General features: G+C 71.9%; 109 protein-coding genes (2 of these 109 running past the window's edge). 83 read left to right on the forward strand and 26 right to left on the reverse strand.

Annotated elements, in window-relative coordinates; genetic code table 11:
* The 7 genes from ruvA to CP980_RS27140 all read left to right on the forward strand — a co-directional run.
* On the forward strand, window positions 1-181 hold the 3' end of the coding sequence (gene ruvA / locus CP980_RS27110; RefSeq protein ID WP_150529262.1) for a Holliday junction branch migration protein RuvA. Its footprint begins 443 nt before the window's first position; the window shows 181 of its 624 coding nt (coding positions 444-624); the start codon falls outside the window, past its left edge; the stop codon is at window positions 179-181.
* Window positions 182-242: 61 nt separating this feature from the next.
* Window positions 243-1,304 carry a Holliday junction branch migration DNA helicase RuvB gene (gene ruvB / locus CP980_RS27115; protein WP_189999310.1) on the forward strand — a complete coding sequence of 354 codons (1,062 nt, stop codon included), beginning with the start codon at window positions 243-245 and terminating at the stop codon, window positions 1,302-1,304.
* A gap of 164 nt (window positions 1,305-1,468) precedes the next feature.
* A complete protein-coding gene (gene yajC, locus CP980_RS27120) occupies window positions 1,469-1,972 on the forward strand; it encodes a preprotein translocase subunit YajC (protein WP_099893741.1) in 504 nt (167 codons plus the stop codon).
* A 155-nt stretch (window positions 1,973-2,127) separates the two neighbouring features.
* A complete protein-coding gene (gene secD / locus CP980_RS27125) occupies window positions 2,128-3,915 on the forward strand; it encodes a protein translocase subunit SecD (RefSeq protein WP_099893742.1) in 1,788 nt (595 codons plus the stop codon).
* Window positions 3,916-3,918: 3 nt separating this feature from the next.
* Window positions 3,919-4,977 (forward strand): protein translocase subunit SecF, encoded by a 1,059-nt coding sequence (gene secF / locus CP980_RS27130; protein WP_132761139.1) that lies wholly within the window; start codon window positions 3,919-3,921, stop codon window positions 4,975-4,977.
* Complete coding sequence (locus CP980_RS27135; protein WP_132761140.1) at window positions 4,974-5,525, forward strand: adenine phosphoribosyltransferase; 552 nt, start codon at window positions 4,974-4,976, stop codon at window positions 5,523-5,525. The genes secF and CP980_RS27135 overlap by 4 nt, the downstream gene beginning before the upstream one ends.
* A gap of 196 nt (window positions 5,526-5,721) precedes the next feature.
* Window positions 5,722-8,160, forward strand: coding sequence for a RelA/SpoT family protein (locus CP980_RS27140; RefSeq protein WP_099893745.1), 2,439 nt, complete (start codon window positions 5,722-5,724; stop codon window positions 8,158-8,160).
* Window positions 8,161-8,461: 301 nt separating this feature from the next.
* Here CP980_RS27140 and CP980_RS27145 read toward each other — a convergent pair whose 3' ends face one another.
* Together CP980_RS27145 and CP980_RS27150 are read right to left on the reverse strand one after the other, a co-directional pair.
* On the reverse strand, window positions 8,462-9,691 hold the full coding sequence (locus CP980_RS27145; protein WP_150529264.1) for a DUF349 domain-containing protein: 1,230 nt from the start codon (window positions 9,689-9,691) through the stop codon (window positions 8,462-8,464).
* 190 nt (window positions 9,692-9,881) lie between these two features.
* Entirely contained in the window at window positions 9,882-10,670 is a 789-nt protein-coding gene (locus CP980_RS27150; RefSeq protein WP_132761142.1) for a peptidylprolyl isomerase, read from the reverse strand.
* 162 nt (window positions 10,671-10,832) lie between these two features.
* On the opposite strand from CP980_RS27150, the gene CP980_RS27155 reads away from it, so the two are divergent.
* Together CP980_RS27155 and hisS are read left to right on the forward strand one after the other, a co-directional pair.
* Window positions 10,833-11,543, forward strand: a complete 711-nt coding sequence (locus CP980_RS27155; protein ID WP_150529265.1) for an MBL fold metallo-hydrolase — start codon at window positions 10,833-10,835, stop codon at window positions 11,541-11,543.
* A gap of 10 nt (window positions 11,544-11,553) precedes the next feature.
* Complete coding sequence (hisS, locus tag CP980_RS27160; RefSeq protein WP_132761144.1) at window positions 11,554-12,813, forward strand: histidine--tRNA ligase; 1,260 nt, start codon at window positions 11,554-11,556, stop codon at window positions 12,811-12,813.
* Between the two features lie 46 nt (window positions 12,814-12,859).
* Here the strand turns inward: hisS and CP980_RS27165 are convergent, their stop codons facing one another.
* The 4 genes from CP980_RS27165 to CP980_RS27180 are packed head-to-tail and all read right to left on the reverse strand — an operon-like array spanning window position 12,860 to window position 16,464.
* A complete protein-coding gene (locus tag CP980_RS27165) occupies window positions 12,860-13,486 on the reverse strand; it encodes a response regulator (RefSeq protein WP_132761145.1) in 627 nt (208 codons plus the stop codon).
* A 13-nt stretch (window positions 13,487-13,499) separates the two neighbouring features.
* A complete protein-coding gene (locus tag CP980_RS27170) occupies window positions 13,500-14,744 on the reverse strand; it encodes a sensor histidine kinase (RefSeq protein WP_132761146.1) in 1,245 nt (414 codons plus the stop codon).
* Window positions 14,702-15,586, reverse strand: a complete 885-nt coding sequence (locus tag CP980_RS27175; RefSeq protein WP_150529266.1) for an ABC transporter permease — start codon at window positions 15,584-15,586, stop codon at window positions 14,702-14,704. Before CP980_RS27175 ends, CP980_RS27170 begins: the two co-directional genes overlap by 43 nt.
* A complete protein-coding gene (locus CP980_RS27180) occupies window positions 15,583-16,464 on the reverse strand; it encodes an ABC transporter ATP-binding protein (protein WP_132761148.1) in 882 nt (293 codons plus the stop codon). Before CP980_RS27180 ends, CP980_RS27175 begins: the two co-directional genes overlap by 4 nt.
* Before the next feature lie 137 nt (window positions 16,465-16,601).
* Here CP980_RS27180 and CP980_RS27185 point away from each other — a divergent pair, with 137 nt between their 5' ends.
* Together CP980_RS27185 and CP980_RS27190 are read left to right on the forward strand one after the other, a co-directional pair.
* Window positions 16,602-17,216 carry a vitamin K epoxide reductase family protein gene (locus CP980_RS27185; protein ID WP_123515353.1) on the forward strand — a complete coding sequence of 205 codons (615 nt, stop codon included), beginning with the start codon at window positions 16,602-16,604 and terminating at the stop codon, window positions 17,214-17,216.
* Window positions 17,217-17,257: 41 nt separating this feature from the next.
* Window positions 17,258-18,610 carry a replication-associated recombination protein A gene (locus CP980_RS27190; RefSeq protein WP_132761149.1) on the forward strand — a complete coding sequence of 451 codons (1,353 nt, stop codon included), beginning with the start codon at window positions 17,258-17,260 and terminating at the stop codon, window positions 18,608-18,610.
* A 28-nt stretch (window positions 18,611-18,638) separates the two neighbouring features.
* Here the strand turns inward: CP980_RS27190 and CP980_RS27195 are convergent, their stop codons facing one another.
* Entirely contained in the window at window positions 18,639-19,289 is a 651-nt protein-coding gene (locus CP980_RS27195) for a DUF2470 domain-containing protein (protein ID WP_150529267.1), read from the reverse strand.
* Between the two features lie 295 nt (window positions 19,290-19,584).
* Here CP980_RS27195 and rpsD point away from each other — a divergent pair, with 295 nt between their 5' ends.
* From rpsD to nusB, 17 genes are all read left to right on the forward strand, one after another.
* Window positions 19,585-20,196, forward strand: a complete 612-nt coding sequence (gene rpsD, locus CP980_RS27200) for a 30S ribosomal protein S4 (protein WP_030026606.1) — start codon at window positions 19,585-19,587, stop codon at window positions 20,194-20,196.
* Between the two features lie 180 nt (window positions 20,197-20,376).
* Complete coding sequence (locus tag CP980_RS27205) at window positions 20,377-20,808, forward strand: DUF948 domain-containing protein (RefSeq protein ID WP_078860196.1); 432 nt, start codon at window positions 20,377-20,379, stop codon at window positions 20,806-20,808.
* A gap of 8 nt (window positions 20,809-20,816) precedes the next feature.
* Entirely contained in the window at window positions 20,817-21,158 is a 342-nt protein-coding gene (locus CP980_RS27210) for a DUF6167 family protein (RefSeq protein ID WP_132761151.1), read from the forward strand.
* On the forward strand, window positions 21,158-23,827 hold the full coding sequence (gene alaS, locus CP980_RS27215) for an alanine--tRNA ligase (RefSeq protein ID WP_150529268.1): 2,670 nt from the start codon (window positions 21,158-21,160) through the stop codon (window positions 23,825-23,827). The genes CP980_RS27210 and alaS overlap by 1 nt, the downstream gene beginning before the upstream one ends.
* A gap of 2 nt (window positions 23,828-23,829) precedes the next feature.
* Entirely contained in the window at window positions 23,830-24,300 is a 471-nt protein-coding gene (ruvX, locus tag CP980_RS27220) for a Holliday junction resolvase RuvX (RefSeq protein ID WP_132761153.1), read from the forward strand.
* Between the two features lie 128 nt (window positions 24,301-24,428).
* Window positions 24,429-26,216, forward strand: a complete 1,788-nt coding sequence (gene mltG, locus CP980_RS27225; RefSeq protein ID WP_150529269.1) for an endolytic transglycosylase MltG — start codon at window positions 24,429-24,431, stop codon at window positions 26,214-26,216.
* Window positions 26,213-27,034, forward strand: coding sequence for a shikimate dehydrogenase (locus CP980_RS27230; protein ID WP_150529270.1), 822 nt, complete (start codon window positions 26,213-26,215; stop codon window positions 27,032-27,034). Before mltG ends, CP980_RS27230 begins: the two co-directional genes overlap by 4 nt.
* A 225-nt stretch (window positions 27,035-27,259) precedes the next feature.
* Window positions 27,260-28,444 (forward strand): chorismate synthase, encoded by a 1,185-nt coding sequence (gene aroC, locus CP980_RS27235; protein ID WP_099893764.1) that lies wholly within the window; start codon window positions 27,260-27,262, stop codon window positions 28,442-28,444.
* Complete coding sequence (locus CP980_RS27240; protein WP_099893765.1) at window positions 28,441-28,959, forward strand: shikimate kinase; 519 nt, start codon at window positions 28,441-28,443, stop codon at window positions 28,957-28,959. The genes aroC and CP980_RS27240 overlap by 4 nt, the downstream gene beginning before the upstream one ends.
* Entirely contained in the window at window positions 28,956-30,047 is a 1,092-nt protein-coding gene (gene aroB / locus CP980_RS27245) for a 3-dehydroquinate synthase (RefSeq protein WP_099893766.1), read from the forward strand. The genes CP980_RS27240 and aroB overlap by 4 nt, the downstream gene beginning before the upstream one ends.
* Window positions 30,044-30,484 (forward strand): type II 3-dehydroquinate dehydratase, encoded by a 441-nt coding sequence (aroQ, locus tag CP980_RS27250; protein WP_099893767.1) that lies wholly within the window; start codon window positions 30,044-30,046, stop codon window positions 30,482-30,484. The genes aroB and aroQ overlap by 4 nt, the downstream gene beginning before the upstream one ends.
* Before the next feature lie 80 nt (window positions 30,485-30,564).
* Window positions 30,565-31,335: an AAA family ATPase gene (locus CP980_RS27255; RefSeq protein WP_132761155.1), complete on the forward strand. Its 771-nt coding sequence runs from the start codon at window positions 30,565-30,567 to the stop codon at window positions 31,333-31,335.
* Between the two features lie 82 nt (window positions 31,336-31,417).
* Window positions 31,418-31,774 carry a VOC family protein gene (locus CP980_RS27260; protein WP_150529271.1) on the forward strand — a complete coding sequence of 119 codons (357 nt, stop codon included), beginning with the start codon at window positions 31,418-31,420 and terminating at the stop codon, window positions 31,772-31,774.
* A 61-nt stretch (window positions 31,775-31,835) separates the two neighbouring features.
* Window positions 31,836-34,208: an ATP-binding cassette domain-containing protein gene (locus CP980_RS27265; RefSeq protein WP_229907509.1), complete on the forward strand. Its 2,373-nt coding sequence runs from the start codon at window positions 31,836-31,838 to the stop codon at window positions 34,206-34,208.
* Between the two features lie 137 nt (window positions 34,209-34,345).
* On the forward strand, window positions 34,346-35,455 hold the full coding sequence (locus tag CP980_RS27270) for an aminopeptidase P family protein (RefSeq protein ID WP_099893771.1): 1,110 nt from the start codon (window positions 34,346-34,348) through the stop codon (window positions 35,453-35,455).
* A gap of 59 nt (window positions 35,456-35,514) precedes the next feature.
* Window positions 35,515-36,081, forward strand: coding sequence for an elongation factor P (gene efp, locus CP980_RS27275; protein ID WP_048477874.1), 567 nt, complete (start codon window positions 35,515-35,517; stop codon window positions 36,079-36,081).
* Window positions 36,082-36,083: 2 nt separating this feature from the next.
* A complete protein-coding gene (gene nusB / locus CP980_RS27280) occupies window positions 36,084-36,515 on the forward strand; it encodes a transcription antitermination factor NusB (protein ID WP_030294584.1) in 432 nt (143 codons plus the stop codon).
* A gap of 191 nt (window positions 36,516-36,706) precedes the next feature.
* Here nusB and bldD read toward each other — a convergent pair whose 3' ends face one another.
* Entirely contained in the window at window positions 36,707-37,207 is a 501-nt protein-coding gene (gene bldD / locus CP980_RS27285) for a transcriptional regulator BldD (protein WP_007263032.1), read from the reverse strand.
* A 264-nt stretch (window positions 37,208-37,471) separates the two neighbouring features.
* Between bldD and pyrR the strand changes: the two genes are divergently transcribed.
* From pyrR to CP980_RS27355, 14 genes are all read left to right on the forward strand, one after another.
* A complete protein-coding gene (gene pyrR / locus CP980_RS27290) occupies window positions 37,472-38,068 on the forward strand; it encodes a bifunctional pyr operon transcriptional regulator/uracil phosphoribosyltransferase PyrR (protein ID WP_150529272.1) in 597 nt (198 codons plus the stop codon).
* 144 nt (window positions 38,069-38,212) lie between these two features.
* Window positions 38,213-39,202, forward strand: coding sequence for an aspartate carbamoyltransferase catalytic subunit (locus CP980_RS27295; protein WP_030157459.1), 990 nt, complete (start codon window positions 38,213-38,215; stop codon window positions 39,200-39,202).
* Window positions 39,203-39,204: 2 nt separating this feature from the next.
* Window positions 39,205-40,491, forward strand: coding sequence for a dihydroorotase (locus tag CP980_RS27300; RefSeq protein ID WP_132761159.1), 1,287 nt, complete (start codon window positions 39,205-39,207; stop codon window positions 40,489-40,491).
* Window positions 40,488-41,069, forward strand: a complete 582-nt coding sequence (locus CP980_RS27305) for a PH-like domain-containing protein (protein ID WP_123515372.1) — start codon at window positions 40,488-40,490, stop codon at window positions 41,067-41,069. Before CP980_RS27300 ends, CP980_RS27305 begins: the two co-directional genes overlap by 4 nt.
* A complete protein-coding gene (carA, locus tag CP980_RS27310; RefSeq protein WP_099893775.1) occupies window positions 41,066-42,208 on the forward strand; it encodes a glutamine-hydrolyzing carbamoyl-phosphate synthase small subunit in 1,143 nt (380 codons plus the stop codon). The genes CP980_RS27305 and carA overlap by 4 nt, the downstream gene beginning before the upstream one ends.
* On the forward strand, window positions 42,201-45,509 hold the full coding sequence (carB, locus tag CP980_RS27315; RefSeq protein ID WP_150529273.1) for a carbamoyl-phosphate synthase large subunit: 3,309 nt from the start codon (window positions 42,201-42,203) through the stop codon (window positions 45,507-45,509). Before carA ends, carB begins: the two co-directional genes overlap by 8 nt.
* An 83-nt stretch (window positions 45,510-45,592) precedes the next feature.
* Window positions 45,593-46,702, forward strand: a complete 1,110-nt coding sequence (locus CP980_RS27320; protein ID WP_150529274.1) for a quinone-dependent dihydroorotate dehydrogenase — start codon at window positions 45,593-45,595, stop codon at window positions 46,700-46,702.
* 11 nt (window positions 46,703-46,713) lie between these two features.
* Window positions 46,714-47,574, forward strand: a complete 861-nt coding sequence (gene pyrF / locus CP980_RS27325) for an orotidine-5'-phosphate decarboxylase (RefSeq protein ID WP_268257476.1) — start codon at window positions 46,714-46,716, stop codon at window positions 47,572-47,574.
* 267 nt (window positions 47,575-47,841) lie between these two features.
* Window positions 47,842-48,165: an integration host factor gene (locus CP980_RS27330; protein WP_008740406.1), complete on the forward strand. Its 324-nt coding sequence runs from the start codon at window positions 47,842-47,844 to the stop codon at window positions 48,163-48,165.
* A gap of 61 nt (window positions 48,166-48,226) precedes the next feature.
* Window positions 48,227-48,790 carry a guanylate kinase gene (gene gmk, locus CP980_RS27335; protein ID WP_099893778.1) on the forward strand — a complete coding sequence of 188 codons (564 nt, stop codon included), beginning with the start codon at window positions 48,227-48,229 and terminating at the stop codon, window positions 48,788-48,790.
* 63 nt (window positions 48,791-48,853) lie between these two features.
* Window positions 48,854-49,126, forward strand: a complete 273-nt coding sequence (gene rpoZ / locus CP980_RS27340) for a DNA-directed RNA polymerase subunit omega (RefSeq protein ID WP_004948662.1) — start codon at window positions 48,854-48,856, stop codon at window positions 49,124-49,126.
* A gap of 100 nt (window positions 49,127-49,226) precedes the next feature.
* Window positions 49,227-50,441, forward strand: coding sequence for a bifunctional phosphopantothenoylcysteine decarboxylase/phosphopantothenate--cysteine ligase CoaBC (gene coaBC, locus CP980_RS27345; protein WP_150529275.1), 1,215 nt, complete (start codon window positions 49,227-49,229; stop codon window positions 50,439-50,441).
* A 195-nt stretch (window positions 50,442-50,636) separates the two neighbouring features.
* Window positions 50,637-51,845, forward strand: coding sequence for a methionine adenosyltransferase (metK, locus tag CP980_RS27350; RefSeq protein WP_030873691.1), 1,209 nt, complete (start codon window positions 50,637-50,639; stop codon window positions 51,843-51,845).
* Between the two features lie 146 nt (window positions 51,846-51,991).
* Complete coding sequence (locus CP980_RS27355) at window positions 51,992-54,115, forward strand: primosomal protein N' (RefSeq protein ID WP_150529276.1); 2,124 nt, start codon at window positions 51,992-51,994, stop codon at window positions 54,113-54,115.
* Between the two features lie 129 nt (window positions 54,116-54,244).
* Here the strand turns inward: CP980_RS27355 and CP980_RS27360 are convergent, their stop codons facing one another.
* Window positions 54,245-54,772 (reverse strand): hypothetical protein, encoded by a 528-nt coding sequence (locus CP980_RS27360; RefSeq protein ID WP_132761164.1) that lies wholly within the window; start codon window positions 54,770-54,772, stop codon window positions 54,245-54,247.
* Between the two features lie 320 nt (window positions 54,773-55,092).
* Between CP980_RS27360 and fmt the strand changes: the two genes are divergently transcribed.
* From fmt to CP980_RS27395, 7 genes are all read left to right on the forward strand, one after another.
* Window positions 55,093-56,037 carry a methionyl-tRNA formyltransferase gene (gene fmt / locus CP980_RS27365; protein WP_132761165.1) on the forward strand — a complete coding sequence of 315 codons (945 nt, stop codon included), beginning with the start codon at window positions 55,093-55,095 and terminating at the stop codon, window positions 56,035-56,037.
* A gap of 88 nt (window positions 56,038-56,125) precedes the next feature.
* Window positions 56,126-57,586, forward strand: a complete 1,461-nt coding sequence (locus CP980_RS27370; protein WP_150529277.1) for an RsmB/NOP family class I SAM-dependent RNA methyltransferase — start codon at window positions 56,126-56,128, stop codon at window positions 57,584-57,586.
* A gap of 145 nt (window positions 57,587-57,731) precedes the next feature.
* Window positions 57,732-58,418, forward strand: coding sequence for a ribulose-phosphate 3-epimerase (gene rpe / locus CP980_RS27375; RefSeq protein WP_099893784.1), 687 nt, complete (start codon window positions 57,732-57,734; stop codon window positions 58,416-58,418).
* Between the two features lie 124 nt (window positions 58,419-58,542).
* A complete protein-coding gene (locus CP980_RS27380; protein WP_099893785.1) occupies window positions 58,543-59,556 on the forward strand; it encodes a sugar-binding transcriptional regulator in 1,014 nt (337 codons plus the stop codon).
* 146 nt (window positions 59,557-59,702) lie between these two features.
* Window positions 59,703-59,924: a CarD family transcriptional regulator gene (locus tag CP980_RS27385; protein ID WP_030157491.1), complete on the forward strand. Its 222-nt coding sequence runs from the start codon at window positions 59,703-59,705 to the stop codon at window positions 59,922-59,924.
* Between the two features lie 85 nt (window positions 59,925-60,009).
* Window positions 60,010-60,474 (forward strand): guanyl-specific ribonuclease, encoded by a 465-nt coding sequence (locus CP980_RS27390; protein WP_150529278.1) that lies wholly within the window; start codon window positions 60,010-60,012, stop codon window positions 60,472-60,474.
* Window positions 60,471-60,875, forward strand: coding sequence for a barstar family protein (locus CP980_RS27395; protein WP_150529279.1), 405 nt, complete (start codon window positions 60,471-60,473; stop codon window positions 60,873-60,875). The genes CP980_RS27390 and CP980_RS27395 overlap by 4 nt, the downstream gene beginning before the upstream one ends.
* A gap of 106 nt (window positions 60,876-60,981) precedes the next feature.
* Here CP980_RS27395 and CP980_RS36575 read toward each other — a convergent pair whose 3' ends face one another.
* The 5 genes from CP980_RS36575 to CP980_RS27415 form a co-directional block, all read right to left on the reverse strand.
* Window positions 60,982-61,461, reverse strand: coding sequence for a group II truncated hemoglobin (locus CP980_RS36575; protein WP_180291164.1), 480 nt, complete (start codon window positions 61,459-61,461; stop codon window positions 60,982-60,984).
* The gene (locus tag CP980_RS36580; protein WP_189999123.1) at window positions 61,458-61,793 is read right to left on the reverse strand and encodes a putative quinol monooxygenase; all 336 of its coding nucleotides are present in this window, start codon (window positions 61,791-61,793) and stop codon (window positions 61,458-61,460) included. The genes CP980_RS36575 and CP980_RS36580 overlap by 4 nt, the downstream gene beginning before the upstream one ends.
* Before the next feature lie 83 nt (window positions 61,794-61,876).
* On the reverse strand, window positions 61,877-62,377 hold the full coding sequence (locus CP980_RS27405; protein ID WP_132761169.1) for a hypothetical protein: 501 nt from the start codon (window positions 62,375-62,377) through the stop codon (window positions 61,877-61,879).
* Between the two features lie 69 nt (window positions 62,378-62,446).
* Window positions 62,447-64,186, reverse strand: coding sequence for an FAD-dependent oxidoreductase (locus tag CP980_RS27410; protein ID WP_150529280.1), 1,740 nt, complete (start codon window positions 64,184-64,186; stop codon window positions 62,447-62,449).
* Complete coding sequence (locus CP980_RS27415; RefSeq protein ID WP_099893790.1) at window positions 64,183-64,455, reverse strand: UBP-type zinc finger domain-containing protein; 273 nt, start codon at window positions 64,453-64,455, stop codon at window positions 64,183-64,185. Before CP980_RS27415 ends, CP980_RS27410 begins: the two co-directional genes overlap by 4 nt.
* 267 nt (window positions 64,456-64,722) lie before the next feature.
* On the opposite strand from CP980_RS27415, the gene CP980_RS27420 reads away from it, so the two are divergent.
* The 29 genes from CP980_RS27420 to CP980_RS27560 all read left to right on the forward strand — a co-directional run bounded on the left by CP980_RS27420 (window position 64,723) and on the right by CP980_RS27560 (window position 94,155).
* Window positions 64,723-65,547 carry a type 1 glutamine amidotransferase domain-containing protein gene (locus CP980_RS27420; RefSeq protein WP_132761171.1) on the forward strand — a complete coding sequence of 275 codons (825 nt, stop codon included), beginning with the start codon at window positions 64,723-64,725 and terminating at the stop codon, window positions 65,545-65,547.
* 8 nt (window positions 65,548-65,555) lie between these two features.
* Window positions 65,556-67,199 carry a thiamine pyrophosphate-binding protein gene (locus CP980_RS27425; protein WP_150529281.1) on the forward strand — a complete coding sequence of 548 codons (1,644 nt, stop codon included), beginning with the start codon at window positions 65,556-65,558 and terminating at the stop codon, window positions 67,197-67,199.
* 93 nt (window positions 67,200-67,292) lie between these two features.
* On the forward strand, window positions 67,293-67,724 hold the full coding sequence (locus CP980_RS27430; RefSeq protein ID WP_132761173.1) for a nuclear transport factor 2 family protein: 432 nt from the start codon (window positions 67,293-67,295) through the stop codon (window positions 67,722-67,724).
* A gap of 31 nt (window positions 67,725-67,755) precedes the next feature.
* Window positions 67,756-68,211: a nuclear transport factor 2 family protein gene (locus CP980_RS27435; protein ID WP_099893793.1), complete on the forward strand. Its 456-nt coding sequence runs from the start codon at window positions 67,756-67,758 to the stop codon at window positions 68,209-68,211.
* Window positions 68,212-68,224: 13 nt separating this feature from the next.
* On the forward strand, window positions 68,225-68,596 hold the full coding sequence (locus tag CP980_RS27440; RefSeq protein ID WP_048477847.1) for a nuclear transport factor 2 family protein: 372 nt from the start codon (window positions 68,225-68,227) through the stop codon (window positions 68,594-68,596).
* Window positions 68,597-68,609: 13 nt separating this feature from the next.
* On the forward strand, window positions 68,610-70,223 hold the full coding sequence (locus CP980_RS27445) for a GMC family oxidoreductase (protein WP_132761174.1): 1,614 nt from the start codon (window positions 68,610-68,612) through the stop codon (window positions 70,221-70,223).
* Window positions 70,216-70,827, forward strand: a complete 612-nt coding sequence (locus CP980_RS27450; RefSeq protein ID WP_030157513.1) for a DJ-1/PfpI family protein — start codon at window positions 70,216-70,218, stop codon at window positions 70,825-70,827. The genes CP980_RS27445 and CP980_RS27450 overlap by 8 nt, the downstream gene beginning before the upstream one ends.
* Window positions 70,827-71,297, forward strand: coding sequence for a VOC family protein (locus CP980_RS27455; protein ID WP_208834787.1), 471 nt, complete (start codon window positions 70,827-70,829; stop codon window positions 71,295-71,297). The genes CP980_RS27450 and CP980_RS27455 overlap by 1 nt, the downstream gene beginning before the upstream one ends.
* A gap of 1 nt (window position 71,298) precedes the next feature.
* Window positions 71,299-73,119, forward strand: coding sequence for an AGE family epimerase/isomerase (locus CP980_RS27460; RefSeq protein ID WP_150529282.1), 1,821 nt, complete (start codon window positions 71,299-71,301; stop codon window positions 73,117-73,119).
* A 37-nt stretch (window positions 73,120-73,156) separates the two neighbouring features.
* Window positions 73,157-73,519, forward strand: a complete 363-nt coding sequence (locus CP980_RS27465; protein WP_132761176.1) for an STAS domain-containing protein — start codon at window positions 73,157-73,159, stop codon at window positions 73,517-73,519.
* Window positions 73,516-75,651 carry a glycogen debranching protein GlgX gene (gene glgX, locus CP980_RS27470; RefSeq protein ID WP_229907410.1) on the forward strand — a complete coding sequence of 712 codons (2,136 nt, stop codon included), beginning with the start codon at window positions 73,516-73,518 and terminating at the stop codon, window positions 75,649-75,651. The genes CP980_RS27465 and glgX overlap by 4 nt, the downstream gene beginning before the upstream one ends.
* A gap of 56 nt (window positions 75,652-75,707) precedes the next feature.
* Complete coding sequence (locus CP980_RS27475) at window positions 75,708-76,019, forward strand: STAS domain-containing protein (RefSeq protein WP_030157520.1); 312 nt, start codon at window positions 75,708-75,710, stop codon at window positions 76,017-76,019.
* 5 nt (window positions 76,020-76,024) lie between these two features.
* Window positions 76,025-76,489: an ATP-binding protein gene (locus CP980_RS27480; protein ID WP_229907409.1), complete on the forward strand. Its 465-nt coding sequence runs from the start codon at window positions 76,025-76,027 to the stop codon at window positions 76,487-76,489.
* Entirely contained in the window at window positions 76,471-77,739 is a 1,269-nt protein-coding gene (locus CP980_RS27485; RefSeq protein WP_150529283.1) for a PP2C family protein-serine/threonine phosphatase, read from the forward strand. Before CP980_RS27480 ends, CP980_RS27485 begins: the two co-directional genes overlap by 19 nt.
* Window positions 77,739-78,482 carry a MinD/ParA family ATP-binding protein gene (locus tag CP980_RS27490; RefSeq protein WP_132761178.1) on the forward strand — a complete coding sequence of 248 codons (744 nt, stop codon included), beginning with the start codon at window positions 77,739-77,741 and terminating at the stop codon, window positions 78,480-78,482. The genes CP980_RS27485 and CP980_RS27490 overlap by 1 nt, the downstream gene beginning before the upstream one ends.
* A gap of 69 nt (window positions 78,483-78,551) precedes the next feature.
* Complete coding sequence (locus tag CP980_RS27495; protein ID WP_150529284.1) at window positions 78,552-79,292, forward strand: type 1 glutamine amidotransferase domain-containing protein; 741 nt, start codon at window positions 78,552-78,554, stop codon at window positions 79,290-79,292.
* A gap of 32 nt (window positions 79,293-79,324) precedes the next feature.
* A complete protein-coding gene (locus CP980_RS27500) occupies window positions 79,325-80,809 on the forward strand; it encodes an aldehyde dehydrogenase family protein (protein WP_132761180.1) in 1,485 nt (494 codons plus the stop codon).
* 47 nt (window positions 80,810-80,856) lie between these two features.
* Window positions 80,857-81,471, forward strand: a complete 615-nt coding sequence (locus CP980_RS27505; RefSeq protein WP_099893802.1) for an NADPH-dependent F420 reductase — start codon at window positions 80,857-80,859, stop codon at window positions 81,469-81,471.
* A complete protein-coding gene (locus CP980_RS27510; protein WP_099893803.1) occupies window positions 81,456-82,040 on the forward strand; it encodes a (2Fe-2S)-binding protein in 585 nt (194 codons plus the stop codon). Before CP980_RS27505 ends, CP980_RS27510 begins: the two co-directional genes overlap by 16 nt.
* Before the next feature lie 5 nt (window positions 82,041-82,045).
* Window positions 82,046-84,451 carry a xanthine dehydrogenase family protein molybdopterin-binding subunit gene (locus tag CP980_RS27515; RefSeq protein WP_167535881.1) on the forward strand — a complete coding sequence of 802 codons (2,406 nt, stop codon included), beginning with the start codon at window positions 82,046-82,048 and terminating at the stop codon, window positions 84,449-84,451.
* A complete protein-coding gene (locus tag CP980_RS35280) occupies window positions 84,448-85,272 on the forward strand; it encodes an FAD binding domain-containing protein (RefSeq protein WP_167535882.1) in 825 nt (274 codons plus the stop codon). Before CP980_RS27515 ends, CP980_RS35280 begins: the two co-directional genes overlap by 4 nt.
* A 35-nt stretch (window positions 85,273-85,307) precedes the next feature.
* Entirely contained in the window at window positions 85,308-86,561 is a 1,254-nt protein-coding gene (locus CP980_RS27525; protein ID WP_150529285.1) for an MFS transporter, read from the forward strand.
* Entirely contained in the window at window positions 86,558-88,072 is a 1,515-nt protein-coding gene (locus tag CP980_RS27530; protein WP_150529286.1) for an ATP-binding protein, read from the forward strand. The genes CP980_RS27525 and CP980_RS27530 overlap by 4 nt, the downstream gene beginning before the upstream one ends.
* A 15-nt stretch (window positions 88,073-88,087) precedes the next feature.
* Entirely contained in the window at window positions 88,088-88,429 is a 342-nt protein-coding gene (locus CP980_RS27535) for a nuclear transport factor 2 family protein (RefSeq protein ID WP_132761184.1), read from the forward strand.
* A gap of 128 nt (window positions 88,430-88,557) precedes the next feature.
* Window positions 88,558-89,205 (forward strand): TMEM175 family protein, encoded by a 648-nt coding sequence (locus tag CP980_RS27540; protein ID WP_099893808.1) that lies wholly within the window; start codon window positions 88,558-88,560, stop codon window positions 89,203-89,205.
* A gap of 71 nt (window positions 89,206-89,276) precedes the next feature.
* Window positions 89,277-90,602, forward strand: a complete 1,326-nt coding sequence (locus tag CP980_RS27545) for an IS701 family transposase (RefSeq protein WP_132761185.1) — start codon at window positions 89,277-89,279, stop codon at window positions 90,600-90,602.
* Complete coding sequence (locus tag CP980_RS27550; RefSeq protein ID WP_150529287.1) at window positions 90,602-91,741, forward strand: XdhC family protein; 1,140 nt, start codon at window positions 90,602-90,604, stop codon at window positions 91,739-91,741. The genes CP980_RS27545 and CP980_RS27550 overlap by 1 nt, the downstream gene beginning before the upstream one ends.
* Window positions 91,742-91,908: 167 nt before the next feature.
* Entirely contained in the window at window positions 91,909-93,351 is a 1,443-nt protein-coding gene (locus tag CP980_RS27555) for a GuaB1 family IMP dehydrogenase-related protein (protein WP_189999121.1), read from the forward strand.
* Between the two features lie 219 nt (window positions 93,352-93,570).
* Window positions 93,571-94,155, forward strand: coding sequence for a sigma-70 family RNA polymerase sigma factor (locus CP980_RS27560; RefSeq protein ID WP_132761187.1), 585 nt, complete (start codon window positions 93,571-93,573; stop codon window positions 94,153-94,155).
* On the opposite strand, the gene CP980_RS36420 is transcribed toward CP980_RS27560, so the two are convergent.
* The 7 genes from CP980_RS36420 to CP980_RS27600 form a co-directional block, all read right to left on the reverse strand.
* On the reverse strand, window positions 94,101-97,049 hold the full coding sequence (locus CP980_RS36420) for an AAA family ATPase (protein ID WP_167535883.1): 2,949 nt from the start codon (window positions 97,047-97,049) through the stop codon (window positions 94,101-94,103). The two genes, CP980_RS27560 and CP980_RS36420, sit on opposite strands and share 55 nt — an antisense overlap.
* Before the next feature lie 81 nt (window positions 97,050-97,130).
* Window positions 97,131-98,366 carry a sensor histidine kinase gene (locus CP980_RS27570; protein WP_150529289.1) on the reverse strand — a complete coding sequence of 412 codons (1,236 nt, stop codon included), beginning with the start codon at window positions 98,364-98,366 and terminating at the stop codon, window positions 97,131-97,133.
* Window positions 98,363-100,117 carry a sodium/solute symporter gene (locus CP980_RS27575; protein WP_150529290.1) on the reverse strand — a complete coding sequence of 585 codons (1,755 nt, stop codon included), beginning with the start codon at window positions 100,115-100,117 and terminating at the stop codon, window positions 98,363-98,365. The genes CP980_RS27570 and CP980_RS27575 overlap by 4 nt, the downstream gene beginning before the upstream one ends.
* 115 nt (window positions 100,118-100,232) lie before the next feature.
* Window positions 100,233-100,508 (reverse strand): hypothetical protein, encoded by a 276-nt coding sequence (locus tag CP980_RS27580; RefSeq protein ID WP_099893815.1) that lies wholly within the window; start codon window positions 100,506-100,508, stop codon window positions 100,233-100,235.
* 162 nt (window positions 100,509-100,670) lie between these two features.
* The gene (locus tag CP980_RS27585) at window positions 100,671-101,546 is read right to left on the reverse strand and encodes a LytR/AlgR family response regulator transcription factor (protein ID WP_150529291.1); all 876 of its coding nucleotides are present in this window, start codon (window positions 101,544-101,546) and stop codon (window positions 100,671-100,673) included.
* Window positions 101,547-101,706: 160 nt separating this feature from the next.
* Window positions 101,707-102,666 (reverse strand): SCO0930 family lipoprotein, encoded by a 960-nt coding sequence (locus tag CP980_RS27595; protein ID WP_150530373.1) that lies wholly within the window; start codon window positions 102,664-102,666, stop codon window positions 101,707-101,709.
* Window positions 102,667-102,791: 125 nt separating this feature from the next.
* Complete coding sequence (locus CP980_RS27600) at window positions 102,792-103,805, reverse strand: GDSL-type esterase/lipase family protein (protein ID WP_099893817.1); 1,014 nt, start codon at window positions 103,803-103,805, stop codon at window positions 102,792-102,794.
* A 330-nt stretch (window positions 103,806-104,135) separates the two neighbouring features.
* Here CP980_RS27600 and CP980_RS27605 point away from each other — a divergent pair, with 330 nt between their 5' ends.
* Window positions 104,136-105,608, forward strand: coding sequence for an amino acid transporter (locus CP980_RS27605; protein WP_229907408.1), 1,473 nt, complete (start codon window positions 104,136-104,138; stop codon window positions 105,606-105,608).
* 10 nt (window positions 105,609-105,618) lie between these two features.
* Window positions 105,619-106,074, forward strand: coding sequence for an Lrp/AsnC family transcriptional regulator (locus CP980_RS27610; RefSeq protein WP_007262967.1), 456 nt, complete (start codon window positions 105,619-105,621; stop codon window positions 106,072-106,074).
* Window positions 106,075-106,154: 80 nt separating this feature from the next.
* Here CP980_RS27610 and CP980_RS27615 read toward each other — a convergent pair whose 3' ends face one another.
* On the reverse strand, window positions 106,155-106,472 hold the full coding sequence (locus CP980_RS27615) for a WhiB family transcriptional regulator (protein ID WP_132761194.1): 318 nt from the start codon (window positions 106,470-106,472) through the stop codon (window positions 106,155-106,157).
* Between the two features lie 89 nt (window positions 106,473-106,561).
* Window positions 106,562-107,278, reverse strand: coding sequence for a GNAT family N-acetyltransferase (locus CP980_RS27620; RefSeq protein WP_150529292.1), 717 nt, complete (start codon window positions 107,276-107,278; stop codon window positions 106,562-106,564).
* Window positions 107,279-107,508: 230 nt separating this feature from the next.
* Between CP980_RS27620 and CP980_RS27625 the strand changes: the two genes are divergently transcribed.
* Both CP980_RS27625 and CP980_RS27630 read left to right on the forward strand, forming a co-directional pair.
* The gene (locus CP980_RS27625) at window positions 107,509-108,309 is read left to right on the forward strand and encodes a carbon-nitrogen hydrolase family protein (protein WP_132761196.1); all 801 of its coding nucleotides are present in this window, start codon (window positions 107,509-107,511) and stop codon (window positions 108,307-108,309) included.
* A 48-nt stretch (window positions 108,310-108,357) separates the two neighbouring features.
* Entirely contained in the window at window positions 108,358-110,070 is a 1,713-nt protein-coding gene (locus CP980_RS27630) for a flavin monoamine oxidase family protein (RefSeq protein ID WP_150529293.1), read from the forward strand.
* 117 nt (window positions 110,071-110,187) lie between these two features.
* On the opposite strand, the gene CP980_RS27635 is transcribed toward CP980_RS27630, so the two are convergent.
* From CP980_RS27635 to CP980_RS27645, 3 genes are all read right to left on the reverse strand, one after another.
* On the reverse strand, window positions 110,188-110,829 hold the full coding sequence (locus CP980_RS27635) for a DUF5995 family protein (protein WP_099893823.1): 642 nt from the start codon (window positions 110,827-110,829) through the stop codon (window positions 110,188-110,190).
* Between the two features lie 137 nt (window positions 110,830-110,966).
* Window positions 110,967-112,364 carry a uracil-xanthine permease family protein gene (locus CP980_RS27640; RefSeq protein ID WP_132761198.1) on the reverse strand — a complete coding sequence of 466 codons (1,398 nt, stop codon included), beginning with the start codon at window positions 112,362-112,364 and terminating at the stop codon, window positions 110,967-110,969.
* A gap of 64 nt (window positions 112,365-112,428) precedes the next feature.
* The gene (locus CP980_RS27645; RefSeq protein WP_150529294.1) at window positions 112,429-113,643 is read right to left on the reverse strand and encodes an MFS transporter; all 1,215 of its coding nucleotides are present in this window, start codon (window positions 113,641-113,643) and stop codon (window positions 112,429-112,431) included.
* Between the two features lie 55 nt (window positions 113,644-113,698).
* Between CP980_RS27645 and CP980_RS27650 the strand changes: the two genes are divergently transcribed.
* Window positions 113,699-114,443: the 5' portion of an ROK family transcriptional regulator gene (locus CP980_RS27650; protein WP_150529295.1), read on the forward strand. 413 nt of this gene lie beyond the right edge of the window; 745 of the gene's 1,158 nt are visible here — the first part of the coding sequence; it begins with the start codon at window positions 113,699-113,701; the stop codon falls past the right edge of the window.

A 114,443-nucleotide genomic window follows, 5' to 3' on the forward strand; every position in this document is an offset into this window, starting at 1 on the left:
GGCCCCCTGGACGGAGCAGCTCTCGGCGGCGCTGATCGGGCTCGGCTACGCGTCGAGGGACGCGGAGGAGGCCGTCGACGCGGTGACCCCGCAGGCGGAGGCGGCCATCGCCGCCGGTGGCAGCGCCCCCGTACCGCAGCTGCTGCGCGCCGCCCTCCAGTCCCTGAACCGCACCCGCTGACCCCCCGGGGCCGGGTACCGGCGACGACCACCGCACTGACGCAGAAGGCAGACTGACCACCGTGAACTGGGATGACGAGAGCGACGACCGGATCGTCGCGGCGGCGGCGGACGGCGAGGACACCGCCGTGGAGGCGGCCCTGCGCCCCAAGGACCTCGGCGAGTTCGTCGGCCAGGAGAAGGTCCGCCAGCAGCTCGACCTGGTGCTGAAGGCCGCCCGCCAGCGCGGCGCCACCGCCGATCACGTGCTGCTCTCCGGCGCGCCCGGACTCGGCAAGACCACCCTTTCCATGATCATCGCCGCCGAGATGGGCGCGCCCATCCGGATCACCTCCGGCCCCGCCATCCAGCACGCCGGCGATCTCGCCGCCATCCTGTCCTCCCTCCAGGAGGGCGAGGTCCTCTTCCTCGACGAGATCCACCGGATGTCCCGGCCCGCCGAGGAAATGCTCTACATGGCCATGGAGGACTTCCGCGTCGACGTGATCGTCGGCAAGGGGCCGGGGGCCACCGCCATCCCGCTGGAGCTGCCGCCCTTCACCCTCGTCGGGGCCACGACGAGGGCCGGCCTCCTCCCGCCGCCGCTGCGCGACCGCTTCGGCTTCACCGGGCACATGGAGTTCTACGCCCCCGAGGAGCTGGAACGCGTCATCCACCGCTCCGCCCGCCTCCTCGACGTGGAGATCGACACCGCCGGCGCCGCCGAGATCGCCGGCCGCTCGCGCGGCACCCCGCGCATCGCCAACCGCCTGCTGCGCCGCGTCCGCGACTACGCGCAGGTCAAGGCCGACGGAGTGATCACCCGGGAGGTGGCCGGCACCGCCCTCCAGGTCTACGAGGTCGACGCGCGCGGTCTCGACCGCCTCGACCGCGCCGTGCTCGAAGCCCTGCTCAAGCTGTTCGGCGGCGGCCCCGTGGGCCTGTCCACCCTCGCCGTGGCCGTCGGGGAGGAGCGGGAGACCGTCGAAGAGGTCGCCGAGCCGTTCCTCGTACGGGAAGGCCTGCTCGCCCGTACCCCGCGAGGCCGGGTCGCGACCCCCGCCGCATGGGTTCACCTGGGGCTCGTACCGCCCCACCAGCAGGGGAGTGGATCAAGCGGACAACAGGGCTTGTTCGGGGCCTGACGGCGCGGAGGTTGGCACCGTCAGGAACTGCGGTGCCATGCTGGGCGTTGTTCCATCGGTGCGGACTCGCCTAGACTCCGCCGATGCCGACCCTTCAGGTCGGCATGCCCACCCCCGTAGAAATTGGCCGTCTCCCGTGCGGTCGTGCGAAGGATCTCCGTCCCGTGAATCTCGTGACACTCCTCCCGTTCATCGTGCTCATCGGGGCGATGTTCCTGATGACCCGCTCCGCGAAGAAGAAGCAGCAGGCGGCCGCGCAGATGCGCGACCACATGGCGCCCGGCGCCGGCGTCCGCACCATCGGCGGCATGTACGCCACGGTGAAGGAGGTCGGCGAGGACACCGTCACCCTTGAGGTGGCCCCCGGCGTCCACGCGATCTACGCGAAGAACGCCATCGGCGCCGTCCTGGAGGACGCGGAGTACAACCGCATCGTCCACGGCGCCAGTGATGATCTGACGATCGACACGCCGGTCGTTCCGGACGACGCCTCCTCGCTGACCCTGGACAAGGACGCGGACAAGGGCGCGGACGAGGCCGAGGCCCCGAAGCTGGACCTGGGCAAGAAGGACGAGCCCGCGGCCGAGGAGCCGAAGGACGGCCCGACCGGGCCCAAGGGCGACGAGCCGAAGGACGGCAAGGCCGACGGCGAGGCCGGCGCGAAGTAGCGCGCGGCCGGGGGACCGGGCAGGACGCCTGACCGGCGGCCGCCACGGTCCCCGTCAGTGACACTTCTGCGGGGGGCAGGGGTCCCCACCACACATTTCGTGGCCGTCCGCGCGCTGACCCGGCGCGGGGCGGTTGGACAGGGAGATACGACAAGGTGGCAGCACCGAAGAAGGGCCGGCGGCCCACGGGGGCTCAGGGGAGGCCGGGGCGCGCCCTGGCGATCATCCTGATCGCGATGGTGGCGCTCACCGCGGGGATGTTCCTCACGAAGCAGACGACTCCCCGGCTCGGCATCGACCTCGCGGGCGGTACGAGCATCACGCTCAAGGCCAAGAGCGAGCCCGGCAAGCCGGACGCGATCAACGAGACCAACATGAACACGGCGGTCGGCATCATCGAGCGCCGCGTCAACGGTCTCGGCGTGTCGGAGGCCGAGGTCCAGACGCAGGGCCGCGACCACATCATCGTGAACATCCCCAAGGGGACGAACGAGAAGCAGGCCCGCGAGCAGGTCGGTACCACCGCCCAGCTCTACTTCCGCCCGGTCCTGGCCTTCGCCGACGGCGCGCCGGCGGCCCCCGAGGCCACGCCGAGCCCCTCCGCGAGCACCTCCGGTGCCCCGAAGGCCGAGGGCAGCGGCAAGCCCAGCGCCCCGGCCACCCCGTCGTCCAGCGCCACTTCCCAGGGCCGTGTGCTCAGCGAGGCCCTCAAGGCCCCGGCCGCCACCGCCTCTCCCTCGCCCTCGGCGAGCGAGTCGAAGAAGGCAGACGACAAGGCTCCGGCCCCCACCCCGGCCCCCTCGGGCGTCGAGGCGGCCGCAGCCGACCTCCAGGCGAAGTTCGCGGCGCTGGACTGCACCAACGAGGCGCAGCGCGCCGCGGCCGGCAAGGGCGTCAAGCCCGAGGACGCGACGGTCGCCTGTGGCAAGCGCGGCGACGCCTGGGGCAAGTGGATCCTCGGCCCGGTCGGTGTGTCCGGTACGGACGTGAAGGACGCCAAGGGACAGATCAACCCCCAGACGGGGCAGTGGATCGTCACCATGCAGTTCACCGACAAGGGCGCCGACAAGTTCGCCAAGATCACCGGTGAGCTCGCCACCAAGCAGATGCCGCAGAACCAGTTCGCGATCGTGCTCGACGGCGAGGTCGTCTCCGACCCGTCCGTGAGCCAGGCGCTGACCGGCGGCAACGCCGAGATCTCCGGCGGTTTCACGCAGCAGTCCGCGATGGACCTGGGCAACATGCTCTCGTACGGCGCCCTGCCGCTGACCTTCCAGGAGGACAGCGTCACCACCGTCACCGCCGCGCTCGGCGGCGAGCAGCTGAAGGCCGGCCTCATCGCCGGGGCCATCGGCCTGCTCCTCGTGGTGATCTACCTGCTCGTGTACTACCGGGGCCTGGCCTTCATCGCCATCGTCAGCCTCCTGGTGTCCGCGATCCTCACGTACACGATCATGGCGCTGCTCGGAAAGGGCATCGGCTTCGCGCTGAACCTGCCCGCCGTCTGCGGTGCGATCGTGGCGATCGGCATCACGGCGGACTCGTTCATCGTGTACTTCGAACGCATCCGCGACGAGATCCGCGAGGGCCGCACCCTGCGTCCCGCCGTGGAGCGGGCCTGGCCGCGCGCCCGGCGCACCATCCTGGTCTCCGACTTCGTGTCGTTCCTGGCCGCCGCGGTGCTGTTCATCGTCACCGTCGGCAAGGTGCAGGGCTTCGCCTTCACCCTGGGTCTGACGACCGTGCTCGACGTGGTCGTGGTGTTCCTGTTCACCAAGCCGATCATGACGCTGATGGCCCGTACGAAGTTCTTCTCCAGCGGTCACCCCTGGTCCGGGCTGGACCCGAAGCGGCTCGGCGCCAAGCCGCCGCTGCGCCGGTCCCGCCGCACCGGCTCCGGCACCGGTTCCGTCACCGCTCCCGTCGACGTAAAGGAGGCGTGAGAGATGTCGAAGCTGGGAGATCTCGGCGCCAAGCTGTACCGCGGTGAGGTCGGCTACGACTTCGTCGGCAAGCGCTTCGTCTGGTACGGCGTTTCCATCCTGATCACCATCACGGCGATCGTGGCCCTGGCCGTTCAGGGCCTCAACATGGGCATCGAGTTCAAGGGCGGTGCGGTCTTCACCACCCCGAAGACCGCGGTGTCGGTGACCGCGGCCACCGAGGACGCCGAGAAGGCCTCCGGCCACCAGGCGATCGTGCAGAAGCTCGGCAACGGCACCCTGCGCATCCAGATCTCCAGCCTGGACCCCGCGCAGGCCAACGCCGTCAAGACCAAGCTCGCGGCCGACCTCAAGGTCCCCGAGGCCGAGATCAACGCGGACCTGGTCGGCCCCAGCTGGGGTGACCAGATCGCCAACAAGGCCTGGACCGGCCTCGGCATCTTCATGGTCCTCGTGGTGATCTACCTCGCCATCGCCTTCGAGTGGCGGATGGCCGTCGCCGCGCTGATCGCCCTGATCCACGACCTCACCATCACCGTCGGCGTGTACGCGCTGGTCGGCTTCGAGGTCACGCCGGGCACCGTGATCGGTCTGCTGACCATCCTCGGTTACTCCCTCTACGACACCGTCGTCGTCTTCGACGGTCTGAAGGAGGGCTCGAAGGACATCACCAAGCAGACCCGGTACACGTTCAGCGAGATCGCCAACCGCAGCATCAACGGCACCCTGGTCCGCTCGATCAACACCACCGTGGTGGCGCTGCTCCCGGTCGGGGCGCTGCTCTTCATCGGCGGCGGCCTCCTGGACGCCGGCATGCTGAACGACATCTCGCTGTCGCTGTTCGTCGGCCTCGCGGCCGGTGCGTACTCCTCGATCTTCATCGCGACCCCGCTGGTCGTGGACCTCAAGGAGCGCGAGCCGGCGATGAAGGCGCTGAAGAAGCGGGTGCTCGCGAAGCGGGCGGCCGCCGCTGCCAAGGGCGAGTCCGCCGAGGACGAGGGCTTCGAGGGTGCCGGGACCCCGCAGGTCGTGGCCCAGGGCCGGGCCGGGCGGCGCCGGTGAGCACGCTCTCCCCCGAGGTCCGCGAGCTGCTGCTCAGCCGGATCAAGGACGTCGCGGACTACCCGAAGCCCGGGGTGATGTTCAAGGACATCACCCCGCTGCTGGCCGACCCGAAGGCCTTCGCGGCCCTGACGGACGCGCTGGTGGAGCTGGCCGGGCGGTACGGCGCGACCAAGATCGTCGGGCTGGAGGCGCGCGGGTTCATCCTGGCGGCGCCGGTGGCGGTCCAGGCGGGCATCGGCTTCGTGCCGGTGCGCAAGGCCGGGAAGCTGCCGGGCGCGACGCTGGCGCAGTCCTACGAGCTGGAGTACGGCACGGCGGAGATCGAGGTCCACGCCGAGGACCTGTCGGCCGGTGACCGGGTCATGGTCATCGACGACGTGCTCGCCACGGGCGGCACCGCCGAGGCCTCGCTCTCGCTGATCCGCCGGGCCGGGGCCGAGGTCGCCGGAGTGGCGGTCCTGATGGAGCTGTCGTTCCTGCCGGGCCGCGAGCGGCTGGCCGGCGCCCTGGCGCAGGCCCCGCTGGACGCGCTGATCGTCGTCTGACGACGCCGACCGGGAAGCGGGCGGGTACCGGGACATACCGGTACCCGCCCGCTTCGTCGTACGCGGCCGGGCGGCGAAGGCGCCGGGACTCGGGGAACGGGCCGGGGCAACCATCGCTACCATTGGTTATCCGGACCTGACCGGGGCCCCGGATCCTCCCCCGCACTTCGTCCGGGGGACCCCCAGAGGAGCGCTCTTGCCAGACGAGGTCCAGCCACTCTCCGCCGCGCAGCCCGACCCGCAGGCCGAGCGGGCCGCGACGCCCCCCGCGACGCCCCCGCCGGCGCCTCCGGTGAAGCCCGCGCCCGTGAAGCCCGCGCCCGCGAAGTCGGCCGGGTCCTCCAACCGCGTGCGCGCCCGGCTCGCCCGCCTCGGCGTCCAGCGTTCCAACCCGTACAACCCGGTACTGGAACCCCTGCTCCGCATAGTCCGCAGCAACGACCCGAAGATCGAGACGGCCACGCTGCGCCAGATCGAGCAGGCGTACCAGGTCGCCGAACGCTGGCACCGCGGCCAGAAGCGCAAGAGCGGCGACCCGTACATCACCCACCCGCTCGCGGTGACCACCATCCTCGCCGAGCTCGGCATGGACCCGGCCACCCTGATGGCGGGCCTGCTGCACGACACCGTCGAGGACACCGAGTACGGGCTGGAGGACCTGCGCCGCGACTTCGGCGACGCCGTGGCCCTGCTCGTCGACGGCGTCACCAAGCTGGACCGGGTCAAGTTCGGCGAGGCCGCGCAGGCCGAGACCGTGCGCAAGATGGTCGTCGCCATGGCCAAGGACCCGCGCGTCCTGGTCATCAAGCTCGCCGACCGCCTGCACAACATGCGCACCATGCGCTACCTCAAGCGGGAGAAGCAGGAGAAGAAGGCCCGCGAGACGCTGGAGATCTACGCCCCGCTGGCGCACCGGCTGGGCATGAACACGATCAAGTGGGAGCTGGAGGACCTCGCCTTCGCGATCCTCTACCCCAAGATGTACGACGAGATCGTCCGCCTCGTCGCCGAGCGCGCGCCCAAGCGCGACGAGTACCTCACCGTCGTCACCGACGAGGTCCAGACCGACCTGCGCGCCGCCCGCATCAAGGCCACCGTCACCGGCCGCCCCAAGCACTACTACAGCGTCTACCAGAAGATGATCGTCCGCGGCCGTGACTTCGCGGAGATCTACGACCTGGTGGGCATCCGCGTCCTCGTGGACACCGTCCGGGACTGCTACGCGGCCCTCGGCACGGTGCACGCGCGCTGGAACCCGGTCCCCGGCCGGTTCAAGGACTACATCGCGATGCCCAAGTTCAACATGTACCAGTCGCTCCACACGACGGTCATCGGCCCCAGCGGCAAGCCCGTCGAACTCCAGATCCGCACCTTCGACATGCACCGGCGCGCCGAGTACGGCATCGCCGCGCACTGGAAGTACAAGCAGCAGACCGTCGCCGGCACCTCCAAGGTCCGCACCGACGTCCCGCAGGCGGCCAAGGGCAGCGCCGGGCAGGACACGGTCAACGACATGGCCTGGCTGCGCCAGCTGCTCGACTGGCAGAAGGAGACCGAGGACCCGGGCGAGTTCCTCGACTCGCTGCGCTTCGACCTCTCCCGCAACGAGGTCTTCGTCTTCACGCCCAAGGGCGACGTCATCGCCCTGCCGGCCGGAGCCACCCCGGTGGACTTCGCGTACGCCGTCCACACCGAGGTCGGCCACCGGACCATAGGCGCACGCGTCAACGGCCGCCTCGTCCCGCTCGAATCGACCCTGGACAACGGCGACCTCGTCGAGGTCTTCACCTCCAAGGCCGAGGGCGCGGGCCCGTCCCGCGACTGGCTGGGCTTCGTCAAGTCCCCGCGCGCCCGCAACAAGATCCGCGCCTGGTTCTCCAAGGAGCGCCGCGAGGAGGCCATCGAGCACGGCAAGGACGCCATCGCGCGGGCCATGCGCAAGCAGAACCTGCCGATCCAGCGCATCCTCACCGGCGACTCGCTGGTCACCCTCGCGCACGAGATGCGCTACCCCGACATCTCCTCCCTGTACGCGGCGATCGGCGAGGGCCACGTGGCCGCGCAGGGCGTCGTACAGAAGCTGGTGCAGGCCCTCGGCGGCGAGGAAGCGGCCAACGAGGACATCGAGGAGAGCGTCCCGCCCTCCCGGACCCGGGGCTCGCGCCGCAAGAACGCCGACCCGGGCGTGGTCGTCAAGGGCGTCGACGACGTGTGGGTCAAGCTGGCCCGCTGCTGCACCCCGGTGCCGGGGGACCCGATCGTCGGCTTCGTCACGCGCGGCAGCGGCGTATCGGTCCACCGCGCGGACTGCGTCAACGTGGACTCCCTCTCCCAGGAGCCCGAGCGGATGCTGGAGGTCGAGTGGGCCCCCACCCAGTCCTCGGTCTTCCTCGTCGCCATCCAGGTCGAGGCCCTGGACCGCTCCCGGCTGCTGTCGGACGTCACCCGCGTCCTGTCGGACCAGCACGTGAACATCCTCTCGGCGGCCGTCCAGACCTCCCGCGACCGCGTCGCCACCTCCCGCTTCACCTTCGAGATGGGCGACCCCAAGCACCTGGGTCACGTCCTGAAGGCCGTACGGGGTGTGGAAGGCGTCTACGACGTCTACCGTGTGACGTCTGCAAGGAGGCCGTGACCAAGGCCTGACCGCCGCTCTCCCGCAGCACGCACAGGAGATGGGCATGGGCCGGCTGCGGCTGGTCCGCAACCGGGCGCGCGCCGTACGTGGGACGCCGGCCGGCCGGGCCCGTCCTGGCGGCGGACATCCGCTCCGCGATGGTCGTCGCGGGGCTCGGGCTCGCCCGTACGCTCCGCGCCGCGGGGTACACCCGTGACGCTGCTCCAGGACGGCAGCCGGGCCGTCCCGTGAGCCCAGGAACGCGCGAACGCCCCGGTACGGGGAACCGTACCGGGGCGTTCGCATCATCCGGAGGGCGTCAGCCGCCGAACTCCTCCAGCCCCTTCAGGGCCTGGTCGAGGAGGGCCTGGCGGCCCTCCAGCTCGCGCGAGAGCTTGTCGGCCTTCGCGTTGTTGCCCGCCGCGCGGGCCGCGTCGATCTGCTCACGCAGCTTGTCGACCGCCGCCTGGAGCTGACCCGTCAGACCGGCCGCACGGGCCCGCGCCTCGGGGTTCGTACGGCGCCACTCGCCCTCCTCGGCCTCCTGGATCGCCCGCTCCACCGCGTGCATCCGGCCCTCGACCTTCGGCCGGGCGTCGCGCGGCACGTGGCCGATGCCCTCCCAGCGCTCGTTGAGGGAGCGGAACGCGGCCCGGGCCGCCTTCAGGTCCGTGATCGGGACGAGCTTCTCGGCCTCCTCGGCCAGCTCCTCCTTCAGCTTCAGGTTCTCCACCTGCTCGGCGTCGCGCTCCGCGAACACCTCGCTGCGCGCCGCGAAGAACACGTCCTGCGCACCGCGGAAACGGTTCCACAGATCGTCCTCGGACTCGCGCTGCGCCCGGCCCGCCGCCTTCCAGTCCGCCATCAGCTCGCGGTAGCGGGCGGCCGTCGGACCCCAGTCGGTCGACTTCGACAGCGACTCGGCCTCCGCGACCAGCTTCTCCTTGACCTTGCGGGCGTCCTCGCGCTGCGCGTCGAGCGAGGCGAAGTGCGCCTTGCGGCGCTTGGAGAAGGCGGAGCGGGCGTGCGAGAAGCGGTGCCACAGCTCGTCGTCCGACTTGCGGTCCAGGCGCGGCAGACCCTTCCAGATGTCCACCAGGGCCCGCAGCCGCTCGCCGGCGCTGCGCCACTGGTCGCTCTGCGCCAGCTGCTCGGCCTCGGCCACCAGCGCGTCCTTGGCCGCACGGGCCTCGTCCGTCTGCTTGGCCTTCTGGACCTTGCGCTCCTCGCGCCGCGAGTCCACGGTCGCCACCAGCTTGTCCAGCCGGACGCGCAGGGCGTCGAGGTCGCCCACGGCGTGGTGCTCCTCCACCTGCGTGCGCAGGTGGTCGATGGCCGTCTGCGCGTCCTTGGCGGACAGATCGGTGGTCCGCACCCGCCGTTCGAGGAGGCCGATCTCGACCACCAGGCCCTCGTACTTGCGCTCGAAGTAGGCCAGGGCCTCCTCGGGGGTGCCCGCCTGCCAGGAGCCGACGACCTTCTCGCCCTCGGCAGTACGCACGTACACGGTGCCCGTCTCGTCGACGCGGCCCCACGGGTCGCTGCTCACAGCGCCTCCTCCACCTGATGCCTGCGAGGGGTTCACCCCCTGGGCATCGTCCACAGTTTCCTGGGGCGGGCAGCGCCCGCCCTGCACAACGCCAACATAGGCGACCGCCGGGCCGGCTGTCCGCATCCCGCACGACGGAATATCGCCGTACGGGCCGGACGCCGGCCGGGCCCGGGGCCGCCGGAACCCGTCAGTTCTGGGTAACGGCGCCCTTCTGGATGGTCACCGGGGTCTTGGGGGCCCCGTCCTGGCCGCCGTCGGCCGTACCGGCCTTGGCCACCTCCTCCAGCGCCTTCAGACCCGCCGCGTCGATCTTGCCGAACGGCGTGTACGAGGGCGCCAGCGGGCTGTCCTTGTAGACCAGGAAGAACTGGCTGCCGCCGCTGTGCGGCTGGCCGGTATTGGCCATCGCCACCGTGCCCGCCGGGTAGATCACCTGACCCTGCTCGTTCGGCTTGCCCAGCGAGTCGAGGTTCTCGTCCGCGATGGTGTAGCCGGGGCCGCCCATGCCCGTGCCCTCCGGGTCGCCGCACTGCAGGACGAAGATCCCGGAGGTGGTCAGGCGGTGGCACTTGGTGTTGTCGAAGAAGCCCTTGTCCGCGAGCGACTTGAACGAGTTGACGGTCTCCGGCGTCTTCGCCGCGTCCATCTCGAACTTGATCTCACCCGCGGTGGTCTTCAGGTCGAACGTGTACTTCGCGTTCTTGTCGATCGCCATCGCCGGCGCGGGCGAGGTCTTCGGCGAGGGCGCTGGCGAGGCCGACGGGTTCGCCGCCGGGTCCGCCGCGCTGTCCTTCTTGTCCTTGTCGAAGACGCCGCCCACGACGAGGCCGACCAGCGTCGCGACCACCACGGCCACCGCCGCGCCGATCACCGCCGCCCGCTGCCGCGTCTTGCGGCGGGCCTCGGCCCGGCGCTTCTGCTGACGCTCGTACTTCTCCCTGGCGAGCTGTCGCCGCCGCTGATCGCTCGTGACCACCGGGTCGTCTCCTTGTACGTGTAGGGCACCGCTGTCCGGGCTCGGTAAGGCCGTACCGTATATGGGTTCGCTGTGGAACGAGCGGCGCCGGTAGGCTCTGAACAGCGGCATTCCGATCAGGCCGCCGCCGAAGCTCCCGACGGACGACGATTGAGGACGAACGTGCTGATTGCCGGGTTCCCCGCCGGGGCCTGGGGGACCAATTGTTACGTGGTCGCCCCCGCCGCCGGTGAGGAGTGCGTGATCATCGACCCGGGCCACCAGGCCACCTTGGGCGTCGAGGAAACGCTGAAGAAGCATCGGCTCAAGCCCGTCGCGGTCGTCCTCACCCACGGCCACATCGACCATGTGGCCTCGGTGGTCCCGGTCTGCGGAGCACATGACGTCCCGGCGTGGATCCACCCCGAGGACCGCTTCATGATGAGCGACCCGGAGAAGGCCCTGGGCCGCTCCCTGGGAGCGCAGCTGATGGGCGAGCTCACCGTGGGGGAGCCCTCCGACGTGAAGGAGCTCACCGACGGCGCGAAGCTGGCGCTGGCGGGCATGGAGCTCACCGTGTCGCACGCGCCCGGGCATACCAAGGGGTCGGTGACCTTCGGGATGCCCGAGGCGGGGGACATCCCCCCGCTGCTGTTCTCGGGCGACCTGCTCTTCGCCGGCTCCATCGGACGTACCGACTTCCCGGGCGGCAGCCACGCGGACATGCTGCAGTCGCTGGCCCGCGTGTGCCTGCCGCTCGACGACTCGACCGTGGTGCTGCCCGGTCACAACGAGCACACGACCATTGGCCGTGAGCGCGCCACCAACCCTTACCTGCGGCAGGTGGCCGCCGGCCTGGGAGACGGTTTCACGTCTCCACGACGAGGAATGTGACGAGAGTTTCGTGAGCACCTTCAAGGCCCCCAAGGGCACGTACGACCTGATCCCGCCGTACTCGGCGAAGTACCTGGCCGTCCGGGACGCCATCTCGGCCCCCCTGCGCAAGGCCGGGTACGGCTACATCGAGACGCCCGGCTTCGAGGACGTCAACCTGTTCGCGCGCGGTGTCGGGGAGTCCACCGACATCGTGACCAAGGAGATGTTCACCCTCACCACCAAGGGCGGCACCAACCTGGCCCTGCGCCCGGAGGGCACCGCCTCGGTGCTGCGCGCGGCGCTGGAGGCGAGCCTGCACAAGAAGGGCAACCTGCCGGTCAAGCTCTGGTACTCGGGCTCCTACTACCGGTACGAGCGGCCGCAGGCGGGCCGCTACCGCCACTTCTCGCAGGTCGGTGCCGAGGCGATCGGCGCCGAGGACCCGGCGCTGGACGCCGAGCTGATCATCCTGGCCGACCAGGCCTACCGCACGCTCGGCCTGCGCGACTTCCGGATCCTGCTGAACTCGCTGGGCGACAAGGAGTGCCGCCCGGTGTACCGGGAGGCACTCCAGGCCTTCCTGCGCGGGCTGGACCTGGACGAGGAGACCGTCCGCCGGGCCGAGATCAACCCGCTGCGCGTCCTCGACGACAAGCGGGCCGAGGTGCAGAAGCAGCTCGTCGGCGCGCCGATGCTGCGGGACTACCTGTGCGACGCGTGCAAGGCGTACCACGAGGAGGTCCGGGCGCTGATCACGGCCGCAGGGGTCGCCTTCGAGGACGACGAGAAGCTGGTGCGCGGGCTGGACTACTACACGCGCACCACCTTCGAGTTCGTGCACGGCGGCCTGGGATCGCAGTCGGCGGTCGGCGGCGGCGGCCGCTACGACGGCCTGTCCGAGATGATCGGCGGGCCGGCCCTGCCGTCGGTGGGCTGGGCGCTGGGCGTGGACCGTACGGTGCTGGCGCTCGAAGCGGAGGGCGTCGAGCTGGACATCCCGGCGGCCACCTCGGTGTTCGCGGTGGCGCTGGGCGAGGCGAAGCCGGTGCTGTTCGGGCTGGTCACGGAGCTCCGCAAGGCCGGTGTCGCGGCCGACATCTCGTACGGGGGCAAGGGCCTCAAGGGCGCGATGAAGGACGCGAACCGCTCCGGGGCGCGGTTCGCGGTGATCGCGGGTGACCGCGACCTCGCCGAGGGCGTCGTCCAGCTGAAGGACATGGAGTCCGGCGAGCAGTCCGCGGTCGCCCTGGCGGAGGTCGTCGAGGTCCTCCGCGCCAAGCTGGCCTGACGGCCGCCGCTTCCGGGCGCCCGCGCCGTCGGGCGCCCGGGCGCCCTCAGAGGAGGTCGTGCCGCATGGCCGTGGTCACCGCGGCCGTGCGGTCCGTCACCTCCAGCTTGCCGAAGATCCGCAGCAGGTGCGTCTTGACCGTCGACTCCGCCACGAACAGGCGGCGGCCGATCTCGGCGTTCGTCGCCCCCTCCGCGACCAGGCGCAGGACCGCCACCTCCCGGTCGGAGAGACGGGGGCGCTCGGGGCGCGTGCGCAGGCGGTCCACGAGGCGGCCCGCCACCGAAGGGGCCAGCACCGTCTCGCCCCGTACCGCCGCGCGGACGGCGTCGGCGAGCTCGGCCCGGGCCATGTCCTTCAGCAGGTAGCCGGCCGCCCCCGCCTCCACCGCCCGCAGGATGTCCCGGTCGTTCTCGTACGTCGTCAGCACGACCACCCTGACCGGCAGTCCGGCCGCGCCGATCCGGGCGATCGACTCGACCCCGTCCCCGCCCGGCATCCGCAGGTCCATCAGGATCAGGTCCAGATCGGGCAGCAGCTCCGCGGCCAGCGCCTCCGCCTGCGGACCGTTCGAGGCCTCCGCCACCACCTCCAGGTCCGGTTCGGCGCTGAGCATGCCGCGCAGGCCCTCCCGTACCACCGGGTGGTCGTCGGCCAGCAGGATGCGGATCATGTTCTGCGGCTCCTCAGAGCGTCGTCGGGAGGGTGACGGTGACCGTGGTGCCGGTGGCGCCCGGTACGGAGGTCACCGACGCCGTGCCGCCCACCTCCGCCGCGCGGGCGCGCAGCCCCCGCAGGCCGTAGCCCGGCACCGGCGCCGCCGGGTCGAAGCCGCGCCCCGTGTCCCGGACCGTGACGGTCAGGTCGCCGTCACCGTAGGCCAGGCGGACCGAGCAGCGCGCCGCCGCCCCCGCGTGCTTGGCCGCGTTCGACAGCGCCTCCTGGCAGGAGCGCAGCGCCACCACCTCCAGCGCCGCGGCCAGCGGGCGCACCCCGCCGGTCACCGACACCGCCGCCGGTGGGTCCTGCCGGGCCGCGAGACGGCGTACGGCGTCCGGCAGGGAGCCGGCGTCCAAGTCGGCGGGGGCGCCGCCCGCGACCAGGGCCCGGGCCTCGGCCAGGTTCTGCCGGGCGGTGGCCGCCATGAGGTCCAGGTGCCGGCGGGCCTGTTCCGGGTCGGTGTCCAGCTCCGACTGCACGGCCTGGACCAGCATCAGCAGGCTCGTGAAACCCTGCGCGAGGGTGTCGTGGATCTCCCGGGACATGCGTTCCCTTTCGGCGTGGGCGCCCTGCGCGGCGGAGAGCCGGGCCACCTCCTCCCGGCTGGCGTCGAGTTCGGCGATCAGCGAGGCCCGCTCCTGGCTCTGCTCGATGATGCGCACGATCCAGGCGCCGAAGAAGGAGGAGAAGGCGAAGGTGACGAAGGCGCCGACCGCGTTGATGAAGACGATGTGCCCGGCCGGCCGCCACAGCAGCGCCCACCCGGCCACCGGCAGCAGGGACACCACGGCCATCGCGCCGATCGCCCGGCGCAGCGGCAGCAGCATGAAGCAGTGCGGGGCGAGTGCGAAGGTGATCAGCCGGGTCTCGCCGACCAGGAAGGCGGCGGGCAGGAACAGCGCCAGCGTCACGCCGAGGTAGCGCAGGGACAGTCCCGGTTCGGCGCCCGGATCCTTCAGGAGCAGGGGCCGGCCGGCCCACGCGTACCAGGGGATCAGCAGCGCGAGCAGGGCCGCGGCGGGGATCCGGTAGGACAGGGCCGGGAAGTCCGCGCCCAGGACGAAGGCGACGGTCGCGGCCCACACGGAGCCGAAGTAGAGGTCCCACGGCCCGAACGCGCGGTCCCAGACGTGGGATTCGCGCGCTCCGGCCGCCCCGGTGAAGCCGTTCAGCCGTCTCGGCGGTTCTTCCACTTGAAGGTCAGCAGACACAGGACCAATCCTCCGACGACCCAGGCACCCAGGACCAAGGCGACCTTTCCGTACTCCCAGCCGCCCGCCTGCTCCAGCACGGCCGCGGATTCCGGCAGGAACACACCGCGCAGACCCTGGCACATCCACTTGAGCGGGAACAGCGCGCCGATGTTCAGCAGCCAGTCCGGGATCGTGTTGACCGGGATGAACACCCCGGAGATGAACTGGAGGATCAGGAAGGGCAGGACGACGACGGAGCTCGCGCTCTTGCCCGACCTGGGCAGACTGCTGATGGCGATGCCGAGCAGGGCGCAGCCGGTCAGCCCGAGGGCGAAGATCCAGCCGAAGGTGAGCCACTTCGCGGCCGAGGACGGCAGGTCGAGGTCGAACAGGGTGGAGCCGACGAGCAGCAGGATCGCGGTCTCGGCCAGTCCGGTGGCGAGCACCATCCAGACCTTGCCGAGGAAGTACGCGGCCGGGGGCATCGGGGTCCCGCGCAGCCGGCGCAGCACCTTCTCGTCCCGCTCGACGGCGATCGAGATGCCGAGCGACTGGAAGCTGGTGGACATGATGCCCGCGGCGACCATCCCGGCCGCGTACAGCTGGGAGGCCGTGACCCCGGTGTTCTCCACGCTCTCGCTGAAGATCGAGGCGAAGAGGGCGAGGAAGACGATCGGGAAGGCGAAGGTGAAGATCATCGCGTCGCGCTGGCGCACGAACTGCTTGATCTCCAGGGCCCCGCGGCTCAGTCCCAGGGTCCAGGCGCCGGGCAGCGCCTTCGCGGCCGCGGCGGCCCGGCCGCCGCCCGTCGCGGTCGTGGCGGTGGCTGCGGGGGTGGCGGGGGTGGCGGGGGTGCTCATCGTGCGTCCTCCAGCGGCTGCGCGGTCGTGGGTACGAGCTGGCCCGTGAGGCGCAGGTACACGTCCTCCAGGGTGGGCCGGCCGATCTTCAGCCCCGGGATCTCGCCCTCGAAGCGGGCCATGAGCTCGGCGACCGTACGGGTGGGGGTCTCTGTGGCGACGCTCTGCGGGGCGCCGTCGGCCCCGGTCCACTCGACGGTGGCGCCGGTGCCGAAGCGGGAGCGCAGCTCGGCCGGTTCGCCCTCGGCGACGACCCTGCCGCCCGCGATGACCGCGAGCCGGTCGGCGAGGGCCTCGGCCTCCTCCAGGTAGTGCGTGGTGAGGACGATGGTGGTGCCCTCGGCGGCGAGCAGCCGGATCAGGTCCCAGAACTGCCGCCGGGCCGCCGGGTCGAAACCGGTCGTCGGCTCGTCGAGGAGCAGCAGCTCGGGATCGCCGATGACGCCGAGCGCCACGTCGAGCCGGCGCCGCTGCCCGCCCGAGAGGCCCTTCACCCGCTGGTCGCGCTTGGGCTCCAGACCGACCAGGGCGATGACCTCGGCCGGGTCGCGCGGGGCCGGGTAGTAGCGGGCGAAGTGCTCGACCGTCTCCCGTACCGTCAGTTCGGCGGGCGCCGACTCGTCCTGCCAGACGATCCCGACGCGCGAGCGCCAGGCCCGCCCGGCGGTGGCCGGGTCCGCGCCGAGCACGCTGACCTCGCCCCCGTCCCGTTCCCGGTGGCCCTGAAGGATCTCCACCGTCGTGCTCTTGCCGGCGCCGTTGGGCCCGAGGAGCCCGAAGACCTCGCCCTGCCGGATCGTCAGATCGAGTCCGTCCACCGCGGTGACCTCGCCGTACTGCTTGCGAAGCCCCCGTACTTCCACCGCGTTCTGTGTCATGTCCCACATGGTGTGGCGGAACGCGGGCCACCGGTCCCCCCGTGCGTACGTCCTTATGTCCATCGAACGGTGGACACACAGCTCCGTACGGCACAATGGCCGGTGCTTGTTGACCTTGCAGATGTGGAGCGGTCGGTATGACGACACGAGGTACGGACGCAGACACCGCCCCGCGGACGGTCGGCGCGAGCAGGGCCCTGGCCCTGCTGCTGGTGATCACGGGCGCTCTGGGTCTGCTCGCCGCCTGGGTGATCACGATCGACAAGTTCAAGCTGCTGGAGGACCCGAACTTCACGCCGGGCTGCAGCCTGAACCCGATCGTCTCCTGCGGCAACATCATGAAGAGCGAGCAGGCGTCCGCCTTCGGCTTCCCCAACCCGATGCTGGGGCTCGTCGCCTACGGCATCGTCGTGTGCGTCGGCATGAGCGTGCTGGCGGGGGCCCGGTTCCGGCCCTGGTACTGGCTGACGCTCAACGCGGGCATGCTGTTCGGCGTCGGCTTCTGCACCTGGCTCATGTACCAGTCGCTGTACAACATCAACTCGCTGTGCCTGTGGTGCTGCCTGGCCTGGGTCGCCACGATCTTCATGTTCTGGTACGTCACCGCGTTCAACGTGCGCGAGCGGCTGCTGCCCGCACCGGGCTGGCTGCGGGCCTTCCTCGACGAGTTCCCCTGGGTGCTGCCCGTGCTGCACGTCGGGATCATCGGCATGCTGATCCTGACGCGCTGGTGGGACTTCTGGACCTCCTGAGGGCGCGGCCCGCTGTCGGTGGGCTCGCTTAGGCTTCCTGTGTGGAACCAGACCTGTTCACCGCCGCTGCCGAAGAACGCCAGGAGAAGGACCCCGCGAGTTCCCCGCTCGCCGTCCGGATGCGCCCGCGCACCCTGGACGAGGTCGTCGGCCAGCAGCACCTGCTGAAGCCCGGATCGCCGCTGCGCCGGCTGGTCGGGGACGGGGCGGGCGGTCCGGCCGGAGCCTCGTCGGTGATCCTCTGGGGCCCGCCGGGCATCGGCAAGACCACCCTCGCGTACGTGGTGAGCCAGGCGACGCAGAAGCGGTTCGTGGAGCTGTCGGCGATCACGGCGGGCGTGAAGGAAGTGCGCGCCGTCATCGAGGGCGCCAAGCGGGCGGCCGGAGGGTACGGCAAGGACACGGTCCTCTTCCTCGACGAGATCCACCGCTTCAGCAAGGCCCAGCAGGACTCGCTGCTCCCGGCCGTCGAGAACCGCTGGGTGACGCTGATCGCCGCGACCACGGAGAACCCTTACTTCTCGATCATCTCCCCGCTGCTCTCGCGCTCGCTGCTGCTCACGCTGGAGCCGTTGACGGACGCGGACCTCAGCGCGCTGATGCGGCGCGCGCTGACCGAGGAGCGCGGGCTGGGCGGGGCCGTGACCCTGCCGGAGGACGCCGAGGCGCACCTGCTGCGGATCGCCGGGGGCGACGCCCGGCGGGCGCTGACGGCGCTGGAGGCCGGGGCCGGATCGGCCATCGCCAAGGGGGAGTCCGAGATCACCCTCCAGACGGTGGAGGAGGCCGTCGACCGGGCGGCGGTGAAGTACGACCGGGACGGCGACCAGCACTACGACGTGGCGAGCGCGCTGATCAAGTCGATCCGCGGCTCGGACGTGGACGCCGCGCTCCACTACCTGGCGCGGATGATCGAGGCCGGGGAGGACCCGCGGTTCATCGCGCGGCGCCTGATGATCTCGGCGAGCGAGGACATCGGGCTGGCGGATCCGACGGCCCTGCCGCTCGCGGTGGCGGCGGCGCAGGCGGTCGCGATGATCGGCTTCCCGGAGGCGGCGCTGACCCTCTCGCACGCGACGATCGCGCTGGCGCTCGCCCCGAAGTCGAACACCGCGACGACCGCGATCGGCGCGGCCCTGGCCGACGTCCGGGCGGGTCTGGCGGGCCCGGTCCCGACGCATCTGCGGGACGGCCACTACAAGGGCGCGGCCAAGCTGGGCCACGCCGTGGGGTACGTGTACCCGCACGACGTCCCCGGCGCGATCGCGGCCCAGCAGTACGCCCCGGACGCGGTGCACGGCAAGCGGTACTACGAACCGACCCGCTACGGCGCCGAGGCGCGGTACGCGGACGTGGTGGAGAAGGTCCGCGAGCGGCTGCGCGGCGGCGCCTGACCCCGCCGGCGTGCGGGCACGATGCCGCCTAGCGGCCCGCCGCCGCGAACAGCGTGTGCATCGCCCGGCGCAGCTCGCAGACGTCGCGCACGGGCGCCGGGAAGTCGAAGCGGGCGTCGAAGGAGGAGCCCCCGCCCGTGAAGCGGACCCGCAGGCCCAGGCGGTCCAGGGCCAGCGGGACCGCGGTGGTGCCGGCGCTCTCCCGCGGACCCAGTAGCGCGCACAGGTCCGCGATCCGGTCGCGGTGCGCGGCGGCCAGGTGCTGGAGGAGTTCCGTCTCGTGGTCCACCATCGGGTCGGGCTCCGCCGCGGCCAGCTCCTCCGGGTCCACGTGCTCGGCGCCCCACAGGTCGTCCACCGAGATCTCGCCGACCTCCAGGCGGAGCATGACGTAGGAGGGGCGGCCGTGCAGGCCGAGCAGCTCGCCCACGGGCCGGCGCTCCGCCAGCAGTGCGGCGCAGGCCGTGCGGTCGTCCCCGCGCACCCGCGTCAGCCACCCGGCCAGCCACGCGCGGCCTCGGATACGATGGGCCACGGACACCGGCGCCACATCCGTGATCTCGATCACGGCCGTGAGGTCGTCGTCCTGGGCGTGAGCGGCTGCTCTGGCAGCCGCGGATTCCTCTGACACCAGGAGAATCACGTCCCCGTCCGGGGTGACGGTCCGCGCGGCCGGCATCCCCGTTCCGAACTCTGCCTGGTCAGGCGACCGCCCCTGGTCGAAAGCACCCGGCAGGATGAGGGATACTGAGGCGTTGGACTCTACGAGGGTTCGTACGCGTTCGGCTCCGGTGAGCTGCCGAACGCCTTCCCTGGGACGCGGCTGACCTTGCTTATCGTCGGCGCAAGCGGATTCTGTTTCGTCTGAATCCGGACTGCGCTGCGCACTGGGCAGGGGGATCCCATGTGGTCGAGACATTACGTCCTCCTCGATAAGGTAAGCCTCACCTAACTTACATGGAGGTAGGTTCCCCGTGAACCAGAAGCGACCCAAGGTCAAGAAGTCGCGTGCCCTCGGCATTGCGCTGACCCCGAAGGCCGTCAAGTACTTCGAGGCCCGCCCCTACCCGCCGGGCGAGCACGGCCGTGGCCGCAAGCAGAACTCGGACTACAAGGTCCGTCTGCTGGAGAAGCAGCGTCTGCGCGCTCAGTACGACATCTCTGAGCGTCAGATGGCCCGCGCGTACGACCGCGCCAAGAAGGCCGAAGGCAAGACGGGCGAGGCGCTGGTCGTCGAGCTCGAGCGTCGCCTCGACGCCCTGGTCCTGCGTTCGGGCATCGCCCGCACCATCTACCAGGCCCGCCAGATGGTCGTTCACGGCCACATCGAGGTCAACGGCGCCAAGGTCGACAAGCCGTCGTTCCGTGTCCGCCCGGACGACGTCATCACCGTGCGCGAGCGCAGCCGCGAGAAGGTTCCGTTCCAGGTTGCCCGTGAGGGTGGCTACGCAGGCGAGGGCGAGACCCCGCGCTACCTGCAGGTCAACCTGAAGGCCCTGGCCTTCCGCCTGGACCGCGACCCGAACCGCAAGGAAATCCCGGTCATCTGCGACGAGCAGCTCGTCGTCGAGTACTACGCCCGCTGATCCAGCGGCCGTAGCCTCACAGGCTGGTCAGCCCGTCGGTTCCCCTCTGGGGGAGCCGGCGGGCTTCCTGTTTCCCGCGGACCCGGAATTCCGGTACGGCGGCGGATCTCCGGCGCGATAGGGTCGGAGAAAGACCTGTCCGGTGATCAACACGCAGAGACCTGCAGAGAGCGGTGCAACGTGTCCGGTGGAGAGGTGGCCGGGATCCTCGTGGCCGTCTTCTGGGCCATCCTGGTCTCCTTCCTCGCCGTGGTGCTGGTGAGGCTGGCCCAGGTGCTCAAGGCGACCACCAAGCTGGTGGCGGACGTGACCGAGCAGGCCGTCCCGCTGCTGGCGGACGCCTCCACCACCGTCCGCTCCGCGCGCACCCAGCTCGACCGGGTCGACGCCATCGCGAGCGACGTCCAGGAAGTCACCTCGAACGCCTCCGCGCTCTCCTCCACCGTGGCCTCCACGTTCGGCGGGCCGCTGGTCAAGGTCGCGGCGTTCGGGTACGGCGTCCGCAAGGCACTGGGCAAATCCACGGAAGCCGCGCCGCAGAAGACGTCCCGTCGTACTGTGATCGTCGGCCGTACGGTGCCGGCGGCCCGGCGCCGGAAGCAGAAGGGCTGAAACCTCCGATGTTCCGCCGAGCCTTCTGGTTCACCGCCGGCGCAGCCGCCGGCGTGTGGGCCACCACCAAGGTCAACCGCCAGCTCAAGAAGCTGACACCGGAGAGCCTCGCCGCCCAGGCCGCCGACAAGGCCGTGGAGGCGGGCCACCGCCTCAAGGACTTCGCCCTCGACGTCAAGGCGGGAATGTCCCAGCGCGAGGACGAGCTGAACGACGCACTGGGGCTCCATCAGGACCCCGACCGGCCCGACAACGTCACCGCCCTCCCCGGGCCGCGGCGCCTGCGGGCCATCCAGAACGACAAGACCACCCCCCTGAAGTTTTCGTACAACCGGAATGAGGACCACTGATGGAGTCGGCTGAAATCCGCCGCCGCTGGCTGAGCTTCTTCGAGGAGCGCGGTCACGCCGTTGTCCCTTCGGCGTCGCTCATCGCGGACGACCCGACTCTGCTGCTGGTCAACGCGGGCATGGTCCCGTTCAAGCCGTACTTCCTCGGTGAGACCAAGCCCCCGGCCCCCCGGGCCACCAGCGTGCAGAAGTGCGTCCGTACGCCGGACATCGAAGAGGTCGGCAAGACCACCCGCCACGGCACGTTCTTCCAGATGTGCGGCAACTTCTCCTTCGGCGACTACTTCAAGGAAGGCGCCATCAAGTACGCCTGGGAGCTGCTCACCAGCTCCGTGGCGGACGGCGGCTACGGCCTGGAGCCGGAGAAGCTCTGGATCACCGTCTACCTCGACGACGACGAGGCCGAGACGATCTGGCGCGACGTGATCGGCGTACCCGCCGAGCGCATCCAGCGCCTGGGCAAGAAGGACAACTTCTGGTCCATGGGCGTCCCCGGCCCCTGCGGCCCGTGCTCGGAGATCAACTACGACCGCGGACCCGAGTTCGGCGTCGAGGGCGGCCCGGCCGTCAACGACGAGCGCTACGTGGAGATCTGGAACCTGGTCTTCATGCAGTACGAGCGCGGCGCCGGCGACGGGAAGGAAGACTTCCCGATCCTCGGTGACCTGCCGTCGAAGAACATCGACACCGGTCTCGGCCTCGAACGCCTCGCGATGATCCTGCAGGGCGTGCAGAACATGTACGAGACCGACACCCTGCGCGTGGTCATGGACAAGGCCACCGAGCTGACCGGCGTGCAGTACGGCGCCGCCCAGAACACCGACGTCTCGATGCGCGTGGTCGCCGACCACATCCGCACCTCCGTCATGCTCATCGGCGACGGGGTCACCCCCGGCAACGAGGGCCGCGGCTACGTGCTGCGCCGCATCATGCGCCGCGCCATCCGCAACATGCGCCTCATGGGCGCCACCGGCCCGGTCGTCCAGGACCTCGTCGACGTCGTGATCAACACGATGGGGCAGCAGTACCCGGAGCTGGTCACCGACCGCAAGCGCATCGAGACCGTCGCGCTCGCCGAGGAGGCCGCCTTCCTCAAGGCCGTCAAGGGCGGCACGAACATCCTCGACACCGCCGTGACCGAGACCAAGGCCGCCGGCGGCACGGTCCTCTCCGGCGACAAGGCGTTCCTGCTCCACGACACCTGGGGCTTCCCGATCGACCTCACCCTGGAGATGGCCGCCGAACAGGGCCTCTCCGTGGACGAGCCCGGCTTCCGCCGCCTGATGCAGGAGCAGCGCGACCGGGCCAAGGCCGACGCCAAGGCCAAGAAGACCGGCCACGCCGACGTCTCCTCGTACCGCGAGATCGCCGACAGCGCCGGCGCCACCGAGTTCACCGGCTACGCCACCAACCAGGGCGAGTCCACCATCGTCGGCCTCCTGGTCAACGGCGTCCCCGCGCCCGCCGCCTCCGAGGGCGACGACGTCGAGGTAGTCCTCGACCGCACCCCGTTCTACGCCGAGGGCGGCGGCCAGCTCGCCGACCAGGGCCGGATCAAGCTCGACTCGGGCGCCGTCATCGTCGTCCGCGACGTGCAGCAGCCGGTCCCGGGCGTCTCCGTGCACAAGGGTTCGGTCCAGGTCGGCGAGGTGACCGTGGGCGCTTCCGCCTACGCCGCCATCGACGTGAACCGCCGCCGGGCCATCGCCCGCGCCCACTCGGCCACGCACCTGACCCACCAGGCGCTGCGCGACGCCCTCGGCCCGACGGCCGCCCAGGCCGGTTCCGAGAACTCGCCCGGCCGCTTCCGCTTCGACTTCGGCTCGCCGAACGCCGTCCCCGGCACGGTCCTCACCGACGTCGAGCAGAAGATCAACGACGTGCTCTCGCGCGAGCTCGACGTCACCGCCGAGATCATGAGCATCGACGAGGCGAAGAAGCAGGGCGCCATCGCCGAGTTCGGCGAGAAGTACGGCGAGCGCGTGCGCGTCGTGACCATCGGCGACTTCTCCAAGGAGCTGTGCGGCGGTACGCACGTCGCCAACACCGCCCAGCTGGGCCTGGTGAAGCTGCTGGGCGAGTCCTCCATCGGCTCCGGCGTACGCCGCGTCGAGGCCCTCGTGGGCGTGGACGCGTACAACTTCCTCGCCAAGGAGCACACGGTCGTCGCCCAGCTCCAGGAGCTGGTCAAGGGCCGTCCGGAGGAGCTGCCGGAGAAGATCGCCTCCATGCTCGGCAAGCTGAAGGACGCCGAGAAGGAGATCGAGAAGTTCCGCGCGGAGAAGGTCCTCCAGGCCGCCGCCGGTCTCGCCGAGAACGCCCAGGACATCAAGGGCGTCGCCCTCGTCGTCGGTACCGTCCCGGACGGCACCGGCGCCGACGACCTGCGCAAGCTGGTCCTCGACGTCCGCGGACGCATCCAGGGAGACCGCCCGGCCGTCGTGGCCCTGTTCACCACGGCGAACGACCGCCCGCTGACCGTCATCGCCACCAACGAGGCCGCCCGCGAGCGCGGTCTCAAGGCCGGCGACCTGGTCCGTACCGCCGCCAAGACCCTCGGCGGCGGCGGTGGCGGCAAGCCGGACGTGGCCCAGGGAGGCGGCCAGAACCCGGCCGCGATCCCGGACGCCATCGCCGCGGTCGAGCGCCTCGTCGTCGAGACGGCCTGACCATGACGCTGCGCCGTGGCCGCCGTCTCGCCATCGACGTCGGGGACGCCCGGATCGGGGTCGCCTCGTGCGACCCCGACGGGGTCCTCGCCACACCGGTGGAAACCGTTCCGGGCCGGGACGTCCCCTTCGCCCACCGGCGGCTGCGGCAGCTCGTCGAGGAGTACGAACCCCTCGAAGTCGTGGTCGGCCTCCCCCGCTCGCTCAGCGGGCGGGAGGGGCCGGCCGCGGCCAAGGTGCGGGCCTTCGCCAAGGAACTCGCCAAGGGCATCAAGCCGGTGACGGTCCGTCTGGTGGACGAGCGGATGACCACGGTCACCGCCGCCCAGGGGCTGCGGGCCTCGGGGCGGAACGCCAAGAAGGGCCGTTCGGTGATCGACCAGGCGGCCGCGGTGGTGATCCTTCAGAACGCTCTTGAGACCGAACGGGTATCAGGTAATCCGCCCGGAGAGTGCGTCGAAGTGGTTGTCTGATCGCGATACGGTAACGTTCCGCGCGATGCGACGGCATTCGAACAAGTCGTCGCCCACCACTTCAGAGGCGGAACCGGGTGCCGCGGCGGACAGGGCCGTTGCCTCCGTCTCGCGGCTCTAGGGGACCGATGACTGAGTATGGCCGGGGCCGTGGCCCCGAACCGTGGCACCCGGAGGACCCCCTGTACGGGGACAACGGGTGGACCGGGCACGAGGCCCAGCAGGCTCAGATGCCCTACGCCGGCGGCCCCCAGCAGCAGCAGTACCCGCAGGAGCCGCAGTACCAGCAGGATCCCCAGTACCAGCAGCAGCCGCAGTACCAGGACCCGCAGTACCAGCAGGACCCGCAGTACCAGCAGCAGCAGTACGGGCAGCAGGGCCAGTACCCGGACCAGCAGCAGGGCTATGCCCCGCAGCAGCCCCACCAGGCCCACCAGCAGCTCTACCAGCAGCAGCCCCAGCAGCCGGTGTACGACGGCCAGGGCCAGGGCCAGGGCTGGGACACCGGCCAGGTCCAGGCGCAGGCGCAGGTCCAGGCGCAGGCCCAGTACGCCGCCGTCCCGCAGGCGGACCCGTACCTCGGGGCGGACCCGTACGCCCAGCAGCCGGTCGGCGGCTATCCCGGCGAGGCCCCCGACCTCTACGGCACGCCCGAGGCCTACCCGCCGCCGCAGCCCCCGGGCCGGCGTCACCTGGTCACGGAGCCCGAGCCGGAGCCCGAGCTCTCCGCCGAGCCGGCCGACGAGGACGCCGCGGCCCTGCCCGGCGAGGACGACGGCCCCGAGACCCCGGGCGGCGGCGGACGGCGCGGCCGCTCCAAGGACAAGAAGCCCAAGGGACGCAACGGCGCGGCCTGCCTGATCGCCGCCGTCGTGATCATCGGCGTGCTCGGCGGTGGCGGCTACTACGGCCTGGACTACCTCAAGTCCAAGTTCAGCACCGGCGAGGACTACGCCGGCGAGGGCGAGGGCTCCGTCACCATCGACATCCCCAAGGGCACCGGCATGGGGGAGATGGGCCGCATCCTGAAGGCGCACGGCGTCGTCAAGAGCGCCGACGCGTTCGTCGCCGCCGCCAAGGCCAACCCCAAGGGCGGGGCCATCCAGGCCGGCTCCTACACGATGAAGCAGCACATGTCGGGCAAGGCGGCCGTCGACCTCATGGTGGGCGGCGCCGGCGTCAACGCGCTGGACGTCATCCCCGGCTGGAAGACCAGCCAGGTCTACAAGGCCATCGACGAGCGGCTCAAGCTCAAGGAGGGCACGACCAAGGACGTCGCCACCAAGGAGGCGAAGAACCTCGGTCTGCCCGACTGGGCCGCCAACAAGGACCTCAAGGACCCGCTGGAGGGCTTCCTCTACCCGGCCCGCTACGACCTGAGCAAGGACGCGACCCCGCAGTCGATGCTCAAGCAGATGGTGGCCAAGTCCAACGAGGCCTACGAGAGCGCGGACGTGAAGGGCCAGGCCTCCAAGCTGGGTCTGTCCAGCCCGCTGCAGCTCATCACCGTCGCGAGCCTCGTCCAGGCCGAGGGCAAGTACCAGCACGACTTCGACAAGATCTCCCGGGTCGTCTACAACCGGCTCAAGCCGGGCAACACGGAGACCTACGGTCTGCTCGACTTCGACTCGACGGTCAACTACATGCGGGGCCAGAGCACCCTGGACGTGGGTTCCGTCAACGACCTGCGCAAGCTCGACGACCCGTACAACACCTACAAGATCAAGGGCCTGCCGCCCGGACCGATCGGCAGCCCGGGCCCGGACGCGCTCAAGTCGGCGATCAACCCGGCCACCGGTCCCTGGTACTACTTCGTGTCGGTGAACGAGAACGAGACACTGTTCGCCGTGACCAACGAAGAGCACAACAGGAACCGCCAGAAGTACGAAGAGGAGAGGAAGAAGGAAGGGCAGTGATACGCGCAGCCGTGCTCGGTTCACCGATCGAGCACTCCCTTTCACCGGTGCTCCACCGCGCCGCGTACCAGGAGCTCGGCCTCGACGACTGGTCGTACGACCGCTTCGAGATAGACGAGGACGCGCTCCCGCAGTTCGTCGCCGGGCTCGGCCCCGAGTGGGCCGGGCTGTCGCTGACGATGCCGCTCAAGCGCGCGGTCATCCCGCTGCTCGACGGCATCAGCGACACCGCCGCCTCCGTCGAGGCGGTCAACACCGTCGTCCTGACCGAGGACGGCCGCCGCCTGGGCGACAACACCGACATCCCCGGGATCGTCTCCGCGCTCCACGAGCGCGGGGTCGACCGGGTGGAACGCGCCACCATCCTCGGCGCCGGGGCCACGGCCTCCTCGGCCCTGGCCGCACTCGCCCGGATCTGCTCCGGCGAGGTCACGGTGTACGTCCGCTCCAAGGCCCGCGCCGACGAGATGCAGGAGTGGGGCGAGCGCCTCGACGTGGCCGTCCGTACGGCCGACTGGGAGGACGCCTCCGAGGGGCTCGGCGCGCCGCTGGTCATCGCGACGACCCCGGCGCGCGCCACGGACTGGCTGGCCGACCGGGTACCGGCCGGTGCGGGCACCCTCTTCGACGTCCTCTACGACCCGTGGCCGACCGAGCTCGCGGCGGCCTGGTCGCAGCGCGGCGGAAGGCTCCTGGGCGGTCTGGACCTCCTCGTCCACCAGGCGGTGCTCCAGGTCGAGCAGATGACCGGCCGCCACACCGCGCCGCTGGCCGCCATGCGGGCCGCGGGAGAGGCCGCGCTGCGCTCCCGCCACTGATCCGCTGCCCCCGCCCCCGCCGTGACCGCACCTGATGCACTGCGCGGGTCGATCTTGCCCGCGTACGGCCGCACTCGCCAGGGTGTGCCCGGGTGCACCGCCGTCCGCCAGCTGGACCGGAGGGCGGCGCACCGGCCCGGACGTGGGAGGATCGGGTGTGGCGGGTCCGGGCCGAGCACCCGGCCGCGTCGCCGCAGTACCCAGGCGCGAGCATGAGGAGCATCGTTGAGCAGGTTGCGTTGGCTGACCGCAGGAGAGTCGCACGGACCGGCACTGGTCGCGACGCTGGAGGGCCTTCCCGCCGGCGTTCCGGTCACCACCGAGCTGGTGGCCGACCACCTGGCCCGGCGCCGGCTCGGCTATGGCCGCGGTGCCCGGATGAAGTTCGAGCAGGACGAGGTCACCTTCCTCGGCGGCGTGCGCCACGGGCTGTCCCAGGGCTCCCCGATCGCCGTCATGATCGGCAACACCGAGTGGCCGAAGTGGGAGACCGTCATGTCGGCCGACCCGGTCGACCCGTCGCTGCTCAAGGACACCGGCCGCAACGCGCCGCTGACCCGTCCGCGCCCGGGCCACGCCGACCTGGCGGGCATGCAGAAGTACGGCTTCGACGAGGCCCGGCCGATCCTGGAGCGCGCGAGCGCCCGTGAGACCGCCGCCCGCGTCGCCCTCGGCGCCGTCGCCCGCTCCTTCATCAAGGAGGTCGCGGGCATCGAGATCGTCTCGCACGTGGTGGAGCTGGCCTCGGCCAAGGCCCCCTACGGCGTCTACCCGACCCCCGCCGACGTGGAGAAGCTGGACGCCGACCCGGTGCGCTGCCTCGACGCGGACGCCTCGAAGGCGATGGTCGCGGAGATCGACCAGGCCCACAAGGACGGCGACACCCTCGGCGGCGTCGTCGAGGTCCTCGCGTACGGGGTCCCGGTCGGCCTCGGCTCGCACGTGCACTGGGACCGCCGCCTGGACGCGCGCCTCGCGGCCGCGCTGATGGGCATCCAGGCGATCAAGGGCGTCGAGGTCGGCGACGGCTTCGACCTGGCCCGCGTCCCCGGCTCGCAGGCGCACGACGAGATCGTCTCCACCCCCGAGGGCATCAAGCGCACCTCCGGCCGCTCCGGCGGCACCGAGGGCGGTCTGACCACCGGTGAGCTGCTGCGCGTACGCGCCGCCATGAAGCCCATCGCGACGGTCCCGAAGGCGCTCGCCACGATCGACGTGGCCACCGGTGAGGCCGCCTCCGCCCACCACCAGCGCTCCGACGTCTGCGCCGTCCCCGCGGCGGGCATCGTCGCCGAGGCGATGGTCGCCCTCGTCCTCGCGGACGCGGTCGTGGAGAAGTTCGGCGGCGACTCGGTGCCCGAGACCCGGCGCAACGTGCAGTCGTACCTCGACAACCTGCAGATCCGGTGACGGGCGGACCACTGGTCGTCCTCGTCGGGCCCATGGGGTCCGGCAAGTCCACGGTGGGGGCGCTGCTGGCCGAGCGGCTGGGCGTCCCCTACCGGGACACCGACGCCGACATCGTCGCGGCCCAGGGCCGCGAGATCTCGGACCTCTTCGTCGACGAGGGCGAGCCGTACTTCCGCGAGCTGGAGCGGCAGGCGGTCGCCGCCGCCGTCGCCGAGCACACCGGAGTCCTCGCCCTGGGCGGCGGCGCCGTCCTCGACGCGGGCACCCGGGAGCTGCTGGCCGGTCTGCCCGTCGCCTATCTGTCGATGGACGTCGAGGAAGCCGTCCGGCGCGTCGGGCTGGGCCAGGCACGCCCGCTGCTCGCCGTCAACCCGCGCCGCCAGTGGCGCGAGCTGATGGAGGCCCGCCGCCCCCTGTACACCGAAGTCGCGCGCGTCGTGGTGGCCACCGACGACCGCACCCCCGAAGAGGTCGCCCAGGCGGTCCTCGACGCTCTGGAGTTGAAGGACGTATGACAGACCAGGTGACGCGCATCCAGGTCGGCGCCAGCGCCGGACACGACGCGTACGACGTGCTGGTGGGCCGGCAGCTCCTCGGCGAGCTGGGCGGCCTGATCGGTGCGAAGGCCCAGCGGGTCGCCGTGATCCACCCCGAGGCGCTGGCCTCGACCGGCGAGGCGCTGCGCGACGACCTGGCCGAGCAGGGCTACGAGGCGGTCGCCATCCAGGTGCCGAACGCCGAGGAGGCCAAGACCGTCGAGGTCGCGGCGTACTGCTGGAAGGCGCTCGGCCAGTCCGGGTTCACCCGCACCGACGTGATCGTCGGCGTCGGCGGCGGGGCCACGACCGACCTCGCGGGCTTCGTCGCGGCCTCCTGGCTGCGCGGGGTGCGCTGGATCGCCGTCCCGACCACCGTCCTGGCGATGGTGGACGCGGCCGTCGGCGGCAAGACCGGCATCAACACCGCCGAGGGCAAGAACCTGGTCGGCGCCTTCCACCCGCCGGCCGGCGTGCTGTGCGACCTGGCGGCGCTGGACTCGCTGCCGGTCAACGACTACGTCAGCGGCCTCGCCGAGATCATCAAGGCCGGATTCATCTCCGACCCGGCGATCCTCGACCTCATCGAGGCGGACCCGGCGGCGGCCCGTACGCCCGAGGGCCCGCACACGGCGGAACTCATCGTGCGCTCGATCCAGGTCAAGGCGGACGTCGTCTCCAGCGACCTGAAGGAATCGGGACTGCGGGAGATCCTCAACTACGGGCACACGCTCGCGCACGCCATCGAGAAGAACGAGCGCTACAAGTGGCGCCACGGTGCGGCAGTCTCGGTGGGCATGGTCTTCGCGGCCGAGCTCGGCCGGCTCGCGGGCCGGCTCGACGACGCCACGGCCGACCGGCACCGGGAGATCCTGGCCGCAGTCGGGCTGCCGCTGACCTACCGCGGCGACCAGTGGCCCAAGCTGCTCCAGACCATGCAGGTCGACAAGAAGTCCCGCGGCAACCTGCTGCGCTTCATCGTCCTCGACGGCCTGGCCAAGCCCACCGTCCTGGAGGGCCCCGACCCGGCGCACCTGATCGCGGCGTACGGCGAGGTGTCCGCGTGAACCGCAAGGTGCTGGTCCTGAACGGGCCGAACCTGGGCCGGCTCGGCTCGCGCGAGCCCGACGTGTACGGGGCCACCTCGTACGCCGGGCTCGTCGAGAGCTGCCGCGCGCTCGGCGAGGAGCTCGGCTTCGACGTCGAGGTCCGCGAGACCAACGACGAGGGCGCGATCGTGCGCTGGCTGCACGAGGCGGCGGACGGCAAGATCCCGGTCGTGATCAACCCGGGCGCCTTCACGCACTACTCGTACGCCATGCGGGACGCGGCGGCCCAGCGCACCGCGCCGCTGATCGAGGTGCACATCTCGAACCCGTACGCGCGCGAGGAGTTCCGGCACACCTCGGTCATCGCCTCGGTGGCCACGGGCACGGTGGCGGGCTTCGGCATCGGCTCGTACCGGCTGGCGCTGCGCGCGCTGGCGGACGAGGTCGCACTCTGACGGTGCTGGTGGGCGGCTTCCGCCCCGCAGTCATATAACGTTCTCGCATCAGTCGGTGGAACGAGACGGAGTGGCAGCGGATGCAGCAAGGAGTGGGGGGCGGCGCGGGCTGGGGGCAGCCGGGACATCATGCGGCCGTGCCCCCGCAGCCGCCCGTACCCCCTGCACAGGGATGGCCGGTCCCGGCGCCGCCGGCCGCACCGCCGCACGCGCACGCACCCCGGCACGCGTCGCCGCCGCCCGGCCCCGAGGCCACGGGGCACATTCCGCTCCCGCCCGCGGCGAGCGGGACCGGCGGGGCGACGCTGGCCGTACTGCTGATCGGCCCGGCGGGCGCCGGGAAGACCACCGTGGCCCGGCACTGGGCGAGCACCCGCTCCGTGCCCACCGCGCACGTCAGCCTGGACGACGTCCGGGAGTGGGTGTGCTCGGGCTTCGCGGACCCGCAGGCGGGCTGGAACGACCACTCCGAGGCCCAGTACCGGCTGGCCCGGCGCACCTGCGGCTTCGCCGCCCGCAACTTCCTGGCCAACGGGATCTCCTGCATCCTCGACGACGCCGTCTTCCCGGACCGCCCCGTGGTGGGCCTGGGCGGCTGGAAGCGGCACGTGGGCCCCGCCCTGCTGCCCGTCGTCCTCCTGCCCGGTCTGGAGATCGTCCTGGAGCGCAACGCCGCCCGCTCGGGCAACCGGCGCCTCTCGGACGAGGAGGTCGCGCGCATCCACGGCCGCATGGCGGGCTGGTACGGCTCGGGGCTGCCGATCATCGACAACTCGGACCTGGACGTGGAGGCCACCTCCCGGGCCCTGGACGAGGCACTGGCGCGCAGCCTGACCACCCCCGCCTTCTAAGCGGTCAGGTTTGGAGAAGCGTGGGGCCGCACCCCGCGGCTAGCGTGAATTCCACGCCGAACCCACTGCTTCAGGAGTGATCATGAGCACCTCTCCCACCCAGGGAATCCAGACCGTCCTGCACCCCGTCTCGGACCTGGCCGCCGCCAAGGACGTGTACACCGCGCTGCTCGGCGTCGCGCCGAGCACCGACGAGCCGTACTACGTCGGCTACGAGGCCGGCGGCCAGCAGATCGGGCTCGTGCCCGGCGGCGCCGAGCAGGGCATGACCGCGCCGGTGGTCCACTGGCACGTACGGGACATCGAGGCGAAGCTCGCCGAGGTGACCGCCGCCGGGGCCAAGGTCAAGGACGGCACGCGCGACGTCGGCGGCGGCCGCCTGGTGGCCACCTTCACCGACCCCGACGGCAACGTCCTCGGGCTGATCCAGGACCGCTGAGGCGCTTTCCGCACATCTGGTGAGATCGAGCCAGGCTGCCCGACCGACCGACGGAGACACCATGAGCATGGACAGGCCCGCGCTGCACGATGCCGACAGCCACGACCTGATCCGCGTGCACGGCGCGCGGGTGAACAACCTCAAGGACGTCAGCATCGAGATCCCCAAGCGGCGCCTGACGGTGTTCACCGGTGTCTCCGGCTCGGGCAAGAGCTCGCTGGTGTTCGACACGATCGCCGCCGAATCGCAGCGACTGATCAACGAGACGTACAGCGCCTTCGTGCAGGGCTTCATGCCGACGCTGGCCCGCCCCGAGGTCGACGTACTCGACGGTCTGACCACGGCCATCACCGTCGACCAGCAGCGGATGGGCGGTGACCCGCGCTCCACGGTCGGCACCGCCACCGACGTCAACGCCATGCTGCGCATCCTCTTCAGCAGACTGGGCAGGCCGCACATCGGCTCAGCCAAGGCCTTCTCCTTCAACGTCGCCTCGATCAGCGGGGCGGGCGCGGTCACCGTCCGGCGCGGCGGGCAGGAGGTCAAGGAGAAGCGCAGCTTCAGCATCACCGGCGGCATGTGCCCGCGCTGCGAGGGCCGCGGCGCGGTCACCGACATCGACCTCACGCAGCTCTACGACGACACCAAGTCGCTGAACGAGGGCGCGTTCACGATCCCCGGGTACACCGGGGGCGGCTGGAACTCGCGCCTCTACATCGAGTCCGGCTTCTTCGACCCGGACAAGCCGATCGCCAAGTACACGAAGAAGGAACTGCAGGACCTCCTGCACCGCGAACCCACCCGCATGAAGATCGCGGGCATCAACATGACGTACGAGGGCCTGATCCCGCGCGTCCAGAAGTCGATGCTGTCCAAGGACACCGAGTCCATGCAGCCGCACATCCGGGCCTTCGTGGAACGGGCGGTCACCTTCACCACCTGCCCCGACTGCGCGGGCACCCGCCTGAACGAGGGGGCCCGCTCCTCGAAGATCAAGCGGAAGAACATCGCCGACCTGTGCGCGATGGAGATCCGCGACCTGGCCGAATGGGTCCGCGCACTCGACGAGCCCTCGGTGGCGCCGCTGCTCGCGACGCTCCTGGGAACCCTCGACTCGTTCGTGGAGATCGGCCTCGGCTACCTCTCGCTCGACCGGGCGTCGGGCACGCTCTCGGGCGGCGAGGCCCAGCGCGTCAAGATGATCCGCCACCTCGGCTCCTCGCTCACCGACGTCACGTACGTCTTCGACGAGCCCACCACCGGCCTGCACCCGCACGACATCCAGCGGATGAACAACCTGCTCCTGCGGCTGCGGGACAAGGGCAACACGGTGCTCGTCGTGGAGCACAAGCCGGAGACGATCGCGATCGCCGACCACGTCGTCGACCTCGGCCCCGGCGCCGGCTCGGGCGGCGGCACCGTCTGCTTCGAGGGCACCGTCGAGGGGCTGCGCACCGGCGGCACCATCACGGGCCGGCACTTCGACGACCGGGCCTCGGTCAAGGAGAGCGTGCGCAAGCCCACCGGCACGCTGGAGATCCGCGGGGCCAAGGCCCACAACCTCCGCGACGTCGACGTGGACTTCCCGCTCGGGGTGCTCACCGTCGTCACCGGAGTCGCCGGCTCCGGCAAGAGCTCGCTCGTGCACGGCTCGATCCCGTCCAGCGAAGGGGTGGTCTCGGTCGACCAGGGCGCCATCAAGGGATCGCGGCGCAGCAACCCGGCCACGTACACCGGACTGCTGGACCCGATCCGCAAGGCGTTCGCCAAGGCCAACGAGGTGAAGCCGGCCCTGTTCAGCGCCAACTCCGAGGGCGCCTGCCCGACCTGCAACGGCGCCGGGGTCATCTACACCGACCTGGCGATGATGGCCGGGGTCGCCACCACCTGCGAGGAGTGCGAGGGCCGGCGCTTCGACGCCTCGGTCCTCGACTACCACTTCGGCGGCAAGGACATCAGCGAGGTCCTCGCGATGTCGGTGACCGAGGCCGAGGCGTTCTTCGGAGCGGGGGAGGGGCACCTCCCGGCAGCGCACCGCATCGTCGCCCGCCTCGCCGACGTGGGCCTCGGCTACCTCACCATCGGCCAGCCGCTCACGACCCTCTCCGGCGGCGAGCGCCAGCGGCTCAAGCTGGCGACGCACATGGCCGAGAAGGGCGGGGTGTACGTCCTCGACGAGCCGACGGCGGGCCTGCACCTCGCCGACGTCGAGCACCTGCTCGGCCTGCTCGACCGGCTCGTCGACTCCGGGAAGTCGGTGATCGTCGTCGAGCACCACCAGGCGGTCATGGCGCACGCCGACTGGATCATCGACCTGGGCCCCGGCGCCGGCCACGACGGCGGCCGGATCGTCTTCGAGGGCACCCCCGCCGAGCTCGTCGCCGCGCGGACCACCCTCACCGGCGAGCACCTCGCGGCGTACGTGGGCGGCTGACGGGGCGGCGCGGCCCGGGGCGGTGCGGCCCGGGGCGGTGCGGCCCGGGCACGGCAGCCGGGGCCGCCCGCCGGGCCCGGCCCCGTACGGGTGTGCTCACCAGGCCGGATGGGCGGGGCGCTCGTACGCTCGAAGACATGTCAGACGTGTACGCGGCCCGCCGGGGCCTGCTTCGCGACCGCTGTGCCGCCGCGGGGAACGCCGCCGCACTGATCACGCGTCCGGCGAACGTCCGCTACCTCGCCGGGGCCTCCCCGCCGTCCGCCGTCCTGCTGGTCGGGCCGGACGGCGAGGACATGCTGTTCACCGTCGGCCCGCCCACCGGCGAGGCCGACGAGGGCCGCCTCGACGAGCGGCTGAGGCTCTCCGTACTCGCCGGCCCCGGCAGCGACGCCGCCGTCGCGGCCGGGGACATGGCCGGGTCGCTGCGGGCCGAATCGCTGGCCGTGGAGGAGCACCACCTCACCGTCGCCCGCCACCGCGCCCTGCGCTCCGTCGCCCCCGGGCTGCGGCTCGTGGACCTGGGCACCGCCGTGGAACAGCAGCGCCTCGTCAAGGACGAGGAGGAGATCGCCTGCCTGCGGATCGCTGCCGAGATCGCCGACCAGGCTCTCGGCGAGCTGCTGGAGTCGATCCTGGTCGGCCGGACCGAGCGCCACCTCGCCCTGGAGCTGGAGCGCCGCCTCGTCGACCACGGGGCCGACGGGCCGGCCTTCCCGACCTGCGTCGGCACCGGGCCGAACTCGGGCCTCTCCCGGCACCGGCCCTCCGACCGCCGGGTCGAGGAGGGGGACTTCCTCTCCGTGTGCCTGGGAGCCAACTACCGCGGCTACCGCTGTGAGATCGGCCGGACCTTCGTGATCGGCACCAGCCCGGCCGACTGGCAGATCGAGCTCTACGATCTGGTTTTCGCGGCCCAGCGGGCGGGCCGGGAAGCGCTCCTGCCGGGCGCCGCGTACCGCGAAGTCGACCACGCGGCGCGGTCCGTACTGGACTCCGCGGGGCACGGTGTGACCCTCGCTCCGTCGACCGGACACGGGGTCGGCCTCGAAATCGACGAGGACCCGCAGCTTGCACCTACGGCAATGGGTAAACTGGACGCTTGCGTGCCGGTCACCGTCGAACCGGGAGTTCACCTCCCGGGCCGTGGAGGTGTCCGGATCGATGACACGCTCGTCGTGCGCCCCGAGGCGGACGGCGGTCCCGAGCTACTCACCATTACGACCAAGGAGCTGCTCGCGCTCTAGTCCGCCGTGGCGGACTGTGCGCGCACCCGTGGTCTTCCAGTGCAGGAGATTCCGCAACCGTGGCTTCCACGAACGACCTCAAGAACGGCATGGTGCTCAAGCTCGACGGTGGCCAGCTCTGGTCCGTCGTCGAGTTCCAGCACGTCAAGCCCGGCAAGGGCCCGGCCTTCGTGCGCACCAAGCTCAAGCACGTGCTCTCCGGCAAGGTCGTCGACAAGACGTTCAACGCCGGCACGAAGGTCGAGACGGCCACCATCGACCGCCGCGACATGCAGTTCTCGTACATGGACGGCGAGTACTTCGTCTTCATGGACATGCAGACCTACGACCAGCTGATGGTCGACAAGAAGGCCGTCGGCGACGCCGCCAACTTCCTCATCGAGGGCTTCACCGCTTCCGTCGCGCAGCACGAGGGCGAGGTGCTCTACGTCGAGCTCCCGGCCGCCGTCGAGCTCGTCATCGAGCACACCGACCCGGGCGTCCAGGGCGACCGCTCCACCGGTGGCACCAAGCCCGCGCGCCTGGAGACCGGCCACGAGATCCAGGTCCCGCTGTTCGTGACCACGGGCGAGAAGATCAAGGTCGACACCCGTACCTCCGACTACCTCGGCCGGGTGAACAGCTAACCGTGGCTGCCCGCAGCAACGCGCGCAAGCGCGCCTTCCAGATCCTGTTCGAGGCCGACCAGCGCGGTGTGCCCGTGCGCGAGGTCCTCGCGGACTGGATCCGCCACGCGCGGTCGGACGACCGGCAGCCGCCCGTCAGCGCCTTCACGATGGATCTCGTCGAGGGGTACGCCGACAAGGTGAACCGCATCGACGACCTGATCGTCACCTACGCCGTGGACTGGGAGCTCGACCGCATGCCGGTCGTGGACCGGAACATCCTGCGGCTCGGTGCCTACGAGCTGATCTGGGTGGACGACACCCCGGACGCCGTGGCCATCGACGAGGCCGTCCAGCTGGCCAAGGAGTTCTCGACGGACGAGTCCCCCTCGTTCGTGAACGGGCTGCTGGCCCGCTTCAAGGACCTGAAGCCGAGCCTGCGCCGGGGCGAGTAGCCCAGGCCGGTCCGGCGAGCACGGAGGGCCCGCAGCGCACACGCGCTGCGGGCCCTCCGTGCGTCGGTGTCCGTCGGTGTCCGTCCGCGTCCGTCGGAGGACGGCGCTACGCGAAAACCGGCGTGGGCCGGGAGCCACTCCTGGCTCCCGGCCCACGCCGGTAACGTTTCTGCTGGTCCTGGGCGCGGGGACTAGATGTCCTCGTGCGCCACGGCGCGACGCGCATCCGCGTCGAGCACGCCCCAGCTGATGAGCTGCTCGGTCAGGACCGAGGGGGACTGGTCGTAGATCACGGCCAGGGTGCGCAGGTCGTCCTGGCGGATCGACAGCACCTTGCCGTTGTAGTCCCCGCGCTGGCTCTGGATCGTGGCGGCGTACCGCTGCAGCGGGCCGGCCTTCTCGGCGGGCACGCCCGCCAGGCGCTCCAGGTCGAGGCGCAGCTTCGGCGGCGGCTCGGCGGCCCCGCCCGGGGTGGTGCCCGGCAGCAGCTCCTGCACCGGAACCCCGTAGAAGTCCGCCAGCTCGGCGAGGCGCTGGACGGTCACGGCGCGGTCCCCGCGCTCGTACGACCCGACCACCACGGCCTTCCACCGGCCCTGGGACTTCTCCTCGACACCATGGAGGGAGAGGCCCTGCTGGGTGCGGATGGCGCGGAGCTTGGCCCCGAGCTGTTTGGCGTATTCGCTGGACATAACGCTCCCGGACGCTGTGACGCTGTGACGACATGGGCACTGACGACATGGACCACGTGCGGCTCCGCCGCGCGGCCTGGTAACTCACTGTGAGGTTACGCAGCGTTACTTGGATGCGTCAAGCCGAATGATGTCGCACGCCCACGGACGAGGGGCCCGCCCGGGCCCGGTGCCGGTTCCCCGCCCGGGCCCTGGTAACGTGGACGGCGTACATCAGACGTCCTTTAAGGTCCGTCCCGTGAGGCGGAGAAGGAGGTCCTTTTCATGGACGCTCAGGCTGCTCAGAACGTCGGTGCCCAGGGCACCGAGGCGATGCGCCCCGTGCTCGAAGCACAGGACATCGCGCGGGTGCTGACCCGCATCGCCCACGAGATCGTCGAACGCGCCAAGGGCGCCGACGACGTGGTGCTCCTCGGCATTCCCACCCGCGGCGTGTACCTCGCCCGCCGGCTGGCCGCCAAGCTCGAAGAGATCACCGGCACGAAGATCCCGGTCGGATCCCTCGACATCACCATGTACCGCGACGACCTGCGGATTAAGCCCGCCCGCGCGATCGGCCGCACCGAGATCCCCGGCGACGACATCGACGGACGCCTCGTCGTCCTCGTCGACGACGTGCTCTTCTCCGGCCGCACCATCAGAGCCGCCCTCGACGCGCTCGGCGACCTCGGCCGCCCCCGCGCCGTGCAGCTCGCCGTCCTGGTCGACCGGGGCCACCGCGAGCTCCCGATCCGCGCCGACTACGTCGGCAAGAACCTCCCCACGTCGCTGCGGGAGACCGTCAAGGTCCAGCTCCAGGAGGAGGACGGCCGAGACGCCGTGCTGCTCGGCCAGCGGACCGACACGGCGGCCGGGCAGTAGCCCGTACGAGTGAGGGCCCCGACCGCGGGGGCCCGCGCGCGAGCCTGCCCGCCGGGGCCGCGCCCCCTGCCGCCCGCGGCCCTGCCGCCCCGCTGCTCTGCACCTCCCCCCGGCTCTGACCTCATCGACCAACGGAGCACCCTGATGAAGCGCCACCTCATCTCGGCCGCCGATCTCACGCGCGACGACGCCGTCCTCATCCTCGACACCGCCGAGGAGATGGCACGCGTCGCGGACCGGCCGATCAAGAAGCTGCCCACCCTGCGCGGCCTCACCGTCGTCAACCTCTTCTTCGAGGACTCCACCCGCACCAGGATCTCCTTCGAAGCGGCCGCCAAGCGCCTGTCCGCCGACGTCATCAACTTCTCCGCCAAGGGCTCCTCGGTCTCCAAGGGCGAATCCCTCAAGGACACCGCGCTGACCCTGGAGGCGATGGGCGCCGACGCCGTCGTCATCCGCCACCACGCCTCCGGCGCCCCCTACCGGCTCGCGACCTCCGGCTGGATCGACTCCGCCGTCGTCAACGCCGGCGACGGCACCCACGAGCACCCCACCCAGGCCCTCCTGGACGCCTTCACCATGCGCCGCCGCCTGGTCGGCCGCGACGCCGGCCTCGGCAAGGACCTGAACGGCCGCCGCATCACGATCGTCGGCGACGTCCTGCACAGCCGCGTCGCCCGCTCCAACGTGCAGCTGCTGCACACCCTCGGCGCCGAGGTCACCGTCGTGGCCCCGCCCACCCTGGTCCCGATCGGCGTCGAGAGCTGGCCCTGCGAGGTCTCGTACAGCCTCGACGACGTGCTGCCGAAGTCCGACGCGGTCATGATGCTGCGTGTGCAGCGCGAACGCATGAACGCCGCCTTCTTCCCGACCGAGCGCGAGTACTCCCGCCGGTACGGGCTCGACGGCGACCGCATGGCCAAGATGCCCGAGCACGCCATCGTGATGCACCCCGGCCCGATGAACCGCGGCATGGAGATCACCGCCGAGGTCGCCGACTCCGACCGCTGCACGGCCGTCGAGCAGGTGGCCAACGGCGTGTCCACCCGGATGGCCGTCCTGTACCTGCTGCTCGGTGGCTCCGAGCCCGCCGTCACCACCACCAGCACGCCCCGCATCGAGGAGAGCAAGTAATCATGAGCAAGATCCTGATCCGTGGCGCGAAGGTACTCGGTGGCGAGGCGCAGGACGTCCTGATCGACGGCGAGACCATCGCCGAGGTCGGAGCGGACCTGTCCGCCGAGGGCGCGACCGTCATCGAGGCCGAGGGCCAGGTCCTCCTCCCCGGCCTCGTCGACCTCCACACCCACCTGCGCGAGCCCGGCCGCGAGGACTCCGAGACCGTCCTGACCGGCACCCGCGCCGCCGCCTCGGGCGGCTACACGGCCGTCTTCGCCATGGCGAACACCTTCCCCGTCGCCGACACCGCCGGCGTCGTCGAGCAGGTCTGGCGCCTGGGCAAGGAGTCCGGCTACTGCGACGTGCAGCCCATCGGCGCCGTCACCGTCGGCCTGGAGGGCAAGCAGCTCTCCGAGCTGGGCGCCATGCACGACTCCGCCGCCCGCGTCACCGTCTTCTCCGACGACGGCAAGTGCGTGGACGACGCGGTGATCATGCGCCGCGCCCTGGAGTACGTGAAGGCCTTCGGCGGCGTCGTCGCCCAGCACGCCCAGGAGCCCCGCCTGACCGAGGGCGCCCAGATGAACGAGGGCGTCGTCTCCGCCGAGCTCGGCCTGGGCGGCTGGCCGGCCGTCGCGGAGGAGTCGATCATCGCCCGCGACGTCCTCCTCGCCGAGCACGTCGGCTCCCGCGTGCACATCTGCCACCTCTCCACCGCCGGCTCCGTCGAGATCGTCCGCTGGGCCAAGTCCCGCGGCATCGACGTCACCGCCGAGGTCACCCCGCACCACCTCCTCCTCACCGACGAGCTGGTCCGCTCGTACAACGCGGTCTACAAGGTCAACCCGCCGCTGCGCACCGAGCGCGACGTGACGGCCCTGCGCGAGGCGCTCGCCGACGGCACGATCGACATCGTCGCCACCGACCACGCCCCGCACCCGCACGAGGACAAGGACTGCGAGTGGGCCGCGGCCGCCATGGGCATGGTCGGCCTGGAGACCGCGCTCTCCGTCGTCCAGCAGACGATGGTGGAGACCGGGCTGCTCGACTGGGCGGGCGTCGCCGAGCGCATGTCCTTCGCCCCGGCGCGGATCGGCGGCCTGGAGAACCACGGACGCCCCGTCTCGGCAGGTGAACCCGCGAACCTGACCTTGGTCGATACCTCGTACCGTGGTGTCGTGGACCCCGCACACTTCGCCTCCCGCAGCCGCAACACGCCTTACGAGGGCCGTGAGCTGCCGGGACGCGTCACTCACACCTTCCTGCGGGGCCGGGCAACGGTCGTGGACGGGAAACTGGCGTGACACCTGCAGTGATCCAACTGGCCGCAGAGGCTGCCGAGCGACAGTCGGCGGAGGTGACGGACTGGGGCGCACGCATCGCGTGGGTGGTCGGTCTCCTCGTCTTCATCGCCTTCGTGTACTGGCTGATGCGGCAGGGCTGGAAATGGCGCGGCGCCCTGCAGAGCGATCTGCCGGAGCTGCCCGCCGCCCCCGACGGACTCCCCGAGCACCGGCTGGCCTTGACCGGCCGGTACCACGGGTCCACCACCGCAGGGCAGTGGCTCGACCGGATCGTCGCCCACGGTCTGGGGGTGCGCAGCCGGGTCGAGCTCACGCTCACCGACGCGGGCCTCGACGTGGTCCGTCCGGGTGCCACCGACTTCTTCGTACCGGCCGCGCAGCTGCGCGGCGCCCGCCTCGACAAGGGAATCGCGGGCAAGGTACTCACCGAGGGCGGTCTCCTCGTCGTCACCTGGGCGCACGGCGACAAGCTGATCGACTCCGGATTCCGCTCCGACCGCGCGGCCGAACACGCCGCCTGGGTCGAAGCCATCAATCTCATGAACCAATCCATCACGACGGAAGGCGCCGAACGATGACGACCTCCACCAGGGGAGCAGCCAAAGCTCCCGCCGTACTCGTCCTGGAGGACGGTCGGATCTTCCGCGGCCGCGCCTACGGCGCTGTGGGGGAGACCTTCGGCGAGGCCGTGTTCTCCACCGGCATGACCGGCTACCAGGAGACCCTCACCGACCCGTCGTACCACCGGCAGGTCGTCGTGATGACCGCCCCGCACGTGGGCAACACCGGCGTCAACGACGAGGACCCCGAGTCCTCCCGCATCTGGGTCGCCGGCTACGTCGTACGCGACCCCGCCCGCGTCCCGTCCAACTGGCGCTCGCAGCGCTCGCTGGACGAGGAGCTGGTCAAGCAGGGCGTCGTCGGGATCTCGGGCATCGACACCCGCGCGCTCACCCGCCACCTGCGCGAGCGGGGCGCGATGCGCGTCGGCATCTTCTCCGGCGAGGCCGTCATGGACGACGCCGTGCTGCTGGCGAAGGTCCAGGACGCCCCGCAGATGAAGGGCGCGAACCTCTCCGCCGAGGTCGCCACCAAGGAGGCGTACGTCGTCCCCGCGATCGGCGAGAAGAAGTTCACCGTCGCCGCCGTCGACCTCGGCATCAAGGGCATGACCCCGCACCGGATGGCCGAGCGCGGCATCGAGGTCCACGTCCTGCCCGCCACCGCGACCGTCGAGGACGTGTACGCGGTCGACCCGGACGGCGTGTTCTTCTCCAACGGCCCGGGCGACCCGGCCACCGCCGACGGCCCCGTCGCGGTCATGCAGGGCGTCCTGGAGCGCAAGACGCCGCTGTTCGGCATCTGCTTCGGCAACCAGATCCTGGGCCGCGCGCTCGGTTTCGGGACGTACAAGCTGAAGTACGGCCACCGCGGCATCAACCAGCCGGTGCAGGACCGCACCACCGGCAAGGTCGAGGTCACCGCGCACAACCACGGCTTCGCCGTCGACGCGCCCCTCGACAAGGTGTCCGAGACGCCCTACGGCCGCGCCGAGGTCTCGCACGTCTGCCTGAACGACCAGGTCGTGGAAGGCCTCCAGCTGCTCGACCAGCCGGCCTTCTCCGTCCAGTACCACCCCGAAGCGGCAGCCGGCCCGCACGACGCCGCCTACCTCTTCGACCGCTTCGTAACCCTGATGGAGGCCGAGCGTGCCTAAGCGCACCGATATCCAGTCCGTCCTGGTCATCGGCTCCGGCCCGATCGTCATCGGACAGGCCGCCGAGTTCGACTACTCCGGCACCCAGGCCTGCCGCATCCTCAAGGCCGAGGGCCTGCGGGTCATCCTGGTGAACTCCAACCCCGCCACGATCATGACCGACCCGGAGATCGCCGACGCCACGTACGTCGAGCCGATCACCCCCGAGTTCGTCGAGAAGATCATCGCGAAGGAGCGCCCCGACGCGCTGCTGCCGACCCTCGGCGGCCAGACCGCGCTCAACACCGCCATCTCCATGCACGAGCAGGGTGTGCTGGAGAAGTACGGCGTCGAGCTCATCGGCGCCAACGTCGAGGCCATCAACAAGGGCGAGGACCGCGACCTCTTCAAGGGCGTCGTCGAGGCCGTCAAGGCCAAGATCGGCTACGGCGAGTCCGCCCGCTCGGTGATCTGCCACTCGATGGAGGACGTCCTGGCGGGCGTCGAGACGCTCGGCGGCTACCCCGTCGTCGTGCGCCCCTCCTTCACCATGGGCGGCGCCGGCTCCGGCTTCGCCCACGACGAGGAGGAGCTGCGCCGCATCGCCGGCCAGGGCCTGACGCTCTCCCCGACCACCGAGGTGCTCCTGGAGGAGTCCATCCTCGGCTGGAAGGAGTACGAGCTGGAGCTGATGCGCGACACCAAGGACAACGTGGTGGTCGTCTGCTCCATCGAGAACTTCGACCCGATGGGCGTCCACACCGGCGACTCCATCACCGTCGCCCCGGCCATGACGCTGACCGACCGCGAGTACCAGCGCCTGCGCGACATCGGCATCGCGATCATCCGCGAGGTCGGCGTCGACACCGGCGGCTGCAACATCCAGTTCGCGATCGACCCGGCCGACGGCCGCGTCATCGTCATCGAGATGAACCCGCGCGTCTCGCGTTCCTCGGCGCTCGCCTCGAAGGCCACCGGCTTCCCGATCGCCAAGATCGCCGCCAAGCTGGCCATCGGCTACACCCTCGACGAGGTCCCCAACGACATCACCGAGAAGACGCCGGCCTCGTTCGAGCCCACCCTCGACTACGTCGTGGTCAAGGCCCCGCGCTTCGCCTTCGAGAAGTTCCCGGCCGCCGACGCCACCCTCACCACCACCATGAAGTCGGTGGGCGAGGCCATGGCGATCGGCCGCAACTTCACCGAGGCCCTCCAGAAGGCCCTGCGCTCCCTGGAGAAGAAGGGCTCGCAGTTCACCTTCGTCGGCCCCGTCGGCGACAAGGACGAGCTGCTCGCCACCGCGGTGCGTCCGACCGACGGCCGCATCAACACCGTCATGCAGGCGATCCGCGCCGGCGCCACCCCGGAGGAGGTCTTCGAGTCCACGAAGATCGACCCCTGGTTCGTCGACCAGCTCTTCCTGATCAAGGAGATCGCCGACGAGCTGGCCGCCGCCGAGAAGCTCCACCCCGAGCTGCTCGCCGAGGCCAAGCGGCACGGCTTCTCCGACGCCCAGATCGCCGAGATCCGGGGCCTGCGCGAGGACGTCGTGCGCGAGGTCCGCCACGCGCTGGGCGTCCGCCCGGTCTACAAGACGGTCGACACCTGCGCCGCCGAGTTCGCCGCGAAGACCCCGTACTTCTACTCCTCCTACGACGAGGAGTCCGAGGTCGCGCCCCGCGAGAAGCCCGCGGTGATCATCCTGGGCTCCGGCCCGAACCGCATCGGCCAGGGCATCGAGTTCGACTACTCCTGCGTCCACGCCTCCTTCGCGCTTCACGACGCCGGCTACGAGACCGTGATGGTCAACTGCAACCCGGAGACCGTCTCCACCGACTACGACACCTCCGACCGCCTGTACTTCGAGCCGCTGACGCTCGAAGACGTGCTGGAGATCGTCCACGCCGAATCGCTGGCCGGCCCCATCGCCGGTGTCGTCGTCCAGCTCGGCGGCCAGACCCCCCTGGGCCTCGCCCAGGCCCTCAAGGACAACGGCGTCCCGGTCGTCGGCACCCCGCCGGAGGCCATCCACGCCGCCGAGGACCGCGGCGCGTTCGGCCAGGTCCTCGCCGAGGCCGGCCTGCCCGCCCCCAAGCACGGCACCGCCACCACGTTCGCGGGCGCGAAGGCCATCGCCGACGAGATCGGCTACCCGGTCCTGGTGCGTCCCTCGTACGTGCTCGGCGGCCGCGGCATGGAGATCGTCTACGACGAGGAGCGGCTGTCCTCGTACATCGCCGAATCCACCGAGATCTCCCCGACCCGCCCGGTCCTGGTCGACCGCTTCCTCGACGACGCCATCGAGATCGACGTCGACGCCCTGTACGACGGCACCGAGCTCTACCTCGGCGGCGTCATGGAGCACATCGAGGAAGCCGGCATCCACTCCGGCGACTCGGCCTGCGCCCTGCCCCCGATCACCCTCGGCGGCTTCGACATCAAGCGCCTGCGCGCCTCCACCGAGGCCATCGCCAAGGGCGTCGGCGTACGCGGCCTGATCAACATCCAGTTCGCGATGGCGGGCGACATCCTCTACGTCCTGGAGGCCAACCCGCGCGCCTCCCGGACCGTCCCCTTCACCTCGAAGGCCACCGCGGTCCCGCTCGCCAAGGCCGCCGCCCGCATCTCGCTGGGCGCCACCATCGCCGAGCTGCGCGAAGAGGGCATGCTCCCCAGGAACGGCGACGGCGGCACCCTGCCGCTGGACGCGCCGATCTCCGTCAAGGAGGCCGTCATGCCGTGGTCGCGCTTCCGCGACATCCACGGCCGCGGCGTCGACACCGTCCTCGGCCCGGAGATGCGCTCCACCGGCGAGGTCATGGGCATCGACACGGTCTTCGGCACCGCCTACGCCAAGTCGCAGGCCGGCGCCTACGGCCCGCTGCCCACCAAGGGCCGCGCGTTCATCTCGGTCGCCAACCGCGACAAGCGCTCGATGATCTTCCCGGCGCGCGAGCTCGTCAACCACGGCTTCGAGCTGATGGCCACCTCCGGTACCGCCGAGGTCCTGCGCCGCAACGGCATCAACGCCACCGTCGTGCGCAAGCTCAGCGAGGGCGAGGGCCCCGGCGGCGAGAAGACCATCGTCCAGCTCATCCACGACGGCCAGGTCGACCTGATCGTCAACACCCCGTACGGAACCGGCGGCCGCCTCGACGGCTACGAGATCCGTACGGCGGCCGTCGCCCGCGGGGTCCCGTGCCTGACCACGGTCCAGGCGCTCGCCGCGGCCGTCCAGGGCATCGACGCGCTGAACCACGGAGACGTGGGCGTGCGCTCGCTCCAGGAGCACGCGGAGCAGCTGACCGCGGCCCGCGACTAGCCAGCCGTACGAGGAGGGGGACACGGACGCACCATGCGCGTCGGTGTCCCCCTCGTCATGAGCGCACAAGGGATCTTCTCGACATGTACAAACTCTTCTTCAACCTGGTCTTCAAGCGGATGGACCCGGAGCAGGCCCACTACCTGGCCTTCCGCTGGATCCGGCTCGCGGCCCGCACCCCCGTCCTGCGCACCTTCGCGGCGGCCGCCCTGGCCCCCCGGTACGAGGAGCTGCGCACCGAGGCGCTCGGCCTGCGCATGCACGGCCCCTTCGGCCTCGCGGCCGGGTTCGACAAGAACGCCGTCGCCATCGACGGCATGTCGATGCTCGGCTTCGACCACATCGAGATCGGCACGGTCACGGCGCAGGCGCAGCCGGGCAACCCCAAGAAGCGGCTGTTCCGGCTCGTGCCGGACCGCGCGCTGATCAACCGCATGGGCTTCAACAACGAGGGCTCCGCGGCCGTGGCGGCCCGCCTGGGGGCCCGCCTGCCCGTCTTCAAGACGGTCGTGGGCGTCAACATCGGCAAGACCAAGATCGTGCCGGAGGAGGAGGCGGTGGCGGACTACGTCGCCTCCACCGAGCGCCTGGCCCGCCACGCGGACTACCTCGTCGTGAACGTCTCCTCGCCGAACACGCCCGGCCTGCGCAACCTCCAGGCCACCGAGTCCCTGCGCCCGCTCCTGACGGCCGTACGGGAGGCCGCGGACCGCACCGTGACCGACCGCCGCGTCCCGCTGCTCGTCAAGATCGCCCCGGACCTCGCCGACGAGGACGTGGACGCGGTCGCCGACCTGGCCCTGGAGCTCGGCCTGGACGGCATCATCGCCACCAACACCACCATCGCCCGCGAGGGCCTCGGCCTGAAGTCGGCCCCGGAGCTCGTGAAGGAGACCGGCGGCCTGTCCGGCGCCCCGGTCAAGGAGCGCTCCCTGGAGGTCCTGCGCCGCCTGTACGCCCGGGTGGGCGACCGCCTGGTGCTGGTGGGCGTCGGGGGCATCGAGAACGCCGAGGACGCCTGGCAGCGCATCCTGGCCGGCGCCACCCTGATCCAGGGCTACAGCGCGTTCATCTACGAGGGCCCGTTCTACGCCCGCGCGATCCACAAGGGCCTGGCCGCGCGCCTGGCCGTCTCCCCGTACGCGACCCTCGCCGAGGCCGTCGGCGCCGAAACCCGGAAGGCCACGCAGTGACCGAGACCCCCGTGAGCCAGACGCCCGTGACCGGGGCCGTGACCCCCTTCGGCACCCGCCTGCGCGCGGCGATGGACGCGCGCGGCCCGCTGTGCGTCGGCATCGACCCGCACGCGGCCCTGCTCTCGTCCTGGGGCCTGAACGACGACATCGCGGGCCTGGAGACGTTCTCCCGCACGGTCGTCGAGGCGCTGGCCGACTCGGTGGCCGTCTTCAAGCCCCAGGCGGCCTTCTTCGAGCGCTTCGGCTCCAAGGGCATCGCGGTGCTGGAGCGGACCGTGGCCGACGCCCGGGCCGCCGGCACGCTGGTCGTGATGGACGCCAAGCGCGGGGACATCGGCTCGACGATGGCCGCGTACGCCCAGACCTTCCTGGAGCCCTCCTCCCCGCTGTTCTCCGACGCCCTGACGGTCTCCCCGTACCTGGGCTACGGCTCGCTGGAGCCGGCGGTGGACCTCGCGCGCCGCTCGGGAGCCGGTCTGTTCGTCCTCGCGCTCACCTCGAACCCGGAGGGGGCCGAGGTCCAGCGCGCCGTGCGCGAGGACGGCCGCACCATCGGCGCGACGATGCTCGGCCACCTCGCGCGGGAGAACGCGGGAGCGTCCCCGATGGGCTCGTTCGGAGCGGTGGTCGGCGCCACGCTCGGCGACCTGTCCTCCTTCGACCTGGACATCAACGGTCCGCTGCTGGCCCCCGGCATCGGCGCGCAGGGCGCGACGGCGGCCGACCTCCCGGCGGTCTTCGGCCCGGCCGTCCGCAATGTGGTCCCGAACGTCTCGCGGGGTGTGCTGAAGCACGGTCCGGACGCCGCCGCCCTGCGCGCCTCGGCGACCCGGTTCGCGGACGAAATCCGCGCGGCGGTCTCCGCCTGAGCACCTCGCGTCGTACGGGCTGACGAAAATCGAACGTCTTTCCCCGGACAAAACCGGGGTGGTTTGTCCGTGATGTACGGTTCAGTGGAGGCTGACCAGGACTTTTCGTCCGTTCTCGCTGACTGGAGCGGTCATGGCCGCTAGTCTCCGATCAGAGTGACGAGCAGCGAACGAGTTCCACCGCTGTTCGGGCATTCGCCTGGTGTGGCGCCTTCGGGCTCCCCACTGGTCCGTATCCGACAGTTCGACATCCGAGGTGACGTAGGCGTGGCTCTTCCGCCCCTTACCCCTGAACAGCGCGCAGCCGCGCTCGAAAAGGCCGCCGCGGCTCGCCGGGAGCGGGCCGAGGTGAAGAATCGACTCAAGCACTCCGGCGCCTCGCTCCAAGAGGTCATCAAGACGGGCCAGGAGAACGACGTCATCGGCAAGATGAAGGTCTCCGCCCTGCTGGAGTCCCTGCCTGGCGTGGGCAAGGTCCGCGCCAAGCAGATCATGGAGCGCCTCGGCATCTCCGAGTCCCGGCGTGTCCGAGGTCTCGGTTCCAACCAGATCGCGTCTCTGGAGCGTGAGTTCGGCACTCCTGCCGGCTGACGCGTTGCCTGAAGTTCTCCCGGCGTTCTCAGGCAGTCCCGAGAACCTGGATAATCGCTCTATGGCAGCAGAGGTTCGTCCGCGGCTGACCGTGCTCTCCGGCCCCTCGGGGGTCGGCAAGAGCACGGTCGTCGCGCATATGCGCAAGGTCCACCCCGAGGTATGGCTCTCGGTGTCGGCCACCACCCGCAAGCCGCGGCCCGGTGAGCGACACGGAGTCCACTACTTCTTCGTCAACGACGACGAGTTCGACAAGCTGATCGCCAACGGCGAGCTGCTGGAGTGGGCCGAGTTCGCGGGCAACCGCTACGGCACACCGCGCGGCGCGGTGGTGGAGCGACTGGAGAACGGCGAGCCCGTCCTCCTGGAGATCGACCTCCAGGGCGCGCGGCTCGTCCGCGATTCCATGCCCGACGCCCAGCTCGTCTTCCTCGCGCCGCCCAGCTGGGACGAGCTGGTCCGTCGGCTCACCGGCCGCGGCACCGAATCGGCCGAGGTCATCCAGCGCAGGCTGGAGTCCGCCAAGGTCGAGCTCGCTGCCGAGTCCGAGTTCGACACCACCCTGGTGAACACCTCCGTCGAGGACGTGGCGCGCGAGCTGCTAGCCTTGATGGAAGTTGTCTGATCGTTGATCGATGTTCATTTCGATCAATGCTTGATCTTTCACCCATTCTTCGGAAGGTAGAGCGTGTCCTCTTCCATCACTGCGCCCGAGGGCATCATCAACCCGCCGATCGACGAGCTGCTCGAGGCCACGGACTCGAAGTACAGCCTCGTGATCTACGCGGCCAAGCGGGCGCGTCAGATCAACGCGTACTACTCGCAGCTCGGTGAGGGCCTGCTGGAGTACGTCGGCCCGCTGGTGGACACCCACGTCCACGAGAAGCCGCTTTCGATCGCGCTGCGCGAGATCAACGCGGGTCTGCTGACCTCCGAGGCCATCGAGGCCCCGGCCCAGTAAGGCACCGAGAATTCCTTTCACCACAGGCCCGGCAGAACATCTGCCGGGCCTGTGGTGTGTCATAGACACGTACGACGATCAGCGAGAGAGGGCGTGTGCGGTGGGTAAGCCGAAGGTCGTGCTCGGAGTCAGCGGCGGGATCGCCGCCTACAAGGCGTGCGAGCTGCTGCGCCGGCTCACCGAGTCCGGGCACGAGGTACGGGTCGTCCCCACGGCGGCGTCCCTGAACTTCGTGGGCGAGGCCACCTGGGCCGCCCTCTCCGGCAACCCGGCGGGCACCGAGGTCTGGGAGACCGTCCACGAGGTCCCGCACGTGCGCATCGGGCAGGGCGCCGACCTGGTCGTCGTCGCCCCCGCCACCGCCGACGTGCTCGCCAAGGCCGCCCACGGCCTCGCCGACGACCTGCTCACCAACACGCTGCTCACCGCGCGCTGCCCGGTGGTGTTCGCCCCCGCCATGCACACCGAGATGTGGGAGCACCCCGCCACCCAGGAGAACGTGGCGACGCTGCGCCGCCGCGGGGCCGTCGTCATCGAGCCCGCCGTGGGCCGGCTCACCGGCAAGGACACGGGCAAGGGCCGGCTGCCCGACCCCGAGGAGATCTTCGAGGTGTGCCGCAGGGTCCTGGCCCGCGGCGTGGCCGGGCCCGACCTGGCCGGCCGGCACGTGGTGATCAGCGCCGGCGGGACGCGCGAGCCCCTCGACCCGGTCCGCTTCCTGGGCAACCGCTCCTCCGGCAAGCAGGGCTACGCGCTGGCCCGCGCCGCCGCCGCCCGCGGGGCCCGGGTCACCCTCGTGGCCGCCAACACGGCCCTGGCCGACCCGGCCGGGGTGGACGTCGTACGGGTCGGGACGGCCGTACAGCTGCGCGAGGCCGTGCTCAAGGCGGCGGCGGACGCCGACGCCGTGGTGATGGCCGCGGCCGTGGCCGACTTCCGTCCGGCCGAGTACGCCAGCGGCAAGATCAAGAAGAAGGACGGGCAGGATCCGGCCCCCGTGGCGCTCGTCCGCAACCCCGACGTCCTCGCCGAGATCTCGGCCGAGCGGGCCAGGGAAGGCCAGGTCGTGGTCGGTTTCGCCGCCGAAACGGACGACGTGCTCGCGAACGGCCGGGCCAAACTGCTCCGCAAGGGGTGTGATCTTCTCGTCGTGAACGAGGTCGGCGAAACGAAGACCTTCGGTTCGGAGGAGAACGAGGCGGTCATTCTGGGCTCCGATGGGACCGAGACCCCGGTCCCCTATGGTCCGAAGGAGGCGTTGGCCGAGGTGATATGGGATCGGATCGCCCCGCGACTCGCCCCCCGACGCGCCTGAGCGACGGCTCTTCTCGTAGCGGATTCCATGAGCCAGAATGGAGTGCCGCAGGTCACATGGCTCCCATTGGGCGAGACAGGTGGTCCGGCAAACGGTGGCGACCGATAAACTGCATTCGGAACGTGATCGGGCGCAGCCCCCGGTGTGGTTCCGCCAAATGATCAGCCAGCAGCCGCTGCAACCCCAGGGAGCGTTGTGTCCCGTCGCCTGTTCACCTCGGAGTCCGTCACCGAGGGTCACCCCGACAAGATCGCTGACCAGATCAGCGACACGATCCTCGACGCACTTCTCACCGAGGACCCGACCTCGCGTGTGGCCGTGGAGACCCTCATCACCACCGGTCTCGTCCACATCGCCGGTGAGGTGACGACGAAGGCGTACGCGCCGATCGCGCAGCTCGTCCGCGACAAGATCCTCGAGATCGGTTACGACTCCTCGAAGAAGGGCTTCGACGGCGCCTCCTGCGGCGTGTCGGTGTCCATCGGCGCGCAGTCCCCGGACATCGCGCAGGGCGTCGACACCGCGTACGAGAAGCGGGTCGAGGGCGACGAGGACGAGCTCGACAAGCAGGGCGCAGGCGACCAGGGCCTGATGTTCGGCTACGCGTGCGACGAGACCCCCGAGCTCATGCCGCTCCCGATCCACATCGCGCACCGGCTCTCGCGCCGCCTGTCCGAGGTCCGCAAGAACGGGACCATCCCGTACCTGCGCCCCGACGGCAAGACCCAGGTCACCATCGAGTACGACGGCGACAAGGCCGTCCGCCTCGACACCGTCGTCGTGTCCTCGCAGCACGCCTCGGACATCGACCTGGACTCGCTGCTCGCCCCGGACATCCGCGAGTTCGTCGTCGAGCACGTGCTGGCCCAGCTCGTCGAGGACGGCATCAAGCTCGACACCGAGGGCTACCGCCTGCTGGTCAACCCGACCGGCCGCTTCGAGATCGGCGGCCCGATGGGCGACGCCGGCCTCACCGGCCGCAAGATCATCATCGACACGTACGGCGGCATGGCCCGCCACGGCGGCGGCGCCTTCTCGGGCAAGGACCCGTCCAAGGTCGACCGCTCCGCCGCGTACGCCATGCGCTGGGTCGCCAAGAACGTGGTCGCCGCCGGCCTCGCCTCGCGCTGCGAGGTCCAGGTCGCGTACGCCATCGGCAAGGCCGAGCCCGTCGGCCTCTTCGTCGAGACCTTCGGCACCGCCAAGGTGGAGGTCCAGAAGATCGAGGACGCGATCGGCCAGGTCTTCGACCTCCGTCCCGCCGCGATCATCCGCGACCTCGACCTGCTGCGCCCGATCTACGCCCAGACCGCCGCGTACGGCCACTTCGGCCGCGAGCTGCCGGACTTCACCTGGGAGCGCACCGACCGCGTGGACGCGCTGCGCGCGGCCGCCGGCCTGTAAGACCCCCGCGTACCGCGCGTACGCAGCCCTGCGGCCCCGGACCTCCTGGTCCGGGGCCGTACTGCGTGGGCGCCACCGCGCCGCCCGTCACCGCGCCCACCGCCACCGCGGCTCCGCTGTCGGTGGCGTTTGGTATGAATGCAGCTGTGAGCAGCGAGAACGAATCCGAGCCGACGGGCCCCGCGGGCGCCCGGCCGGAGCAGCTCGCGCTGATGCGGGAGATGGTCGCCGAGGCGAAGGCCAAGGCGCCCAAGGCCAAGCCGCGCACCTGGCGCGGGGCCGCCGTCGCCGAGGAACTGCCCGTGGCTCGCGTCCTCGTCAACAAGGGCGTCCTCCACCTCGACCGGCTCTTCGACTACGCCGTCCCGGCCGAGCTGTCCGAGGCGGCCCGGCCCGGCGTCCGCGTCCGGGTCCGCTTCGGAGCCGGCGGCCACCGGGTGCACGGCGGGCGCCGCGAGGGCGGCGGGCTCATCGACGGGTTCATCGTCGAGCGGCGCGCCGAGTCCGACTACGACGGAGCCCTCGCCGCCCTCGCCCAGGTCGTCTCGCCCGAGGTCGTCCTCGGCCCGTCGCTGCTCGCCCTCGCCCGGGCCGTCGCCGACCGGTACGCCGGCAGCCTGGCTGACGTGCTCCAGCTCGCCCTGCCCGCGCGCAGCGCGCGCGCCGAGGCCAAGCCCTCGCCCGAGCCGCTGCCCCCGCCCGCCGTCCCCGAACCGGGCGGGTGGGTGCGGTACGGGGCCGGCCCCGCCTTCCTGCGGGCGCTGGCCACCGGCGGCACCCCGCGGGCGGTGTGGACGGCGCTGCCCGGCCCCGGCTGGGCCGACGAGCTGGCCCGGGCCATGGCCGCCACCCTCGCCTCCGGCCGCGGCGCCCTCGCCGTCGTCCCCGACGGGCGCTCCGCCGCACGGGTCGACGCCGCGCTCACCGCCCTGCTCGGCGAAGGCCGGCACGCGCTGCTCACCGCGGAGTCCGGCCCCGAGAAGCGCTACCGCCAGTGGCTCGCCGTGAGCCGTGGTTCGGTGCGCGCCGTCGTCGGCACCCGGGCCGCGATGTTCGCGCCCGTACGGGACCTCGGGCTGGTCGCCGTCTGGGACGACGGGGACTCCAGCCACAGCGAGGACCGCGCCCCCTTCCCGCACGTGCGGGAGGTACTGGAGCTGCGCGCGCTGAGCGACGGCTGCGGATTCCTCGCCGGGAGCACCAGCTGCACCGTCGAAGCCGCGCAGCTGGTCGAGTCGGGCTGGGCGCGGCCGCTCGTCGCCGACCGCGAGACGGTACGGGCCTGCGCGCCCCGGATCCGGACCGTCGGCGACGAACTCCTGGCCCGGGACGAGGCGGCCCGCGCCGCGCGGCTGCCCAGCCTGGCCTGGGAGACCGTACGGGAGGGGCTGAAGTCCGGGCCGGTGCTCGTCCAGGTGCCGCGCCGCGGCTACGCCCCGCGGCTGGCGTGCGAGCGCTGCCGCACCCCCGCCCGCTGCACGGTCTGCGCGGGACCGCTGGAAGCCCCCGACGCGCGGGACCTGCACTGCGGGTGGTGCGGGCGGCAGGAGGGCGCCTGGCACTGCGAGGAGTGCGGGTCGTTCCGGCTGCGCGCCCAGGTGGTGGGCGCCCGGCGGACCGCCGAGGAGCTCGGCCGGGCCTTCCCGGCGGTGCCCGTACGGACCTCGGGGCGCGACCACATCCTGGACGAGGTGCCGGACCGGCCCGCGCTGGTGGTGTGCACCCCGGGGGCCGAGCCGGTCGCGGCGGGCGCAGGGTACGCGGCGGCCCTGCTGCTGGACGGCTGGGCGATGCTGAGCCGGCCCGACCTGCGGGCGGGGGAGGAGGCGCTGCGCCGGTGGATCGCGGCCGCCTCGCTGGTCCGGGGGGAGGGGCAGGTCGTGGTGGTCGCGGAGCCCACGCTGCGGCCGGTCCAGGCCCTGGTGCGGTGGGATCCGGTGGGCCATGCCGTACGGGAGCTGGCGGAGCGGGCCCAGCTCGGGTTCCCGCCGGTGTCCCGGATGGCGGCCGTGGCCGGCCGCGGCGAAGCGGTGGAGGCCTTCCTGGCCGGAGCCGGGTTGCCGCCGGACGCGGAGGTGCTGGGTCCGGTCCCGGTGCCCGGGCGGCGCGGGGAGCCCTCGCCGGGCGACCGGGCCCTGGTCCGGGTCCCGCCGGGCAGCGGGGCCGCGCTGGCGGCGGCCCTGAAGTCGGCCCAGGCGGCGCGGCTGGCCCGCGGGGTCCCGGCGTCGGAGGCGGTCCGGGTCAGGATCGATCCGCCGGACATCGGCTGAGGGCGGCGGAGCGCCCCGGAGCCGGGCCCGTGCAGCCGAACGCCCCCGGCGGGACGGGGTGTCCCGCCGGGGGCGGTGGTCGGCGGACCGGCCGTCGCAGAGTCGGCGTCCCGGCGGCCGGCCCGCGGATCAGCCGTTGCGCGGGCCCGGGAACGCTGCCGCGGAGCGGGGGACGGGCGCGGACGCGGCCTGGGGCTCCTCGCGCAGCGGTTGCGGCGGCACCGAACGGGCCGCGGGGACCGTGGGCAGCGGCCCGAGGGTCCGCGTGGTCGTTCCCTCGGCCAGCGGCTCCGCCGACTCCGCGGCCTGGGCCCGCCGGGCCCCGTACCGCCGGTGGACGGCCTGCTTGGTGACGCCGAGCGCGGAACCCACGGCGTCCCACGAGAAACCGAGCGAGCGGTCGAAGTCCACCGCTGCGGTCACCAGCGTCTCGACGCTGTCCCGCAGCTCCTGCGCGAGACGTACGGTGGGTGCGGGGGCCCGGCCGTAGACGACGAAGCCCGTGGAGGGACCGGAGCGGCGCGGGCGGTACACGTTGCCGAGCTGGGCGGTGAGCGTACGCAGAGCATCCACCTGCCGGCGAACCCGCTCGATGTCCCGCACCAGGAGGTGCAGGCTGGCCCGTGCTTGGGCGTCGTGGGTGGCGTGGTCGGCCATGAAGAAGCCTCTCGAACCGGTGCTGAAGAGCGGATCGGGCCGCAGACACCGATCTCATCGCGCGGCCCGGTTTCGGTCAATCTCTCTTGACCAACGCGCCAAACGGCACTGAAGTCACGCACCGGGGGCGTGTCGGCATATGCGAGAGGCGCGCGTGTGTGCGTACGCCCCCTGACGGGGCGTCGGGAGCCCCTCCACGGCCCGTGGGTGGGCCCTGCGGCCGTCGGCCGGGCCCCGTCCACCGGCCCGGGCGGCCCGGGCGGCGCGGGGACCATAGACTGGTGCGCTGCTGACAGCCGAGATAGCGAGGTAGGACCCCAGTGAAGCTCGTCTTCGCAGGCACCCCCGAGGTCGCCGTGCCCGCCCTGGACGCCCTCATCGCCTCCGGGCGGCACGAGGTCGCGGCGGTCATCACCCGGCCCGACGCCCCGGCCGGCCGCGGCCGCCGGCTGGTCGCCAGCCCGGTCGCCGAGCGCGCCGAAGAGGCCGGCATCGAGATCCTCAAGCCCGCCCGGCCGCGCGACCCGGAGTTCCAGGCCCGGCTGCGCGAGATCGGCCCGGACTGCTGCCCGGTCGTCGCGTACGGCGCGCTGATCCCCAAGAGCGCCCTGGAGATCCCCCGGCACGGCTGGGTCAACCTGCACTTCTCGCTGCTGCCCGCGTGGCGCGGGGCCGCCCCCGTCCAGCACTCGATCATGGGTGGCGACCAGGTCACCGGCGCCTCCACCTTCCTCATCGAGGAGGGCCTGGACACCGGACCCGTCTACGGGCACCTCACCGAGGAGATCCGGCCCACCGACACCAGCGGCGACCTGCTGACCCGCCTCGCCTTCGCCGGCTCCGGCCTGCTCGCCGCCACCATGGACGGCATCGAGGACGGCACCCTGCGCGCCGTCGAGCAGCCCGCCGACGGGGTCTCGATCGCGCCCAAGATCACCGTCGAGGACGCCCGGATCGACTGGAACGCCCCCGCGATGCGCGCCGACCGCGTGGTGCGCGGCTGCACCCCCGCGCCCGGTGCGTGGACCGTCTTCCGCGGGGAGCGGCTCAAGATCATCTCCGTCGGCCTGGTCACCGACCGCACCGACCTGGCGCCCGGCGAGCTCGCCCCGGCCAAGAACAACGTCCACGTCGGCACCGGCTCGCACGCCGTGGAGCTGCTCTGGGTGCAGCCGCAGGGCAAGAAGCCGATGCGCGGGGCCGACTGGGCGCGCGGGGTGCGGATCGCTCCCGGCGAGCGCCTCGGCGGCGCCGACGTAGGCTGATCCGTACCGGCCCACCGGCCGGCCCCGTCCCGAGCCCGCCCCCGTCAGCCGCACCTCGTACACCCCGTAAACCCGGAGCACCTTTCACGTGAGCGATCAGTCCCGTCCCCCGCGCAGCGCCGCAGGCCAGCGGCAGGCCAAGCCGTACCGCCGCCCCAAGAAGGACCCCGTACGGCTGCTGGCCTTCGAGGCGCTTCGGGCGGTGGACGAGCGCGACGCGTACGCGAACCTCGTCCTGCCCCCGCTGCTGCGCAAGGCCCGCCAGACCGAGGGCTTCGAGGCGCGGGACGCGGCGCTGGCCACCGAGCTCGTCTACGGGACGCTGCGCCGCCAGGGTACGTACGACGCGGTCATCAAGGCCTGCATCGACCGGCCCCTGCGGGAGGTGGACCCGCCGGTGCTGGACGTGCTCTCGCTCGGCGCCCACCAGCTGCTGGGAACGCGGATCCCGCCGCACGCGGCGGTGTCGGCCAGTGTGGAGCTGGCCCGCGTGGTGCTCGGGGACGGGCGCGCCAAGTTCGTGAACGCCGTCCTGCGCAAGATCGCCGCGCACGATCTGGACGGCTGGCTGGAGCGCGTGGCCCCGCCGTACGAGGAGGACGCCGAGGAGCACCTCGCGGTGTACCACTCGCACCCGAGGTGGGTCGTCAGCGCCCTGTGGGACGCCCTGGGCGGCGGCCGGGCCGGTATCGAGGACCTCCTCGAAGCCGACAACGAACGGCCCGAGGTCACGCTGGTGGCGCGGCCCGGGCGGTCCACGACCGACGAACTGGTGGAGGCGCTCGGCGAGGACTCGGCGCTGCCGGGGCGCTGGTCGCCGTACGCGGTGCGGATGGCCGAGGGCGGCGAGCCCGGCGCGCTGGAGGCGGTGCGCGACGGGCGCGCCGGCGTCCAGGACGAGGGCAGCCAGCTGGTGGCGATGGCCCTCGCGGCCGCACCCGTCGAGGGCCGCGACGAGCGCTGGCTGGACGGCTGCGCGGGACCCGGCGGCAAGGCGGCCCTGCTGGGAGCCCTGGCGGCGCAGCGCGGGGCGTTCCTGCTGGCCTCCGAGAAGCAGCCGCACCGGGCGCGGCTCGTGGAGCGCGCCCTGGCCGGCAACCCCGGCCCGTACCAGGTCATCGCGGCGGACGGCACCCGGCCGCCGTGGCGGCCCGGCTCCTTCGACCGGGTCCTGATGGACGTCCCCTGCTCCGGGCTGGGCGCGCTGCGCCGCCGCCCGGAGGCCAGGTGGCGGCGGCGCCCCGAGGACCTGGAGGGCTTCGCGCCGCTCCAGCGCGCGCTGCTGCGGGAGGCCCTGTCGGCGGTCCGGGTGGGCGGGCTCGTGGGCTACGCGACCTGCTCCCCGCACCTGGCCGAGACCCGGGTCGTGGTGGACGACGTCCTGCGCGGCCGGGGCGCGGGCGCCTCGCCGGTGGACGCCGAACTGATCGACGCCAGGCCGTACATGGGGGGCGTCCCGGCCCTGGGTGACGGCCCGGACGTACAGCTGTGGCCGCACCTGCACGGTACGGACGCGATGTACCTGGCGCTGATCCGGCGCACGGGATAGGTACGGGCCGTGGCGGGCGCGACGCCCCTCGACGGCCCGGGCACCGCGGAGGGCTGAGGCCCCGGGGCCGGGGCGGAGGGGAGCGGGCGGGGCCCAGTTGCGGGGTCGTGGCCGGAAGTGCGTCACGGCATGGCAGGCTTGGGGCATGGCCGCTCAGATTTATCCCAGCATCCTGTCCGCCGACTTCGCCCGGCTCGCCGAAGAGGCGAAGGCCGTCGAGGGGGCCGACTGGCTGCATGTCGATGTCATGGACAACCATTTCGTCCCGAACCTCACCCTCGGTATGCCCGTCGTGGAGTCCCTGAGCCGCGCCACGGACATCCCGCTGGACCTGCACCTCATGATCGAGGACCCGGACCGCTGGGCCCCCCAGTACGTCGAGGCCGGCGCCGGGTCGGTCACCTTCCACGCCGAGGCCGCCGCCGCGCCCGTGCGGCTCGCGCGGGAGATCCGGGCCAAGGGGGCCCGGGCGTCCATGGCGCTCAAGCCCGCCACGCCGATCGAGCAGTACGAGGACATCCTCCCCGAGCTCGACATGCTGCTGATCATGACGGTCGAGCCCGGCTTCGGCGGCCAGCCCTTCCTCGACATCATGCTCCCCAAGATCCGCCGTACCCGGGAGCTCATCGCCAAGCACGGCCTGGAGCTGTGGCTCCAGGTCGACGGCGGGGTCTCGGCCACGACGATCGAGCGGTGCGCCGAGGCCGGCGCCGACGTGTTCGTCGCCGGAAGCGCGGTCTACGGGGCGGTCGACCCGGCCGCGGCCGTACGCACCCTGCGGGAGCAGGCGGACGTCGCGATTGCCGCGGCGCCCTGGGCGTGCGCCCACTGAAACGAGAGTTGGTGAACAGCTCGGTGAACGGGAGCTGTCCAGGCTGATCAACGGCCGCCGGATCTGACAGGATGAACGGCGAGTCGAGAGTGTGAACAGCAGTGAGGAGAACGCGGTGTCTGCAATGTCGGCGGGACGGTCAGCCCTGCGGATGGGACCCGCGGAGCTGGTGCAGGCGGCGGCCATGGCGCGCCGCTTCTACCTGGAGGGCAAGTCCAAGATCCAGATCGCCGAGGAGTTCGGCGTGAGCCGCTTCAAGGTGGCCCGGGTCCTGGAGACCGCCCTCGAACGCGACCTCGTACGGATCGAGATCCGGGTGCCGGCCGAGCTCGACGCCGAGCGCTCCGACGCGCTGCGGGCGCGGTACGGGCTGCGGCACGCGGTGGTCGTGGAGTCCCCGGCCGACGCGACCGAGGACGCGCCGGACCCGGAGAACCTGGGCGCGGTCGCCGCCGACCTGCTCGGCGAGCTCGTCAACGAGGGCGACGTACTGGGCCTCGCGTGGGGGCGGTCGACCATCCACATGGCCGCCTCCCTGCACCGGCTGCCGCAGTGCACCGTGGTGCAGCTGACGGGCGTGTACGACGCCGGTACGGCCGAGCGCGGGTCCGTGGAGGCCGTGCGGCGCGCGGCCCAGGTCTCGGGCGGCGACGCGCACCCGATCTACGCGCCGATGCTGCTCCCGGACCCGGCGACCGCGGCCGCGCTGCGCAACCAGACGGGGATCGCCCGCGCCTTCGAGTACTTCGACAAGGTGACGGTGGCCGCGGTCTCGATCGGCTCCTGGGAGCCGGGGATCTCGACCGTCCACGACATGCTCACGGACGAGGAGCGGGCGCACTACGCCTCGCTCGGCGTCGCGGCCGAGATGTCCGCCCATCTGTTCGACGCGGAGGGGCGGCGCGTGGGCCGGGACCTCGGCGAGCGCTGCATCACCGTCGAGGCGGACCGGCTGCGCCGGATCCCCGAGGTCGTGGCCATCGCGGGCGGGCTGCGCAAGGCGTCCGCGATCGGGGCGGTGCTCCGCTCCGGGCTGGTGACGAGCCTGGTCACCGACACGGCGGTCGCGGACTACCTGCTGACCGAGTCGGAGCCGGGGCTGCGGCCGGCGCTGGAGCGCGCAGACCCGGACGACTGAGTCCTCCCGATCGGATCGCGGTCCCCGGTGACACCCCCGCGCCGCCGCCCGGCCCGGGCCCGGAGCGGGTCCTGGGGTGGATGGTGCCGTAATTGAGATCCGAACGGCGGCCCGTGCGGGGGGCTGTGGGGCGCATACTGGTCTCAATGACAAAGTCAGCAGTACCTCGCCGCCATTTGCCGTCCAGCCCGTTCAAGGCCCCCGTGGAACCGCCGCTCCGGCAGTTCAGCGTCGGCGACCGGGTCTCTCACGATGAGCACGGCCTCGGCCGTGTCGTCGGTATCGAGGAGGGGATCGCTGTCCTGGTCGACTTCGGGTCGGTCCAGAAGAGAATTCTGAGTCCTTACACCAAGATGTCCGCGCTCTGAGGCCGTCGCCGTCCGACTGCCGTCACCGGAGGGTCGGGCGGGCGGGCGATTCGCGAGCGAATCGGATGTTTGGCACGATCGGTGCATGATCTTCAGGGACGTGCCCCGGTCGTTGCTGCGTTGCGTCGTGGGCGCGGTCTTCCTTTGCGTCGCGCTGGTGGGCGCGGCGGGGTGCGGTGGGCAGAGCGCTGCGCCGTCCGCTGCAGCATCGGCTTCCGTGCCCGGCCCTACGGTGCCGGGCTCTTCCGTGTCGCCGCCCGCCTGGGCCAGGGGGATGGCGACCGTACGGGCGGACGCGCTGCCGGCGCAGGCGCGTGAGGTGCTCGTGCTCATCGACCAGGGCGGGCCGTACGCGTACCGGCAGGACGGCACCGTCTTCGGGAACTTCGAGAAGGTCCTCCCGAAGCAGAAGCGCGGCTACTACCACGAGTTCACGGTGAGGACGCCGGGGGAGCGCGACCGCGGGGCGCGGCGGATCGTGACCGGTGAGGGTGGGGAGTTCTACTACACGGACGACCACTACGAGACCTTCAAGGCGGTCCTGCTATGACCCTGGATCCGCGACCGCCCGGGCCGGCGCTGGCCGCCGCCGAGGAGGCGGGCTGGACGACGCTCCGGGTGGACCTGGCCGGTGTGCGCGGCAAGGCGGAGCTCTTGCGTCGCTGGGGGGCGGCGCTGTCCGTGCCGTCGTGGTTCGGGGGGAACTGGGACGCGCTGGGGGACGCGCTGATCGACCTGTCCTGGCTGCCGCAGGCGCCGGGGCGGCTGGTGGTGGTGACGTCCTGGCGGTCGTACGCGGATGCCAGGCCCAGGGAGTGGGAGACGTTGCAGGAGGTCGTGGAGGCGGCCGTCCAGTGGTGGCGGGAGGCCGGGAGCGGGGCGCTGGACGTCGTCGTGGCGCAGGAGCCGCGCGCCGGCGGGGGCGCCGCGCCGAGGGCGTCCCGGCCGTGATCCGGGGCCGGACGTGAGAGTGGGGCAGAGGCCTCGCCACTGCCCCACGGGGTCTAGGGGGTGTCCGGGGCCCGGCACGCGAAAGCGGCCGGGGCCCGGACGCCCCCTAGCCCTTCGGGATCCACGGAGGTGTCTGGCCCCAGGACCAGACCGGGATCTTGGCCGCGTCCACCGGTGGGGGGTTGGGGCCCGAGTAGATCAGGGCCATGCGGGTGCCCCACTCGATGTAGTACGCGAACACCGCGCGGAATTCGGGGTCCGTCGGGAGGCCGACCTCGTCCGCCGTGTCCATCAGCAGGTCCACCCAGCGGCGGCGCTGCTTCTCCGTGATGCCCCGGCCCAGGTGCTTGGTGGCCATGTGCTGGTGGCCGCCGTGGTGGGCCGAGTACTCCGCCGGGCCGCCGAAGACCTCCGACAGCCAGACGGCGACGTGCTGGGGGTGCTCCGAGTCCATGCCCGCGAAGACCGGGGCCAGGATCTCGTCCTGCAGGGCGTGCGCGTAGAAGGCGTCCGTGAGGCGGTTCATCGCCTCCGCTCCGCCCATCCACTCGTAGATGGTGGGGGTGGTGCCGGGTGTGGTGCTCATGACTGGGGTGCGGCCTTTCCGGGGCCGGCCACGTCGGTGACGCGGTAGTGCTGCATCTCCTCGATGGCCTTCACGTACGGGCGGATCGCGCTGAAGAAGGCCGGGAAGTGCTCGCCCTTGCGGAATCCGTTGAGGTGGGCGTCGACCGACGTCCACCGGATGCGCAGGATGTAGCGCTCCCGGTCGTTCTCCTCCTCGCAGCGGGCCAGCTCGTAGTCGATGCACTCGGGTGACGCGGCCAGGGCCTGCGCGGCCTGCCGGTACGAGTCCTCGAAGGCCTGCTGGTCGCCCAATGCGATCCGGTAGCGGATGTATTCGACGGTGGTGGTCATGGGGCGTGCCTCTCCCTGTGATCGGGTGCCGGTCGGCTCGCTGTCAGACTTGCGTGATCATGCCCCGATCGGGAGGACTTTCGTCATTCCGACCCAGACTTCCGGGAGTCCGGTACGTCGGGGCCGGCCGCGCGGACCTGCTGGACCTTGGCCAGCGAGTCGCGGAGCTCGGTCAGCCACTCGTCCGTGTTGCGCCCGACGAGGCGCACGCACCAGGCGAGGGCGTCGGCCCGGCTGCGGGCGACGCCGCCCGCCACCAGGGTGTCGAGGACCTTGCGCTCCGGCTGGCGCAGGCGCGTCATGACCGGGACCGCCAGGTGCGTGAACAGGACGCGGTCGTCGCCGGACTGGACGGCCCAGGCGACCTTGCGGCGGTAGAGCTCCTCCGCCTCCCGCGCGACCTCGATGCGCTGCTCGCGGGTGCGCTCGCGGAACTCCTTGACGGATTCGGTCGCCGGGATGGTGCCGACGACCGTGATCTCCTCGCGGTCGACCGAGACGTCGACCAGGGACTCGTACACGTCCACCGGAAGGCGGTCCGCGAACCAGGTGCGAAGCTGCTCGCTCTGCTCGGATGTAATCATGTAATCAACGTTGCATCCGGTTTCGGCTTGATCGCAAGCAGATTCGTGTTCGCTCTCAGCCCATAGAGCTCAGCCCATCGAGCGGTACCGGTGGATCAGGGAGACCGCCATCGCCCCCTCGCCCACGCCCGAGGCCACGCGCTTGACCGAGTGCGCGCGCACGTCGCCGGCCGCGAAGACCCCGGGGACGCTCGTCTCCAGCGGGTACGGGGCGCGCTCCAGGCTCCACTCGGCCGGGAGCTCCCCGCCGTTCGCGATCAGGTCGGAGCCGGTGAGCACGAAGCCGTACTCGTCGCGCTCGACCACGCCCGACAGCCAGTCCGTGTGCGGGCGGGCGCCGATGAAGGTGAACATGAACCGGGCCGGGACCCGCGTGTCCTCACCCGTCGTCGCGTCGTGCAGGGTCAGCTCCTCCAGGTGCTCCTCGCCGTCCAGCCTGACCACCGTCGTACGGACCTTGACCTCGATGTTCGGGGTGCGGTCGATCTCGTCGATCAGGTAGCGGGACATGCTCGCGTCCAGGGATTCGGCGCGGACCAGGATGGTCACCCGGGCCGCGTACTTGGCGAAGTGCACCGCCGCCTGACCGGCCGAGTTGGCGCCGCCCACGATGAACACGTGCTGCGAGATGCACGCCGAGCTCTCCGTCGTCGCCGCGCCGTAGTAGAGCCCCGCACCCTCGAAGCGGTCCGCGCCCGGGGCCTCCAGCCGGTTGTACGAGACCCCCGTGGCCAGCAGCACCGTCTCGGCGCTGATCTCCGTACCGTCGGCCAGCGTCAGGATCTTCGCCGGGTCGTCCCGGGTCAGCGACACCACCTCCACCGGGTGCAGGATCTCGGCGCCGAAGCGGGAGGCCTGGATGGTGGCGCGGCGGGTCAGGTCCCCGCCGGAGAGGCCCGACGGGAAGCCCAGGTAGTTCTCGATCAGGCTGGAGGTGCCGGCCTGGCCGCCCGGGGCGCGGGAGTCCAGCATCAGCGTCGACAGCCCTTCCGAGGCCGAGTAGACCCCGGCCGCCAGGCCCGCGGGGCCGGCGCCGACGATGACGCACTCGTAGTGCGGGCGCGAGGCGGTGGTGGCCAGCCCCAGGCGCTGGGCGAGCTCGGTGTCGGACGGCGCGGAGAGCACCGCCCCGTCCGGGAAGCGGACCAGGGGCAGCGCCGCGCCGGGCTGGGCGGCGATCAGGGTCAGCGCCTCGGGATCCCGTTCGACGTTCAGGAAGCGGAACGGCTGGCCGTTGCGGGTGAAGAAGTCCCGGACGGCGTGCGTGCCGGGGGAGACGAGGTGTCCGGCGACGATGATCCCGTCGTACGCGGGGCGGTAGGTGGCCAGCCAGTCGGAGAGCAGGTCGTCCAGGACCGGGAAGAGCCGCTCGTGCGGGGGGTCCCACGGTTTGAGCAGGTAGTAGTCCAGCCGGACCCGGTTGATGGCGGTGATCGCCGCGTCGGTCTCCGCGTACGCCGTGAGCAGCACGCGGCGGGCGTCCGGGAAGCGGCTGACGGCTTCCAGCAGGAACTCCACGCCGGTCACGTCGGGCATCCGCTGGTCCACCAGGAACAGCGCCGGGTCGTGGCCGCGTTCGTCGAGGGAGTCCAGGATCTTGAGGGCGTCGGCGGCGGAGGACGCGCCGAGCACCCGGTAGCGGTCGCCGTACGCGCTGCGCAGGTCGCGGCGGACGGCCCGCAGCACCTGCGGATCGTCGTCCACGGCCAGGATGACCGGCTTCCTGCTCTCGGCCCGCTCCGCCGCGGCCCCGTGGGCGGCGGCGGTGGCGGTGGCGGTGGCCGTGGCGCTCTCCGGGGCCGCGCTCATGCCGCGTCCAGCATCAGCTTGTCGGCGTAGCACCAGGCCCATGTCTCGCCGGGCTCGTGCGAGGCCGCGATGGGGTGCTCGGTGGAGCGGTAGTGCTTGGTGGCGTGCCGGTTCTTGGAGGAGTCGCAGCATCCGACGTGCCCGCAGCTGAGGCACATCCTCAGGTGGACCCAGCTGTCGCCGAGAACGAGGCACTCCTCGCAGCCCTCGGTGCCTGGTTTCACCGGACGTATCTGATCGATGTGTGTGCACAACAGGTCCGTCGTCATCGTCCCCGTCCCTCTCCTCGATCCTTCGCGCACCCGTGATTCACGGCGCGTCCAGACCATAGGGCGGCGCCCCCGTAATGGTTCAGTGATTCGGCCGAGGTCATGAAGTCTCGCGGCTACTTCATGACCTCCCGGAGCGACTACCTGAAGTGCCCCTGCGACCTGCCCCCCCACCTCATGAAGTCGCATACGGGCGCTTTGACGCAGCCCTCGGGCACAAGCAGTGTGGGTCACGCCAACGACAACAGGCGGCGCCTGGAGGAATCCGTGAGCAGAAAGATTCTGGTCATTGTCTCCGAACACGGTTACTGGGCCGAAGAACTGATAGGCCCCGTATCGAAGTTCGACGAGCGGGGCTACGAAGTCGTATTCGCCACGCCGACCGGAAAGCGTCCGCACGCTCTTCCGCCGAGCCTCGACGCGAACTTCATCGACCCTCCACTGGGACGCTCGGTCACCACCGAGGAGAACGCCCGGCTGGGGCGGGAGTTCGAGCAGTCGAGCCGGCTGGACACGCCGCTCGACATCGAGGCGTGGGCACCCGAGCGCCCGTACACGAGCGACGAGGGCTACCTGCGCAAGCTGGAGCAGTACCACCGCGATCTGGAGAAGCTGGAAGCCGAGATCGCCGGCTACGACGCCCTCCTGATCGTCGGCGGCAGCGGCCCCATCGTCGACCTCGCCAACAACGAGCGCGTCCACGCGCTGATCCTGGCCTTCAAGAACGCCGGCAAGGTCGTGGCCGCCGAGTGCTACGGCGTCGCCTGCCTGGCCTTCGCCCGCGACTGGGGCGACCGCAAGAGCATCATCTGGGGCAAGCACGTGACCGGCCACTGCAAGGAGTACGACTACAAGGACGGCACCGGATTCCTCGGTACCGACTTCAACATGGGCCCGCCGCCTTACCCGCTGGAGTACATCCTGCGCGATGCCACCGGGCCGCGCGGCGCGTATCACGGGAATTTCGGTCACCCGCTTTCGGTGATCGTCGACTACCCGTTCGTGACCGGCCGTTCCACCCCCGATTCATATCTGACGGGGCAGAAGATCGTGGAAGTCCTGGAGGACGGTCTCACCCGTTACGGGTGGTAGGGGGAATCATGGAAGCCACTCCCGGACGGGAAAGGCTGATCGAGCAGTTCAAGGCCGACGGCCTGAATGTGATGTTCGGAAATCCGGGGACGGTGGAACAGGGATTCCTCGACGCGGTGGACGCGGCGGAGGACTTCCACTACGTCCTCGCCCTCCAGGAGACCGTGGCCGCCGGCATCGCCGACGGCTACGCCCGGGCCACCGGCGGCGCGGCCCTGCTCCAGCTGCACTCCGGGGTCGGGCTGGGCAACGGCATCGGGATGATGTACCAGTCGCTGCGCGGCCACACCCCGCTCGTCGTGGTCGCCGGCGACGCCGGGGTCCGCTACGACGCCATGGACGCGCAGATGGCGTCCGACCTGGTGGCGATGGCGAAGCCGGTGACGAAGTACGCGACCCGGGTCACCGACCGGCACTCCGTACTGCGCACCGTCCGGCGGGCGGTCAAGATCGCCCTGACCCCGCCGCGCGGACCGGTGTTCGTGGCGCTGCCCATGGACGTACTGGACGAGCTGAACTCCGAGCCCGTCCTGCCCACCCGGGTGCCGCTCACGGACGTGGCGCCCTCGCCGGCCTCGGTGGGGCGGGCGGCGGAGCTGCTCGCCTCCGCGGAGCGGCCCGTGGTCCTCGTCGGGGACGGGGTCTCGCTCTCCGGGGCCCAGCGCGAACTCGTCGCCGTCGCCGAGCTGCTGGGCGCCGACGTGTACGAGGTGGACTCCTCCGAGGTGAACATCGCGGCCTCGCACCCGCTGCGGCGCGGCCAGAGCGGCCACATGTTCGGCCCGCACAGCAAGGAGCTCGTCGCCGGCGCCGACGGGGTGCTGATCGTCGGCACCTACGTCTTCCCGGAGGTCTTCCCCGAGCTGGAGAGCCCCTTCCGGGCCGGCGCCAAGGTCGTCCACATCGACCTGAACGCGTACGAGATCGCCAAGAACCACCCGGTGGACCTCGGCCTCGCCGCCGACCCCAAGCAGGCGCTGCGCGCGCTGGCCGGCGTACTGGAACGGCTGCTGAGCCCGCAGCGGCGGGCGGCCGCGGCCTCCCGGCTCGACGCCCGCACCCGGGAGCGGGCGCTGTCCGCCCGGGGCGCGGACAGCGAGCAGGACGGCACGCCGATGGCCGTCTTCCTGCGGACCCTGGCCGAGCGCACCGGCGGGGACCTGATCGTCTTCGACGAGGCGCTGACCACCTCGCCGCTGGTCACCCGGTACCTGCCGCCGGAGCGCCCGGGCGACTACCACCTCACCCGGGGCGGCTCGCTCGGCGTGGGCCTCCCGGGGGCGGTCGGCGCCAAGCTGGCCCGCCCGGAGCGGCTGGTCGTCGGCTTCGCGGGCGACGGCGGGTCGATGTACACGTACCAGGCGCTGTGGACGGCGGTCCGGCACGGCATCGACGCCAAGTTCGTGGTCTGCAACAACCGCAAGTACCGGCTGCTGGACGACAACATCGCCCAGTACTGGCGGGAGCGGGACATCCCGGAGCACGGCTTCCCGGGCTCCTTCGACCTCTCCCACCCCGAGATCGACTTCGCCGGCCTGGCGCGGGCGCTCGGCGCCGAGGGGATGCGGGTGGAGAAGCCGGACGAGGCGGTCGCCGCCGTCGGCCGGATGCTGGAGCACCCCGGACCGTTCCTGGTCGACGTACAGATCTGATCCACCGCCGCGGCCGCCGCGGCGCACCGCCGCACCGCGCCGCGCCGTCGCGGCCCACCGCACCGCACACCACCACGGACAGGAGGAGACCGCATGCCCGCCGAGCGGCTGACCGAGGACGCGATCCGCACCTTCGCGGAGAACTGGTACGTGGCCCTGGACCAGCACCTTCCCTTGGACCAGGTGCTCCCCCTCATCACCCCGGACCTGGAGTTCAAGGTCCCCGAGGACACCTTCCTCGGACACCAGGGCTTCGGCCGCTGGTACGAGGCGGTCACGCACCGCTTCTTCGACGAGGTCCACACCGTCACGAAGGTGGAGCCCGTCATCGAGGGCGACCGCGCCGTCGTGCGGGTCCTGGTCAACTGGCAGGCCAAGATCTGGGACCCGCCGGCCGCCCGCAGCGAGTGGCTCGGCTTCGACGCCGACCAGACCTGGACGGTCGTGGCCGGTCCCGACGGACCGCTGATCAAGCAGTACACCGTCAACGACCTGGCCCCGATGCCCGGTTCCGGCTCGCTCTGAGCCGGCGCGGGCGGGGGAAGGAGAAGCGACGATGACCGAAGTGACACGGGAACGGGTCGAGGCGGCGTACGCGGCCCTCGGCTCCGGCGACCGGGCCCGCATCCTGGAGTACTACTCCGAGGACCTGCGCTGGCTGGTGCCGGGAAGCCACCCGCTGGCCGGCTGGTACGAGAGCCTGGACGCCTTCCTGGAGCTGATGGGGCAGACCCACAAGCTCACGGGCGGCACCTTCCGGATGGACATCCAGGCGGTCCTCGTCGGAGAGGACTGCAGCGCCGACGTCTGCCGCAACGTCGCCCTGCGCGACGGCGCCGACCAGGCCAGCCAGTCCCCGTACGAGCGGATGGACTACCCCGTCTTCCACTTCATGCGGTGGCGGGAGGGCCGGATCATCGAGGGCCGCGACGGGCTCTTCGGGGACTCGGCGACCGCCTTCAGCCAGTTCTGGGCGCCGTTCGCGCCCGACGGAACCCGCCGCGACCGATAGGGGGAGGAGCGCTGTGGACGCACGACAGATCCTTGAGAAGTACTACGAGTACGCCAACGCCGGCGACTGGGACCGCTGGTGCGACCTGTTCGCCGAGGACCAGGTCATGGACGAGCAGCTCGCCGGACACATCGAGGGCCTGGAGGTCCTGCGCTCGATGATGAAGGGCATGGGGACGATGTACCGGGTCTTCCGCAACGAGCCCGTGCACTTCCTCGTCGACGGGGAGAAGGCCGCGGCCGTCTCCCACCTCAGCGCTGTCAGCCCCGCGGGCGAGACGATCGAGGCCGAGGTCATGAACTTCTTCCGGATCGTGGACGGAAAGATCGCGTACATGGCGAACTACCACGACACCGTCCCCTTCCAGGTGCTGGGCCAGGGCTGAGGGGGGCCGACTCGTGGGAAACGCCGAGAGAGAAGAGTACGACTACGTCATCGTGGGATCCGGCACCGCGGGCAGCGTCCTCGCGAACCGGCTCTCGCAGGACCCGGACGTCTCCGTCCTGGTCCTGGAGGCGGGCGGCAACCGCATCCCGCCCGAGGTGGACGACCCGTCCTCCTGGTACAAACTGCTCGGCGGACCCGTCGACTGGGGCTACACCAGCGTCCCGCAGCCCGGGCTCGACGGCCGCCGTACGTACGAACCGCGCGGCAAGGCCCCCGGCGGCAGCAGCAACCTGTACATCATGATGCACATCCGGGGCCACGCCTCGGACTTCGACAACTGGGCCTACCAGGGCGCCGCCGGCTGGGGGTACGAGGACGTCCTGCCGTACTTCGCCCTCCTGGAGGGCCAGGAGGACGCCACCGCGCCCACCACCGGCACCCGCGGCCCGCAGCGCATCACCAACGCCGGGCAGCACGGCCCCAACCCGGTCTCCCGCGCCTTCATCGACGCGGCCGTGGAGCTCGGCCACCAGGAGATCGCCGACTTCAACACCGACGGACCCCGGCGCGGCCTCTTCGGCACCGGCTGGCACCACATCGACGTGGCCGACGGGCGCCGCCAGGGCACCCTCGCCGCCTACCTGGAGCCGGCGCTGGAGCGGTCCAACCTGACGCTGCGCACCAGCGCCCAGAGCACCCGGCTGCTCTTCGACGGCGACACCTGCACGGGCGTGGAGTACGTGCAGCTGGCCCCGGCCGCCGAGTTCCCCGGCCGGACCGTCCGCGACGGCCACAGCACCGCCGCCGAACCCGGGCTCCACTCCGTACGGGCCCGCCGCGAGGTGATCGTGGCCGCCGGGGCGATCGAGTCGCCGAAGCTGCTGCTGCTCTCCGGCATCGGCAACCCCGAGCAGCTGCGCGAGCACGGCATCGAGGCGGTCGCGGCGCTGCCCGGGGTCGGCGAGAACTTCCACAACCACGTACTGACCGGGCTGATGGCCGAGGTCACCCAGGAACTCCCGCCCCCGGCACAGAACCTGTCGGAGAGCGCTCTGTTCCTCTCCTCACAGCCCGGTCTTCCCGCGCCCGACCTGCAGATCGCCTTCGTGCACGTGCCGTTCGACGTGATCGTCGGCAAGGACCACCCGAACACGGTGAGCATCCTGCCCGGTGTCGTGCGCCCCGTCTCGCGCGGCTGGATCCGGCTCGCGAGCGCCGATCCGCTGGCCCACCCGCTGATCAACCCGAACTACCTGGGCGACCGGTGGGACCTGGAGCGGATGGTGCAGGGCATCAAGCTGGCCCGGGAGATCTTCGCGACCTCGGCCTTCTCGCCCTGGTACAAGCAGGAGCTCCAGCCCGGTCCCGGCTACGGATCCGACGAGGACCTGCGGACCTTCGCGAAGCAGAAGTCGGAGAGCTACCACCACCAGGCCGGCTCCTGCCGCATGGGCATCGACGACCTCTCCGTCGTCGACCCCGAGCTGCGGGTGCACGGCGTACGCAACCTGCGCGTCGTCGACGCCAGCGTGATGCCCGCCGTCCCGTCGGGCAACTGCCACACCGCCATCGCGATGATCGCCGAGCGCGCGGCGGACTTCCTGAGGGGGACCTCCCGTGCCTGACGCCGTACTGCGCGAGGGCGCGCTGAGCGGGACCCGGATCGCGGTCCTGGTCGAGAGCGACTTCTACGAACCCGAGATCTTCTACTACGGGCGCCGGTTCGCCGAGGAGGGCGCCGAGGTCGACTTCCTGACCCGGCTGTGGGGCAACGACTCCATCACCTTCTCCGGGCACGAGTACCGGGCGCCGTTCACCGCCGACAAGTCCCTGGAGGGGCTGAGCGACGAGGAGCTGCGCCGGTACGCGGCGATCATCGTGCCCTCGGGCATGGTGGCCGACCGGCTGCGCTACACCGAGGACGTGGACGTACTGGCGCCGGCGACGGAGCTGCTGCGCCGTGCCTTCGAGGAGCCGACGGTCCTCAAGGGGATCATCTGCCACGGCATGTGGCTGGCCGCCTCGATCCCGGACAAGATCCGCGGCCGCAAGGTGGTGTGCCACAACAACCTCATCGGCGACGTCCGCAACATGGGCGCCGAGTACGTCAACGAGGACGTGGTGGTCGACGGCGATCTGGTCACCGGCCGCACCGGCGCCCACCACCACCTCTTCGCCCGCCGGATCATCGAGCTGATCGCGGCGGGGCGGGGCCGGGGGAGCGCCTGATGCCCGGCGCCGGGGAGCGCCCGATGGTCTGGTCGCACGTGGGCCTGAACTGCGTGGACCAGAAGACGACAGAGGACTTCTACACCCGGTACTTCGGTTTCACCCGGGCCCGGGTCGTCGACCTCGGGGAGGCCAAGATCGTGTTCCTGCGCAAGGGGGACGCCTACCTGGAGCTCTTCGCGGCGGACACCGGCCCGGCCCGGCCGGCGCCGGGGGTCCCCCCGGCGGTGGCCGGGGGAGACGGGCCGCAGGCCCCCGGCCGGATGCGCCACCTGGCCTTCCAGACCGACAGCGTGGACGCGTTCCTGGCCGAGCTGGGGGACGCGGCCGAAGTGACCCTGGGCCCGCTGGACTTCGACGACTTCATCTGCGGCTGGCGGACCGTGTGGGTCCGCGATCCCGACGGGGTGATCGTCGAGGTCAGTCAGGGATTCGAGGACGACCGCTCACACGACAAGGACGGTGCATGACATGGCGGACGCCGTGAGCTTCTCCTTCTCCGACACCATCGCGGGCTACGTCGGCCGCTTCGACTCCGAGTCCCGCCTGCTGCGGCTGAAGACCTCGGACGGGCGCGAGTTCGACGTCTCGCTGGCCGGCGACCCGAGCGCCGAGCTGGTCCGCAACCTGGAAGAGCCGTACATCGACGCCTCCGGGCACATCGACGAGATGCTCTCGCCGGGCCGGTTCCTCTTCGTCTACGGCGTCCACTACCCGGAGCACGGCGGGCGTTTCGACGCCAAGCGCCTGGTGTTCCTGGGCCGCGGCGCCGAGGACTACCGGTTCGAGGAGCCGAGCTGGTGGGTCAAGCAGATCGAGTCGCTGGCCGACTTCTACAAGCGGGCGCAGTTCGGCGAGGGCCCGGTGGACTTCACCGAGTACCGCACCGAGATCCGGCTCGGCGGCGACAAGACCGCCAGCCACGTCCAGGAGACCGACACGATCTCCCGCCTGGTCTACGGCATGGCCTCGGCCTACCTGCTGACCGGCAAGGACGACTACCTGGAGGTCGCCGAGCGCGGCACCGAGTACCTGCGCAAGCACATGCGGGTCGTGGACAGCGAGGAGGACGTGGTCTTCTGGTACCACGGCATCAGCGTCGACGGGGACAGCGAGCGCAAGCTGTTCACCTCGGAGTTCTCCGACGACTACGACGCGATCCCGATGTACGAGCAGATCTACGCGCTGGCCGGCCCGATCCAGACGTACCGGGTCACCGGTGACATCCGGATCAAGAACGACGCGGACGCCACCATCCGGCTGTTCGACAAGTTCTTCAAGGACGAGGAGCAGGGCGGCTACTACTCGCACATCGACCCGATCCTGTTCAGCGCGGACCACGAGTCCCTCGGGGAGAACGCCGAGCGCAAGAACTGGAACTCGGTCGGCGACCACGCGCCCGCGTACCTGATCAACCTGTACCTGGCGACCGGCGAGCAGAGGTACGCCGACTTCCTGGAGTACACCTTCGACACCATCGCGGACAAGTTCCCGGACTACAAGAACAGCCCGTTCGTCCAGGAGCGCTTCTTCCGCGACTGGTCGCACGACACCGCGCACAGCTGGCAGCAGAACCGCGCGGTCGTCGGGCACAACCTCAAGATCGCCTGGAACCTGATGCGGATGAACTCGCTGAAGGCCAAGCCGGCGTACGAGGACCTCGCCAAGAAGATCGGCGAGATCATGCCGGCCGTCGGCAGCGACGTCCAGCGCGGCGGCTGGTACGACGTGGTCGAGCGCGTGAAGGACGGCGACCAGGAGACGTATCGTTTCGCCTGGCACGACCGCAAGGCCTGGTGGCAGCAGGAGCAGGCGATCCTCGCCTACCTCATCCTGAACGGCACGGTCGGCGGCGACGCCTTCCTGCGCGAGGCCCGGCAGGCACAGGCCTTCTACAACACGTTCTTCCTCGACCACGACGAGGGAGCCGTCTACTTCAACGTGCTCGCCAGCGGTATGCCGTACCTGCTCGGCACGGAGCGGCTCAAGGGCAGCCACTCGATGTCCATGTACCACTCGGCGGAGCTCTGCTACCTGTCCGCCGTCTACAACAACCTGCTGATCAACAAGCGGGAAATGGACTTCCACTTCAAGCCCGACCCGACCAACCTGCCCGACCGCGTGCTGCGGGTCTCGCCCGACCTGCTGCCCGCCGGCTCCGTGCAGATCGCGTCCGTCGAGATCGACGAGAAGCCGTACCGGGACTTCGACGCGGACGGTCTGACCGTCAAGCTGCCGGACGTCCAGGGACGGGTCAAGGTCAAGGTCCGGCTGCGCCCGGTGACTTCATAGCGCTCAACGGGGGGCGCCCCGACTAGAGGGGAAAGCAATGTCTCTGAACGTCAAGGAACGCCGCAACAAGGGCGGTACCGTCCTCGTCGCCACCGGCGAGATCAACAGTGAGACCTCCGGACAGCTGCTGCAGTCCCTGCTGCCGCTGGTCCGCGAGGGCCGGCCGCTGCGGATCGACCTCACGGCCGTCACGTACGTGTCCAGCGCGGGCCTGCGCACCCTGCTCGTCGTCTACCGCGAGGCCCAGCACGCCGGGGTCGCGGTCACCCTGTACGGGGTGAGCGAGGAAGTCCGGTTCGTCATGTCGGCCACCGGCTTCCTCGACTTCTTCGAGACCGGTGAGGCGGCGGCCGCCCAGTCCAAGGCCAAGCCGGCCGTCAAGACAGCGGTCGCGCGATGACCGAGGCCCGGTCCGAGCAGGTGCTGCGCGTCGACGCGTACCCGACCCACGAAGTGGGCGGGTACCGCGTCCGCGCCGGCAAACCGTTCCCCTTCGGGGCCAACGTGGTCCCCGGCGGGGTCAGTTTCTCCGTCTTCTCCGACCAGGCGACCTCCATGACCCTGGTCATCTTCAAGCGCGGAGAGCCCGAGCCGATGGCCGAGCTGGAATTCCCCGAGGAGTTCCGCACCGGCAGCGTCTTCGCCATGACGGTCTTCGGCCTCGACCACGAGAACATCGAGTACGGGTACCGGGCCGACGGCCCCTACGACCCGGTCTCCGGCCACCGCTTCGACGCCCGCCAGGTCCTCTCCGACCCCTACGCCCGGCTGATCTCCGGCCGCGACGTGTGGGGCGTGGAGCCCGACCGCAGCCGCGGCTACCAGTACCGCTCCCGCGTCTGCCTCCAGGACTTCGACTGGGGCGACGACACGCCGCTGGGGCTGCCCGCCGAGGACCTCGTCGTGTACGAGACCCACGTGCGCGGCTTCACCCGGCACCCCTCCTCGGGGGTGACCGCCCCCGGCACCTTCGCGGGGCTGCGGGAGAAGATCCCGTACCTGAAGGAGCTCGGGGTCAACTGCGTCGAGCTGCTGCCGGTGTTCGAGTTCGACGAGAGCGACAACATGCGCTCCAACCCGGAGACGGGCGAGCACCTCTTCGACTACTGGGGCTACAACACCGTCTCCTTCTTCGCGCCCAAGGCCGGTTACGCGGCCACCGGACGCTACGGGATGCAGGGCGACGAGTTCCGCACCCTGATCAAGGACCTGCACGCGGCCGGCATCGAGGTCATCCTCGACGTCGTCTTCAACCACACCGCCGAGGGCAACGAGCAGGGCCCGACGATCTCCTTCAAGGGGCTCGACAACGCCACGTACTACATGCTCACGCCGGAGGGGTACTACTTCAACTTCAGCGGCACGGGCAACACGGTCAACTGCAACCACCCCGTCGTGCGCAACTTCGTGCTCGACTGCCTGCGCCACTGGGTCGCCGACTACCACATCGACGGCTTCCGCTTCGACCTCGCGGCCATCCTCGGCCGGGACCTGGACGGCACGCCGCTGCCCAACCCGCCGCTGCTGGAGATGCTCGCCTACGACCCCGTCCTGCGCCACACCAAGCTCATCGCCGAGGCCTGGGACGCGGGCGGCCTCTACGAGGTCGGCAACTTCCCGGCGTACGGCCGCTGGGCCGAGTGGAACGGCAAGTACCGCGACACCGTGCGCAGCTTCCTCAAGGGCGACCCCGGCGTGACCGGGGAGCTGGCCACCCGCATCGCCGGCTCGCCCGACCTGTACTCCACCCGCGGCACCTCCGCCTCGGTCAACTTCCTCACGGCCCACGACGGGTTCACCCTGGCCGACCTCGTCTCGTACAACGACAAGCACAACGAGGCGAACGGCGAGGGCAACAACGACGGGGCCAACGACAACAACAGCTGGAACTGCGGGGCGGAGGGGCCGACCGACGACCCCGAGATCAACCGGTTGCGCACGCGCCAGATGAAGAACGCGATCGCCATCCTCATGACCAGCCAGGGCATCCCGATGCTCCTGTCCGGCGACGAGGTCGCCCGCACCCAGCAGGGCAACAACAACACGTACTGCCAGGACAACGAACTGTCCTGGTTCGACTGGGACCAGGTCGACGAGAACGCCGAACTGCTGCGGTTCACCCGCGAGATGATCGCCTTCCGCGGGCGCCACCGGGAACTGCGTTCCACTTCCCACCCCACCGGCCAGGTCCGCGAGAGCCTCGGGCTGCCGGACATCAGCTGGCACGGCGAGCGGGCCTGGCAGCCCGACTGGTCGGCGGACAGCCGGCTGCTGGCCGTGGCCCGCTGCGGCACCGGGGACGACGACGTGGTGTACGTGGCCATGAACGCGCACTGGGAGGCGCACGACCTGGAGCTGCCCGCGCTGCCGCACGGGCGCAGCTGGCACCTGTTCGCGGACACCGGGGCCGAGGCCCCGCACGACATCCGCACCCCGGGCGGAGAGCCCGAGCTGGAGAACGCCGGGAAGTACCTGATCGGTCCGCGCTCGGTCGTGATCCTGGTCGGCCGGACGCCCGATCCCGAGCTCTAGCCGCCTCCACCCGATCTGACCGAACGCTCCCATCGCAGCGTCGAAGGAGACCTGACATGCCGCTTTCCGTGTCCCTGAGCATCGAGGGCGACACCACCGTGATCGAGCTGGCGGGCGAGCTGGACGCCAAGACCGCGCCGGATTTCCACCAGACCATCGAGAAGGCCGCCGGGCACGGCACCGGAACGGTCGAGATCAGGATGGCCGGCGTCGGCTACATGGCCAGCGCCGGACTGCGGTCCCTGGTCTTCGCCCAGCAGAAGGTGGCCAACCACGTGACCATCAAGGTGGTCGGCGCGATCGAGCCCGTGTCCCGGACGATCCGGACGGCCGGGCTGGACCGCAGCATCGTGCTCTCCGATGAGTGAATCGCATGAGTGACATGGTCGAACTGGCGAGGACGCCCGCCGAGCTGGAGGTGCCCGCCACGCTGGGGGCGCTGGGCGACATCGCCGCGTTCGTCCTGCGGCTGGCCGGCCGGGCGGGCCTGGGCAAGGGGCCCGCGTACCGGATCCGGCTGGCCGTGGACGAGCTGGCCACGAACATCGTGATGCACGGGTACCGGGGCGGCGACGGGCGGATCACCGTCCGCGGCCGCTCCGGGCCGGGCCGGGTGCAGATCTCCATAGCGGACTCGGCACCGGCGTTCGACCCCGTCGAGGGCTGCCTGCCCCCCGCCCCCGGGGTTCCCCCCGAGCGGCGCAGGATCGGCGGACTCGGCATCCACCTGGCGCTGACCAGCGTGGACGAATTCAGCTACGTACGCAGGGACGGCCGCAACATCAGCACGCTGACTGTGAACGCTGAGGGGACGGACCCATGCCCTCCACGACGGTGATCATTCTCGACGAGTACCCGCCGCCGCCGCTCGAACTGCTCGACGCGCTCCGCTCGATGGACGCGGAACTCGTCGCCCGCACGCTGACGGAGCTGCGGAACGGCCCCCTGGACGGCCTCCCCGTCGCCGACGTCCTGCTCGCCCCGGCCGAGGCCCACGGCGAGTCGGTGCGCCTCGCGGTGCGGCGGCTGCGCCGCTGGGCCGGGGCCCCGATCGTGGTCGTCTGGACGGTGACGGAGTTCGCCGCGCTGGAGGAGCACGTCCGGCTCGGGCACGACTACCTCGTCCCGCCCTTCCTGCCCGCCCTCGTCGGGGCCCGGCTGCACAGCTGCTCGGAGCGGGCCGGACTCGGCCGCACCCTGCGCGAGGCCGACGCCCGCGCCGAACTCATGGGCTACGAGAAGGAGCTGGAGATCGGCCGGGAGATCCAGGCCGGCTTCCTGCCCGAATCGCTGCCGGTGCCCGAGGGCTGGGAGATCGACGTCCGCTTCCGGCCGGCCCGCCAGGTCGCCGGGGACTTCTACGACGTCTTCGAGATCTCCCGCGGGCGCCGCCTGGCCTTCGTCGTCGCCGACGTCTGCGACAAAGGGGTCGGCGCCGCCCTGTTCATGGCCCTGATCCGTTCGCTGCTGCGCCACACCGCGGAGAACAGCGGACTCCAGCACCTCGTGGCCGCCGGGCGCGCCGGCGGCAGCGGACGGATCCCGGTCGTCGGCGCCACACCGCTGCTCAACGCGGTCACCGCGACCAACGGCTACCTGACCCGCAACCACCTCAGGCAGGGGTACTTCGCCACTCTGTTCTTCGGTGTGCTCGACCCCGTGACCGGCAGCCTCGTGTACATCAACGGGGGCCACAACGCGCCGCTGCTGCTGCGCGCCGAAGGCGGCGACCCGCTCGCCCTGGAGGTCACCGGACCCGCCGTCGGGGTGCTGCCGGACTGCGTGTACACGCTCGGCTACGCCCAACTGAACCCCGGCGACACCCTGTTCGTGTTCACCGACGGAGTGCCGGAGGCCCGCTGCCCCGACGGCAGCTTCCTCGGTGACGAGCGGATGCTGGAGCTGCTCGCCGGCCCCCCGGTGAGCGGCAGGGAGGTGGTCGACCTCATGGACACGGCGGTACGGGAGCACACCGGAACGGCGGAACAGCACGACGACGTCACCATGCTGGCCCTGCACCGGCCACGTGCGGCGCGGGGGCCGCACGCGGACCGGACCACGGCCGCCGGCCGTACGGCGGTGGCCTGATGGCCCGGACCATCGTGGTGCACTCGCACCGCGGGGGCACCGGGAAGTCCTCGGTACTGGCGAACCTGGCCCTGCTGATCGCGGGCCAGGGACGCCGGGTGGGGGTGGTCGACACGGACATCCAGTCGCCCACCCTGGACCTGCTCTTCCGGCTCGGCCCGGGTCCCTCCCTGGCCGACTACCTGCTCGGCCGCTGCGAGATCGAGTCCGCGGCGCAGCCGGTCGGCGTGCCCGGGCTGTACGTCGTACCGGCGCGGACCGGGACGGCGGCGCTGCGCGAGCTCATGACCAGCGGCTATGACGTCGGGCTGCTGCCCGAGGGCTTCGACCGGCTGATCGAGCACTACGCGCTCGACGTGCTGCTGCTCGACACCCACGCCGGGCTGAACAACGAGTCGGTGACCGCCATGGCGAGCGCCGACGTGCTGATGATCCTGGCCCGGGCCGACCGGATCGACCTCTCGGGGGTCGAGGAGACCATCGCCCTGGCCGGGCGGCTGGCCTGCCGGCGCGCTCTGGTCATGAGCATGGCGCCCGAGGGCGTCGACGGTGAACTGGTCCGCCGGCGTGCCGAGGAGGTGTACGGCGCCCCCCTGGCCGGAATCCTTCCGTATGTGCCGGAAATGGCCGCCCTGTACGGCGAACGCATATTCGCCGAAGCCCATCCCGACCACCCCCTGGTCGGTGAATTCCGCACCATCATCTCGGCGTTGGACGCACCTCACGAAGTATCGCGCGCCTGACGCTCCCCCCTTACGCCCCCTGCGGGGGGCGTGTTGAATCGGCAGCGATTCCAGAACAAGGAGAGAGTCATGAAGATTCTCGTCGTCATGACGGCCAAGGCAACGCTCCACCTGTTGGACGGGGAACAGCACCCCTCGGGTTTCTGGGCCGAGGAATTCGTCGTTCCCTACACCCTCTTCAAGGCCGCAGGCCACACCGTGGACGTGGCGACGATCGGGGGCCAGGCCCCCACGGTCGACCAGACCAGCATCGACCCCCAGTTCCTCCAGTGGGTCCGCCCCGAGGGCTCGCCGAACGAGGACGCGGCCAACGCCGCCGAGTACGTGAGAGTCATCGAGGACACCGCCCAGCTCAAGAACCCCATCGCCCTGGAATCACTCGGAGAGAAGGACATAGCCGAGTACGACGGCATCTACGTCAGCGGCGGCCACGGCGCGATCGGAGACCTGCCCCACTCCGACGAGCTCGCCCAGATCCTGCGCTGGGCCATCGCCCAGGACAAACCGCTCGCCACCGTCTGCCACGGCCACACCTCGCTCCTCGCACTGCGCGACGGCGAGGGCCGCTGGCCGTTCGAGGGCTACCGGATGACGGCCTTCTCGCACAGCGAGGAGCTGGTCACCAACATGGCCGGCCGCCTCCCGCTGATCCTGGAGGCCGAGCTCACCCGGCTCGGCGCGCGCTACGAGAAGGCCGAGAAGATCTGGGACTCGCACGTGGTCGTGGACCGCAAGCTCACCACCGGCCAGAACCCGTACTCCTCCAAGGCCCTTGCCGAGACGTTCCTGACACAGCTCGCCAAGGTATAGAAAGCCCCCGCATCCGACACCGGAAGGCAGCCATGACCAAGCGCGCGCTCAGCGACCAGCCCTTGGCCAACCCCGGGAAGCTGTTCATCGGCGGCACATGGGTCTCGGCCCAGGACGGCCGTACCGAGCCGGACATCAGCCCCGTGGACGGGCAGGAGATCGTACCGGTGGCGCAGGCCGCCGCCGCCGACGCGGACGCGGCCGTGGCCGCCGCCCGCGCGGCGTACGAGGAAGGTCCCTGGAGCAGACTCTCCGCCCAGGAACGCGCGCTGCGGCTGAACCGGGTCGGTGAGCTCATCGAGCGCGACCTGGAGGAGATCGCCCTGCTGGAGACGGTGGACATGGGCAAGCCGTTCGCCTTCTCCAGCACGGTCGACGCCCCCATGGCCGCCCAGCTCATGCACTACTACGCCGGCGCCGTCACCCGGGTCGACGGCTCCTCGCGGGCCCCGGCCGGTGGGCAGCTCGCGTACACCCTGCGCGAACCGCTGGGCGTGGTCTGCGCCATCACCCCGTTCAACTTCCCGCTCCTGCTGTCGATGACGAAGATCGCACCGGCCCTGGCGGCGGGCAACACGGTCGTCCACAAGCCCTCCCCGGCCACCCCGCTCACCGCGCTGAAGATCGCCGAACTCTTCCAGGAGGCGGAGATCCCCGACGGCGTGCTGAACGTCATCACCGGTCCGGGCGTGGAGCTGGGCGAGACCCTCACCGGCCACCCCGACATCGACAAGATCGCCTTCACCGGCTCCACCGCGGTGGGCCAGACGATCATCCGCAAGTCGGCCGGCACCCTGAAGAAGGTGACGATGGAGCTCGGCGGCAAGTCCGCCAACATCGTTTTCGCCGACGCCGACCTCGACGCCGCCGAGGAGCTCGCCTTCTTCGGCATCTACTACAACAAGGGCGAGATCTGCACCGCCGGCTCGCGCCTGCTGCTCCAGCGCCCCATCCACGACGAACTGGTCGAACGCCTGGTGAGCCGGGCCGCCGCCCTCAAGCCCGGCGACCCGCGCGACCCGGAGACCCTGTTCGGGCCGCTGGCCCACCGCGGCCAGTTCGAGAAGGTCAGCTCGTACATCGAGGTGGGCGAGAAGGAAGGCGCCGTCCTGCGCACGGGCGGTACCGGCTGGACCCCGGAAGGGGCCTCCAGTCAGGGCCTGTACTTCCTGCCGACGATCTTCACCGGCGTCGACAACGGCATGCGGATCGCCCAGGAGGAGATCTTCGGGCCGGTCCTGTCGATCATCCCCTTCGACACCGAGGAAGACGCGATCCGGATCGCCAACGACAGCGCGTACGGGCTCGCGGCGGGCGTGCACACCAAGGACCTGCGGCGCGCCCACCGGGTGGCCTCCCAGATCAAGGCGGGCACCGTCTGGGTGAATTGCTACAACCAGTACGACCCCTCCGTGCCGTACGGCGGCTACAAGGCCTCCGGATACGGGCGCGAGTGCGGACCGGAATCCCTGGAGAGCTACACGCAGACCAAGTCGGTCTGGATCGGCATGGACTGAGCGCCGGCCCACCGACCGACCCACCGACCGACCGAGTAGGAGCGGAAATGCGCACAGGCGTCATCGGCACCGGACGGATCGGTTCCACCCTCGCGCGGATCCTGGTGGCCGCCGGGCACGAGGTCGTGCTGGCCAACGCCCGCGGACCCCGTTCCCTCGGCCCCTTACTGGCCGAACTCGGCCCGGCGGCCTCGGCGGCGCACCCCGCCGAGGCCGCCGCACAGGCCGAACTCTCGGTGCTGATGGTGCCGTACGCGAGCGTCCGCGGACTCCTCCCGTCCGCGGCCGTGCAGGACAAGGTGCTGGTGGACGCCACGAACGCGTTCAGCGGCGGTGGGAAGCCCGCCGATCTGGGCGGCCGGGCCTCCAGCGAACTGGTCGCCGAGTGGTATCCCGGCGCCCGGGTCGTGAAATCCCTGAACACCATGCATTTCGAGACTCTCGCCGTCGCCGGCACAGCGGAGGGCGAACGCCTGGCCCATTTCACGGCGGGCGACGACGAGAAGGCGAAGGAAATCGTCGCGGGAATCATCGCGGATTTGGGATTCGCTCCCGTCGACACCGGCCCGCTGCACTCCGGAGGAATTCTCCAGCAGCCCGGCGGGCCCCTTTTCAACCGGCCGCTCACGGAAGCGCAGGCGCTGGCATGGATCTCTCACTGAACGTGAACGGAAGACCCGAGCAGTTCGCGGCGGAGCCGAACGAACTGCTCGTCGAACGGCTCCGCGACGGCCTCGGGCTGACCGGCACCAAGGTCGGCTGCGACACCGGACAGTGCGGCACCTGCGTCGTCCAGCTCGACGGACGCTCCGTCAAGAGCTGCCTGGTCCTCACCGCCTCCGCCGCGGGCTCCCGCGTGACCACCATCGAGGGGGTCACCACCCGCGGCGGCGAACTCAGCGGCCTCCAGGAGGCCCTGCGCCAGGAGCACGGGACCCAGTGCGGGTTCTGCACCCCCGGCATGGTCATGGCCCTCGGCGAACTCGTCGAGAACACCGCCGACCGCGAGGCGCCCACCGAGCCCGAGATCCGCGAGTGGCTCACCGGCAACCTGTGCCGCTGCACCGGCTACCACAGCGTCGTACGCGGTGTGCAGCGCGCCTGCTCCGCCGCCCGGACCGAGATACCCGAGGAGATCAGCGGCGCCGCCGCCGTCTCCGCGCCCGGCGGGCCCGGGCCCGAGCCGGCGTCCGTGCCGGCCTCCGCGTCGGCGTCCGGCCAGGAGGTGTGAGGGAGATGACCGCAGTGACGGGGGAGGCACCCCTCCAGGGATCGGGCCTGCTCGGCCAGCCGCTGGACGCCCGCGAGGATCCGCAGCTGCTGCGCGGCGAGGCGGTGTACGTGGGCGACATCAACCTGCCCGGCACCGCCCACATGGCGATCCTCGGCAGCCCGGTGGCCCACGCGAAGATCCTCTCCATCGAGACCAAGGCCGCGGAGCAGATGCCCGGCGTGCTGAAGGTGGCCACCGCGGCCGACTTCACCGACGTGATGCCGCTGCCCTGCATCTGGATCCCCGGCGGGGTCGAGAGCCACTTCCCGCCCCACCCGTACGGACTCCCCGGCGCCCGCCCGGTCCTGACCGGCGACGCCGTCCGGCACGTCGGCGACCCCATCGCCGTGGTCGTCGCCGAGACCCCGCGCCAGGCAGCCGCCGCGCTGGCCGCCATCGCCGTCGAGTACGAACCGCTGCCCGTGGTCACCCGGGCCGACGCGGCACTCGCCGAGGGCGCGCCCCAGCTGCACGAGGCCGTACCGGGCAACCTGAACGCGTACTGGACCTGCGGCGACAAGGACCGCACCGAGGCGGCCCTCGCCGAGGCCGAGGTCAAGGTGGAGCTGGACCTCGTCAACCAGCGCACCATCAACAGCCCCATCGAGCCGCGCGGCGCGGTCGGCGACTACAACGCCGCCACCGACGAGTACACGTTGTACGCCTCCACCCAGGGCCCGCACAACCACCGCTTCCTGCTCGCCGCGCTGGTCCTCGGCATCCCGTTCAACAAACTCCGGGTGATCGCCCCGACCGTCGGCGGCAGCTTCGGCACCAAGGGGTACCTCTACCCCGACATGGCGCTGGTCCTCCTGCTCTCCAAGGCGCTCCGGCGGCCCGTGAAGTGGGTGGACACCCGCACGGGGCTGATGAACTCCACCGTCCAGGGCCGCGACCACCGCCAGCACGTGGTGCTCGCCGGCACCCGCGACGGCCGGATGACCGGCCTGTGGGCCACCAGCTACGCCAACCTCGGCGCCTACCCCTCCACCATCGGCCCCGGTGTCGCCACCGCCCTGATGGGCCGTTCCATCAGCGGCATGTACGACATCCCGGCCGCCTTCTGCGAGGTGTACGCCGCCTTCACCAACACCGTCTCGCTCGGCGCCCAGCGCGGCAGCGGGCGGGCCGAGGCGGCCTTCCTGATGGAACGGCTCGTGGACCGCTTCGCCGCCGAGATCGGCATGGACCCGGCCGCCGTGCGGCGCAAGAACCTGGTGCCGAACGAGAAGTTCCCGTACGACAACGGCCTCGGCTGGACTTACGACTCCGGGGACTACCAGGTGAACTTCGACAAGGCGATGGCACTGTCGGGCTACGCCGACATGGCCGCCCGCAAGGCCGAGGCCCGCACCCGCGGCAAGCGGCTCGGCGTGGGCATCGCCACCTACGTCGCGATCTGCGGGGTCGGCCCCTCCACCCGGATGTCCCAGGAGGGCATGCTCGGCGGCACCTGGGAGAGCGCGAACATCCGCGTCAACCCCACCGGCGAGGTCACCGTCACCGTCGGCTCCGCCTCCACCGGCCAGAGCCACCACACGGTCTTCGCGCAGGTCGCCGCCGACGAGCTGGAGATCGACCCGGCGCTGGTCCAGGTGTACGAGGGGGACACGCTCAAGGCCCCGTACGGGCAGGGCACCTACGGCTCGCGTTCCTACAGCATGGCCGCGCCCGCCGTCGCCCTCACCGCCCGGAAGATCAAGGCGAAGCTGGTCAAGGCGGGGGCCGTGTTCCTCGGCGTCCCCGAGGAGAAGGTGGTCTACGCGGGCGGCAAGGTCTACGAGGAGGGCAACGAGGAGAACGCCAAGACCTTCGCCGACCTGGCCATGGCCATGTGGTACGGCTGGGGCCTGCCCCACGAGATCGAGCCCGCCCTGGACGAGACCACCCACTTCGACCCGCCGGACTTCAACTACCCCTTCGGCACGCACGTGGCGGTCGTCGAGGTGGACGAACTCACCGGCGAGACCGAGGTGGTGGCCTACACCGCCGTCGACGACGCCGGCAACATCGGCAACCCGAAGATCGTCCTCGGACAGATCGAGGGCAGCATCACGCACGGCCTCGGCCAGGCGCTGATGGAGGCGGCCGTATACGACGAACAGGGGCTGCTGCTCAGCTCCGACCTCACCACCTACGCCCTGCCGCGCGCCGCGGACGTGCCGTTCTTCACGCTCGGCAAGACCACCACGCCCACCCCGCACAACGCGCTGGGCGCCAAGGGAGCCGGCGAGATCGCCACCGTGCCGCCGGCCGCAGCCGTCGTCAACGCCGTCGTCGACGCCCTGTCCGACCTGGGCGTACAGCACATCGACATGCCGCTCACCCCCGAGAAGGTCTGGCGGCGCCTGAGAGGGGAAGCCCAGTGATCCTCACCGAGTTCGACTACGTCCGGCCCTTCGGCCTCGACGAGGCCCTGGCCCTGCTCTGCGGCACCCGGGGCGCCCGGGTGCTGGCCGGCGGCCAGAGCCTGCTGCCCGGGCTGCGCTCCGGGGAGGACACCGCCCGGCTCCTCGTCGACGTACGCCACCTCGAAGAGCTCCGCGGCATCGAGCGCACCGACGACGGCATCCGGATCGGCGCGCTGAACACGCTCGCCGAGGTGGCCGCCCACCCGGTGGTCCTCGCCGAAGCCCCGGAAGTGGCGGCCGCCGCCCGGGCCAACGGGGACCCCCAGGTCCGCAACCTCGGCACCGCCGGCGGGAACCTCGCCGCCGCGGGGCGCGCCACCGACCTGCCGGTCGCGGCCATCGCCGCGGACGCCCGGGTCGAGCTGGCCGGACCCGGCGGGCGGTGGACCGTGCCCGCCGAGGAGTTCGCGGACTCCGGGGTACCGGCCGGGGCCGTGGTCACCGCTCTCCTGGTGCCCGCCGCCGGGCAGGCCGCCGCCTTCGAGAAGACCGCCGACCGGGCCACCCGCTACCCGGTCTGCGCCACCGCCGTACGCATCACCCCCGACGGGCCGCGCATCGCGGTCACCGGGGCCACCGCCCGCCCGCTTCGGCTGCGCGGGGTGGAGGAACGGCTCCGCGGGGGCCCGTACACGACCGAGGCCGTGCTCGCGGCCTTCCGCGCCGAGCCCAGGGAACTGTTCGTCCCCGGGCGCGGCACCTCGGCCGAGTACCTCGGCCACCTCGCGGGGGTGCTCGCCGCCCGCGCGCTGCAGAGGGCAGACCAGGCCCTCGCCTGAACCGCCCACCACGGGGAGTTGACGCAGTGGCCGAAATGTCCAGGACGACCACGGGGGTACCGGCCGGCCCGGCCGCCGAGGCGGCCGCGGCCCCCAGAGGCTCCGGCTTCTGGGTGGTCGGGGCGGTGCTCGTCCTGCTGATGCTCTCCTCGTCCGTACCCTCCGCCCTCTACGTGCTCTACCAGCAGAGATGGGGTCTGTCCTCCGGCACGATCACGGTGGTCTTCGCCCTGTACGCCGTCACCGTGCTGATCGGCCTCCTGCTGTTCGGATCCCTCTCGGACACCTTGGGCCGGCGCCCCGTGCTCGGCGGCGGCCTGGTCCTGGCGATCGTCTCCATGGGGCTGTTCGCCGGGGCGCAGGGGCTCGGGCTGCTGCTCGCCGCCCGCGCCGTGCAGGGGCTCGCGGTGGGTCTGGCCACCGGGGCGATGGGCGCCGCCCTGCTCGAACTGGCCCCGCGCTCGCGGCCGGCGCTCGGCGCCCAGGTCAACAGCGCGGGGCCGACGGTGGGGATCGGGCTCGGCGGGATCGGGGCCGGGCTGCTCGTCCAGTACGCGCCCGCCCCGACCGTGCTCAGCTACCTGCTGCTCGTCGGCGCCTTCGCCGTGACGTTGGTGGGGGTGTTCAGGATGCGTGAGAGCGCTCCCGGGGCGCGCTCCGGCGGCCGGACGCGGATCAGCGCCCGCCGCATCCACGTCCCGGCCGCGGTACGGGGCCGCTTCGCGGTGCTCGTCCTGACCATCGTCGCCGTCTGGTCGGTGGGCGGCTTCTACCTCTCGCTCGGGCCGCACCTGGCCCTCTCGCTGCTCGGCAGCTCCAACTACCTGGTCGGCGGGGCCACCGTGGCCCTGCTCGCCGGCGCGGCCACCGCGGCCCAGCTCCTGCTCGGCCGGGTGGAGCCCCTGCGCACGGCGGTCCTGGGCCTGTGCGGGCTGCTGGCCGGGCTGGGCCTGGTCCTGCTCGCGCTGGGACTGCGCTCGGCCCCCGTGTTCCTGGTGGGCACCGCCGTACTCGGCGGCGGCTGGGGCGCCGCGTTCCTCGGCTCCTTCCGGGCGCTGAGCACGCTCGCCGAGCCGGAGCACCGCGGCGAACTGACCGCCGCCGTCTACGTCTTCGCGTACCTCGCGATGAGCGTTCCGGCGGTCCTCGCCGGGATGCTCACCAACATCCACGGCCTGCACCGCACCTCGGTGGGCTTCATGGCCGCCGTCGCCGGGGTGTGCGCGCTGGCCCTGTTCGTCACGGTGCGGCTGGCCGCCCGCACCCGGGCCGAAGGGAGCACGACATGAAGGCTGCCGACATGAGCACCGCGGAGCTGCGGTCGGCGCTGCTCGGGCTGGAGATCTTCGCCGGGCTCACCGAGGACCAGCTGGACTGGCTGGTCTCCGTCTCCGAGCCCCGCGTACTCGCCGACGGGGAGGTCCTCTTCCGCGACGGCGAGGAGGCCTCAGGCTTCCACGTCCTGCTCGCGGGCGGGCTCGTCGTCACCAAGGTCGTCGACGGCCGGGAGGAGGTGCTGACCCGGCACTCCACCGAGGAGGAGAGCGCCGCCGCCGAGGAGCACGACGGGAAGCCCTCCGCCGCGCACCGCTTCACCGGCGAGCTGCCGCTGCTGACGGACGGGTCGTACGTGGCCACCGCGGCCGCGAGCGGGCCGGCGACCACCGTCGTCGCGTACCCGAAGCCGGTGTTCTTCGAGATGCTGACCCGCTGCCACGGGGTGGCGGCGGTACTGATCCCGGTGCTGGCCTGGCGGATCAAGTCCTCCGAGGTGCAGGCCCGCAAGCGGGCCACCGTCGAGGCGCTCGGCACCCTGGCCGCCGGTCTCGCCCACGAGCTGAACAACCCCGCGGCCGCGGTGGCGCGGGCCGCGCAGGAGCTGGCGCCCGCCCTGGAGGGCCTGACCAGGACCGCTCAGGCCTGGGGCGCAGCGGCGACGGGCGCGGAGCGCTCCGTGTTCGACCGGCTGGCCGAGGAGCTCGACAAGCTGCCGCCGCCGGCCACCACCGACCCCTTCGCCCAGGCCGACGCCGAGGAGGAGATCGCCGACTGGGCCGAGGAGGCGGGCACCGAGCGCCCCGGGCTGCTCGGCTCGGGGATCTCGGACCTCGGGCTGGAGCTGGGCTGGCTGCTGGAGCGGCTGGAAGGGGTCGGGGAGCCGGCCCTCCCCGCCGCCCTGGACCATCTGGCGGCCCTGCTGGAGATCCGCTCGCTCGCCGCGGAGCTGCGCGCGGCCGGACCCAGGATCTCCCAACTCGTGGCCGCCACCCGGGATTACGCCAATCTCGACCGGGCCCCCGAACAGCGCTTCGCGGTGGCCGACGGGATCGAGAACACGCTGGTCGTGCTGCGTTCCAAGCTGGCCGGGATCGCCATCGTGCGTGAGTACGAACCGGATCTGCCCGAACTGACGGGCTATCCCAGCGAGTTGAACCAGGTGTGGACCAACCTGGTCGACAACGCGGCCGAGGCGATGGAGGGCGCCGGCACCCTCACCCTGCGGGTGCGCGCCGAAGGCGTCTGCCTGGTCGTGGAGATCACCGACACCGGGCGCGGCATCCCCGGGGACTCCCTGCCGCGGATCTTCGAACCCTTCTACACGACCAAGGACGTGGGGAAGGGCACGGGTCTCGGACTGCACCTCAGCTACCGCATCGTGACCCAGCGCCACCACGGCTCGATCACCGCGCGCTCGCGTCCCGGCGAGACCCGGATGGTCGTCCGGCTGCCGCTCACCACGGCCGCCGCCTGCGCCGAAACACCTGATGAGCCCCTCTCCGAAAGCCCCACCACCAGTTGAAAGAACGGAGTCGACATGGCCACGTACGACATCTCCAAGCTGCACCCGGTGTTCGTCCGCCAGATGGACGCCCTCGCCGCCCTGGACATCGAGGCGGTGATGAAGAACTACACCGACGACGCGGTGCTGGTGCGCTTCGAGGGCGCATCGGTCGGCATCGACGCGGTGCGCGAGACCTTCACGGGCTACCTGTCGGTCAAGCCGACCCTCGTGGAGCTCCAGGAGTACATCGAGACCGACGACACGATCTTCTACCGGGCGATCATGAACCTGAACGGCGAACCGGAGCACGCGTTCGGGACACTCGTGGTCCGCGATGGCCGGATCTGGCGCCAGACCGCCGGTTTCGGCAGCTGACCAACGATATCTGGGTAGCGTGTGCGGGGAGGGCGAAGGCAGCGCCCTCCCCGTACGTACAAGCTCCTCCGGCGACCGGGACGGCGCCGGCCGGAACGCTTGGCTTGTGAAATGGCAAAGGGGAGGTCATGGAACGCGAAACCGGGCGTGTCGAGGCATTCAGCGACGGCGTATTCGCCATCGTCATCACGATTCTGGTCCTGGAACTCAAGGTTCCGGAGGAAAAGGGATCGGACTTCTGGCACGGAGTGGCGCAGCAGTGGCCGCACTATGCCGCATACGTGGTGAGTTTCCTCATCATCGGCGTGATGTGGGTGAATCACCACACCATCTTCAGTCACCTGAAGCGGGTCGACCGGCCGCTGTTGTTCCTGAATCTCCTGGTGCTGATGGTGGTATCGGTGATTCCGTACACCACCACCGTGCTCGCCGAGCACCTCGTCGAGGAAGGCGGCTCCGCCAACGCCGCCGCGATCCTCTACAGCTCGGTCACCGTCGCCTACGCGCTGGCGTTCCTGGCCTTCTGGTGGTACGTCACACGGGTCGGCCACCTGTTCCACGAGCGGGTCGACAGGGACGGCGCCCGGGCCACCCGCGTACGCTTCGGCCTCGGCGCCGTGGCATACCCCTTGACCGTCATCCTGTCCTTCTTCTCCGCTCCTCTCACTCTCGCCGCACACTTCCTGATCGCGCTCTACTATGCGGCGAACCAGATCCCGATCCCCCTCGTGGTAGAGGAAGAGCGGCTCGAATCTGCGAGCGACCTCAGGAAGTAGCCGCCGGGGCCTACGGCCGCTCAGTACGGTCAAGTAGGGTATTGGATCTAGTGGTCGCGGGGGAGGCCCAGATGGCTCGCGTAGTCCTGCCGGAGGATTCCACCAAGGAAATCTCCGAATTGATCGACGTCCTGATCTCTCTTTTCTTCGAATCCTTACCCCGGCGGGACCAGCGAAACTGGGCCCGCGTTTATCTCAACGGCCTCGTGCGGACCAGTGGGAAGAAAACAATCCGTAACATCGCCGGAACCGGAGCGAGCTCCGTCGAGCAGAGCCTCCAGCAGTTCATCAGCAAGTCCCCCTGGGACTGGACCCCGGTGCGCCGCTCCCTCGCCCAGTACCTCGAACGCACCGCCCAGCGCCCGCTGGCCTGGGTGGTCCAGCCCATGGTCATCGAGAAGGCCGGCGACCGCTCCGTCGGGGTCGGCCGGCAGTTCGTCCCCCAGCTCGGCCGCACCGCCAACTGCCAACAGGCCAGCGGCATCTGGCTCGCCTCCAGCGAGGCCAGCTTTCCCGTCGAATGGACCCTCACCCTCCCGGGGCCCTGGACGAACGAGCTGATGCGCCGCCGGCGGGCCGGCATCCCCGACACGGCCCGCTCGCTCACCCCCGCCCAGGACGCCGTACACGCCGTCCAGCGGATGGCCGCCACCTGGCAACTCCAGCGCCGGCCCGTGGTGATGGAGGTCGCCAACACCGACATCCCGCAGAGCATCGAGTCCTTCGCCCTGCAGGACATCCCCTTCGTCTTCAAGGTCGACGGCTCGCTGCCCGTCTCCTTCGGCGGCGCCGGCCGGCACAAGCCCGGACCGCACACCGCGCCCGCCCGGGAACTCATCGACTCCCTGCGCTCCCAGCGCCGCGTCGTCGAATGGACCCGGCACGGCCGCGCCGAGGGAGCCGTCACCCTGCTGACCTCGGCCGCCATCCTCGCGACCCCCGGCGAGGACCGGCCCGTACCGATGCCGCCCACCCCGCTGCTGCTCGTCGGCGCCTGGACCGAAGCCGCCCTGCTGCCCTCCGAGTTCTGGATCACCAACATCGGGGACCGGCCGCTGGCCCAGCTGTTCCTGCTCGCCAAACTCACCGACCGGGTGTCCCTCGACTTCACCGAGACCTGCGAACCCGTGGGCATCCGCGACTTCGAGGGCCGCTCCTTCCGCGGCTGGCACCACCACGCCACGCTCGCGAGCGTCGCCCACGCCTCGAAGCTGCTCAGCGCCCGCGGCCGGGTCCCCGACGGGTTCCCCGGCACCGGCCGGGCCGCCCTCGGCGCGGCGCCGCCCGTCCGGCCGCGCACCGGAGCGCCCGCTCCCGTACCGCGGACCGGACCGCCGGTGCTGCCGCCGCGGCCGCTGATCCCCGGCCAGAGCGCGAGACGCGAGTACATCCGCTGATGCTCGACATCGCCGAGGAACTACGCGCGTGGTGTGCCGCGCACCGGGAATTCGCCCTGGCCACCGTGGTCGCCGTCACCGGCAGCGCGCCGCGCGGCCCGGGCGCCTCGCTCGCCGTCGACGCCGGCGGCACCGCGCTCGGCTCCATCTCCGGCGGCTGCGTGGAGTCGGCCGTGCACGAGCTGTGCCTCGACGCCCTCGCCTCCGGGGAGGGCGGCGTGCACCGCTTCGGCTACAGCGACGACGACGCCTTCGCCGTCGGCCTGACCTGCGGCGGGATCCTGGACGTGCTCGTCACGCCGGTGCGCGGCCACGATCCGGTGCGGCCCGTCCTCGGTTCCGTGCTGGAAGCCGCCGCCGGCGGGGGCCGGGCGGCGCTGGCCCGGGTGGTCTGCGGCCCACCGGCGCTGCTCGGCCGGGCCCTCGCCGTCCACCCGGACGGATCGTACGAGGGCTGCCTGGGCGGGGGCGCGGCCCTGGACCGGGCCGCCGCCGTGCACGTACGGGACCTGCTGCTGGCGGGGCGCACCGGGACCGCCGAACTCGGCACCGCGGGCGGCCTGTGCGGGCAGCCGCTGACGCTGCTCGTCGAATCGGCCGCCGAACCGCCCCGCCTGATCGTCTACGGGGCCATCGACTTCGCCTCCGCCCTCGCCCGCATCGGCGCCTTCCTGGGCCACCGGGTCACCGTCTGCGACGCCCGGCCCGTCTTCGCGACCCCGGCCCGCTTCCCCGACGCCGACGAGGTCGTCGTGGACTGGCCGCACCGCCATCTGGCAGCGGAATGGGAGGCCGGACGGGTGGACTCCCGTACCGCGGTCTGCGTCCTGACCCACGACGCGAAGTTCGACGTACCGCTGCTGGCCCTGGCCCTGCGGCTGCCGCTCGGCTACGTCGGAGCCATGGGATCGCGGCGCACCCACGCCGCCCGCGAGCGGCGGCTGCGCGAGGAAGGCGTGCCGCCGGCCGCGCTCGCCCGCCTGCGCTCGCCCATCGGACTGGACCTCGGCGGCGCCACGCCCGAGGAGACGGCCCTGGCCATCGCCGCCGAGTTCACGGCCGCCCGGTACGGAGGATCGGTCCTGCCCCTGGCGCACCGCCCGGGTCCGGTGCATCGTGAGAGGACCAAAGTCCCCTAGGGCCGTGCCGGCGGTCCCGTAGGAACAGACCACACGGCCCGGTATGTCCTGGACGATCAGCCGGGGCGGCATTGATACCGGGCCGTGGGAGAATGAAGTACGTGCGTTTCCCCGGCCGCCCGTCGGGGCCGCAGCCGGATCCTTCGATCGACTGGGATGTTCAGCACGTGCGTTTCCTCAATGACCAGAAGCCGCCGTACGACCTGACGTACGACGATGTATTCATGGTGCCGAGCCGCTCCGCGGTCGGTTCCCGCCAGGGCGTGGACCTCTCTTCGCCCGACGGCACCGGCACCACCATCCCGCTCGTCGTGGCGAACATGACCGCCATCGCGGGCCGACGCATGGCCGAGACGGTCGCCCGCCGCGGCGGCATCGTGGTCATCCCCCAGGACATCCCGATCGAGGTCGTCACCGACGTCATCTCCTGGGTCAAGACCCGCCACCACGTGCTCGACACCCCGATCACCCTGGCGCCCACCCAGACCGTCGCCGACGCGCTGTCCCTGCTGCCCAAGCGGGCCCACGGCGCCGGTGTCGTCGTCGACGCCGACGGCCGCCCGGTCGGCGTCGTCACCGACCACGACCTGACCGGCGTGGACCGCTTCACCCAGCTCTCCGAGGTCATGTCGAAGGAGCTCCTGCTCATCGACGCCGACATCGACCCCCGCGAGGCCTTCAACAAGCTCGACGCCGGCCACCGCAAGCTGGCCCCGGCCGTCGACAAGGACGGCAAGCTCGTCGGCCTGCTGACCCGCAAGGGCGCGCTGCGCGCGACCCTGTACACCCCGGCCACCGACGCCGACGGCAAGCTGCGCATCGCCGCGGCCGTCGGCATCAACGGCGACTTCGTGCAGAAGGCCAAGCAGCTGCTCGACGCGGGCGTGGACACGCTCGTCATCGACACGGCCCACGGCCACCAGGAGTCGATGATCAACGCGATCAAGGCCGTGCGCGCGCTGGACCCGCAGGTCCCGATCGTGGCGGGCAACATCGTGGCCGCCGAGGGCGTCAAGGACCTCATCGAGGCCGGCGCCGACATCATCAAGGTCGGTGTGGGCCCGGGCGCCATGTGCACCACCCGCATGATGACCGGCGTGGGCCGCCCGCAGTTCTCCGCGGTGCTGGAGTGCGCGGCCGAGGCCAAGAAGTACGGCAAGCACGTGTGGGCCGACGGCGGCGTCCGTCACCCGCGCGACGTGGCGATGGCGCTGGCCGCCGGTGCGTCGAACGTGATGATCGGCTCCTGGTTCGCGGGGACGTACGAGTCCCCGGGCGACCTCCAGCAGGCCGCCGACGGGCGCTTCTACAAGGAGTCGTTCGGCATGGCGTCGGCGCGCGCCGTGCAGAACCGCACCTCCGAGGAGTCCGCGTACGACCGGGCCCGCAAGGGTCTGTTCGAGGAGGGCATCTCCACCTCGCGCATGTTCCTGGACCCGGCCCGCCCGGGCGTCGAGGACCTGATCGATTCGATCATCGCGGGCGTCCGCTCGTCCTGCACCTACGCGGGCGCCGGCTCCCTCGCGGAGTTCGAGGAGAAGGCCGTGGTCGGCGTCCAGTCGGCGGCCGGCTACGCCGAGGGCAAGCCGCTGCACGCCAGCTGGAGCTAGGGTCCGCCGGACACCCCCTCGTCCGCGCCTTCCCGGTGGCCCCGGGCCCGTCCACCACGGACGGGCCCGGGGCCACCGGCGTTCGCGGGGAACCGCTCGGCGCGCCGTTCGACCGGTCGGCGCAGGTGGCGGGCGGATACGCCATGCGGCGGATAACTCCGGGCGCCGGGTCCGTCACGCTCAGGTCATCCGACGTGGAAGACCCGGAAGGGGCACACCGTGACGACCACCACCCTCTGCCGCCGCACCGACGCCCACGCCCTGGCCCGCCTGCACGGCGAACACGGCAAGGCCCTCTACGGGTTCCTCCTCGGTCTCACCTTCGGCGACCGGCACCGCGCCGAGGACCTCCTCCAGGAGACCCTCTTGCGCGCCTGGACCCACCCCGAGGTGCTGGAGAGCGACCACGCCTCCATGCGGCCCTGGCTCTACACCGTAGGCCGGCGCCTCGCCATCGACGCCCGCCGGGCCCGCCAGGTCCGCCCCGCCGAGGTCGGGCCGGACGCCCTGGACACCTACGCGCCCACCGCCGAGGACGGCACCGAGCGGGCCGTCACCGTCCTCGACGTCCGCGGGGCGCTGAGACTGCTCAGCCCGGAGCACCGCGCCGTGCTCGTGCAGATCTACTTCCGCGGGGCCTCGGTGTGCGAGGCCGCCGAAGCGCTCGGCGTCCCCGCCGGGACCGTCAAGTCCCGTACGTACTACGCCCTGCGCGCCCTGCGCCAGGCCATGCCCGGCTACGGTCCGGGTCACGGGGGCGGCCCCGGCGCCGCCTGCGGCCCCGACCGCCGCGCCGCCGCCTGAGCTGCCACCGCCGCCCGCGAGCGGACCTGGAGCTTCGCCAGGATGTGCGAGACGTGCGTCTGGACCGTCCGGGCCGACAGGAACAGCGCGCTCGCGATCTCCGGATTCGAACGGCCCTGCGCGACGAGCAGGGCCACCTTCAGCTCCGCCGGAGTCAGCGCCTCCCACCCGTTCGCCACCCGCCGCCGCGCCGAGCGGCTGCCGCGCCGCACCCCCAGGCTCCGCAGCCGGGCGTCGGCCCGCGCGACGTCCCACCGCGCGCCCAGGGCCTCGTACGCCGCCACCGCCCGCGCCAGCGCCGACCGGGCCGCCGCCAGATCCCCGTGCCAGGCCCGGGCCACCGCCAGGTCCTCCCAGGCGTGGCCCAGCACCAGCGGCCGGCCGCCGCGCTCCGCCCGTTCCAGCGCCCGCGTCAGCAGCTGCGGGTCCTGTGCGAAGAGCCCCTCGCAGCGCAGCAGCGCCAGCGCCGGCCCCGGGTACTCGGCCAGCGCCGCCGCCGTCCGCCGACAGGCCGCCACGGCGGTCCGGGCCGTGGCCGAGTCCCCGCACTCCAGGGCCAGCCGGACGATCTCCGACAGCATCCAGGGGCGCTCGTACGCCCTCGCCTCCTGCGGTCCGTCCGCGAGCGCGGGCAGCAGCTCGCGCACCGCGCCGGCCGGGTCGCCCGCCCGCTCCGCCACCAGGGCCCGCGCCAGCAGCACGTGCCCGCTGTAGCGGCGGGCCGCCGGGGCCTCGAACGCGGCCTGCGGGAGCCGGGCCAGCTCGGCCCGGGCCGCCTCGCGCTCGTCCCGGTGGCCCCGTACGAGTGCCCGCAGCCCGTGCACCACCACCGGCAGCCAGTTGTCCGAGACCGGCAGTCCGTCCGCGCGGTCCACCCCGGCGAGCGCCGCGTCCCAGTCGCCGAGCCGGTAGTCGAACTCGGCCCGCAGGACCTCGGTCACCACCAGCCGCCCCGTGGAACCGGTGGCCAGTGCCAGCTCCCGCGCCTCGCGCAGCGCCGCCGCGACCGGCTCGGGCTCGTCGAAGCTCGCATGGCCCTCGGCCTGGTTGGCCAGGAGCAGCAGCCGCATGTCGTTGGCCTCGGGGCCGCGCCGGGCCCAGGCGATCCCCTCGGCGACGTGGCGCAGCGACTCCCGGCCGCGGCCCAGGTGGAAGAGGGCGAAGGCCATCGCGTGGTGGGCCTCCGCCCCGCACAGCGGATCACCCAGCCGGGCCGCCCGCGCCACCACCGGTACGGCCAGGGCGTGGGCCTGCGCGGGGGAGCCCCGCTCGGCCAGCGCCAGGACCCGGCAGGCCTCCAGCCGCAGCCGCAGCGCGGGGGAGGGGACCGGCTCCGCGAGCGCGTCCTCCGTGACGGCCAGCGCCCGGCCCATGTCCCCCTGGATCATCAGCGCCGACACCAGCTTGAAGGCCAGCTCCGCCCGGGCCCCGGGATCCTCGGCCCGCTCGTGCAAGGTGGCCAGGAGCTCCGCCGACTCGGGGCGGCGCAGCATCAGGGCGGCGTCCGCGAGGCTCCCCTCCAGGGCATCCCGGTCCTCGCGGCCGGCCCGGCCCACGGCCCGCTCCAGCAGTTCGGCGGCCGCCTCCGGCGCCGCCGCGATCAGGGGCTGCGCCGAGTCCGCCAGCCAGTGCACCGCCCAGCGCTCCAGCGGCCCGCCCGCCAGCAGCTGTTCGGCGGTGCGGGCCGGATCGTGCCCGGCCGCGGCGAGGGCGGCGGCCGCCTCCTGGTGGAGGGCGGAGCGGGCGGCCCGGGGCAGCTCCGCGTACAGGGCCCGGCGCAGCGCGGGATGCCGGAACCGCAGCTGCTCACCGGAGTCCTCCAACAGGGCGGCGAGCAGCGGCTCTTCCAGCTCGTCCAGCACCTCGCGCGCGGGCCTGCCCCGTACGAGGGCCAGCTCGCGCGGCGTGAAGGCCGGGCCGAGCAGGGCGGCATGGCGCAGCGTGGTGTAGGCGGCGCGGGAGAGATAGCCCAGGCCCCGGGTGAGCGATCGCGGCGGCTGCGGCAACTCCGCCTCCGGCAGGACGAGTTCCGCCACGGGGCCCCCGCCGACCGGGGCATCGTCCGCGCCGCCGCCGCCGCCGCCCCCGCCGCCGCCGCCGTCTCCGTCCCCGTCCCCGTCTCCGCCGCCGTCTCTGTCCCCGTCCCCGTCCCCGGTCGTGGCCTCGGCCCCTGCGCCGCCGGTGGTCTCGATCAGGCGGGACCAGTGCGCGGTCAGCTCCCGCAGGAGGGCGGGGTTGCCGCCCGCCTGCGCGGCGGCCCGGCGCAGGCGCGGGCCGGGGGGCGCGCCCAGCAGCCGGTGGAGGAGCTCCTCCGACTCCGGCCCGGTCAGCGGTTCCAGCCGTACGGTGTGCCCGGCCGGGCCCGCGCCGAGCCCCGCGCACAGCTGCTCCACCTCGGGGCGCCGGGGCAGCGGCCGCCGGGTGACGGCGAGCCGCAGCGGCAGCCGGTCCGCCTCCCGGCCCAGGCGCCGCCACAGCAGCAGGCTGGCCGGATCCGCCCAGTGCACGTCGTCCAGCACCAGCAGCACCGGGCCCCGTGCGCACCACTGCCCGACCCCGGACACCATCAGGTCCATGGCCGCCAGCCACGCCCCGCCGGGCCGCCGTGCCTCCCGGGCCTCGCGGAGCAGGTCGATCACCGCCGCCCGGTCGGCGCCCTCGGGGTGCAGGCAGTCCAGCGCGGCCCGCAGCGGCAGCTCCGCGGTGAAGGGCTCGGCGGCCGCGTACCGCACCCGCAGGCCCAGTGCGCCCGCCTCGGCCAGCGCCTCGCGCACGTACGCCGTCCGGCCGGCCCCGGGCTCGCCCTCCACGACCAGGCGGCCGCCCCGGCCCCGCGCCCCGGCGCGGACCCAGTCCCGTAACTCCTCGCGCTGCGCTTCCCGCCCCACCCGCACGCGGCGAACCTCCCCGACCGTCCCCCGCCCGACCGCCGGGGCAGCCCGGCGGTCGGGCAAGGATCGCACGCCCCGGCCCGGTCAGTACCGGGACGGTTGCTGACCGGGGCCTGAACTATGCACGCCCGCTCGGTACTTGGGAATGCGCAGGGAGATCTTCATGCCCGCGCCCACGCCCGTCTCGATCACCGGCCCGTAGGCGTCCCCGTACACCTGGCGGATCCGCTCGTCCACGTTCGTCAGCCCGATGCCCGACGAGGAGCCGCTGCGCTCGCCCGCCAGGATCCGGCGCAGCACGGCCGGATCCATACCGACCCCGTTGTCCTCGATGGTGATCAGGGCCTCCGCGCCCGCGTCCCGTGCGGCGATCGTGATCAGGCACTCCTCGGTGGAGTCCTCCAGCCCGTGCTTGACGGCGTTCTCCACCAGCGGCTGGAGGCACAGGAACGGCAGCGCCACCGGCAGCACCTCGGGCGCCACCTGGAGGGTCACCTTCAGCCGGTCCCCGAACCGGGCGCCGGCCAGCGCCAGGTACTGCTCGATGGAGCGCAGCTCCTCGGCGAGGGTGGTGAACTCGCCGTGCCGTCGGAAGGAGTAGCGCGTGAAGTCGGCGAACTCCAGCAGCAGGTCCCGGGCCCGCTCGGGGTCCGTGCGGACGAACGAGGCGATCGCGGCCAGGGAGTTGAAGATGAAGTGCGGGGAGATCTGCGCGCGCAGCGCCTTGATCTCCGCCTCCATCAGGCGGGTGCGCGAGCGGTCCAGCTCGGAGAGCTCCAGCTGTACGGAGACCCAGCGGGCCACCTCCGTCGCGGCCCGCACGAGCACCGCCGACTCCCTCGAACCGTAGGCCACGAGGGCGCCGAGCACCCCGTCCTCGCCGGTGAGCGGGGCGAACACCGCCCATTTCAGCGGGCAGTCGGGGCGGGTGCACTCGGTCCGCACGCTCATGCTCCGGCCGGAGTCCAGCATCACGGCGACCCGGGCCATCGCCCGTCGCTGGTGGTGGTCGGCGCCCGGCCCGTCCCAGGCCAGGACGGACTGCCGGTCGGTGAGGCACAGGGCCTCCGTGCCCAGCAGCGAGCGCAGCCGTCTGGCGGCCTTGCGGGCGGCGTCCTCGGTGAGCCCGGCGCGCAGCGGGGGAGCGGCCAGCGAGGCGGTGTGCAGGGTGTGGAAGGTGGCCCGCTCCACGGGGGTGCCCAGGTCCGGACCGCTCGCCCGTTCACCGCGGCGGGCGTGCCGGCGGCCGCCGGCCCAGCCCAGGCCCAGCAGCAGGGCCGCGCCGGCCACGGCCAGCACCGTGAGCAGTGCTCCGGTCATGGAGCACCGCCCGCGCGGCCGCCCGGACCGGACGCGGAACCGGCCCCCGTCACGCTCTCCGGCAGGTGCAGCCGGGCCAGCGTCGCCGCCGTCCCCGCCGGGATCCGCGACCGGGTCGCCAGCGATACGAGCACCATCGTCAGGAAGCCCAGCGGCACCGACCACGCCGCGGGCCACGCCATCAGCGTGTGCACCCACCCGTCCGGCGGCAGCCCCGCCCGGGTCGCCAGCACCGCGCCCAGCGCCGCCCCGCCCCCGATGACCAGCCCGGCCACCGCGCCCGGCGGGGTCAGCCCGCGCCACCAGATGCCCAGCACCAGCAGCGGGCAGAAGGACGAGGCCGAGACCGCGAAGGCCAGCCCCACCGCGTCCGCCACCGGCACGTCCGACAGCAGCACGCTCCCGCCCAGCGGCACCAGCATCGCCACCAGCACCGCGATCCGGAACGTCCGTACCCCGCGCGTCGCCAGGACGTCCTGGTGCAGCACCCCGGCCACCGCCATGGTCAGCCCCGAGGCCGTCGACAGGAACGCGGCGAAGGCGCCCCCGGCCACCAGCGCCCCCAGCAGGTCCCCGAGCACCCCGCCCACCATCCGCTCCGGCAGCACCAGCACCGCCGCGTCGGCGTCGCCCGTCAGGGCGAGCTCCGGGGCGTAGGTCCGGCCCAGTACCCCGTACACCGGCGGCAGCAGGTAGAAGCAGCCGAGCAGACCGAGCACCACCAGCGTGGTGCGCCGCGCGTCGCGGCCGTTCGGGCTCGTGTAGAAGCGCACCGCGACATGGGGCAGGCCCATCGTGCCGAGGAAGGTGGCCAGCACCAGCCCGTACGTCGCGTACAGGCCGAGCGCCGGCCGGCCCCCGCCCATCGGCTCCGACCAGCGTGCGGTGTCGCGCCGCGAGGTCGGCCGGGTCTGCGGAACCCTGGTGTCGGGGGCGAACTCCAGCCGCGCCCCCGCCCGTACCGCGTGCTCCCCGGGCTCCAGCGTCAGCGGGGCGGCGGTGTGGGCGCGCCCGTCGACCTGACCGGTGACCTTCAGCGGGAGCGGCGCGTCCAGGGAGATCCGTACGTCCTCGGCGAGCGTGACGGCGGTGTGCTCGCGGAAGACCGCCGGGGCGTCGAAGGAGGCGCGCGGCGCCCCGTCCCCGGCCCACGCGGCGAGCAGGAAGAAGGCGGGCACCAGCAGGGCGGTGAGCTTGAGCCAGTACTGGAAGGCCTGCACGAAGGTGATGCTCCGCATCCCTCCGGCCGCGACCGCCGCGACCACCACGAACGCGACGACCACCCCGCCCACCCAGTGCGGCGCCCCGGTCAGGATCTCCAGGGTCAGCCCGGCGCCCTGGAGTTGCGGCAGCAGGTACAGCCAGCCCACCCCGACCACGAACAGCACCGAGACCCGGCGCACCGTCAGTGACTCCAGCCGGGCCTCGGCGAAGTCCGGCAGCGTGTACGCCCCCGAGCGCCGCAGCGGAGCCGCCACCAGCGCCAGCAGCACCAGGTACCCCGCCGTGTAGCCGACCGGGTACCAGAGCATCTCGGGCCCCTGGAGCATCACCAGTCCGGCCACCCCGAGGAAGGAGGCCGCGGAGAGGTACTCCCCGCTGATCGCCGCCGCGTTGAGCCGGGGCCCCACCGTCCGCGAGGCGACGTAGAAGTCGGAGGTCGTCCGCGATATCCGCAGTCCCAGGGCCCCGACCAGCACCGTGACCAGGACGACGACGGTGACCGCGGTCAGCGCGTACGTCTGGTTCAAGGCTCGGTCCTCATCGCCCGGGGGAGGGGGTACCGGAGTCTACGCAGGCCCCCGGACCCCGCAACAGACGCGAACCGGGCCGATGGTGACCCCTGCGACCGGCCGAAAAGGCGCGTCAGAGTGCGGGGTCGCGGTGCTCGGCGCAGTCGCGCAGCGCGATCTCCAGTTCCACGTACGAGTCCTCCGCGCGGCGGAAGGCCAGGGTCAGGGCCGCCTCGGCGCGGGGCGGGAGCTGCCGGCCGAGGCCCTCGTTGGCCTCGTACAGGACCTCGGCCCAGCGGGCGGCGGCGCTGCGCAGGCTCGCGAGCAGCCGCTCGGCCTCGGCGGGGCCGGCGGGCGGGGTCCGGGGCAGTACGGCCAGGGCGTCGAGCAGCGCCTGGATCTCCGCCATACGCACCCCCCGCTCTTTCCCGGCGGCTCCACCATAGGTCCGGGGCGGCTCGGCGGCGGGCGGCGGCGGCCGCCCTGCGACCGACGGCGGCAGCGGGGCGCCGTACGTCACCTCCGGTGCGACGAACGGCTCCGGCGCGCGCCGGACGGTCGGCGGCCGGTGCTATCCGGTCGCCTGGCGCATCAGGAGGTCCCGCAGCTGGCGGGCGTGGCGGCGGCTGACCTGGAGCTCGGCCGATCCGACCCGGACGCTGGTGGTGCCGGCGTCCAGCCGGAGCTCGTCGATGCGGCCCAGCGCCACCAGGTGGCGGCGGTGGATGCGGACGAACCCGCGGGCCGCCCAGCGCTCCTCCAGCGTGGAGAGGGGGATGCGGACCAGGTGGCTGCCCTCGTCCGTGTGCAGCCGGGCGTAGTCGCCCTGGGCCTCGACGTACGCGATGTCGGCGATCGCCACGAACCGGGTGACGCCGCCGAGCTCGACCGCGATCTGGTCGGCGGTCCGGTCGGCGACGGTCACCTCGGGGGTGGGGCGGCGCTGCGGCGGGACGGAGGGTCCGGGGAGGACGGCCGCACCGGGCGGGCCGGCCGGAGCGCCCGTACGGGGGGTCCCGGCCGCTTGCGCCGGTTCGGGCGGCTGTACGGCGGAGCGGCCGAGCTGGGCGCAGGCCCGCCGGACGGCCTCGGCCAGCCGTTCGGGGCGTACGGGCTTGAGTACGTAGTCCACCGCCTTGAGGTCGAAGGCCTGGACGGCGAACCCCTCGTGGGCGGTGACGAACACGATCAGCGGCGGCCGTGCGAACCCGGCCAGCAGCTTGGCGATGTCGAGACCGGTCAGCCCCGCCATGTGGATGTCGAGGAAGACGACGTCGATGCCGTCGGCGCCCTCGGGGCCGCTCTCCAGTGCCCGGGTTATCCGCCGCAATGCCTCGGTGGCGTCCGAGGCGCCCTCGGCGCTGAGCACCCGGGGGTCGGAGCGCAGCAGGTAGAGGAGCTCCTCAAGGAGCGGCTTCTCGTCGTCGACGGCCAGTACGCGCAGCATGCGGTGGAGTGTATGGACGAGCGCGCCGGGGCGGAACGGTGCGCGGCCCGCCTGCCGACGGGGGGAGAGGGGGAGGCAGGGGGCCGCGCGGTTCCGGATGTGGGGGGTGAGGGGGGAGAGGTTGGGGGGAGGAGGGGACGGGGGAGGACGGCGGGGCGGATCAGGAGGTGGTGATCAGCTTGCCGTCGGGGGCCACCGCGTACCAGGTGCCGCCGACGCCCTGGCCGTTGATGTCGCCGGCCTTCTTGTCACCCGTGAAGGTGTAGACGGGCCAGCAGTCGATGGCCTGCTGCTTCTTGCCGTCGGGGCGGTCCAGGACCGAGTAGCCCTTCTCCACGATGCCCTTGGCGTTGGCCTTGTCCACCGGGGGCACCACGGGCCACTTGGCCACGCAGTCGCCGGTGCAGTTGGAGGCCATCGGCCAGGCGGTGTCCTTCTTGAAGCGGTAGACCGTCATCCCGTTGCCGTCGACGATGTGCTCGCCCAGCTTGGGGTCCTTGGCCACGGTCAGCGCGCCCGTGGCCTGGCCCGCACCGGCCGGCGCGGCGGCCGCCTTCGCGGCCTTCTTGCCGTCGGGGGCGAAGGCGAACCAGGTGCCGCCGACGCCCTGACCGTTGGTCTCGCCCGCCTTGGTGTCCTTGGCGTAGCGGTACACCGGCCAGCCGGCCACCGTCAGCTGCTTGCTGCCGTCGGTGCGCACGACCTCGCCCAGCAGCGCCGGGTCCATGCCCGCCGCGGCGGTGGCCTCGCCCGCCGGCACCGCGGGCCAGGCCTTCGCGCAGTCCCCGTCGCAGTTGGACTTCGGCGGCTTGGCGGTGTCCTTGTCGAAGCGGTAGAGGGTGAACCCGGCGTTGTCGGTGAGGAGGGAGCCGAGCTGCTCGTTCTGGGCGACCGCGAGCTGCCCGGCGGCCTTGGCGCCGGCGCCCTCGGCGCCGCCCGAGGCGTCGGCGCTGCCCGAGCCGTAGTCGGAGCCGTAGTCGCCGGCACCGGAGGCGGGAGCCACGGACGCGGCCCCGGCCGGCTTCGCGTTGCCCGCCTTGTCGTCCCCGCCGCAGGCGGTCGCCGTCAGGGCGACGACGACCGCGACGGCGGCCAGGGTGGTTCCGCGCTTGATGCCCATCTTGATCTCTCCCACGTGTGGTGTCTCCGTGCCCGCCGCGCCGTTCCCGGTGCGTCGGCAACTGTGCTCAGGACACGCCCTGTCGGGGTCGATCCGTTCAAGCGGATTCCTGTGGGCTGTTTCACTCACCCGGAACCGAACCCGGAGCGCCGCAGAGCCGTGACCACAGCAAGGCCCAGCACCCGGTGTCCGGAGTCGTTGGGGTGCAGTCCGTCCTCCAGGTGCTCGGGACCCAGCAGGTCACGGCCCGGGAGCAGGGCGAGGCGGTCGTCCCCGGCGGCGATCCGGTCGCGGACGGCCCGCTCCATCGCGTCCCGCAGGGCGCCGAGGGTGGCGCCGAGCCGGTTCGGGGTGCGCTCGGCGTCGGGCCGCAGCAAGGGGGAGACCAGCAGCAGCGGGGTCCGCGGATGCCCCTGGCGGACCAGGTCGAGGAACGCCCGGGTGGTCTCGTACAGCAGTGGTACCGAAAAGGGCACGCGGGACCAGCAGTTGGTGCCGAACGCGAGGGTGAGGACATCGGCGGGCAGGCCCGCGATCTGCTCGGCGGTGGCGAGCTCGCCGCGGGCGGCGCCCGCGTACCCGAGGTTGACCGTGTCCCAGCCCAGCGCCCGGCCGGCGACCGCGGGCCAGCCGTGGGCGGGCCGGGTCGACCACCAGCCCTCGGTGATCGAATCACCGTGCACCACCCAGCGCGGGGCGGGCGGGGCCGGGGCCACCGTGCCGCCGATCCCGCGCAGGCCGAGGATCAGCGGGGACTGCCCCTCGGGCGGATGGAGGGTGAACGGTCCGGCCCCGCCGGGCAGTTCGATCCGTACGACGGCCTCGGCGGCCGGCTCGGTCCAGACCTCGCGGACGACCCCGTGCCGGTCCCACAGGGCGAAGCAGTGCGCGAGGTCGCGCAGGGCGTCGGTGGGGCCGGGCACGGTCGCCCGGTAACGGATCTCCACGGCCCGCGCCGCCTGCGCGGTGAACTCCAGACGCACCCCTATCGGGAGCGTGGCCCGCTCCCCGGTGTCCCAGGGCAACCGCATGGCGTCCTCCGGGTCGGCCCGCACCGGGCGCCCCTTGTCCAGCCAGGCGACCCCGCGCAGGAACGGGCCCGGGTCCAGCCAGTGCGGGGCCTTGCTGTCGGCGTTCACGGTGCGACTCCGATCGTCGGTCCGGGCGGCATGCTGCGTCACATCTGACGAGGTGTCAACGAAGCGGGTCAGGGGGGCTGCGCATTGATCGATCATCCGTGCGCAACAAAGGACCATCCAGGACAGATCCGCGCAACGATCGTGCGCCAATGTGCAAGGATGGTGCATTACGGGCGGTATCACTCAGCTCGTAGGCTCACTCGCTGTACGTGGAGTGGCGCGGACCGCCTGCTCGGCGGTCCCCCATGCCCAGGCTCCTTGTCTGTGTCCTGCCCCGGACCGCTGCGGTCGATGCCTCAGTCCCCATCCGCAGTGTCAAAGGAGTCCCCCGTGCTCGAAACCGGCCAGGCGCCACCGCTCACCTCCGGGCCCCGCAAGCCCGTGAACCCCCTGCTGCGCCGCAAGCCGGTCGAGCAGATGGTCGCCGAGGGCGGTCAGGGCGAGGGCGGCTCCCTGCGCCGCTCGCTCACCATGTGGCAGCTGACCATGATCAGCATCGGCGCCACCCTGGGCACCGGCATCTTCGTCGTCCTCGGCGAGGCGGCCCCCAAGGCCGGCCCGGCCGTCACGATCTCCTTCGTCATCGCGGGCCTGACCGCCCTCTTCTCGGCCCTCTCCTACGCGGAGCTCGCCGGATCGGTGCCGGTCTCCGGCTCCTCGTACTCGTACTCGTACGTGACCATGGGCGAGTTCATCGCCTGGATCTGCGGCTGGTGCCTGGTCCTGGAGTACGCCGTCTCCGTCTCGGCCGTGGCCGTCGGCTGGGGCCAGTACCTGAACGAGCTCCTCGACGGGACCATAGGCGTCACGCTCCCCGAGAAGCTCTCCGCCGCCCCGCTGGGCGAAGGCGGCTGGATCAACCTGCCGTCCCTGGTCGTCGTCCTGCTCGCCATGGTCTTCCTGCTCCGCGGCGCCAAGGAGAGCGCCCGGATCAACACGATCATGGTCGTCGTCAAGATCGTCACGCTGGTGCTCTTCATCGGCATCGGCGTCATGGGCATCAAGTCCGGCAACTACGCCCCGCTGGCCCCGCTCGGCGTCACCGGCATCAGCGCCGCCGCCTCCACGCTCTTCTTCTCGTACATCGGTTTCGACGCCGCCTCCACCGCCGGTGAGGAAGCCAAGAACCCGAAGAAGGACCTGCCCCGCGCGATCATGCTCTCGCTGGGCATCGTCACCGTCCTGTACTGCCTCGTCGCCTTCGTCGCCGTCGGCGCCCTGCCCTGGAAGGACTTCGAGGGCACCGAGGCCGCGCTGGCCCAGATCATGACCAACGTCACCGGTGACAGCTTCTGGGGCGTCGTCCTCGCCGCCGGCGCCGTCGTCGCCATCGCCTCCGTCGTCTTCGCCGTCCTCTACGGACAGACCCGCATCCTCTTCGCGATGTCCCGCGACGGCCTCGTCCCCAAGGTCTTCGCCAAGGTCGACGCCAAGACCGGCGCCCCCCGCGCCAACGTGCTGATCGTCTCCCTCTTCTGCGGCGCGCTCGCGGCGTTCATCCCCCTGGGTGAGCTGGCCAACGCGACCAGCATCGGCACGCTCTTCGCCTTCGCCCTCGTCAACATCGCGGTCGTGATCCTGCGCCGCACCAAGCCCGACATGCCGCGCACCTTCAAGGTGGCGCTCTTCCCGGTCACGCCGATCCTGGGCTTCCTCGCCTGCGGCTACATGATGTACAGCCTGCCGGTCGCCACGTGGGTCGCTTTCGGTGTCTGGATGGCCGTCGGCCTCGTGGTCTACTTCCTGTACGGCATCCGCCGCTCCCGACTGGCCACGGAAGAAGTGGCCACAGCAGAAAAGTGATCCACCCGCAGTGCGACTGAACGATCTCGACGAACGCATCGTGCACGCCCTCGCCGAGGACGCCCGCCGCTCCTACGCCGACATCGGCTCCGAGGTCGGGCTCTCGGCCCCCGCCGTGAAGCGTCGCGTGGACCGGCTGCGGGCGGAGGGGGCCATCACCGGCTTCACCGTCCGCGTCGACCCCGCCGCCATGGGCTGGGAGACCGAGGGCTTCATCGAGATCTACTGCCGCCACAACACCTCGCCGGACGACATCCGGCGGGGGCTGGAGCGGTACCCCGAGGTGGTGTCAGCGTCGACCGTCACCGGCGACGCGGACGCCCTCGTCCAGGTCTTCGCCTCCGACATGCGGCACTTCGAGCGGGTGCTGGAGCGCATCGCGGGCGAGCCGTTCGTGGAGCGCACCAAGTCGGTCCTGGTCCTCTCCCCGCTGCTGCGCCGCTTCACCTCGGGAGCCCCGGCCTGACCGCCGCCCCTCGAACACCGCTGCGCCCCGGCATTCCGCATGCCGGGGCGCAGTCGCGTCCGGGGTCCTACGGGTGGCGTTCAGTGGTGCCCCGCGCCCACGCGGGCCGTGCGGGCGCGGCGGGAGGCCGGCTCCAGCAGAGCGCGGCGCTCCTCTTCCGTCAGCCCGCCCCAGACCCCGAAGGCCTCGCGGGTGCGCAGCGCGTGCTCCAGGCACGCGGTGCGGACGGGGCAGACCGCGCAGACCCGCTTCGCGGCCTCGTCGCGGTCCTCGCGCTCCTCGCCCCGCTCACCGGCCGGATGGTAGAAGCGGCCCGGCCCCAGATTCCGGCAGGCGGCCCGCAGCTGCCACTGCCAATGGTGGTGCGCGGTGCCGGGCAGCCTGGAGACGTCGGTCATGGCAGTTCCTTTCCGTGGGTTGCCACGCGTGTGACCGCTGCGCGCCCCGCGAAACCTGCCGGCCCCGTCCCGCCCGTACGACTCCGGCGTCAGGCCGTCGCGTCCGGGGTGCGGACGCCCATGAAGTACGGGCGGCGGCGGAGGGTGAAGCCCATCGACTCGTAGAGGGCGATGGCCCCCGTGTTGTCGGCCGCCGCGTGCAGGAACGGGCGGTCGCCGCGCTCGCGGATCGAGGCGGCCACCGCCCGGATCAGCCGGCCCGCGAGCCCCTGGCCCCGGTGGTCCGGGTGGGTGCAGACCGCGCTGATCTCCGACCAGCCGGGCGGGCGCATCCGTTCCCCCGCCATCGCGACGAGCCGGCCCTCGTGCCGGATCCCGAGGTACGTGCCCAGCTCGACGGTGCGCCGGGCGAATGGCCCCGGCTTCGTGAGGCCGACCAGCTCCAGCATCTCCGGCACGTCGGCGGCCCCCAGCAGGACCGCCTCGGGCGCGGTCTCGGCCCGTACCGCCCCGCCGTCGAGCTGCACGCCCGGTATCGAGTTCTCCGTCGTCCACCCCGGGGGAGGGGTCGGCAGGCCGGTGATCCAGACCGTCGCGCCCGGGCCGGCCAGCTCCGCGAGGTCCGCCCAGGACGCGGGGTCCTCCGGGTCCGCCAGCGCGACGAACGGCGAGGTGTCGGCGACGTACCGGGCGGCCAGCCCCCGGGGCCCGGCCTCGGCGAAGGCGGTGCTCGGGCCGTTCAGCGCGGCCCAGACCGGGTTGTCGAGCACGTGGAGCGGGGTGGCCGTGTCGATGTCGGGCGCCATGGGGTGGGAGACTCCTTCTGCTGGTCACGACGGTCATGAGGGTCAGCATGCGCCGGGGCCGGGTTTATGCCCGAGCGCACCCGCCCGGCCCTGCGCAACGAATCTCCGCCCATGCGGAGAAACGCGCAACGAATCGATGCGCTGAGCGCAACAGTCATGGCTTGTCGGCGTCGAACGGGTGAACGTACCTTCAATAGGACCCACTTCCCTCCTGCCACAGAGGTACGCCCATGCCCCCGCTGCGCACCGCCCTCCTCCAGAGCTCCGGACGGCTCGGCGACACCGCCGAGAACCTGAAGGCGCTCGACGAGGCCGCGCAGCGCGCCGCAGGGGCCGGTGCCGGGCTCCTCGTGACCTCGGAGATGTTCCTGACCGGCTACGCGCTGGAGGTCGAGGAGATCGCCGCCCTCGCCGAGGCCGCCGACGGCATGTCGGCCCGGGCCATCGGCGAGATCGCCCGCCGCCACGGCGTCGCCGTCCTGTACGGCTACCCGGAGCGCGACGGGGACACCGTGTACAACGCGGCCCAGCTCATCGGCCCCGACGGGGCCCGGCTCGCGAACTACCGCAAGACCCACCTCTTCGGCTGCTTCGAGCAGGACGCCTTCACCCCCGGCGACACCCCCGTCGTCCAGGCGGACCTGAACGGCCTCCGCATCGGCATCATGATCTGCTACGACGTGGAGTTCCCCGAGAACGTCCGGGCGCACGCCCTGGCCGGCACCGACCTCCTCCTGGTGCCGACCGCGCAGATGCACCCCTTCCAGTTCGTGGCCGAACAGCTCGTCCCCGTACGGGCCTTCGAGAACCAGATGTACATCGCGTACGTCAACCGCACCGGTCCGGAAGGCGAGTTCGAGTTCGTCGGACTCAGCTGCCTGGCGAGCCCCGACGGGGCGACCCGCACCCGGGCCGGGCGCGGCGAGGAGCTGGTGATCGGCGAGGCCGATCCCGAGCTGCTGCGCGCGTCGCGCGAGAACAACCCGTACCTGCGCGACCGCCGTCCCGGGCTCTACTCCTCCCTCGTCTGAGCCCCAGCGCCCTCCCCCCTGCCCCACCCCCGCAAGGAGCCGTACCCCATGACGTCCACGGTGCCCACCACCGCCGTCCCGCACAGCGACGGACAGCCGCCGATCACCATGTTCGGCCCGGACTTCCCGTACGCGTACGACGACTTCCTGGCCCACCCCGCGGGCCTGGGCCAGGTCCCGGCGACCGAGCTCGGTACCGAGGTCGCGGTCATCGGCGGCGGGCTGTCCGGCATCATCTCCGCGTACGAGCTGATGAAGATGGGCCTGAGGCCGGTCGTCTACGAGGCGGACCAGATCGGCGGCCGGCTGCGCACCGTCGGCTTCGAGGGCGCCGGCACCGAGGGCCTGACGGCGGAGATGGGCGCCATGCGCTTCCCGCCCTCCTCCACCGCCCTCCAGCACTACATCGACCTGGTGGGCCTGGTCACCGAGCCCTTCCCGAACCCGCTCGCCGAGGCCACCCCCTCGACGGTCGTCGACCTCAAGGGCGAGACCCACTACGCCGAGACCATCGCCGACCTCCCGCAGGTCTACCGCGACGTGTCGGCCGCGTGGAACGCCTGCCTCGACGAGGGCGCCGACTTCTCCGACATGAACCAGGCGATGCGCGAGCGGGACGTCCCGCGCATCCGCGAGATCTGGGCGAAGCTGGTCGAGAAGCTGGACGACGAGACCTTCTACGGGTTCCTCTGCAAGTCCGAGGCCTTCCAGTCCTTCCGCAAGCGCGAGATCTTCGGCCAGGTCGGCTTCGGCACGGGCGGCTGGGACACCGACTTCCCGAACTCCATCCTGGAGATCCTGCGCGTCGTCTACACCGAGGCGGACGACCACCACCGCGGCATCGTCGGCGGCTCGCAGCAGCTGCCGCTGCGCCTGTGGGAGCGCGAGCCCGAGAAGATCGTCCACTGGGCGCCGGGCACCTCGCTCTCCTCCCTGCACGACGGCGCCCCGCGCCCGGCGGTGACCCGCCTGCACCGCACGGCCGGCAACCGCATCACGGTCACCGACGCCGACGGCGACATCCGCACGTACCGTGCCGCGATCTTCACGGCGCAGTCCTGGATGCTCCTTTCGAAGATCGAGTGCGACGACACGCTCTTCCCGATCGACCACTGGACGGCGATGGAGCGCACCCACTACATGGAGAGCTCGAAGCTCTTCGTGCCGGTGGACCGCCCGTTCTGGCTGGACAAGGCCGTCGACGACGCAGGGAACCCGACCGGCCGCGACGTCATGTCGATGACGCTGACGGACCGGATGACGCGCGGTACGTACCTCCTGGACAACGGCCCGGACAAGCCGGCCGTCATCTGCCTCTCGTACACCTGGTGCGACGACAGCCTGAAGTGGCTGCCGCTGTCCGCGAACGAGCGGATGGAGGTCATGCTGAAGTCCCTCGGCGAGATCTACCCGAAGGTCGACATCCGCCGCCACATCATCGGCAACCCGGTGACCGTGTCCTGGGAGAACGAGCCCTACTTCATGGGCGCGTTCAAGGCCAACCTGCCGGGCCACTACCGCTACCAGCGGCGCCTGTTCACCCACTTCATGCAGGACCGCCTCCCCGAGGACAAGCGCGGCATCTTCCTCGCGGGCGACGACATCTCCTGGACGGCGGGCTGGGCCGAGGGCGCGGTCCAGACGGCGCTGAACGCGGTCTGGGGCGTCATGCACCACCTCGGCGGTTCCACGGACGCCGCCAACCCCGGCCCGGGCGACGTCTACGACGAGATAGCCCCGGTCGAACTCCCGGAGGACTGACCCACCCGGCCCCTCCGGCCCCCGGCCACGGGCCGCCCCCGCGCCACGAGCGCGGCGGCGGCCCGTTTTCAATGCGGCGGCCCATGCGCCGGCCACCGCGTCGGCCCATGCGCCGGCTCAGGAGGTCGGGGTCAGCAGGCAGCGGCCCACCAGGCCCACTCCGGCGTCCAGGGAGTCCGTGAACTCCTCGGCCAGTTCGGGGGAGCGGCGCAGGGTCCACAGGAGGCGGGCCGCCGACCAGGCGGCGCCGCGCGCCCGGTCCAGGCTCCACGATCCGAGCAGGTGGGTCAGCGGGTCCGCCACCTCCAGCAGGTCCGGGCCCGGCATCAGGTCCTCCCGGATGTGCTCCTCCAGGGAGACCAGGGTGTCGCCGACCCGGTCGAAGTCGGCCTCCAGGGCCCGTGGTTCGCAGTCCAGGGCCCGGCAGGTGGCCACCACCGCCAGCGCCAGGTCGTGCCCGATGTGCGCATTGATCCCGGCCAGCGCGTGCTGGAGCGGCCGGACCCCCGGATGGCGGCGGTACTGGAGCAGCGGGCGCCAGCACGCCGGGGCCCGTTCCGCCTCCACCGCCGTCAGGTAGCGCTCCGCGAACCGTACGCTGAGCGCCTCCGCCCGCCTCGGCGCGGGGAACTCCCCGTGCGCGATGCGCGCGTGCAGCGTCTCCGTCACCGTCAGGTACACCCGGTTGAAGACGGCGACGCCGTCCTGCGCGGGGAGCCGCTCGTCCAGGGCGCGCATCCGCGCGAGTACCGCTTCCATGGGTGGCAGCGTCGCAGCCGGTGGTGCGGATCCGGGGAACTTGGCCGTGTGCTTCGCCGGTTCGGGCGAACCCGGACCGGGCGACGGGCCGGTCGCGGGCCGGGCGACGGGCCGGTCGCGGTCCGGTCGCGGTCCGGTCAGGGACGGCCGTCGCCGCCCGCTCCGCCTTCGTCGTACGCCGACGTGCCCCCGTCGAGCAGCGGCTCCGGCCCCTTGAGGTGCGCCGGGGCGAGGGAGCGCAGTACGTGGTAGCCCGTGATCACCACGATCGTGCCGAGCGCGATGCCGCCCAGCTCGAAACTGTCGGTGAACCGGAGCTTCACCCCGCCGATGCCGATGATGATGCCCGCCGCGGCCGGCACCAGGTTCAGCGGATTGCGCAGGTCCACCCCGCCGTTGATCCAGATCTGCGCGCCGAGCAGGCCGATCATCCCGTACAGGATCACGGTGATCCCGCCCAGCACCCCGCCGGGGATCGCGGCGACCACCGCGCCGAACTTCGGGCACAGGCCGAAGAGGAGGGCGAAGGCCGCGGCCGCCCAGTAGGCCGCCGTCGAGTAGACGCGGGTGGCCGCCATCACGCCGATGTTCTCGGAGTACGTGGTGTTCGGCGGGCCGCCGACCGCCGTGGACAGCATGGACGCGGCGCCGTCGGCCGCGATCGCCGTGCCGAGCTCGTCGTCGAGCGGGTCGCCGGTCATCTCGCCGACCGCCTTGATGTGCCCGGCGTTCTCGGCGATCAGCGCGATCACCACCGGCAGCGCGATCAGGATCGCCGACCACTCGAACTGCGGGGCGTGGAAGGACGGCAGCCCGATCCAGTCCGCCGTGCCGACACCCGAGAGGTCGAGCCGCCAGTGGTCGACGGCCGCCTCCCCGCCCACCGTGGAGTGGATCTTGCCGAAGACCAGGTCGAAGATCCACGAGATCGCGTACCCGAAGACCAGCCCGAGGAAGATCGCGATCCGCGACCAGAAACCGCGCAGGCAGACCACGGCCGCCCCCGTGAACAGCATGGTCAGCAGCGCCGTCCACTGGTCCTGCGGCCAGTACGTCGAGGCCGTCACCGGCGCCAGGTTGAAGCCGATCAGCATCACCACCGCGCCCGTCACCACCGGCGGCATCGCCGCGTGGATGACCCGCGCCCCGAAGCGCCGCACGACGAGCCCCGCCAGGAACAGCGCCGCGCCCACCACGAACACCGCGCCCGTGACGACCGCGCTGTCCCCGCCGCCCGCCCGGATCGCCGCCGCGACGCCCACGAAGGAGAGGGAGCAGCCCAGGTAGGAGGGCACCCGCCCGCGCGTGGCCAGCAGGAAGATGGCCGTCGCGACACCCGACATCATGATCGCCAGGTTCGGGTCCAGGCCCATCAGGACCGGCGCGACGAAGCTGGCCCCGAACATCGCCACGACGTGCTGGGCGCCGAGCCCGGCGGTACGCGGCCACGACAGCCGCTCGTCCGGCCGTACCACCGCGCCGGGGGCGGGGGTCCGCCCGTCGCCGTGCACGGTCCAGCCCACGCCGAGGCCCATGTGTCCACCACTTCCGTCGAACCGATCGGTCAAGCATCCGGGCCGCAGAACGGCCTTCGCAATGTTACGGCCGGATAGCTGCCGGTTCGTCCAGGCCGACGGCCGCGGCCCCGGCCGCCACCGGCTTCTGCCGCAGGACGGCGGCCCCCACCACCAGCGCGAACGCCAGCAGGGTGACCAGCCCGAAGGACACCGCGAGCGAGGTCGCGTCCGCCACCGCGCCGATCGCCGACGGCGCGATCAGCCCCGAGGTGTACGTGATGGTCGCGACCCCCGCGATGGCCTGGGCCGGCGCCGGCCCGCTGCGCGCGGCGGCCGCGAAGGCCAGGGGGACCACCACCGCGATGCCGAGTCCGATCAGCCCGAAGCCCGCGATCGCCACGGCCGGATTCCCGGCCGTCACCACGAGCACCCCGCCCGCGGTGGCCAGTACCCCGCCCGCCCGGACAGTGCGCACCGCGCCGAACCGGTCCACCACCCGGTCCCCGACGAGCCGGGCGAGCGCCATGGTGAGCGCGAACGCGGTGGTGCAGGCGGCCGCGAGGCCGGCGTCCGTGTCCAGTACGTCGCGCAGGTAGACCGCGGACCAGTCCATGCTCGCGCCCTCCGCGAAGACCGCGCAGAACCCGATGGCGCCGATCAGCAGGGCGGACTTCGGCGGCAGCGCGAAGTGCGGCGGCGCCTGCGCGTCCGCGGCGCTGTGCAGGTCGAGCACCCCTCGTACGGCGATCAGCCCGGCCGCGGTCAGCGCGAGGGCGGCGATCAGGTGGTGCAGCCGGGCGTCGGCCCCGGCGTGGGCGGCGAGGGTGCCCGCCGCCGAGCCGATCAGCGCGCCCACGCTCCACATGCCGTGCAGGGAGGACATGATCGAGCGGCCGAGCCGGTTCTCGGTCTCCACGCCCAGCGCGTTCATCGCCACGTCCGCCATCCCGGCGGTCGCTCCGTAGACGAACAGGGCGACGCACAGGGTGGCCAGGTTCGGGGCGAGGCCCGGCAGGATCAGGGACAGGGTCCACAGCGCCAGCAGCCGGCGCAGCGCGGTGCGGGCCCCGAAGCGGTGGTTGATCCGGCCGGCCAGCGGCATCGCGACCGCGGCGCCCAGTGCGGGGAAGGCGAGGGCGAGGCCCAGGGTGCCCGCGCCGAGCTGGGCGTGGTCCTGGATCCAGGGGATGCGGGTGGCGAAGGAGCCGGTGACGGCTCCGTGGGTGCAGAAGACGGCGGCGATGGCGATGCGGGCGTGGCGCAGGCGCGCCGGGCTGAGGTCTGTTTCCCCTGTCATGGGATTAAACTATCAGGGACCCTGCCTGATAGTTAGTCTCGTGGAGCTACCTAAGATGGGCGCCGTGACTCCCGCCAAGGCCCTGACCGCCGCCGCCCCGTCGCCCGCGTCGCCGAGCACCGCACGGGCCATCAACGACCGGCTCGCCCTGCGACTCCTGCAGGAGCAGGGGCCGCTGACCGCCACTCAGCTCAAGTCGATGACCGGTCTGTCCCGCCCCTCGGTCGCCGATCTCGTCGAGCGGCTCACCGGCGCCGGGCTGATCGAGGTGGTGGGGGAGTCGGGCGAGCAGCGGCGCGGGCCCAATGCCCGGGTGTACGGCATCGTCGCCCGCCGCGCGTACCTGGCGGCCCTGGACGTACGGACGGACAGCGCGACGGCGGTGGTCACCGACCTGCTGGGCCGCCCGCTCGCCCAGGCCGCGCTCCCGGTCGACGCCGTGGACGAGGCGGTGGACCTCCTGGAGGCGCTGGGGAGGCAGGCCGGCGCGGACCGGCTGCACACGGTGGTGGTCGGCGCGCCGGGGCTGGTGGCCGAGGGCGGGGACCTGCGCAGCACCGTCGGACTGCCCACCTGGCACCGGGAGCTGGTGGCGGCCCTCCAGCGGCGGCTGCCGGCCACGGTGGCCGTGGAGAACGAGACCAACCTGGCGGCCCTCGCCGAACAGCGGGTCGGCGCGGCGCGGGACCTGGACTCCTTCGTGCTGCTGTGGCTCGGCGCGGGCGTGGGCGCGGCGGTGGTCCTGGACGGCCGGCTGCGCCGGGGCGCCTCGGGCGGGGCCGGCGAGATCGGCTTCCTGC

The organism is Streptomyces vinaceus, assembly GCF_008704935.1.
In the GTDB taxonomy this organism is placed as follows: Bacteria; Actinomycetota; Actinomycetes; order Streptomycetales; family Streptomycetaceae; genus Streptomyces; species Streptomyces vinaceus.

What these genes read in the sequence shown, in the direction of transcription:
- secF (WP_132761139.1), top strand. Translation starts at nt 3,919, where the DNA reads ATGTCGAAGCTGGGAGATCTCGGCGCCAAGCTGTACCGCGGTGAGGTC.
- CP980_RS27165 (WP_132761145.1), bottom strand. Translation starts at nt 13,486, where the DNA reads ATGATCCGCATCCTGCTGGCCGACGACCACCCGGTGGTACGGGAGGGC.
- CP980_RS27175 (WP_150529266.1), bottom strand. Translation starts at nt 15,586, where the DNA reads ATGAGCACCCCCGCCACCCCCGCCACCCCCGCAGCCACCGCCACGACC.
- CP980_RS27180 (WP_132761148.1), bottom strand. Translation starts at nt 16,464, where the DNA reads ATGACACAGAACGCGGTGGAAGTACGGGGGCTTCGCAAGCAGTACGGC.
- CP980_RS27185 (WP_123515353.1), top strand. Translation starts at nt 16,602, where the DNA reads ATGACGACACGAGGTACGGACGCAGACACCGCCCCGCGGACGGTCGGC.
- CP980_RS27195 (WP_150529267.1), bottom strand. Translation starts at nt 19,289, where the DNA reads ATGCCGGCCGCGCGGACCGTCACCCCGGACGGGGACGTGATTCTCCTG.
- CP980_RS27210 (WP_132761151.1), top strand. Translation starts at nt 20,817, where the DNA reads ATGTTCCGCCGAGCCTTCTGGTTCACCGCCGGCGCAGCCGCCGGCGTG.
- alaS (WP_150529268.1), top strand. Translation starts at nt 21,158, where the DNA reads ATGGAGTCGGCTGAAATCCGCCGCCGCTGGCTGAGCTTCTTCGAGGAG.
- ruvX (WP_132761153.1), top strand. Translation starts at nt 23,830, where the DNA reads ATGACGCTGCGCCGTGGCCGCCGTCTCGCCATCGACGTCGGGGACGCC.
- mltG (WP_150529269.1), top strand. Translation starts at nt 24,429, where the DNA reads ATGACTGAGTATGGCCGGGGCCGTGGCCCCGAACCGTGGCACCCGGAG.
- aroB (WP_099893766.1), top strand. Translation starts at nt 28,956, where the DNA reads ATGACAGACCAGGTGACGCGCATCCAGGTCGGCGCCAGCGCCGGACAC.
- CP980_RS27255 (WP_132761155.1), top strand. Translation starts at nt 30,565, where the DNA reads ATGCAGCAAGGAGTGGGGGGCGGCGCGGGCTGGGGGCAGCCGGGACAT.
- CP980_RS27260 (WP_150529271.1), top strand. Translation starts at nt 31,418, where the DNA reads ATGAGCACCTCTCCCACCCAGGGAATCCAGACCGTCCTGCACCCCGTC.
- CP980_RS27265 (WP_229907509.1), top strand. Translation starts at nt 31,836, where the DNA reads ATGAGCATGGACAGGCCCGCGCTGCACGATGCCGACAGCCACGACCTG.
- CP980_RS27270 (WP_099893771.1), top strand. Translation starts at nt 34,346, where the DNA reads ATGTCAGACGTGTACGCGGCCCGCCGGGGCCTGCTTCGCGACCGCTGT.
- bldD (WP_007263032.1), bottom strand. Translation starts at nt 37,207, where the DNA reads ATGTCCAGCGAATACGCCAAACAGCTCGGGGCCAAGCTCCGCGCCATC.
- pyrR (WP_150529272.1), top strand. Translation starts at nt 37,472, where the DNA reads ATGGACGCTCAGGCTGCTCAGAACGTCGGTGCCCAGGGCACCGAGGCG.
- CP980_RS27295 (WP_030157459.1), top strand. Translation starts at nt 38,213, where the DNA reads ATGAAGCGCCACCTCATCTCGGCCGCCGATCTCACGCGCGACGACGCC.
- CP980_RS27300 (WP_132761159.1), top strand. Translation starts at nt 39,205, where the DNA reads ATGAGCAAGATCCTGATCCGTGGCGCGAAGGTACTCGGTGGCGAGGCG.
- carA (WP_099893775.1), top strand. Translation starts at nt 41,066, where the DNA reads ATGACGACCTCCACCAGGGGAGCAGCCAAAGCTCCCGCCGTACTCGTC.
- CP980_RS27320 (WP_150529274.1), top strand. Translation starts at nt 45,593, where the DNA reads ATGTACAAACTCTTCTTCAACCTGGTCTTCAAGCGGATGGACCCGGAG.
- gmk (WP_099893778.1), top strand. Translation starts at nt 48,227, where the DNA reads ATGGCAGCAGAGGTTCGTCCGCGGCTGACCGTGCTCTCCGGCCCCTCG.
- CP980_RS27360 (WP_132761164.1), bottom strand. Translation starts at nt 54,772, where the DNA reads ATGGCCGACCACGCCACCCACGACGCCCAAGCACGGGCCAGCCTGCAC.
- rpe (WP_099893784.1), top strand. Translation starts at nt 57,732, where the DNA reads ATGGCCGCTCAGATTTATCCCAGCATCCTGTCCGCCGACTTCGCCCGG.
- CP980_RS27380 (WP_099893785.1), top strand. Translation starts at nt 58,543, where the DNA reads ATGTCGGCGGGACGGTCAGCCCTGCGGATGGGACCCGCGGAGCTGGTG.
- CP980_RS27385 (WP_030157491.1), top strand. Translation starts at nt 59,703, where the DNA reads ATGACAAAGTCAGCAGTACCTCGCCGCCATTTGCCGTCCAGCCCGTTC.
- CP980_RS27390 (WP_150529278.1), top strand. Translation starts at nt 60,010, where the DNA reads ATGATCTTCAGGGACGTGCCCCGGTCGTTGCTGCGTTGCGTCGTGGGC.
- CP980_RS27395 (WP_150529279.1), top strand. Translation starts at nt 60,471, where the DNA reads ATGACCCTGGATCCGCGACCGCCCGGGCCGGCGCTGGCCGCCGCCGAG.
- CP980_RS36575 (WP_180291164.1), bottom strand. Translation starts at nt 61,461, where the DNA reads ATGAGCACCACACCCGGCACCACCCCCACCATCTACGAGTGGATGGGC.
- CP980_RS36580 (WP_189999123.1), bottom strand. Translation starts at nt 61,793, where the DNA reads ATGACCACCACCGTCGAATACATCCGCTACCGGATCGCATTGGGCGAC.
- CP980_RS27405 (WP_132761169.1), bottom strand. Translation starts at nt 62,377, where the DNA reads ATGATTACATCCGAGCAGAGCGAGCAGCTTCGCACCTGGTTCGCGGAC.
- CP980_RS27410 (WP_150529280.1), bottom strand. Translation starts at nt 64,186, where the DNA reads ATGAGCGCGGCCCCGGAGAGCGCCACGGCCACCGCCACCGCCACCGCC.
- CP980_RS27415 (WP_099893790.1), bottom strand. Translation starts at nt 64,455, where the DNA reads ATGACGACGGACCTGTTGTGCACACACATCGATCAGATACGTCCGGTG.
- CP980_RS27425 (WP_150529281.1), top strand. Translation starts at nt 65,556, where the DNA reads ATGGAAGCCACTCCCGGACGGGAAAGGCTGATCGAGCAGTTCAAGGCC.
- CP980_RS27430 (WP_132761173.1), top strand. Translation starts at nt 67,293, where the DNA reads ATGCCCGCCGAGCGGCTGACCGAGGACGCGATCCGCACCTTCGCGGAG.
- CP980_RS27435 (WP_099893793.1), top strand. Translation starts at nt 67,756, where the DNA reads ATGACCGAAGTGACACGGGAACGGGTCGAGGCGGCGTACGCGGCCCTC.
- CP980_RS27455 (WP_208834787.1), top strand. Translation starts at nt 70,827, where the DNA reads ATGCCCGGCGCCGGGGAGCGCCCGATGGTCTGGTCGCACGTGGGCCTG.
- CP980_RS27460 (WP_150529282.1), top strand. Translation starts at nt 71,299, where the DNA reads ATGGCGGACGCCGTGAGCTTCTCCTTCTCCGACACCATCGCGGGCTAC.
- CP980_RS27465 (WP_132761176.1), top strand. Translation starts at nt 73,157, where the DNA reads ATGTCTCTGAACGTCAAGGAACGCCGCAACAAGGGCGGTACCGTCCTC.
- glgX (WP_229907410.1), top strand. Translation starts at nt 73,516, where the DNA reads ATGACCGAGGCCCGGTCCGAGCAGGTGCTGCGCGTCGACGCGTACCCG.
- CP980_RS27475 (WP_030157520.1), top strand. Translation starts at nt 75,708, where the DNA reads ATGCCGCTTTCCGTGTCCCTGAGCATCGAGGGCGACACCACCGTGATC.
- CP980_RS27480 (WP_229907409.1), top strand. Translation starts at nt 76,025, where the DNA reads ATGAGTGACATGGTCGAACTGGCGAGGACGCCCGCCGAGCTGGAGGTG.
- CP980_RS27485 (WP_150529283.1), top strand. Translation starts at nt 76,471, where the DNA reads ATGCCCTCCACGACGGTGATCATTCTCGACGAGTACCCGCCGCCGCCG.
- CP980_RS27490 (WP_132761178.1), top strand. Translation starts at nt 77,739, where the DNA reads ATGGCCCGGACCATCGTGGTGCACTCGCACCGCGGGGGCACCGGGAAG.
- CP980_RS27495 (WP_150529284.1), top strand. Translation starts at nt 78,552, where the DNA reads ATGAAGATTCTCGTCGTCATGACGGCCAAGGCAACGCTCCACCTGTTG.
- CP980_RS27500 (WP_132761180.1), top strand. Translation starts at nt 79,325, where the DNA reads ATGACCAAGCGCGCGCTCAGCGACCAGCCCTTGGCCAACCCCGGGAAG.
- CP980_RS27505 (WP_099893802.1), top strand. Translation starts at nt 80,857, where the DNA reads ATGCGCACAGGCGTCATCGGCACCGGACGGATCGGTTCCACCCTCGCG.
- CP980_RS27510 (WP_099893803.1), top strand. Translation starts at nt 81,456, where the DNA reads ATGGATCTCTCACTGAACGTGAACGGAAGACCCGAGCAGTTCGCGGCG.
- CP980_RS27515 (WP_167535881.1), top strand. Translation starts at nt 82,046, where the DNA reads ATGACCGCAGTGACGGGGGAGGCACCCCTCCAGGGATCGGGCCTGCTC.
- CP980_RS27525 (WP_150529285.1), top strand. Translation starts at nt 85,308, where the DNA reads ATGTCCAGGACGACCACGGGGGTACCGGCCGGCCCGGCCGCCGAGGCG.
- CP980_RS27530 (WP_150529286.1), top strand. Translation starts at nt 86,558, where the DNA reads ATGAAGGCTGCCGACATGAGCACCGCGGAGCTGCGGTCGGCGCTGCTC.
- CP980_RS27535 (WP_132761184.1), top strand. Translation starts at nt 88,088, where the DNA reads ATGGCCACGTACGACATCTCCAAGCTGCACCCGGTGTTCGTCCGCCAG.
- CP980_RS27540 (WP_099893808.1), top strand. Translation starts at nt 88,558, where the DNA reads ATGGAACGCGAAACCGGGCGTGTCGAGGCATTCAGCGACGGCGTATTC.
- CP980_RS27545 (WP_132761185.1), top strand. Translation starts at nt 89,277, where the DNA reads ATGGCTCGCGTAGTCCTGCCGGAGGATTCCACCAAGGAAATCTCCGAA.
- CP980_RS27550 (WP_150529287.1), top strand. Translation starts at nt 90,602, where the DNA reads ATGCTCGACATCGCCGAGGAACTACGCGCGTGGTGTGCCGCGCACCGG.
- CP980_RS27570 (WP_150529289.1), bottom strand. Translation starts at nt 98,366, where the DNA reads ATGACCGGAGCACTGCTCACGGTGCTGGCCGTGGCCGGCGCGGCCCTG.
- CP980_RS27580 (WP_099893815.1), bottom strand. Translation starts at nt 100,508, where the DNA reads ATGGCGGAGATCCAGGCGCTGCTCGACGCCCTGGCCGTACTGCCCCGG.
- CP980_RS27585 (WP_150529291.1), bottom strand. Translation starts at nt 101,546, where the DNA reads ATGCTGCGCGTACTGGCCGTCGACGACGAGAAGCCGCTCCTTGAGGAG.
- CP980_RS27595 (WP_150530373.1), bottom strand. Translation starts at nt 102,666, where the DNA reads ATGGGCATCAAGCGCGGAACCACCCTGGCCGCCGTCGCGGTCGTCGTC.
- CP980_RS27615 (WP_132761194.1), bottom strand. Translation starts at nt 106,472, where the DNA reads ATGACCGACGTCTCCAGGCTGCCCGGCACCGCGCACCACCATTGGCAG.
- CP980_RS27620 (WP_150529292.1), bottom strand. Translation starts at nt 107,278, where the DNA reads ATGGCGCCCGACATCGACACGGCCACCCCGCTCCACGTGCTCGACAAC.
- CP980_RS27625 (WP_132761196.1), top strand. Translation starts at nt 107,509, where the DNA reads ATGCCCCCGCTGCGCACCGCCCTCCTCCAGAGCTCCGGACGGCTCGGC.
- CP980_RS27630 (WP_150529293.1), top strand. Translation starts at nt 108,358, where the DNA reads ATGACGTCCACGGTGCCCACCACCGCCGTCCCGCACAGCGACGGACAG.
- CP980_RS27635 (WP_099893823.1), bottom strand. Translation starts at nt 110,829, where the DNA reads ATGGAAGCGGTACTCGCGCGGATGCGCGCCCTGGACGAGCGGCTCCCC.
- CP980_RS27640 (WP_132761198.1), bottom strand. Translation starts at nt 112,364, where the DNA reads ATGGGCCTCGGCGTGGGCTGGACCGTGCACGGCGACGGGCGGACCCCC.
- CP980_RS27645 (WP_150529294.1), bottom strand. Translation starts at nt 113,643, where the DNA reads ATGACAGGGGAAACAGACCTCAGCCCGGCGCGCCTGCGCCACGCCCGC.